General features: G+C 66.6%; 86 protein-coding genes (2 of these 86 cut by a window edge). 51 read left to right on the top strand and 35 right to left on the bottom strand.

Features of this window, described 5'->3' with window-relative positions; all coding sequences use genetic code 11:
* Nucleotides 1–772, bottom strand: the 5' portion of a protein-coding gene (locus tag ACWEO2_RS04675) for a heme/hemin ABC transporter substrate-binding protein (RefSeq protein WP_452404090.1). 233 nt of this gene lie to the left of the window's left edge; only the first 772 of its 1,005 coding nucleotides appear in the window; its start codon is at nucleotides 770–772; the stop codon falls past the left edge of the window.
* Between the two features lie 668 nt (nucleotides 773–1,440).
* Here ACWEO2_RS04675 and ACWEO2_RS04670 point away from each other — a divergent pair.
* The 8 genes from ACWEO2_RS04670 (at nucleotide 1,441) to ACWEO2_RS04635 (ending at nucleotide 13,013) form a co-directional block, all read left to right on the top strand.
* Nucleotides 1,441–2,097, top strand: coding sequence for a response regulator (locus ACWEO2_RS04670; RefSeq protein ID WP_452404089.1), 657 nt, complete (start codon nucleotides 1,441–1,443; stop codon nucleotides 2,095–2,097).
* A 206-nt stretch (nucleotides 2,098–2,303) separates the two neighbouring features.
* Nucleotides 2,304–2,813, top strand: a complete 510-nt coding sequence (locus ACWEO2_RS04665; RefSeq protein WP_452404088.1) for a TetR/AcrR family transcriptional regulator — start codon at nucleotides 2,304–2,306, stop codon at nucleotides 2,811–2,813.
* A gap of 10 nt (nucleotides 2,814–2,823) precedes the next feature.
* Nucleotides 2,824–3,213 (top strand): hypothetical protein, encoded by a 390-nt coding sequence (locus ACWEO2_RS04660; protein WP_452404087.1) that lies wholly within the window; start codon nucleotides 2,824–2,826, stop codon nucleotides 3,211–3,213.
* A 40-nt stretch (nucleotides 3,214–3,253) separates the two neighbouring features.
* Nucleotides 3,254–3,757 (top strand): DUF2505 domain-containing protein, encoded by a 504-nt coding sequence (locus tag ACWEO2_RS04655; RefSeq protein ID WP_452404086.1) that lies wholly within the window; start codon nucleotides 3,254–3,256, stop codon nucleotides 3,755–3,757.
* A 35-nt stretch (nucleotides 3,758–3,792) separates the two neighbouring features.
* Nucleotides 3,793–4,689, top strand: coding sequence for a thioesterase II family protein (locus ACWEO2_RS04650; protein ID WP_452404085.1), 897 nt, complete (start codon nucleotides 3,793–3,795; stop codon nucleotides 4,687–4,689).
* Nucleotides 4,580–5,518, top strand: coding sequence for an extracellular catalytic domain type 1 short-chain-length polyhydroxyalkanoate depolymerase (locus ACWEO2_RS04645; protein ID WP_452404162.1), 939 nt, complete (start codon nucleotides 4,580–4,582; stop codon nucleotides 5,516–5,518). The genes ACWEO2_RS04650 and ACWEO2_RS04645 overlap by 110 nt, the downstream gene beginning before the upstream one ends.
* Nucleotides 5,519–6,049: 531 nt before the next feature.
* A complete protein-coding gene (locus tag ACWEO2_RS04640; protein WP_452404084.1) occupies nucleotides 6,050–11,560 on the top strand; it encodes an ATP-binding protein in 5,511 nt (1,836 codons plus the stop codon).
* Nucleotides 11,561–11,948: 388 nt separating this feature from the next.
* The gene (locus tag ACWEO2_RS04635; RefSeq protein ID WP_452404083.1) at nucleotides 11,949–13,013 is read left to right on the top strand and encodes a sensor histidine kinase; all 1,065 of its coding nucleotides are present in this window, start codon (nucleotides 11,949–11,951) and stop codon (nucleotides 13,011–13,013) included.
* A 22-nt stretch (nucleotides 13,014–13,035) separates the two neighbouring features.
* Here ACWEO2_RS04635 and ACWEO2_RS04630 read toward each other — a convergent pair whose 3' ends face one another.
* Complete coding sequence (locus ACWEO2_RS04630) at nucleotides 13,036–13,854, bottom strand: UbiA family prenyltransferase (RefSeq protein ID WP_452404082.1); 819 nt, start codon at nucleotides 13,852–13,854, stop codon at nucleotides 13,036–13,038.
* A 413-nt stretch (nucleotides 13,855–14,267) separates the two neighbouring features.
* On the opposite strand from ACWEO2_RS04630, the gene ACWEO2_RS04625 reads away from it, so the two are divergent.
* The 13 genes from ACWEO2_RS04625 (at nucleotide 14,268) to ACWEO2_RS04565 (ending at nucleotide 41,011) form a co-directional block, all read left to right on the top strand.
* Complete coding sequence (locus ACWEO2_RS04625) at nucleotides 14,268–15,569, top strand: NAD(P)/FAD-dependent oxidoreductase (RefSeq protein ID WP_452404081.1); 1,302 nt, start codon at nucleotides 14,268–14,270, stop codon at nucleotides 15,567–15,569.
* A 52-nt stretch (nucleotides 15,570–15,621) separates the two neighbouring features.
* Nucleotides 15,622–15,900: an acyl carrier protein gene (locus ACWEO2_RS04620; RefSeq protein ID WP_355185279.1), complete on the top strand. Its 279-nt coding sequence runs from the start codon at nucleotides 15,622–15,624 to the stop codon at nucleotides 15,898–15,900.
* Between the two features lie 55 nt (nucleotides 15,901–15,955).
* Nucleotides 15,956–22,003, top strand: a complete 6,048-nt coding sequence (locus ACWEO2_RS04615) for an SDR family NAD(P)-dependent oxidoreductase (protein WP_452404080.1) — start codon at nucleotides 15,956–15,958, stop codon at nucleotides 22,001–22,003.
* Nucleotides 22,004–22,007: 4 nt separating this feature from the next.
* Nucleotides 22,008–29,063 (top strand): beta-ketoacyl synthase N-terminal-like domain-containing protein, encoded by a 7,056-nt coding sequence (locus ACWEO2_RS04610; RefSeq protein ID WP_452404079.1) that lies wholly within the window; start codon nucleotides 22,008–22,010, stop codon nucleotides 29,061–29,063.
* Nucleotides 29,060–30,673 (top strand): PfaD family polyunsaturated fatty acid/polyketide biosynthesis protein, encoded by a 1,614-nt coding sequence (locus tag ACWEO2_RS04605; protein WP_452404078.1) that lies wholly within the window; start codon nucleotides 29,060–29,062, stop codon nucleotides 30,671–30,673. The genes ACWEO2_RS04610 and ACWEO2_RS04605 overlap by 4 nt, the downstream gene beginning before the upstream one ends.
* Nucleotides 30,670–32,451, top strand: coding sequence for an acyl-CoA dehydrogenase family protein (locus tag ACWEO2_RS04600; protein ID WP_452404077.1), 1,782 nt, complete (start codon nucleotides 30,670–30,672; stop codon nucleotides 32,449–32,451). The genes ACWEO2_RS04605 and ACWEO2_RS04600 overlap by 4 nt, the downstream gene beginning before the upstream one ends.
* The gene (locus ACWEO2_RS04595) at nucleotides 32,448–34,229 is read left to right on the top strand and encodes an acyl-CoA dehydrogenase family protein (protein WP_452404076.1); all 1,782 of its coding nucleotides are present in this window, start codon (nucleotides 32,448–32,450) and stop codon (nucleotides 34,227–34,229) included. Before ACWEO2_RS04600 ends, ACWEO2_RS04595 begins: the two co-directional genes overlap by 4 nt.
* Nucleotides 34,230–34,275: 46 nt before the next feature.
* Complete coding sequence (locus tag ACWEO2_RS04590; RefSeq protein WP_452404075.1) at nucleotides 34,276–34,686, top strand: type II toxin-antitoxin system RatA family toxin; 411 nt, start codon at nucleotides 34,276–34,278, stop codon at nucleotides 34,684–34,686.
* A 10-nt stretch (nucleotides 34,687–34,696) separates the two neighbouring features.
* Complete coding sequence (locus ACWEO2_RS04585) at nucleotides 34,697–36,013, top strand: aspartate aminotransferase family protein (RefSeq protein ID WP_452404074.1); 1,317 nt, start codon at nucleotides 34,697–34,699, stop codon at nucleotides 36,011–36,013.
* Nucleotides 36,010–37,194, top strand: coding sequence for a thioester reductase domain-containing protein (locus ACWEO2_RS04580; RefSeq protein WP_452404073.1), 1,185 nt, complete (start codon nucleotides 36,010–36,012; stop codon nucleotides 37,192–37,194). The genes ACWEO2_RS04585 and ACWEO2_RS04580 overlap by 4 nt, the downstream gene beginning before the upstream one ends.
* Nucleotides 37,195–37,218: 24 nt before the next feature.
* Nucleotides 37,219–37,461: a helix-turn-helix domain-containing protein gene (locus ACWEO2_RS04575; RefSeq protein WP_452404072.1), complete on the top strand. Its 243-nt coding sequence runs from the start codon at nucleotides 37,219–37,221 to the stop codon at nucleotides 37,459–37,461.
* A 68-nt stretch (nucleotides 37,462–37,529) separates the two neighbouring features.
* Entirely contained in the window at nucleotides 37,530–39,293 is a 1,764-nt protein-coding gene (locus tag ACWEO2_RS04570; protein WP_452404071.1) for an ABC transporter ATP-binding protein, read from the top strand.
* Nucleotides 39,290–41,011: an ABC transporter ATP-binding protein gene (locus tag ACWEO2_RS04565; protein WP_452404070.1), complete on the top strand. Its 1,722-nt coding sequence runs from the start codon at nucleotides 39,290–39,292 to the stop codon at nucleotides 41,009–41,011. The genes ACWEO2_RS04570 and ACWEO2_RS04565 overlap by 4 nt, the downstream gene beginning before the upstream one ends.
* Before the next feature lie 244 nt (nucleotides 41,012–41,255).
* On the opposite strand, the gene ACWEO2_RS04560 is transcribed toward ACWEO2_RS04565, so the two are convergent.
* The 8 genes from ACWEO2_RS04560 to ACWEO2_RS04525 form a co-directional block, all read right to left on the bottom strand.
* Nucleotides 41,256–42,389: an alpha/beta hydrolase family protein gene (locus tag ACWEO2_RS04560; protein WP_452404069.1), complete on the bottom strand. Its 1,134-nt coding sequence runs from the start codon at nucleotides 42,387–42,389 to the stop codon at nucleotides 41,256–41,258.
* Nucleotides 42,386–44,002 (bottom strand): bifunctional 3-(3-hydroxy-phenyl)propionate/3-hydroxycinnamic acid hydroxylase MhpA, encoded by a 1,617-nt coding sequence (gene mhpA / locus ACWEO2_RS04555; protein WP_452404068.1) that lies wholly within the window; start codon nucleotides 44,000–44,002, stop codon nucleotides 42,386–42,388. Before mhpA ends, ACWEO2_RS04560 begins: the two co-directional genes overlap by 4 nt.
* 118 nt (nucleotides 44,003–44,120) lie before the next feature.
* Nucleotides 44,121–45,092, bottom strand: coding sequence for an AraC family transcriptional regulator (locus tag ACWEO2_RS04550; protein WP_452404067.1), 972 nt, complete (start codon nucleotides 45,090–45,092; stop codon nucleotides 44,121–44,123).
* Nucleotides 45,093–45,134: 42 nt separating this feature from the next.
* Complete coding sequence (locus tag ACWEO2_RS04545; protein WP_452404066.1) at nucleotides 45,135–45,587, bottom strand: cupin domain-containing protein; 453 nt, start codon at nucleotides 45,585–45,587, stop codon at nucleotides 45,135–45,137.
* Entirely contained in the window at nucleotides 45,587–46,048 is a 462-nt protein-coding gene (locus tag ACWEO2_RS04540) for a lipocalin-like domain-containing protein (RefSeq protein ID WP_452404065.1), read from the bottom strand. The genes ACWEO2_RS04545 and ACWEO2_RS04540 overlap by 1 nt, the downstream gene beginning before the upstream one ends.
* A 22-nt stretch (nucleotides 46,049–46,070) precedes the next feature.
* The gene (locus ACWEO2_RS04535) at nucleotides 46,071–47,012 is read right to left on the bottom strand and encodes a VOC family protein (protein ID WP_452404064.1); all 942 of its coding nucleotides are present in this window, start codon (nucleotides 47,010–47,012) and stop codon (nucleotides 46,071–46,073) included.
* 22 nt (nucleotides 47,013–47,034) lie between these two features.
* Entirely contained in the window at nucleotides 47,035–48,153 is a 1,119-nt protein-coding gene (locus ACWEO2_RS04530; RefSeq protein ID WP_452404063.1) for an alpha/beta hydrolase family protein, read from the bottom strand.
* A gap of 54 nt (nucleotides 48,154–48,207) precedes the next feature.
* Nucleotides 48,208–49,305: an FAD-dependent monooxygenase gene (locus ACWEO2_RS04525; RefSeq protein WP_452404161.1), complete on the bottom strand. Its 1,098-nt coding sequence runs from the start codon at nucleotides 49,303–49,305 to the stop codon at nucleotides 48,208–48,210.
* A 201-nt stretch (nucleotides 49,306–49,506) separates the two neighbouring features.
* Here ACWEO2_RS04525 and ACWEO2_RS04520 point away from each other — a divergent pair, with 201 nt between their 5' ends.
* Together ACWEO2_RS04520 and ACWEO2_RS04515 are read left to right on the top strand one after the other, a co-directional pair.
* Complete coding sequence (locus ACWEO2_RS04520) at nucleotides 49,507–50,433, top strand: fumarylacetoacetate hydrolase family protein (protein WP_452404062.1); 927 nt, start codon at nucleotides 49,507–49,509, stop codon at nucleotides 50,431–50,433.
* A 28-nt stretch (nucleotides 50,434–50,461) separates the two neighbouring features.
* On the top strand, nucleotides 50,462–51,385 hold the full coding sequence (locus ACWEO2_RS04515) for a VOC family protein (RefSeq protein ID WP_452404061.1): 924 nt from the start codon (nucleotides 50,462–50,464) through the stop codon (nucleotides 51,383–51,385).
* A 175-nt stretch (nucleotides 51,386–51,560) separates the two neighbouring features.
* On the opposite strand, the gene ACWEO2_RS04510 is transcribed toward ACWEO2_RS04515, so the two are convergent.
* Both ACWEO2_RS04510 and ACWEO2_RS04505 read right to left on the bottom strand, forming a co-directional pair.
* Complete coding sequence (locus tag ACWEO2_RS04510; protein WP_452404060.1) at nucleotides 51,561–56,606, bottom strand: type I polyketide synthase; 5,046 nt, start codon at nucleotides 56,604–56,606, stop codon at nucleotides 51,561–51,563.
* Nucleotides 56,607–56,749: 143 nt separating this feature from the next.
* Entirely contained in the window at nucleotides 56,750–58,087 is a 1,338-nt protein-coding gene (locus tag ACWEO2_RS04505) for a phenylacetate--CoA ligase family protein (protein WP_452404059.1), read from the bottom strand.
* Nucleotides 58,088–58,284: 197 nt separating this feature from the next.
* Between ACWEO2_RS04505 and ACWEO2_RS04500 the strand changes: the two genes are divergently transcribed.
* The 10 genes from ACWEO2_RS04500 (at nucleotide 58,285) to ACWEO2_RS04455 (ending at nucleotide 70,341) form a co-directional block, all read left to right on the top strand.
* Complete coding sequence (locus ACWEO2_RS04500; RefSeq protein ID WP_452404058.1) at nucleotides 58,285–59,319, top strand: ketoacyl-ACP synthase III family protein; 1,035 nt, start codon at nucleotides 58,285–58,287, stop codon at nucleotides 59,317–59,319.
* A gap of 8 nt (nucleotides 59,320–59,327) precedes the next feature.
* Complete coding sequence (locus ACWEO2_RS04495; protein WP_452404057.1) at nucleotides 59,328–60,956, top strand: (2,3-dihydroxybenzoyl)adenylate synthase; 1,629 nt, start codon at nucleotides 59,328–59,330, stop codon at nucleotides 60,954–60,956.
* Nucleotides 60,953–61,216 (top strand): phosphopantetheine-binding protein, encoded by a 264-nt coding sequence (locus ACWEO2_RS04490; protein ID WP_452404056.1) that lies wholly within the window; start codon nucleotides 60,953–60,955, stop codon nucleotides 61,214–61,216. Before ACWEO2_RS04495 ends, ACWEO2_RS04490 begins: the two co-directional genes overlap by 4 nt.
* Complete coding sequence (locus ACWEO2_RS04485) at nucleotides 61,213–62,697, top strand: amidohydrolase family protein (protein ID WP_452404055.1); 1,485 nt, start codon at nucleotides 61,213–61,215, stop codon at nucleotides 62,695–62,697. Before ACWEO2_RS04490 ends, ACWEO2_RS04485 begins: the two co-directional genes overlap by 4 nt.
* Nucleotides 62,694–63,458 carry a 2,3-dihydro-2,3-dihydroxybenzoate dehydrogenase gene (locus ACWEO2_RS04480; protein ID WP_452404054.1) on the top strand — a complete coding sequence of 255 codons (765 nt, stop codon included), beginning with the start codon at nucleotides 62,694–62,696 and terminating at the stop codon, nucleotides 63,456–63,458. Before ACWEO2_RS04485 ends, ACWEO2_RS04480 begins: the two co-directional genes overlap by 4 nt.
* Before the next feature lie 44 nt (nucleotides 63,459–63,502).
* Nucleotides 63,503–64,132 (top strand): isochorismatase family protein, encoded by a 630-nt coding sequence (locus tag ACWEO2_RS04475; protein ID WP_452404160.1) that lies wholly within the window; start codon nucleotides 63,503–63,505, stop codon nucleotides 64,130–64,132.
* Nucleotides 64,129–66,039 carry an anthranilate synthase family protein gene (locus tag ACWEO2_RS04470; RefSeq protein ID WP_452404053.1) on the top strand — a complete coding sequence of 637 codons (1,911 nt, stop codon included), beginning with the start codon at nucleotides 64,129–64,131 and terminating at the stop codon, nucleotides 66,037–66,039. The genes ACWEO2_RS04475 and ACWEO2_RS04470 overlap by 4 nt, the downstream gene beginning before the upstream one ends.
* A 43-nt stretch (nucleotides 66,040–66,082) precedes the next feature.
* A complete protein-coding gene (locus ACWEO2_RS04465; protein ID WP_452404052.1) occupies nucleotides 66,083–66,595 on the top strand; it encodes a TetR/AcrR family transcriptional regulator in 513 nt (170 codons plus the stop codon).
* Nucleotides 66,596–66,683: 88 nt separating this feature from the next.
* A complete protein-coding gene (locus tag ACWEO2_RS04460; protein ID WP_452404051.1) occupies nucleotides 66,684–68,117 on the top strand; it encodes a DHA2 family efflux MFS transporter permease subunit in 1,434 nt (477 codons plus the stop codon).
* A 34-nt stretch (nucleotides 68,118–68,151) separates the two neighbouring features.
* Nucleotides 68,152–70,341, top strand: a complete 2,190-nt coding sequence (locus ACWEO2_RS04455) for an MMPL family transporter (protein ID WP_452404050.1) — start codon at nucleotides 68,152–68,154, stop codon at nucleotides 70,339–70,341.
* Nucleotides 70,342–70,386: 45 nt separating this feature from the next.
* Here the strand turns inward: ACWEO2_RS04455 and ACWEO2_RS04450 are convergent, their stop codons facing one another.
* Nucleotides 70,387–70,953 (bottom strand): TetR/AcrR family transcriptional regulator, encoded by a 567-nt coding sequence (locus ACWEO2_RS04450; RefSeq protein WP_452404049.1) that lies wholly within the window; start codon nucleotides 70,951–70,953, stop codon nucleotides 70,387–70,389.
* A gap of 247 nt (nucleotides 70,954–71,200) precedes the next feature.
* On the opposite strand from ACWEO2_RS04450, the gene ACWEO2_RS04445 reads away from it, so the two are divergent.
* Both ACWEO2_RS04445 and ACWEO2_RS04440 read left to right on the top strand, forming a co-directional pair.
* Nucleotides 71,201–71,848: a SanA/YdcF family protein gene (locus tag ACWEO2_RS04445; RefSeq protein WP_452404159.1), complete on the top strand. Its 648-nt coding sequence runs from the start codon at nucleotides 71,201–71,203 to the stop codon at nucleotides 71,846–71,848.
* A gap of 200 nt (nucleotides 71,849–72,048) precedes the next feature.
* Nucleotides 72,049–72,354 carry a putative PEP-binding protein gene (locus ACWEO2_RS04440; RefSeq protein WP_452404048.1) on the top strand — a complete coding sequence of 102 codons (306 nt, stop codon included), beginning with the start codon at nucleotides 72,049–72,051 and terminating at the stop codon, nucleotides 72,352–72,354.
* 329 nt (nucleotides 72,355–72,683) lie between these two features.
* On the opposite strand, the gene ACWEO2_RS04435 is transcribed toward ACWEO2_RS04440, so the two are convergent.
* From ACWEO2_RS04435 to ACWEO2_RS04400, 8 genes are all read right to left on the bottom strand, one after another.
* On the bottom strand, nucleotides 72,684–73,751 hold the full coding sequence (locus tag ACWEO2_RS04435) for a mannonate dehydratase (RefSeq protein ID WP_452404047.1): 1,068 nt from the start codon (nucleotides 73,749–73,751) through the stop codon (nucleotides 72,684–72,686).
* A gap of 50 nt (nucleotides 73,752–73,801) precedes the next feature.
* The gene (locus ACWEO2_RS04430) at nucleotides 73,802–74,611 is read right to left on the bottom strand and encodes an SDR family NAD(P)-dependent oxidoreductase (protein WP_452404046.1); all 810 of its coding nucleotides are present in this window, start codon (nucleotides 74,609–74,611) and stop codon (nucleotides 73,802–73,804) included.
* Complete coding sequence (locus tag ACWEO2_RS04425; protein ID WP_452404045.1) at nucleotides 74,611–75,561, bottom strand: DUF4432 family protein; 951 nt, start codon at nucleotides 75,559–75,561, stop codon at nucleotides 74,611–74,613. Before ACWEO2_RS04425 ends, ACWEO2_RS04430 begins: the two co-directional genes overlap by 1 nt.
* Nucleotides 75,558–76,430 carry an SMP-30/gluconolactonase/LRE family protein gene (locus ACWEO2_RS04420; protein WP_452404044.1) on the bottom strand — a complete coding sequence of 291 codons (873 nt, stop codon included), beginning with the start codon at nucleotides 76,428–76,430 and terminating at the stop codon, nucleotides 75,558–75,560. The genes ACWEO2_RS04425 and ACWEO2_RS04420 overlap by 4 nt, the downstream gene beginning before the upstream one ends.
* Before the next feature lie 45 nt (nucleotides 76,431–76,475).
* Nucleotides 76,476–77,222 carry an RraA family protein gene (locus ACWEO2_RS04415; RefSeq protein WP_452404043.1) on the bottom strand — a complete coding sequence of 249 codons (747 nt, stop codon included), beginning with the start codon at nucleotides 77,220–77,222 and terminating at the stop codon, nucleotides 76,476–76,478.
* Complete coding sequence (locus ACWEO2_RS04410; protein WP_452404042.1) at nucleotides 77,189–78,097, bottom strand: ABC transporter permease; 909 nt, start codon at nucleotides 78,095–78,097, stop codon at nucleotides 77,189–77,191. Before ACWEO2_RS04410 ends, ACWEO2_RS04415 begins: the two co-directional genes overlap by 34 nt.
* A 106-nt stretch (nucleotides 78,098–78,203) precedes the next feature.
* A complete protein-coding gene (locus tag ACWEO2_RS04405) occupies nucleotides 78,204–79,724 on the bottom strand; it encodes a sugar ABC transporter ATP-binding protein (protein WP_452404041.1) in 1,521 nt (506 codons plus the stop codon).
* Between the two features lie 76 nt (nucleotides 79,725–79,800).
* Nucleotides 79,801–80,784 carry a substrate-binding domain-containing protein gene (locus ACWEO2_RS04400; RefSeq protein WP_452404040.1) on the bottom strand — a complete coding sequence of 328 codons (984 nt, stop codon included), beginning with the start codon at nucleotides 80,782–80,784 and terminating at the stop codon, nucleotides 79,801–79,803.
* A gap of 84 nt (nucleotides 80,785–80,868) precedes the next feature.
* Between ACWEO2_RS04400 and ACWEO2_RS04395 the strand changes: the two genes are divergently transcribed.
* Nucleotides 80,869–81,600: a GntR family transcriptional regulator gene (locus ACWEO2_RS04395; protein ID WP_452404039.1), complete on the top strand. Its 732-nt coding sequence runs from the start codon at nucleotides 80,869–80,871 to the stop codon at nucleotides 81,598–81,600.
* A gap of 241 nt (nucleotides 81,601–81,841) precedes the next feature.
* Here the strand turns inward: ACWEO2_RS04395 and eno are convergent, their stop codons facing one another.
* The 4 genes from eno to ACWEO2_RS04375 are packed head-to-tail and all read right to left on the bottom strand — an operon-like array spanning nucleotide 81,842 to nucleotide 85,717.
* On the bottom strand, nucleotides 81,842–83,125 hold the full coding sequence (gene eno / locus ACWEO2_RS04390) for a phosphopyruvate hydratase (protein WP_452404038.1): 1,284 nt from the start codon (nucleotides 83,123–83,125) through the stop codon (nucleotides 81,842–81,844).
* Nucleotides 83,122–84,093, bottom strand: coding sequence for a phosphotransferase (locus ACWEO2_RS04385; protein WP_452404037.1), 972 nt, complete (start codon nucleotides 84,091–84,093; stop codon nucleotides 83,122–83,124). The genes eno and ACWEO2_RS04385 overlap by 4 nt, the downstream gene beginning before the upstream one ends.
* A gap of 3 nt (nucleotides 84,094–84,096) precedes the next feature.
* Complete coding sequence (locus ACWEO2_RS04380; protein ID WP_452404036.1) at nucleotides 84,097–84,927, bottom strand: fumarylacetoacetate hydrolase family protein; 831 nt, start codon at nucleotides 84,925–84,927, stop codon at nucleotides 84,097–84,099.
* Between the two features lie 52 nt (nucleotides 84,928–84,979).
* Complete coding sequence (locus ACWEO2_RS04375) at nucleotides 84,980–85,717, bottom strand: SDR family NAD(P)-dependent oxidoreductase (protein ID WP_354953392.1); 738 nt, start codon at nucleotides 85,715–85,717, stop codon at nucleotides 84,980–84,982.
* Between the two features lie 27 nt (nucleotides 85,718–85,744).
* Here ACWEO2_RS04375 and ACWEO2_RS04370 point away from each other — a divergent pair, with 27 nt between their 5' ends.
* Nucleotides 85,745–85,939 carry a hypothetical protein gene (locus ACWEO2_RS04370; protein ID WP_452404035.1) on the top strand — a complete coding sequence of 65 codons (195 nt, stop codon included), beginning with the start codon at nucleotides 85,745–85,747 and terminating at the stop codon, nucleotides 85,937–85,939.
* 847 nt (nucleotides 85,940–86,786) lie between these two features.
* On the opposite strand, the gene ACWEO2_RS04365 is transcribed toward ACWEO2_RS04370, so the two are convergent.
* Complete coding sequence (locus ACWEO2_RS04365; protein ID WP_452404034.1) at nucleotides 86,787–87,506, bottom strand: GntR family transcriptional regulator; 720 nt, start codon at nucleotides 87,504–87,506, stop codon at nucleotides 86,787–86,789.
* Nucleotides 87,507–87,666: 160 nt separating this feature from the next.
* Here ACWEO2_RS04365 and ACWEO2_RS04360 point away from each other — a divergent pair, with 160 nt between their 5' ends.
* Both ACWEO2_RS04360 and ACWEO2_RS04355 read left to right on the top strand, forming a co-directional pair.
* Nucleotides 87,667–87,822: a hypothetical protein gene (locus ACWEO2_RS04360; RefSeq protein WP_452404033.1), complete on the top strand. Its 156-nt coding sequence runs from the start codon at nucleotides 87,667–87,669 to the stop codon at nucleotides 87,820–87,822.
* 172 nt (nucleotides 87,823–87,994) lie between these two features.
* Nucleotides 87,995–89,251 carry an NAD(P)/FAD-dependent oxidoreductase gene (locus ACWEO2_RS04355; RefSeq protein ID WP_452404158.1) on the top strand — a complete coding sequence of 419 codons (1,257 nt, stop codon included), beginning with the start codon at nucleotides 87,995–87,997 and terminating at the stop codon, nucleotides 89,249–89,251.
* 399 nt (nucleotides 89,252–89,650) lie between these two features.
* Here the strand turns inward: ACWEO2_RS04355 and ACWEO2_RS04350 are convergent, their stop codons facing one another.
* Both ACWEO2_RS04350 and ACWEO2_RS04345 read right to left on the bottom strand, forming a co-directional pair.
* The gene (locus ACWEO2_RS04350; RefSeq protein WP_452404032.1) at nucleotides 89,651–90,400 is read right to left on the bottom strand and encodes a DUF2071 domain-containing protein; all 750 of its coding nucleotides are present in this window, start codon (nucleotides 90,398–90,400) and stop codon (nucleotides 89,651–89,653) included.
* Between the two features lie 11 nt (nucleotides 90,401–90,411).
* Entirely contained in the window at nucleotides 90,412–90,750 is a 339-nt protein-coding gene (locus ACWEO2_RS04345; protein WP_452404031.1) for a metalloregulator ArsR/SmtB family transcription factor, read from the bottom strand.
* A gap of 403 nt (nucleotides 90,751–91,153) precedes the next feature.
* Here ACWEO2_RS04345 and ACWEO2_RS04340 point away from each other — a divergent pair, with 403 nt between their 5' ends.
* The 5 genes from ACWEO2_RS04340 to ACWEO2_RS04320 all read left to right on the top strand — a co-directional run bounded on the left by ACWEO2_RS04340 (nucleotide 91,154) and on the right by ACWEO2_RS04320 (nucleotide 98,034).
* Complete coding sequence (locus ACWEO2_RS04340; RefSeq protein WP_452404030.1) at nucleotides 91,154–91,930, top strand: SDR family NAD(P)-dependent oxidoreductase; 777 nt, start codon at nucleotides 91,154–91,156, stop codon at nucleotides 91,928–91,930.
* 397 nt (nucleotides 91,931–92,327) lie between these two features.
* Entirely contained in the window at nucleotides 92,328–93,344 is a 1,017-nt protein-coding gene (locus ACWEO2_RS04335) for an alpha/beta hydrolase (protein ID WP_452404029.1), read from the top strand.
* Nucleotides 93,345–93,501: 157 nt separating this feature from the next.
* Nucleotides 93,502–94,329 carry an FAD binding domain-containing protein gene (locus tag ACWEO2_RS04330; protein WP_452404028.1) on the top strand — a complete coding sequence of 276 codons (828 nt, stop codon included), beginning with the start codon at nucleotides 93,502–93,504 and terminating at the stop codon, nucleotides 94,327–94,329.
* Nucleotides 94,326–97,052, top strand: a complete 2,727-nt coding sequence (locus ACWEO2_RS04325) for a molybdopterin-dependent oxidoreductase (RefSeq protein ID WP_452404027.1) — start codon at nucleotides 94,326–94,328, stop codon at nucleotides 97,050–97,052. The genes ACWEO2_RS04330 and ACWEO2_RS04325 overlap by 4 nt, the downstream gene beginning before the upstream one ends.
* Before the next feature lie 10 nt (nucleotides 97,053–97,062).
* A complete protein-coding gene (locus ACWEO2_RS04320) occupies nucleotides 97,063–98,034 on the top strand; it encodes an antibiotic biosynthesis monooxygenase (RefSeq protein ID WP_452404026.1) in 972 nt (323 codons plus the stop codon).
* Between the two features lie 5 nt (nucleotides 98,035–98,039).
* Here ACWEO2_RS04320 and ACWEO2_RS04315 read toward each other — a convergent pair whose 3' ends face one another.
* Nucleotides 98,040–101,204 carry a multicopper oxidase domain-containing protein gene (locus ACWEO2_RS04315; protein ID WP_452404025.1) on the bottom strand — a complete coding sequence of 1,055 codons (3,165 nt, stop codon included), beginning with the start codon at nucleotides 101,202–101,204 and terminating at the stop codon, nucleotides 98,040–98,042.
* 209 nt (nucleotides 101,205–101,413) lie between these two features.
* Nucleotides 101,414–102,457, bottom strand: a complete 1,044-nt coding sequence (locus ACWEO2_RS04310; protein WP_452404024.1) for an Lrp/AsnC family transcriptional regulator — start codon at nucleotides 102,455–102,457, stop codon at nucleotides 101,414–101,416.
* 182 nt (nucleotides 102,458–102,639) lie between these two features.
* Here ACWEO2_RS04310 and ACWEO2_RS04305 point away from each other — a divergent pair, with 182 nt between their 5' ends.
* The 6 genes from ACWEO2_RS04305 to ACWEO2_RS04280 all read left to right on the top strand — a co-directional run bounded on the left by ACWEO2_RS04305 (nucleotide 102,640) and on the right by ACWEO2_RS04280 (nucleotide 109,069).
* On the top strand, nucleotides 102,640–104,064 hold the full coding sequence (locus ACWEO2_RS04305; RefSeq protein ID WP_452404023.1) for an MmgE/PrpD family protein: 1,425 nt from the start codon (nucleotides 102,640–102,642) through the stop codon (nucleotides 104,062–104,064).
* Complete coding sequence (locus tag ACWEO2_RS04300) at nucleotides 104,061–104,930, top strand: isocitrate lyase/PEP mutase family protein (RefSeq protein WP_452404022.1); 870 nt, start codon at nucleotides 104,061–104,063, stop codon at nucleotides 104,928–104,930. The genes ACWEO2_RS04305 and ACWEO2_RS04300 overlap by 4 nt, the downstream gene beginning before the upstream one ends.
* Nucleotides 104,931–104,936: 6 nt before the next feature.
* On the top strand, nucleotides 104,937–106,184 hold the full coding sequence (locus ACWEO2_RS04295) for an aconitase/3-isopropylmalate dehydratase large subunit family protein (protein WP_452404021.1): 1,248 nt from the start codon (nucleotides 104,937–104,939) through the stop codon (nucleotides 106,182–106,184).
* Between the two features lie 8 nt (nucleotides 106,185–106,192).
* Nucleotides 106,193–106,738, top strand: coding sequence for a LeuD/DmdB family oxidoreductase small subunit (locus ACWEO2_RS04290; RefSeq protein WP_452404157.1), 546 nt, complete (start codon nucleotides 106,193–106,195; stop codon nucleotides 106,736–106,738).
* The gene (locus tag ACWEO2_RS04285) at nucleotides 106,735–107,313 is read left to right on the top strand and encodes a YbhB/YbcL family Raf kinase inhibitor-like protein (protein ID WP_452404020.1); all 579 of its coding nucleotides are present in this window, start codon (nucleotides 106,735–106,737) and stop codon (nucleotides 107,311–107,313) included. Before ACWEO2_RS04290 ends, ACWEO2_RS04285 begins: the two co-directional genes overlap by 4 nt.
* Before the next feature lie 355 nt (nucleotides 107,314–107,668).
* A complete protein-coding gene (locus ACWEO2_RS04280; RefSeq protein WP_452404019.1) occupies nucleotides 107,669–109,069 on the top strand; it encodes a lipase family protein in 1,401 nt (466 codons plus the stop codon).
* Nucleotides 109,070–109,083: 14 nt separating this feature from the next.
* Here ACWEO2_RS04280 and ACWEO2_RS04275 read toward each other — a convergent pair whose 3' ends face one another.
* The gene (locus tag ACWEO2_RS04275) at nucleotides 109,084–109,815 is read right to left on the bottom strand and encodes a GNAT family N-acetyltransferase (RefSeq protein ID WP_452404018.1); all 732 of its coding nucleotides are present in this window, start codon (nucleotides 109,813–109,815) and stop codon (nucleotides 109,084–109,086) included.
* 458 nt (nucleotides 109,816–110,273) lie between these two features.
* Between ACWEO2_RS04275 and ACWEO2_RS04270 the strand changes: the two genes are divergently transcribed.
* The gene (locus ACWEO2_RS04270; RefSeq protein ID WP_452404156.1) at nucleotides 110,274–111,662 is read left to right on the top strand and encodes an NtaA/DmoA family FMN-dependent monooxygenase; all 1,389 of its coding nucleotides are present in this window, start codon (nucleotides 110,274–110,276) and stop codon (nucleotides 111,660–111,662) included.
* A gap of 31 nt (nucleotides 111,663–111,693) precedes the next feature.
* On the opposite strand, the gene ACWEO2_RS04265 is transcribed toward ACWEO2_RS04270, so the two are convergent.
* From ACWEO2_RS04265 to ACWEO2_RS04250, 4 genes are all read right to left on the bottom strand, one after another.
* Nucleotides 111,694–112,161 carry a cupin domain-containing protein gene (locus ACWEO2_RS04265; RefSeq protein WP_452404017.1) on the bottom strand — a complete coding sequence of 156 codons (468 nt, stop codon included), beginning with the start codon at nucleotides 112,159–112,161 and terminating at the stop codon, nucleotides 111,694–111,696.
* A gap of 142 nt (nucleotides 112,162–112,303) precedes the next feature.
* A complete protein-coding gene (locus tag ACWEO2_RS04260) occupies nucleotides 112,304–113,599 on the bottom strand; it encodes an NtaA/DmoA family FMN-dependent monooxygenase (protein WP_452404016.1) in 1,296 nt (431 codons plus the stop codon).
* A gap of 582 nt (nucleotides 113,600–114,181) precedes the next feature.
* Nucleotides 114,182–114,517: a histone-like nucleoid-structuring protein Lsr2 gene (locus ACWEO2_RS04255; RefSeq protein WP_354953442.1), complete on the bottom strand. Its 336-nt coding sequence runs from the start codon at nucleotides 114,515–114,517 to the stop codon at nucleotides 114,182–114,184.
* Nucleotides 114,518–114,840: 323 nt separating this feature from the next.
* Nucleotides 114,841–115,343, bottom strand: the final stretch of a protein-coding gene (locus ACWEO2_RS04250; protein WP_452404015.1) for a cytochrome P450. 679 nt of this gene lie beyond the right edge of the window; 503 of the gene's 1,182 nt are visible here — the last part of the coding sequence; its start codon lies off the right edge, out of view; it ends in the stop codon at nucleotides 114,841–114,843.

Below are 115,343 nucleotides of genomic sequence, written 5' to 3'. Positions count from 1 at the left end.
CGAAGGGCTCGGTCAGCCCGGCCGCTGTTCCCGCGTCCTGCGCACCCAACCCGGTGATCAGTGCGTCCGCGCCCGAGCCCGGTCCGGCCAACATGGTGAGCGCGGTGCCGCGCAGATACACGAATGCGATGCGCGGCTTGGGCTTTCCAGCCGGGACGGCCGCGGTCGCGGCGGCAATCTCCGCGGTCGTGCGCTCGGCGAGCGCGACACCCTGGTCGTGGACGCCGAGAGTGTCCGCGACGGCCTGGATCTGCGGACCGGTCCCGGTCAGCGTGCGCGCCGGATCGAAGACGACGATCGGGACGCCAGCGGCGTGCAACTGCTCGAAGACCGCAGGTGTCCCGGTGGTGGTATCGGTCAGCAAGACGGTGGGGTGCAAGGCCAGAACGGCCTCGACGCTCATGGCCTCACCGCCCGGGGTGACATCGGTGCGGTCGATGATCGCCGGGAGCTTCGCGGCGGTACTGCGGCCGACGAGATGTGGGCCGAGGCCGAGTGCGTATACCGTCTGCGCCAGGGTGCCGAAACGGTCTACCGCAATGATGCGACTGGTGTCGGAGACCGTCACGTCGGTGCCGTCGAAACCGCGGACGGTGACGGGCAGGCGCGGCCGCGGGTCGGATGCGATCGGTTGCGGATCGGGATCCGTTAGGGTTGCTGTGATTTCGCCCTTGGTTGCGACATCGGTCTGCCCTTGCGACGAACATGCGCTGAGTCCGAGTGCGAAGGTGAGTCCGAATGTCAGTATTCCGAGTCCGGCGCGGCTGAACATGATTGTCAGAGTATCCGCGGGCAGCGCGCCGTTCGCTACTCAATTTTCGTGGATGTGACAACGGAAGTTGTTTTCCTGCAATGGTTTTCCGGTGTTCATGAGTAGTTTACTGGCGGACCGCGGCTTTGCCGTGAGGTCATGACGTGTGTTGGCTGGTAGGAGTGGGCGAGATTCCATAAGGGCACTCGATACGGTGGAGGTTAAAGCATGTTGAACCGCAAGAGAATAGGTCAATTGACCAGATATTTTGCAGTGCGTTTCGATCAGGTCCGCCCGGGTGAACCGGACCGTGGACCGGTCGATGACCGTGCGATCCTTGGGTACAGTGCGGTTCACCTGAGGATATCCATCGAGGGATAGCCCGGGGCACCATGGGTGGGTATCAAAGGGGAAAACCGAAATGGCAACCGTGGCACGAATGCGGTGCTGGCACTGGGTGATTCGACGCGGCAATAATAGCCGATCGATTGCTGGATATCCAGGCGTCCGGGGGATCGGTGTATGACGCAGAATCCGCCGGATGTGGTGCCTGTCCGCCTGGCGGCCCGGCACATACCCGACGGCCATCGCCGCGGGCTGGTGGCCGGAGAACCCAAGGGGTGCATGGGAATCGGGGCGGCAGTTACACGCGTCGCGTGGTGGACACAACTATCGATCGATGAGGCGTGATGACCGCGATGATATCGGTGCTGGTGATCGACGATCACAACATGCTGCGCGGCGCGCTGTGCGAAATCCTGGATCGTGAGAGCGATATCACGGTGGTGGGTCAGGCTGCCGATGGCCGTTCGGGCATCGAGCAGGCGGAGCGGCTATATCCGAATGTCGTGATCTTGGATGTCGAGATCCCCGGGGAAGACGTCGTGACGACACTGCTCAGGCTGCGGGAGGTGAGTCCCGACACGCGGGTGTTGATCGTCAGCGTGCACCAGGATATGGGGTTGATCCGCGAACTGGTCGAGTGCGGCATCGCTGGTTATCTGCACAAGAGCGCGAGGCGGGAGACGCTGCTGTCGGCGATCCGCACCGCGGACAGCGATGGCGAGGTCATCGTCTACGTGTCCTGGCAGGAGGATCGCCGATCCGCGGACGGCAACCGGGACGTCTCGCCGGATCAGGCGCTCACCGCGCGCGAGTTGGAGGTCGTCGAACGGGTCGCGAGCGCCATGAGCAATCGGCAGATCGCGAATGCACTCGGCATCACCGAGGGCACCGTAAAGCGGCACCTGCGCAACATCTTCCAGAAGCTCGACGCCGTATCGAGACTGGATATGGTCAACCGGGCGACGGCGGCCAAGCTCATCGTCCCGTATCCGCCGGAGTGATCAACCGCCGGCCCGCTGCGGGCCGCCCCGAGATCGGCGGCCATCTGTCATGAGTGGCGGTCGCCTGCTGCGGGTCGCGATAGCGCGTCGTGAGTATGCAATAGATGCGGGATCGTGGCGCTTCTGGTGTCCGGTCCGTTAACTCGCGCTGAACTATCCGGCGCACCGGTTGATCAGGTAGGTGAGTGATCACTAAACTTCGGGATATGAGTTCACCGGCTCGAGTACGAATGTCGGCGAGCGCACGACGCGAACAGGTATTGGCTGCCGCCATAGCCGAATTCGCAGCCGGTGGCTACACGGCGACGACAACGGAGTCGATCGCCCGGCGTTCCGGAATTTCGCAGGCCTATCTCTTCCGTTTGTTCCAGACCAAGAAGGAGATTTTTCTCGCCGCGGCGAATCGAGCATTCGACTCCGTCGAGAAGGCCTTCCGCGAGGCCGCCTCGAAAAGCGTGCAAGACGACCGCCTGGACGCGATGGCGGACGCCTATATAGAGCTGCTGGGTGATCGCCAGCAGCTGACCTTCCAACTGCAGGTGTATGCGGCATCGGCTCTCGACGACGAGATCCGCGCCCTCGCCCGCGAACGGTTTCACCACCTGTACCAGGTGGTGCAGGACCTGTCCGGCAGCGATGCCGGGGGTGCGTTCGATTTCATGGCGCAGGGCATGCTGCTGAATGTCACGAGTGTGCTGGAACTGGAACTGCTGTAAGGAGATTTTCATGCCCGCTCTGCCCTGGACCGCGGGGGTGCACAAGCCCGCGAAAGGTGACCAGTTGCACGTGCTCACCTCCCGGCTGCCGCTGACGAACTATATCGATGTGCCCCGATTTCTCTACTGGACAATGCGGATTCGCACCCAACTGGTTTCCGCACCGGGATGTGTCGGATTCGCACTGGACGCGAAGCTGATCTCCAAGACGTTCTGGACGCTGTCCGCGTGGTCGGACAAGCAGGCCATGGACCACTTCGCGCACAGCGGTACCCACGCGAAGATGCTGGCGGATATGGCCGGTCGGATCGGCGATCCGAATTTCGTCGAGTCGAGCGCGTCGACCGAGGACATACCGCTGTCCTGGGCCGATGCCCGAGTCCGGATCTCCGCGCGCTAGCCCCTGACAGCTAGCCGGACCAGCCGATCGAGGAGTGGTGATGCCGCAGAAGATTCGCTTGATCAGTGAGTTCTCTTTTCCCGCAGTGCTTTTCCATGCGGCACTGGTCAGTGCCGAGTACTGGCAGGCGCGCGTGGCCGAACTGGACGGCCCGCATGCCGAACTGTCTCTCCATCGTGAGGCCGACGGCGTGCTCGTGGCCACAGTATCCAAACCTGTTGCCCCGGATCAGATTCCGCCACGGCTGGCGCGGGTTTGGCCGTCCGGGCTGCGGCTGGACTACGCCGAGCACTGGTCACCGCTGGTGGCGGGGACGGCCCGGGCCGAAATACGCGGCAGCATCGCTGGCGTCGGCACCATGGCGGGCAGCTGCGAGCTGCGCGACGGCGTGGATGGATGCGTCTCGGAATACTCGGTGACGGTCGATTCCGGAATTCCGATGGCGGGCCGGTTGATCGCGGGGGCCTTCGCGAAGGGCATCATCGAGGACTCGGGTGCGGTGGATGCGTTCACCGAGCGCTGGCTGCGGCGGGCGCATGCGTGATGGCCGGTGACCCGTTCGCGGTGTGGATGAGACGAATGCGCCCTGGACGGCCCGGGCATCCGGCCCTGGTGTGCTTTCCGCCCGGTGGCGGCGCGGCCGGAGGCTATCGCGAGCTGGCGAACCACATTACCGAGGGTGTCGGCGTCTACGCCGTGCAGTATCCGGGTCGCCGCGACCGGATCGGCGAGGCGCTGATTCCATGCCTCACCGAACTCGCGGACCAAATCGCCATGGCCTTGGCGCCACTGCTCGGCGGTGAGCTGGCATTGTTCGGCCACAGCATGGGGGCGACCATTGCCTTCGAGACCGCCCGTCGGCTGGCGGCGCGCGGCCGGACCCCGATCACACTGTTCGTATCCGGTCGGACGGCCCCGTCCGAGCCCGCCGCCGATCGGCTGGCCGACACCGGCGATGCCACGCTGATCGCCGAATTGGAGCGCTTGGCAAATGATCCCGCGTCAGTGGCCGTCCTGCGTACCAACTCGGCACTCGCCGCCGCCGTGCTGCCCGCGGTTCGCAACGACTACCTCGCGATCGAGAACTACGTCTACGCACCCGGTGATCCGCTGCGCTGCCCGGTGGTCGGGCTGACCGGGGCCGACGACCCGGTGGTTACACCGGACCAGCTCGCGCGGTGGCGCACTCATACCTCGCGATCGTTCGATCTGCATGTCTTCCCGGGTTCGCATTTCTACTTGGACGCCCAACCTGCGGCGATCGCGCAGGTGATCAACAGCGGTATCCGAGCGGCCGATTCGGCATCGACCAACGTTCACAAACCTGCGGTATCTTTGCCTCGTGTCGGAAAGGCTGCTCAACCGAATTCCCCGTCCGAGGGTGCTGACGACGGTTATGGTTTGCGTAATGAGCTGCGCCATGGCCGGTTTGGGCCTGCATCACATATCGCGCGCGGAAACCGGCCCCGATGGTGATCAGCTCGGGCAATTATCGTTCGGCGGGTTGGTGCGAACCTATGGCCTGCATATCCCCGCCGGAACCGACCATCCGGCTGGGCTGGTGGTCAACCTGCACGGCGGTGGTTCGACCGGGCACGGCCAGGAATCGCTCACGCACTACGACGCCGTCGCGGACCGGCACGGCTTCATCGTGGTGTATCCCGATGGTATCGAACATAATTGGGCCGATGGGCGGGGTGCGTCCGAGCCGGACCGTCGCGGCATCGACGATGTCGGTTTCCTTGTCGCGCTCGTCGATAAACTCGCCCGCGAATTCGATATCGACCGCGGTCATGTATTCGCCACCGGTATGTCGAATGGTGGGTTCATGGCCGATCGACTCGCCTGTGATCGCGCCGATGTGTTCGCCGCCATCGCGCCGGTCGCGGGCACCCTGGGGGCAAACGTCAACTGTGCGCCCACGCGTCCGGTCTCCGTACTCGAAACTCACGGAACCGCCGATCCGATCGTGCCCTTTACCGGCGGAACCATGACCGGCCGAGGCGGACAGTCGACAATTCTGCCCGCCCTCACGACTGCGGCGCGCTGGCGCGAGGCGGACCGCTGCCAAGCGCCGACCGAAGAGCTGCTCTCGGCCACCGGCAACGACGCCACCCAGGTCCACCGCCTCACCGCCACCGCCTGTGCCGACGGCACCGAGGTGACCTTTATGCAGGTCGACAACGGAGGACACACCTGGCCCGGCGGCCTGCAATACCTCCCCAAGGCCATCATCGGCCCGACCACCGATATCTTCGACGCCTCAGAAGCCAGCTGGCAGTTCTTCGCAGCCCACGCCCGCTGACTCGGGCCGAGCGGCCTGTAGCCCACCAAGGCGGGCGCGAGCTGCTGGTATGCCACGCAAGCCCATTGCCGCAGCCGATCGCGGACGAGCAGATGCCGATGTGCCATTCGCTGCGGATTGTGCATATGTGCACTCGGACATTTCGCTGAGGGGTTCGCACCGTGCGATATCTGTGCCCGACCACTGCGGGATGGTGCGTGAAGAAAGCTGGCGGGGTTCACAATTCAGCGTATCGAGCCTGCTATAGCTGACTGTGGGGGAAATTGGCCGTACGGCGTCGAGCGGTAACGAAGGAGTCGATATTCGTTTTCTTCGAGTTTGCCATCGACAGCTTCTCGATCACCCGGTGGAACCGCTGGGCTGCCTCGACGAGGGACGCCGATCCTGTGACGCTGCGGTGGAATAGGTGGAAATCGATACTGCCGCTACTTATTTCGTCCTCTCGATTCGACGGGTGTTGCATCTGCCGCCACAGTTGTAAGTGCACAGGGGCCGATGATCGGTCGGGCAGGCGGGCACGGAAGGCAGCAGATGTTCACCCGGATCGCAATTGTCAATCGCGGCGAGGCCGCCCGCAGGCTTATTCATACCGCCAGGGAGTTGGGTATCGAAACCGTCGCGCTATATACCGATGGCGAACGTCATGCGACCTTCGTGCGGGAAGCCGATCGGCGGTATTGCCTGGGACCGGCGAGTGCGCGCCCATATCTGAATCCGGTGCTGCTGGAACGCGCCTTACGGGAAACCGGTGCGGACGCGGCCTGGGTCGGCTGGGGATTCGTGGCCGAGGATCCGGAATTCGCCGAACTGTGTGCGCGGGTGGGTGTTACCTTCATCGGGCCGAGCGCCGAGGCGATGCGCAGGCTCGGTGACAAGATCGGCGCGAAGCTGCTGGCCGAGCAGGCGGGCGTGCCGGTCGCGCCGTGGAGCGGCGGTCCGGTCGAAACGCTGGATGCCGCAATCGAAGCCGCGCAGCGCATCGGCTACCCGCTGATGTTGAAGGCGACCGCGGGCGGTGGTGGACGCGGGATCCGGGTGGTCGCCTCGGAGGCCGATTTGCGCGAGGCCTATCAGCGCACGAGCAAGGAGGCCGAGCGGGCCTTCGGCAGCGGTGTGGTGTTCCTCGAACGTCAGGTGACCGGTGCCCGGCATGTCGAGGTGCAGGTGATCGCCGACGGGCACGGCGGCGCCTGGGCGCTGGGCGTGCGCGATTGTTCGGTGCAGCGGCGCAACCAGAAGATCATCGAGGAGTCGGCCTCGCCGGTACTCACCGCCGAGCAGGCGCTGGAGTTGAAGCAATCCGCGCGACGGCTGGCACTTTCGGTCGGCTACTGCGGGGCCTGCACCGTCGAATTCCTGTATCACCCGGGCGAACGGTTCTTCGCCTTCCTGGAGGTGAACACTCGGCTACAGGTCGAACACCCCATCACCGAGGCCACCACCGGTGTCGATCTGGTCAAGGCCCAGCTGCAGGTGGCGGCTGGAATTCCGCTGAGCGGACCGGTGCCCGCCGAACGCGGGCACGCGGTGGAGGCCAGGCTGAACGCCGAGGATCCGGACCGTGACTTCGCACCGGCACCGGGCCGAATCGCGTTGCTGCGCTTGCCGACCGGCCCGGGTATCCGGGTGGACACCGGTGTCGGCGAGGGCGATGAAATCCCCGCGGACTTCGATTCCATGATCGCCAAGATCATCGCCTACGGCCGGGATCGGACCGAGGCGCTACAGCGACTGCGCCGGGCACTGGCCGATACGACGGTGGTCATCGAGGGCGGCGCGACCAATAAGAGCTTTCTGCTGACGCTGCTCGATACGCCGGAAGTGATCGACGGTACCGCCGACACCCGGTGGGTGGACCGCGCATCGGCCGAGGGCGGTCTGGCCACCCAGCACCACCTCGGCCTCGCCTTGGCGGCCGCGGCGATCGACGGCTACGAGGACGCCGAACACGGTGCTCGCGGACGGCTCTGGGAAAGTGGGCGTGGGCGGCGCCCACATGTGCAGCACGAGGTCGGTCGGGCCGTCGAACTGCGGGTCGGTGAGCGCGGGTACCGGGTCACGGTGGCCAAGAACGGATTCGGCCGATTCTGGGTCGCGATCGAGGACGGTATCGCCGATCGCGTGGAATTCGAGGCGGCTGTCGAGCGGATCGACGAGCACCTGGCCGCGCTCACCGTGGCCGGTCAGCGCTACCGTCTGGTGTCGGCCACACACGGCGCGGTTCATTTGGTCGAGATCGACGGCGTCGCACATCGAGTGAGTCGGGATGAGGGTGGTGTGCTGCGCGCACCCGCGCCCGCGCTGGTGGTCGCGACCCCGGTCGATGTCGGCGGCGAAGTGCGAAGCGGTGCACCGGTACTGGTGCTGGAGAGCATGAAGCTGGAAACCGTGCTGCCCGCGCCCTGCGCTGGTCGGCTCCGGGAGCTGCTGGTCGCCGTCGGCAGCCAAGTCGCGGCGGGGGAGCTCTTGGCACGGGTGGAACCGGCGGGTGGTGCGACTCGGGTGGCACCGTCGCGGTCGATCGATCTGATGATCCCGTCGCCCGCACATCCGCCGAGCGCGGCGGATCGAGCGCGCCGCGCGCGGGCGGACATGCGAGCGGAACTGCTCGGCTTCGACGCCGCATCGGCCGACGCTTGGGCCCGCTATCTGCTCGATCGTGACGCGCTGGCGGTCGCCGACGGCGACTGGCTCGTCGACGAGGTCGAGTTGGCCGAGATCTTTGCCGATATCGCGGAATTGGCCTCCCCCGAGGCATCGGGCCGTGGCGCCGACAGCCCGCGCGAGCAGCTCCATATCTACCTGCAGAGTCTCGACACCGAACGGGGTGCGATTCCGGCCGAGTTCCGCAGCAGGCTCGGGCGCGCACTGGCCCACTACGGGGTCGCGGAACTGGATCGGACCCCCGAACTGGAAGCGGCCGTCTTCCGTATCTTCCTGGGCACCAATCGGATTGCCGTGGGTGTCCGGGTAGTGACCGAACTGCTGAAGCTGTGGATCGGTGCGGATCCGCCGCCGGTGGCGCACCACCCGCACACCCGCGAGATCTTGGAGCGGGTGATCCGGATGTCCCGCTCGCGCTTCCCCGCGGTCGCCGATCTGGCCCGCAGCGTCGCCTTTGCCTGGTTCATGCGCCCGGCGACCGATGCCGCCCGTACCGCCATGCTGACTGGGGTGTCGGAGGAACTTGCCGCCCTCGCGGCGGCGCCGGATTCGCCGGAGCGGTCGCGTCGGATCGCCGCGCTGGTCGAGATTCCGGAACCGCTGTACGAATTCCTCGCAGAGCGTCTGCTCGCCGGTCCGGACGGCAGCTTCGCACCGCGCGAACCCATGCTCGAGGTGTTGGGCCGCTGGCATTACGGCGAACAGCATCTGCACACATTGCGTGCCTTCGATATCGCGGGCCGTCCGTTCGTGGTCTGTGACTACCGGCTGGAACTGCATCCGGCCCATGCCGTGCCGACGACCGCCGTCGCCACCGTTGGCACCTTCGCCGAGCTGCCGGAATACGCCGACCAGCCGGACACCGCACTGGTGGCGGCCCTGCGCGCCGAACTGCTCGCGGTCCCGGTCGGTCAGGTGGCCGTGGCCGACCTGCACCTGGTCTGGCCGGACGCACCCGCCTCGCCCGACGAACGCGCCGAGGCGCTGTGCCGCGGTTTGATCGCGGCCCGGCTGTCCGAACAGGCGCGCCGGATCGTGGTGGCCGTGGCCGGACCGGAAGTGGAGTTCTACACCTTCCGCCGGGCCGAGTCGGATCTGGTCGAGGACCGGCTGGTGCGCGGGGTCCACCCGCTGGTCGGGCGGCGGCTGTCGCTGTGGCGGCTGCGGCACTTCCACCTGTCGCGGATCCATACTCCCGAACCGATTCTGCTGTATCACTGTGTGGCCAAGGACAACCCGGACGACCAGCGGCTGGTGGCGCTGGCCCAGGTCGGCCGCTTCGAGCTGACCCGCGACGAACAGGGGGCGATCGCGGCGGTCGGTGATGTCGACACGGTGCTCTCGGCATGCGTCGAGGCGATCGGACGGGCTCGCCACGATCTGGACCCGGCGGGGGCCTGGTTGGATATGAACCACATCTGGCTGGACATCCGGCCGGGTATCGAGGTCGACCTGGCGGAGTTCGCGGCCTGGCAGCGTTGCGTGGCACCGGAATTCACCGAGGCCGGTGTGCAGGAAGTGCTGGTCCAGGCGCGGCTGGCCACCCGGGAGGGAGCCTTCCGGGAATCGGTCACCCGATTGCGCTATGAGCCCGGTTCCAGCGCGCAGGTGACGATCGAGGGACCTCCACAGGTCGCGCTCGAACCGCTCGACGACTACGACCAGAAGGTGGTGCGGGCGCGGCGGCGCGGCACCGTGTACCCGTACGAGCTGATCCCGCTGCTCACCGGTGCGGTCGGCACCTTCACCGAATACGATCTCGACTCCGAGTCCACCTCGGCGCGGCTGGTCCCGGTGGACCGACCGCGCGGGCGCAATACGGCGGGCATCGTGGTGGGTGTGGTGTCGACGCCGACCGCACTGCACCCGGAGGGCGTGTGCCGGGTGACCTTGTTCGGCGATCCCACCAACGCGCTCGGCGCGGTATCGGAGGCCGAATGCGCCCGGATCATCGCGGCGCTGGATCTCGCGCAGCGGCTTGCGGTTCCGGTGGAGTGGTTCGCGCTCTCGGCGGGTGCGCGCATCTCGCTGGACTCCGGCACCGAGAATATGGACTGGGTCGCCCGCGCGCTGCGCCGCATCGTCACGTTCACCCAGGACGGCGGCGAGATCAATGTGGTGGTCGCCGGTATCAATGTGGGCGCGCAGCCGTACTGGAACGCCGAGGCCACCATGTTGATGCACACCAAGGGCATCCTGGTGATGATCCCGGACGGCGCGATGGTGCTGACCGGCAAGCAGTCGCTGGACTTCTCCGGTGGGGTGTCGGCCGAGGACAACTTCGGTATCGGCGGCTACGCACGGGTGATGGGCCCGAATGGGCAGGCGCAGTACTGGGCCGCGAACTTGGCGCAGGCCCGCGATGTGCTGCTGGCGCATTACGCGCACAGCTACCGCGGTCCGGGGGAGCCGTGGCCGCGCCGGGCCGCCAGCACCGACCCGGTGGAGCGCGACATCACCGCGTTCCCGCATCCGGGTGCGGAGTTCCGTACGGTCGGTGAAATCTTCTCTGCCACCGTCAATCCCGATCGCAAGAAGCCCTTCGACATCCGCGCGGTGTTGCGCGCGGTCACCGACCAGGACCACCAGCTGCTGGAGCGCTGGGCCGATATGGCCGATGCGGACACCGCGGTGGTCGCCGACGCCCGGATCGGCGGCTGGCCGGTCTGCCTGATCGGGATCGAATCCAAGCCCGTTGTCCGACATGGTTTTCCGCCGGCGGACGGCCCGGACACCTACACCGCGGGCACGCTGTTCCCGCGTTCGTCGAAGAAGGTGGCGCGGGCAATCAATGCGGCCAGCGGCAATCGGCCGCTGATAGTGCTCGCCAATCTGTCCGGATTCGATGGATCGCCGGAATCCATGCGCACGCTGCAACTGGAGTACGGCGCCGAGATCGGCCGGGCGGTGGTGAACTTCGACGGCAAGATCGTCTTCTGCGTGATCTCCCGCTACCACGGCGGCGCCTTCGTGGTCTTCTCCAAGGCACTGAATCCGAATATGACGGTGCTCGCGGTCGAGGGATCGTTCGCCTCGGTGATCGGCGGGGCTCCGGCGGCGGCGGTGGTGTTCGCGCGCACCGTGGACGCACGCACCGTTGCCGACGCTCGCGTCCACGACCTGGAACACCGACTGGCTCGCGCCGATGTGTCCGAGCGACCCAAACTGGCCGCCGAATTGGTGGACCAGCGTACGGCGGTGCGCGCCGAGCAGCTGGCAACGCTCGCTGCGGAATTCGATGCGGTGCACAGTATCGAGCGCGCGGTGGGAGTCGGGTCGGTGGATTCCGTGGTCGCCGCGAGTGAGCTGCGCCTGCGGATCGCGACCGCGATCGACGAGTGGATGCGGGATGCGCCTTTTTCGCCGGAGCAGGAATGAGATTGGGGTGTAACCAGTTTCAGTGGAGGTAGGCGCGGCGGCTCCGGTTCAAAAACTGGTCGGTTGATCCAAACTGGAATTCGGGATATTTCCCTCGTTCGGTGCGGTTGCGGACATTTTGCGGTATAGAGGTCCGGAAAATATTGGGGGCGTTACTCTTCGAGTAGCCGAGTTAACACAACCGTATAAGAATGGTCACGACTTGGATGGTGTGGCGCCGTGGTCGAGTCGGCCCCGGATGTGACACTGCCTTCGCTTCTGATGGGTCGGCAAAACCCATCGGTTGACCCGACAGCAGGACGACCGGGTGCGTGGGACACAGCGTTGTGCCGCCCGCGCCGAGGTCAGGGGAACGGGCTGGTCCGGCCCGGCGATGGAGATCGACACGATGACAACAGAGGTGGGGCCGTCCGCAGCGGTCGCGGACCTGCGCGCTAGGCAGCGGCTGATTCTCGACCGCTATCGCGCGGAACTGGCGGCGATCGACAGTGCGCTGGTCGCCGACGAGGTCACCTGGCAGGAATGTTCGATCCAGGCCGAGCACATCATCGCCGACTGTGCCGATGCGCTCGCCTCCGGTCGGGTCGGCATCGTGGCCCGACATCTACACGCCATCGCCGATATGGCCCAGCGCCGTGGTGACCGGGGCATTCGGCCGGATGCCTCGGTGCGCGCGGCCCGGGTGCTCTCCGAACTGGTGCTCACCGAGGTGGCCGAAATCGTTGCCCCGCTAGCGGATTCGACGCGGCACCTGGGGATTGCGGCAATCACGCTGAACCGTGCAATATACGCGCGGCTGGAGGCCGGGGCCAAGGGCTACGACTCGTTCCTGCTCAACCAGGTGCGCATGGTCAACAACGCCGAGCGGCGGATGCTGGCCCGCGATATCCACGACCGGATCGGCAATAGCGTCAGCGTGGCGATGCGGCGGCTGGAACTGTGCGCCGCATCGCAGCCCGCGGGCGACCCGACCATCTCCGACGCCATCGCGGCGTTGACCGATACGCTGCAGGAACTTTCGTACATCACCACCGGGCTGCGCGCCGATTATGGGACGGGCAGTCTGCGCGATGCGCTGGCGGCATTCGTCGGTGCGATGCGACTTGCCGAGCCGGCGGTCGGGATTCAGGTCAACGGGGTGGAGTCCTGGGTCGACTCGCTGGTGCTCGACGAGATCTTCCTGATCCTGCGGGAAGGTTTGCGCAATGCCTTCGCGCACGCGGCGGCCGAGCAGGTGGTGGTCACGGTCGATATCGCGCCGCACGAGGTCTGGGCGACGGTGGCCGACGACGGTATCGGATTCGACCCGAAGGCCGAGCGCCGCACGAACGGGCTGGACTCCATGCGTGAACGCGCCGAACTGCTTTCCGGCGCGGTGACCGTGGTCTCGCGCAAGCACGGGGGCACCACGGTCGGGGTATGGATACCGGTGCTGGCGGCCTGTGCGATCTGATCAGTGCCCGGCGCCCACCTGGTTACAGGCCGCTCAAACCCATTGCGGCGTTGGCGGCGAACTGGGTGGCCATGAAGGCGTGGTAGGGGCGGCGGCTGCGTCGGCGGGGATGGTGGTAGCGGGTGGTGAGGGTGAGATAGCCGACCAGCACCGCGCCGGGAAGCAGGCAGGCGCAGGTCGGAACGAGGCCGGGAATCCGTTGTGCGGCAATGAGAATGCCGAGCGCGATCAGGGTCGCGAGCGCGGCGACGCAGCGGCGCAGCGGCCACTCGGCCACCAGCGCGATGAGGGTCCGCGGGCGCGCGACGCGGTCACCGTTCACATCGGAGAAGTCCTTGGTCACCGCGCCGATACAGCCCATCCACAATGACATTGCGATGGCGAAGGCGACCAGCGTGGGCGTCGGTCGCGCGCCGACTGCCACCGCCCCGGCCGCATAGGTGAGCAGACCACCGGCGACCACCACCGAAGTCGAACCGAGCCAGCCGCGGCGCAGTTGGAACGGTGGCGCCGAGTAGGCATAGCCGACGGCCAGGAATGCGCATACGAGCAGGGTCGGGGTCGGACCCGCCAGTGCGCCGAGCAGCAGGGCGCCGACCGCGGCGCCGACCGCGACCGGCAGTGCCTGTGCGGGCATCAGGTCGCCGCGCCCGATCGGGCGGCCGACGCCGTTGATCCGGTCGTTCGCACCGTCGGCAATGCCGTTGGCGAGATAGATGCAGACGGTCGCGAAGAACCAGGACAGCAGTGCGCAGCCATAACTTCGGATGGCGAATTCCCGGTGTCCCATACCGTATTCCGCGGCGATTGCGGATGCGGCCAGGAAACGCAGCGAGAACATCAGCTGAACCATGGGGCGCGCTTCCCGGAAACACATTCGGAGTCGATGATAGGCGGCCATTATTTCCGTTACTGCTCGTATCCGGTGTGCCTGTTGCGTTGCGGCGGTGGCCATGGACAGACGCTAACGCGAGCGCCCGAGCGCGGTCCACACTTATCTTTCGATTAATTCGGGGAATCGGTTCCTGATCGTTCGGTGCAAATTAACGAAGAGTTGGGGGAGAGTTCCGATGGCGCTGAAAATCGCTGGAAAGGACCAGGTAATGGCGGCACGTACCTCTTTTGATACATGCTCCGATGTTCCCAAAGTGTCCCTTGGGGTGCTGGTAACGAACGGATATCGTCAGTTTCGATCCCGCGTCGGAGTGGCCTCGGGATCGAATTCCTGACATTTGGTGATGAATTGGGGGCAGTATGTCCGCAGTGGCCGTGATCGGTGGTGGTATCGCCGGTCTGTCCGCCGCCTACCACCTGCGTGGACGGGCCGAAGTGACCCTGTTCGAAAAGGAAGCGAACGCCGGTGGTCACGCCAACTCTATCGAAGTGAACGATAGTGGTCGGATCCTCGGACTGGATACCGCATTTATCGTCTACAACGAGGCGCACTACCAGCGGTTGACGCAATTCTTTGCCGATCTGGGCGTGCCGACGCAATCGCATCCCGGCACCTTCAGCTTTTACCATGCCGACACCGGACTCGGCTTCGTCTCGGAGGATTTCGTACTCCCCGAGGACGAGATCAGGGCGAAGTACGGACCGGAATTCGTGCCGATGTGGGCCGAGGCGGAGCGGTTTTACCGGGAGTCGCCCAAGCATTTCATCCGCAAGCAGGCCGAGATGCCGATGGGTGAATATCTGGACGCCAACGGCTACAGCCAGGACTTCCGCTACGGATTCATTGTGCTGATCGCCACCGCCGCCTGGTCGGTACCGGCCGATCGCATCTGGGATATGCCCGCGGCAACCATTATCGCGTTCTTTCTCGGGCACGGTCGCGAGGGCCTGGGCGGGCGCACCGCCCCGTGGAATACGGTCACCGGCGGCAGCATCAACTATGTGCGCGCGACGCTGGAGCACCTGGGTGCGGCCGGGCAGGAGATCCGGCTCGGCACCGCCGTCGATCGGGTCGACGAGGACGAAACCGGAGTCACCGTCTACACCGCTGCGGGCCCACGGCGCTTCGACGAGGTGATCATCGCGGCGCATGCCGATGACGCGCTGGCCATGCTCGCCGCGCCCACCGCAGTACAGCGCATGCTGGAAGCCCTGTCCTACAACGACACTCGCGCCACCCTGCACACCGATCCGGTCTGCATGTCCGGCGACCGTTCGATCTGGCGCAGTTGGAACTATGTGCGTTCGGGCGGGCTCGACGATATGCGGTCCTGGGTCGTCTATTACCTCAACGAGCTGCAGTGCTTCACCAGCGAGACCGACTACTTCCTCACCCTGGACTGCGGCGTCGACATCGACCCGGACCGGGTGATCCGCGAGTTGGCCTACCGCCACCCGATTTTCACCTACGAGGCCCGGCAATTGCGTCCGGTGCTGCACACCATCAATGAGGGCAGCTCCCGGGTCAAATTCGCGGGCTCGTATTTCCATTCGCGCAAGATGGGCATCGATATCGTCGGCAACCACGAATCCGGATTCGATTCCGGCGCCGCCGCGGCCGACGCGGTGGTGCGCAGCCTATCCGCCGCGCCAGCTCAATGAGTTCTCCCTCATCAGATCAATTCGCTGTTACCGCATCAGGAGTGTGTTTCCCATGACCGAGCAGGCCACCACCGCATCGCTTTCCGTCGAGGAAGTGGAGAACTGGCTGCGGGAGAAGATCGCCTACAAGCTGTCCGTCGAGCCGGCAGAGGTTTCGGTGGACGACTTCTTCGACAGCTTCGGCCTCGACTCCACCGAGGCGCTGGTGCTGGCGGGTGAGCTGGAGTCCTGGTTGGGCTTCGAGCTGGAGACCACCGCGCTCTGGTACCACCCGACCATCGCCGAACTGGCCAAGTACATCGTCGCCGAGAAGGACCGGCTCGCGGCCTGAGTGTCGCGAATCGTCCACCGCCGCTGCGTTTTACGCCGTCGAGGAGCAGTGCCCCATGCAATCACAGACAACGCTCTCGCCCGCGCCTGGTACCCGGCTCGGCGATACGCCCATCGCGATCGTCGGTCTCGGCGCGCTGTTTCCGCGTTCGGCGGATCTGACCGAATACTGGTCGAATATCGTCGCGGCCGCGGACTGCATCGAGGACGTACCCGAAACCCATTGGAAGATCGAGGATTACTACGATCCGGACCCCAGCGCGCCGGATAAGACCTACGCAAAGCGCGGCGGCTTCCTGCCCACCGTCAACTTCAATCCGATGGAGTTCGGCCTGCCACCGAACATCCTCGAGGTCACCGACGTATTGCAGCTGCTGAGTCTGGTGGTGGCCAAGCAGACCCTCGCGGATGCGGGAGCACCCGACTCGTCCTGGTACGACCCGAGCCGCACCGGCGTCATTCTCGGCATCACCGGCGCCAACTCGCTGACCCAGCCGCTGGCCACCCGCCTGCAGACCCCGGTGCTCAAAGACGTAGTGCGCAGCTGCGGCCTGAGCGACCAGGATGCCGAGGAGGTCGCGGCCAAATTCGTCAAGGCCTTCGCACCGTGGGAGGAGAACTCCTTCCCGGGCATGCTCGGCAATGTGGTGTCGGGGCGCATTGCCAACCGGTTCGATCTGGGCGGCACCAACTGCACCATCGACGCCGCCTGCGCCAGTTCGCTTGCTGCGGTGCATATGGCGGCTGCCGAACTGGTCTCCGGCCGGGCCGATCTGATGATCAGCGGTGGCTGCGATGCCGAGAACACCATCCTGATGTACCTGTGCTTCAGCAAGACGCCCGCGCTGTCCAAGAGCGGAATCATCCGGCCGTTCGACGAGAATTCCGACGGCACCATGATCGGCGAGGGCATGGGCATGCTGGCACTCAAACGCCTCGCCGACGCCGAGCGCGACGGCGACCGCATCTACGCGGTGCTGCGCGGCATCGGCACCTCCAGCGACGGGCGGTTCAAGAGCATCTACGCCCCGCGCAAGGAGGGGCAGCAGCTGGCATTGCGCCGGGCCTACACCGATGCCGGATTCGGGCCCGGGCAGATCGGACTGCTGGAATGCCACGGCACCGGCACCGCGGTCGGTGACTATACCGAATTGTCGGCGCTGCGTGAGGTTTTCGCCGAGGCGAGCGATGAGAAGCAGTTCTGTGCGGTGGGCAGCGTCAAGTCGCAGATCGGACACACCAAGGCGGCGGCGGGCGCGGCCGGGCTGATCAAGCTGTCGCTGGCGCTGCACCAGAAGGTGCTGCCGCCGACCATCAATGTGGAGCAGCCCAAGGAGGCGGTGGACTTCCCGAACTCGCCGTTCTACGTGAATTCGGCGACCCGGCCGTGGGTGCTGGAGCCGGGCCGGGAGAAGCGGCGGGCGGCCAGTTCATCCTTCGGCTTCGGCGGCACGAACTTCCATTGCGTGCTGGAGGAATACGATCCGTCCGGCGCCGATGCCCGTGCGCTGCACCGGGATTACCGCGTGTACGCGTGGCACGCCGCGACGCCGGCGGAATTGCTCGCGGCGATCGAAGAGCGCCCACGCGGTGTCGAACTGGATACGGCGATTCCGGCGGGGCACGCCCGCCTGGCGGTGGTCGCACAGTCCGATGACGAGCTGACGGCGTTGCGGGACAAGGCCGTCGAACGGCTGCGCGCGCAGCAGTCGGTCGACGCGTTCGAGGTGCCGGGTGGTGCCTACTACCGGCGCGCGGCAGGGGTGCCCGGCAGGATCGGCGCGCTGTTCGCCGGACAGGGCAGCCAGTACGTCGGCATGGGCGCGCAGACCGCCGTAGCGGTGCCGCCGGTCCGTGCCGCATTCGATGCTGCGAGTGGGCATTCCGATCCCGCCGATCCGCTGAGCCGGGCCATCTTCCCGCCGCCCGCGTTCACCCCGGAGGACGCCGCGGCTCAGGAAGAAGCCTTGCGCCGCACCGATTTCGCACAGCCCGCCATCGGCGCGCTGGCCGCCGGACAGTACCGCTTCCTGGACGAACTGGGCTTTGTACCCGACGGCGCGCTCGGCCACAGCTTCGGTGAGCTCACCGCGCTGTGGGCGGCCGGGGCCTTCGATGACGACACGTTCTACCGGTTGGCCCGGGCCCGCGGCACGGCCATGGCGACACTGCCCGAGGGCGCGGCCGATCGGGGCACCATGGCGGCGCTGCGCTGCGGTCCGGACGCGCTGACCGAATTGCTGGTGGCGCACCCGGATGTGGTGGTGTGCAACCTCAATGCGCCGGAGCAGACCGTCGTCGGCGGTGGTACCGAGGCGGTGCGGGAATTCGCCGCGGCCGCACAGGAGCAGGGCCTGCGCGCCCAGCTGCTGCCGGTGGCCGCCGCCTTCCACACCTCCTATGTGGCGCATGCGGTGGACGCGTTCCGGGCGGCCGTGGCGCAGGAGTCGATCGGCAAGCCCGCCCTCGAGGTATTCGCCGACGCCGCGGGCGCCGAATACGGCGCCGATCCGGCGGCGAACCGGAATGTGCTGGTGGAGCAGCTGTCCCAGCCCGTCGGCTTCGCGCCGCGGATCCAGCAGATGTACGCCGCGGGTTACCGGGTCTTCGTCGAATTCGGCCCCAAGTCGGTGCTCTCCGGCCTGGTGCGCAAGATCCTGGCCGATATGCCGGACGCGGTGGTGCTCGCCGCCGACGCGGGCGCCGACGGCGACCGCGCGCTCAAGCAGCTCGCGGCGCGGCTCGCGGTGCTGGGACTGCCGCTGACCGGTCTGAACCGGTACAGCGCCGAGGAATCCGAAGTAGTCGAAAGCAAAGGAATGAGGATCCCCTTGAACGGCATCAACTATGTCTCGGAGGAGCGGCGCAGTTCCTATCGCGACGCTCTCGAGAACGGATATCGCGTACCGCAGCCCGCCCCCGCCAATGGGAACGGCGACGGCAACGGCAATGTCGCTGCGGCGCCCGCCGCCTCGCCCGCCCTCGCGGCGGCCGGTGGTCAGGGCGACCTGGCCGGTGACCACCTGGCGCTGCACCGGGAATACCTGAGCAGCCAGCTGCGGGTGGCCGAAAGGCTCAGCGGCATTCTGGAATACGACTCGCGCCAGGGCACCCTGGACGACCGCACCATCGCCGGACTTGCCTCGGTCAGCGACCACAGCGTGGCCATCGGCCATGCGCACAGCCAGGCCAGTGAGGTGCTGCTCGGCTTCGCGTACCTGGAGGCGGGGCACAGCATCGACGCTCCGGCCATCCGCCGCCCGGTCGAGCGGCTGCCGCGGACCGAGCTGGCGGCGCAGGCGGAACTGACGGCCGCCCCCGCCTACGCTCCGGTGTCGGCTCCGGCATTCGCCCCCGCTCCGGCGCCCGCGCCGGTCGCCGCACCGCAGCCGGTCGCGGAAGCGGTTGTCGCGCAACCGGCTCCGGTCGCGACCGGTGCGGCCGCAGGATCGGTGGTCAGCGCCTCGACCGAGACCCCGGTCACCGGTGACGCCACCGAGGTGGTGCAGGACGCGTTGCTGTCGATCGTCGCCGAGAAGACCGGCTACCCGGCCGACATGCTGGACGTATCCATGGATGTCGAGGCCGATCTGGGTATCGACTCGATCAAGCGGGTCGAGATCATGGGCGCACTGCAGGAGCGGTTCCCGGACAGCCCGCAGGCGGGTCCGGAGCAGATGGGCGAGTTGCGCACACTGGGCGGGATCATCGCCTTCATCAGCGTCGCGATCGGCGGCTCGGGCGCGGTGCGTGCGGCGGAGGTGGTGCACCCAAAAGCTGATGGCGCGTCCCGCATCTCGCGGATGCAGGCGCGCCTTTCCGAGCTGCCTGCCGTCGCCCCGCTGGTCGGGGCCTTCGCAGCCGAGCCTGTCGCGCTGATCGCCGGTGGCGGCAGCGCGCTGGCCGAGCCGCTCGCCGCCGCCCTCGCGGCGGCGGGCTGGTCGGTCGTCGCCGGTGCCGACCTCGGCCCGGACGATCGGCTCGACCTGGTCGTATTCCTCGCCCCGGAGGCGCCACCCCGGTGGTCGAGTTCCGTTGCGGCGTTGGAAGATGCGCTGGAGCTGGCGCATACGACCCAGCGCACCCTGGAACAGGCGGCGGCGCGAGGCCGCGCGGCCTTCCTCACGGTCAGCCGTGTCGACGGCCTGCTCGGCCTGTCCGGCACGGTCGACGCCGCCGGACTGCTCGGCGGACTGCCGGGGCTGGTGAAGACCCTTGCGATCGAGGCGCCCTCGCTGTTCTGCCGGGCACTGGACCTGAGTCCGGAACTGGCGGTGGAGCAGGCGGTGGCCCGAGTGCTCGACGAGCTCGCAGACGCCGATACCGGCACCGCCGAGGTCGGCATCGCGGCCGACAGCACCCGTCGCACGCTGCGCGCGTCCACCGACGACGGCACCGATCCGCTACTGCCGCAGGGTGATTCGGTGCCCGAACCGACCCTGGCGGATCTGCTGGTGGTCACCGGTGGTGGCCGCGGCGTCACCGCGGCGTGCGCGATCGGACTCGCCGAACAGTATGGTTGCGGACTGCTGCTGCTCGGGCGCAGCCCACTCGAACCCGAACCCGATTGGGCCACCGGAGTTTCCGAGGCGCAACTGAAGGGCGCGATCGTCGCCGATTTGCGCGCAGGCGGCGGCAAGCCGACGCCACGCGAGGTCGAACGGATCTTCCGCGGCCTGGTCGCGGGCCGCGAGATACGAGCCACCCTGGCCGCGATTCGCGCCGCCGACGCCACCGCGGAATACCTCGCCGTCGATGTCACCGACGCCACGGCGACCGCGGCGGCGCTGGCACCGTACCGGGATCGGATCACCGGTCTGGTGCACGGCGCGGGGGTGCTCGCCGACAAGGCGATCACCGATCAGCGACGTGCGGATGTCGCGCCGGTGTTGGCGACCAAGCTGACCGGTCTGGCCGCCACCCTGGCGGCCCTCGATATGGACCGGCTGCGGCATGTGGTGCTGTTCTCCTCGATCGCTGGATTCTTCGGCAATCGCGGTCAGTCCAGCTACGCCAGCGCCAATGAGGCGCTCAACCGAGTGGCCGCCGCGCTGCGGCGGCGCCTGCCCGGCAGCCAGGTCACCTCGGTGAACTGGGGCGCCTGGGCGGGCGGCATGGTGACACCGGAGTTGGAGCGGATGTTCACCGAGCGCGGGGTCACCCTGATCCCATTGCGCACCGGCGTGGAGTTCTTCACCGAACAGTTCCGCACCGCACGGTCCGCGGATGTGGTGTGCGTGGTCGGGCCGAATGCGCCGCTGTCGGCCGCGCCGCCGCGGACGCTGTCGGCCGAGCCGACGGTGGTGCGCCGCGATCTCACCGGGGCCGCGCAGGATCCGGTGCTGGCCGACCATGCGGTGGGCGGAATTCCGGTGCTGCCCGCGACGGCCGCGATCGGCACGATCCTCGGAACCGCCCAGCGGATCACCGGACGGACCGTGCGGCGACTGACCGGGTTCTCGGTGCTCAAGGGCGTAGTCCTCGACGCTGCCGGTCCGACGGAACTGCGGCTCACCTACACCCCGGGCGCCGTGGCGACCGCGGTACTGGTGACCGACTCCGACGACAGGCCACGGTTCCGGGCGAGTGTGGTCGACGATGACCTCGCGCCCGAGACCCTGACCGGGCCGCCGGATATTGCTGCGGCACAACCGGTTTCGGTCTACACCGACGGCACGCTGTTCCACGGCCCCGCGCTGCGCGGCATCACCGCTGCGGTGCAGGCCGAGGACGGGCGCCTGGTGCTCACCTGCCGCCTGGCCGACCGCACGCTGCTCGGCGGTGCGTTCGCGGCCGAGGACTACAGCCCGGTGCTCGCCGATCTGCTGCTGCAGGCCGCGCTGGTCCAGGTGCACCGCACCACGGGCCACAACAGCCTGCCGACCGCGGTCGGCGCGATCGAGGTGCACGACGCGGTGCCCAGCGATGTCGAGTTCCACATTGTGGTGGATCCGCTGATCAGCCGCGGGGCCACGGCCACCGGCACGGTCACCGCGGTCAGCGCGACCGGACGGGTGCTGCTGCGCTTCGGTGCGGTGGAGCTGGTGATCAGCGAGGCACTCGGTGCGAAATTCACGACGGACGACACGGATCGGACTGTGTGAGGACATGTCAGACACGGATAACGGCGCGGCGCGCGTGCCGGTAGCGATCGTCGGAATCGGCTGCCTGCTACCCGGTGCGCACACCCCACGGCAATTCTGGGACCGATTGCTCGACGGCGCAGATCTGCGCACCGAGGGCGGCGCGGACGTCTTCGGAATCGACCCGGCCACCATCGGCGGCTGGGGTGATCCGGAGCACCAAATCACTACCACCCGAGGCGGTTTCGTCACCGAACCGGCGATCGACACGACCGGCCTGCGGGTTCCCGCCGAGCGGATCGATGGGTTGGGGCGGGTGGTGCGCTGGCCGTTGTACGTGGTCCGGCAGGCATTGGCCGATGCCGGTATCGCCGAGGACGACGCGGTGCTCGCCCGCACCGGCCTGGTACTCGGCAACTACTCCTTCCCGACCGAACGCTCCGTTGACCTGTGCGTGCCGCTGACCCGACGCGCGGTCGCCGAAGGTCTGCGCGCCGCCGGACTTCCACTGCCGGACAACGGAGTCCGTCAGTGGGAGCCGAAGGTTCCGGTCGAATCGCTGTGGCCCTCGGGCCTGCCGACCACCGTGGTCGGCGATGCCTTCGGCCTGGGCGGGCCGCGGCTGGCGCTGGACGCGGCGTGCTCGTCGGCGCTCTACAGCATCGGGCTGGCCCGCGACTATCTGGCCACCGGAACTGCCGATGTGGTGCTGGCCGGTGCGGTATGCGCGCCGGACCCGCTGCTCATCCATCTGTGCTTCTCGGATCTGCGCGCCTTCCCCGAGGACGGTGTCAGTCAGCCGTTCCGCGCCGATTCCAGCGGTATCGTCACCGGCCAGGGCGCCGGTGTGGTGGTGCTCAAGCGGCTGGCCGATGCCCAGCGTGACGGCGACACCATCCATGCGGTGGTCGAGTCCATCGGTCTCGGCAACGACGGCTCCGGCGCACACCTGCTGGCCCCGAATATCAACGGCCAGTTGGCCGCCTACCGCCGGGCCTACGACGGCGGCGTCGATCCGGCGGCCGTCGACTACATCGAATGTCATGCCACCGGAACTCCCGTCGGTGATCCGATCGAACTGCGCGGACTCGCCGAATTCTTCGGCACGAATGTGCCTTTGCTCGGTTCCGTGAAGGGCAATGTCGGCCACCTGCTCACGGTCGCGGGCTTCACCAGCCTCATCAAGGCGATGCTGGCCATGCACCACGGGGTCATCCCCGCAACGCCGGGTGTCGGCGACGCGATCCGCCCGACCGGTGCCCAGTCCGTTGCCGACCGCATCGTCACCGTCAATCAGCCCTGGCCGCAGCATGATTCGGCGCAGCGGCGCGCTGGTGTCTCGGCCTTCGGCTTCGGCGGCACCAATGCCCACCTCGTGCTGGTTTCGCCGCCCGAGTCGAATGCCGGTCCGCCGGTTCCGATCGACGCTCCGGATGCCGCAAGCGGTGTCGAGCTGCCTCGAATGTCGGTGTCCGGAATGGGAATTCGGATCGGGGCGCTGGCCGGGACGGACGCCCTGCGGCGGACCATCCGGTCCGGACAACCCGCGCTGGTGCAGCGGCCCGATGGTCGTTGGTACGGCGCGGAACAGGTGGGGATCGCCGAACTCACCGACGAGCGGGCTGCGGGCTATGTCGACAGCGTCGAGGTGGATATCCGCGCCTATCGACTGCCACCCGCCGAACTCGCGCAGATGAATCCGCAACATCTGCTGTTCTTCCAGGCCGCCGAGGAGGCACTTGCCGAGGCCGGGCTGACCGGCAGCGGGCGGGAGCAGGCCGGGCGCCGGGTGGCGGTGGTGGTGGCCATGGAAATGGAGCCGCGCTCGCACGCCCATCGCGCTCGCTTCGATATCGGAGCCCAGGTGCGGGCCGAATGTGCCAGGGCCGGTGTCGAACTCGGGCCGGACGAGCTGGACCGGTTGGAGGCCGCGGTCCGGGCCGGTGTGCACGATCGGATCGGCGCCAATGAGGTGCTCAGCTATATCGGCAATATCATGGCCAGCCGGATCGCCTCCGCACACAACCTGACCGGCCCGGTCTTCACCATCTCGGCCGACGCCACCGGCGGCGGCCGCGCCCTCGAGGTGGCCGGACTGCTGCTGCTCGACCCGAGTGTCGAAGCGGTGCTCGTGGGTGGTGTGGAACTCGCGGCCGGAGTGGAGAATACGCTGGTCCGCAGCGTCCTCGCCGATGGCGAGCGCCCGGATCTCGGCGACGGCGCCGCCGCCCTGGTGCTGCGCCGCTCCGACGGCACCGATGCGGTCACCATCGACAACATCACCGTGCGCCGCGGCGACCGAAACGAGCTGCGTCACGAGCTCGAAAAGAGCTATGCGGCAACCGGTGTCACACCGGATGAGGTCGGCTACCTGGAACTCGCCGGTGCGGTATCCGCCCCCGACCTGACGGCGCTGTCCGAAATCTTCCCGGCCCGAGACGGCGACATCGCGAGCTGCGTCCTCGGCAGTCACGTCGCCCTGACCGGCGACGCACAGCAGGCCGGAGTGCTCGCGGGCGTCGTCAGCGCCGCCCTGGCCCTGCGCCACCGCGAACTGCCTCCGGCCCCCGGGACTCTGCGCCGGATCGCCACTGACATGGCGGAACTCGATGACTCCGCCCTGCACCTGCTGGACGCCCCGGCCACCTGGCTCGCCATGGCCCGCGACCGCCGCCGGCTCGCCGCGGTGCACGCGATCAGCGGCGCGAGCACCGCCCATATCCTGCTGTCCGCGGCCCCCGCTGTCATGCCGCATTCCGAGGAGCAGACCTCGGGGGACTCGGCGTCGGGCATCAACGGGCCGGTGCCGGTCGCGGACTGGGTGGGCGGCGGTGGACCGCTGCTGATCCCGCTGCACGGTGATACCGGCGCGGAGCTGGCCGCCCGGGCCGAAGCCTGCCTCGATGCGCTGGACGCGGGCCGGGATCCGGTCGCGCTGGCGCGGGAATATGTGGCCGCGCCGCGGTCCGGGACCTACACCGCGGTCGTGGTCGCCGCCGACGGCGTCAAGCTGCGCAAGGAACTACGGGCCGCGGTGCGATATCTGCCGGAAACCGTTGCGGCGGGCGGGGATTGGGCCACCCCGGCGGGCAGCTTCTGCACCGCGCGGCCGGTGGGACCGGACGCCCGGATCGCCTTCGTCTATCCGGGCGCGTTCACCGCCTACCCCGGAGCCGGACGCGAACTGTTCTCGCTGTTCCCGTCGCTGCTCGCGGCCTTCGAGCGGGAGTCGGAGCAGCCGTGGGCCGAGTACAAGCATTCGGCGCTGTACCCGAGTGCGCCGCGCGGGATCGATCGGACCGCGCTGATGTGGCACGAGGGCGAACTCATCGAGTCGATTCCCACCATGCTGGCCATCGGCACGAATGCCGCGGTGTTGTCGACGCGGCTGCTGCGAGATTCGCTCGGCATCCGGGTCGACGGTGGCTTCGGCTACAGCCTGGGGGAGAGCAGCATGCTCTTCGCGATGGACGTCTGGGATGCGGCGGTGCGCGATGACGCCCCGCTGCGGAACTCGCCGCTGTTCGTCGACCAGTTGCGCGGCCCGAAACGGCTGATCCGCAAGCGGTGGGGGCTGTCGGATGCGCTGGCCGACCGCGAGGTCTGGACCACTCAGGTGCTACTGGCCCCGGCCGATGCGGTGCGTGCGGCGATGACCGACCTGGACCGGGTGTACCTGACCCATGTGAATACCCCGGGTGAGGTCGTGGTCGCGGGCAGTCCAGCCGCGGTGCGGGAACTCATCACCCGACTCGGCTGCAAATCCGCGAAGGCGCCTGCGAACCACGTTATGCACTGTGCCGCAGTCGAATCCGAACGCGCAGCCTTTGCCGGACTCAACAACCACCCGCTGGGTCATCCGGCTGTCGGCCTGGAACTGCTGTCCAGCTACGACTACGACCGGGTCGATCCGTCCGACCGCGCGGTCATCGCCGACCGGATCGCTGAAACACTCTGCAGCACAGTCGACTTCACCAGACTGGTGAACACCGCCTATGACCGCGGCTTCCGGGTGTTCGTCGAGGTCGGCCCCGCCGCCACCTGCACCCGCTGGATCGGCGAAACACTCACCGGCCGCGACCATATCGCCGTCGCCGCCGACCGGCGCGGCATCCCGAGCGGCGTCGCGCTGGGACAGGCGCTGGCCAGACTGGTCAGCCACGGCGTCGCCGTACGCCTCGACCTGCTGTTTCCGGCCACCGAAGCCGTCGCCGCCCAGCCCAAGTACCGCATCGCGGTGACCTGCGGAGGGGAATCGGTGGTCGACCGAGTCGCCGCGCGGACCGCCCCGATCCTGGCGGCGGCGAAGCGGGCGGCGGCGCACCGGACGGTGGATCCGGTCACCGTCATTCCCGCGGTCCCCATCGTGAATCCGGATCTGATCATCATCGAGGGAGAGCCGTTCGTGTACCTGCCCCGTCGTGCTGCCGCCGAACAGCCCGCACCGCAACCAGTTCCGGTCGGTGCCCCGGCCGCCGCGCCGATCGCCCGCGTCGCCGATCCGCTCGACACCGCCCGCACCCTGGTGCTGCGTCCGATGAGTCAGAGCGTCTCGCTGGCGCACCGGTCCTTCCTGCGCGTCCACGGCGCCCTGGTGCAGCGCAGCCTGGACGATTTGGAGGCGGGACGCGGCTTCCCACCCCCGCCGAGCGCATTCCCCTCCGCCGCACCGCAGCCGGAGCGTCCGGTGGTCTGGGATGAGGCGGCGCTGCTGGAATTCGCGAACGGCAAGGTGGCCAATGTCTTCGGCCCGGACTTCGCCGAGATCGATACTTACCCGGTGCGGGTGCGACTGCCCGAGCCGCCCTACCACTTCGTCACCCGGGTCACCGAATTGTGGGCCACCACCGGCGAATACGTGCCGTCGGCGATAACCACCGAATATGATGTGCCGAAGGGTGCCTGGTACTCGGTGGATGGACTGGTCCCGTGCGCGGTCACCATCGAGGCCGGGCAGTGCGACCTGCTGCTGGTCAGCTATCTCGGCATCGACTTCCGCAATAAGGGTCAGAAGGTCTACCGGCTGCTCGACAGCGAATTGGTCTTCCACGGCGGCCTGCCCCGCGAGGGCCAGACCCTGCGCTACGAGATCAAGATCGACCGCTTCGTCTGGAACGGCGACAGTCTGCTGTTCTTCTTCAACTACCGGTGCTTCGCCGACGGTGTGCTCATCCTGGAGCTGCTCGATGCCTGCGCGGGCTTCTTCTCCGCCGCCGAACTCGAGGATTCCCTCGGCGTGGTCTTCAATGCCGCCGATCGCAAGCGCCGCGAGTCGATGACCAAGACCTGGTTCAAGCCGCTCGCGCGCACCGACCGGACCGCCTTGACTGCGGCGGATCTCGAACTGCTCGCCGCCGGACGTCCGGCCGAGGTCTTCGGTCCGGCCTGGGACCAGACCGCGGACGGCTCGAATCGCGCACTGCGCCTGCCGGATCGAATGCTGCGGATGATCGACGAGATCACCGCGATCGACCGGCTCGGCGGCCCGCGCGCCCTGGGTGAGTTGACGGCGGTCAAACATCTGAACCCCGAGGGCTGGTACTTCAAGTGCCACTTCACCGGCGACCCGGTACTGGCCGGATCTCTGGTCGCCGAGGGCGGCGTGCAGTTGCTGCAGACCTATGCGCTCTACCTCGGCCTGCACCTGGTCCTGCCCGATGCCGAATTCCAGTCGGTGCCGGGGCTGAAGACCCAGGTGAAGGTGCGCGGCCAGATCACCCCGAAACAGCGCAGCATCCGCTACCACGTGGAGATCACCGAGATCACCATGCTGCCGCGTCCGACGATCATCGCCGACATCATCGTCTACGACGGCGATAAGCCGATGATCAGCATGCGCAACTTCGGCGTTCAGGTCCGGGAGAAGCCCGGCACCGCGTACCGGCCCGAAACCGGCGGCGTACCAGCGTTTCTGGGCCGCCGCAATGCGGCGGGCGAACCGGCCTTCATCAACGAACTGCATCTGGCGCACGCCGCGAAGGGCGATCTGGCCACCGCCATGGGTCCGGAGTTCGAGATCTACGCCGACCGCAAGGCGCCCTATATCCCCAACGGCGACTTCCGATTCGTCGACCGCATCATGAAGTTCGGCGGTGTGCGCGGTGAACTCGAGGCCGGGGCCACCATGGAGACCGAATACGACTGCCCGCCGGAGGCCTGGTACTTCCACGAGAACGCCTTCCCCGGCATGCCGAACTGCGTCTACATGGAGTCCTCGCTGCAGGCCGCCATCCTGCTCGGCTACTACCTCGGCGCCAGCCTGGCCACGCCCGATCAGGAACTCAATATCCGCAACCTGGACGGTAAGGCGACCGTCGTGAAGCAGATCGACCTGCGCGGCAAGACCATTCGCCAGCACACGACGATGCTGTTCAACCAGATCATGCCGGGTACCTCGCTGCAGAAATTCCGCTACGAGCTCTTCGCCGACGGCGAGCTGTTCTACCACGGCGAGTCCATGTTCGGCTATCACACCGCCGAGGCCCTGAGCAATCAGATCGGCCTGGACAATGCCAAATACGTGGCGCCCTGGCTGGATCAGCAGGGCGAACTCGCGCCGGGCCGGGTGCGCACGCTGGCGGTGCGCACCGAGGACAGCTGGTTCAGCCGCCCCGGCCTGCGGCTGGCCGATGGACATCTGCGGCTGATCGACGAGGTCGACATCGTCGACGACGGCGGCACGCACGGGCAGGGTTATCTGCGCGGCCTGCGCCGAATCGACCACGATGACTGGTATTTCGAATGCCACTTCTATCGCGACCCGGTGATGCCCGGCTCGCTCGGCGTCGAGGCGCTGATCCAGGCACTGCAGGTCCACGCGATCGAGATCGGTGCGGGCGACGGCTTCACCGACCCGGTGTTGGCGATGCCGCTGGATATCGAAATGGTCTGGAAATACCGGGGACAGATTCTGCGCACCGAGGGCCCGATGACCTTCGACCTGCACATCAAGGAGGTGCGGCGGGCCGACGATCGGGTGCTGGTTATCGCCGACGCCAATGTGTGGAAGCCGGGCATGCGCATCTATGAACTCGTCGACGTCGCCGTCGAGGTTCACGAACGCAGAGAGGACGAACGATGACCAGCACAGTCGGAACCGAGCGGGATCCAGCGGATTACGCCGTCGAACCCAATGTCCACCACAGCCAGGACGGCTTCTACGAGACGTTGACCGCCCTGCATCAGCCGGTCTATGTGGTGCGTACCGCAGATGGCACCGGCCTGAGCACCACCCGTCCCGATGACGACGCCTCGGTCATCGCCGCGATCGGCCCGCTGCCCGCCGAGCAGCTCGGCTCCGCCGCCTTCCGCGCCTGCCACGGTGTCCGCTACGCCTACATGGGTGGCGCGATGGCGGGTGGTATCGCCTCGGAGGACTATGTGATCGCGCTGGCCCGGTCCGGTTGCCTCGGCTCGTTCGGTGCGGCCGGATTGCTGCCCGAACGCGTCGAGGCCGCGCTGCAGCGATTCGCGGCCGAAATTCCCGGATTGCCCTACGCCGCCAACCTGATTCACAGCCCGAGTGAGGAGGAGCTGGAACGCGCCGCGGTCGAGCTGTTCCTGAAATACGGTGTGCGCTGCGTCGAGGCGTCGGCGTTCATGGACGTCACCGCGCATATCGTCCGCTATCGGGTGGCCGGATTGGCCCGCACCGGCGACGGGCGGGTGCTCATCGCGAACCGGGTGATCGCCAAGGTATCCCGGGCCGAGGTCGCCGAGAAGTTCATGCGCCCCGCACCCGCCGCGATCGTCTCCGATCTGCTGGGTCGCGGGCTGATCACCGCCGAACAGGCCGAGCTGGCCAAATTCGTGCCGCTGGCCGATGACATCACCGCCGAAGCCGATTCCGGCGGGCACACCGACCGTCGCCCGCTGACCACCCTGTTCCCGTCCATCCTGCGCCGCCGCGACCAGGTGCAGCAGGATCTGGGTTATCCGGTGGCGGTCCGGGTGGGCGCGGCCGGTGGTATCGGTACCCCGGTCGCCGCCGCGGCCGCCTTCGCCATGGGTGCCGACTATGTGGTCACCGGTTCGGTCAACCAATCCTGCTTGGAGGTAGGAACTTCCGACGAGGTCCGGCATCTGCTGGCGGCGGCGGGCGTCGCGGATGTGGATATGGCGCCCGCGGCGGATATGTTCGAAATGGGCGTCGAGCTGCAGGTGTTGAAGAACGGCAGCATGTTCGCGATGCGGGCGAAGCGGCTCTACGAGCTCTACCGCACCTACGACGGGCTGGACGTGCTGCCGATCGCCGAGCGCGCCCGGCTGGAACAGCAGATCCTGCGCCGCTCGGTGGAAGACGTCTGGCAGGACGTGGTCGCCTACTTCACCCGCCGCGATCCGGACCAGCTGACCCGGGCCGCCGATGACCCGAAGCGCAAGATGGCCCTGGTCTTCCGCTGGTACCTGGGCATGGCCTCGCGCTGGGCCGTGGTGGGTGCGGCCGATCGCGGCTTGGACTACCAGATCTGGTGCGGTCCGGCCATGGGCAGCTTCAACGAATGGGTGCGCGGCTCCTACCTGGCGGCCACCGAGAACCGCCGGGTCGCCGATGTGGCGCTGAATCTGCTGCACGGTGCCGCCTTCACCACCCGCATCCAGCAGTTGGCCGTGAACGGCGTCCGGGTGCCGCGCGGTTGCGCCGACTACCGCCCGGCGCCGCTGGCCGACGACTCCGGGGGCACGCGGTGACCACCGTCGAAAGCCGCGCCGCCGCCATCGATCTCGGACCATATCCGGCGGCGGCGGCTTTGGAAGCGGCGCTGGGAGATCCACGGGCACAAGACAATTCGTTCGGCTTCGCCGCCATGCTGGCACGTGCTGAACGGGATGCCTTTCCCGATGCGCTCGCCGATATCGCCGGACCCGCGCTGCGGCTGTCCTATATCCCGGCCGAGTACGGCGGCGATCTGATCACCTACGACCAGACCCTGATGCTGGTTCGGGTCGCCGCGCGACGTGATCTGACCATCATGCCCGCCACGATGATCGACATCACCGCGACACTGTGTGTGCTGCTGGCCGGTTCGCCCGAGCAGCGCGATCAGGTGGTGCGGCTGTTGCGTTCGGGCGAGTCCATCGGATTCGCCTTCTCCGAACCCGCGCACGGGAGCGATCTGCTCGCCAATACCTGTGCGCTGACGCCGGATCCGGTGACCGGCGGCTGGCTGCTCGATGGCGAGAAATGGCTGACCGGATTCGGCAAGCGGGCCGGTGCCATGCTGGTGATCGCGCACACCGGTGGACGCGGTCCGGCCGCGTACTCGATGGCGCTGGTGCACGATCCCCTGCGGCAGAGCTCGGCCCGCTACCGACGGCAGTGTCCGGCGGGTATGCGCGGCACCGATTTCGCGCATTTCCACTTCACCGAGCTGCCGGTGGCCGACGACGCGATCGTCGGCCGGATCGGCCGGGGGATGGAGACCGCGATGCGCGCCATGCAGGTGGTCCGGGCCACCAGCGTGGGTGCCAACTTGGCCGCGGTCGATTCGGCGCTGCGGCTCACCCTCGAGTTCGCCGGGCGTCACGTGGTCGCCGGCCGCCCGGTCGGTGAACATGCGCTCAATCGCCGCGAATTGGGGACCGCCGCGGCGGCCTTGCTGGCCGGCGATGCGGCCGCACTGGCCTGTGCGCGTGCGATGCACACCTTCCCCGCGGCGCAGAGCCTGTGGTCCGGCCTGCTCAAAGCCGTGCTCACCGAGCTGTCCACCGAGGCGTTCACGCGCTGCGCGGATGTGCTCGGTACCCGCGGCGTACTGCGTGAGGGTGCCGAAGGCGCCTTCGATGTGCTGCGCGCCGATAACGCAGTGGTTCGCTACTTCGATACCAGCCCCACCGCCAATCTCCGGTTGGTCGCCATGCAGTTGGCCCGGTTCGTCGAAGCCGGTTTCACCGCCGCGCAGGACGGCGCGCTCGAATTGCTCTCGGACACTTTCGATCTCGATGCCACTCTGCCCTCGCTGGATTTCACCAGCCTGACCTTGTCGGCGCGCGGGCTCGAGGTCGTCACCGGCGGATTCCCGGTGGCGGCGGCGGGTATGCGCGCCATACTCGGTGCGGCCCGTCCGTGCACCGGACGGGCCTTGGAGCTGGTCGACCGGCTGGAGCGAGCGCTGGCGGCGGCGCGCGCCGACATCACCGGTCTGGCCGAGCTGTCCACCTCCGAACGTGCCACCGAGACAGTGGATCTCGCGCTGCGCGTCGCCTACCTGCATGCCGGCGCGGCGTGTGTCCAGCTGTGGTGGTTCAACCGGGCGCGTTCGCTCTACGGCACCACCCCGGGATCGGTCGACTGGCTGCTCCCGGCGCTGGAGCTACTGCTCGACCGGGCCGACTGCCGTACCGCCCGATTGCCGATGGTGTTGGCGGACAACGCATTCGACGTGATCGCCCGGCTGCATCGGGACCGTTGGCTGTTCACCGCGCGGCCGCTCTCGCTCGCCACCGAGGAAGGAACCGAACCGTCATGACCGTGCTGTACGTGACCGAGCTGGCCGAGGAACTGGAACGCTACCTCGGCGATCCGCACGATCCCGCGAATCAGATGTCGTTCCAGCGCATCCTGCGCTGTGACGAGCTCGAGGAGTTCCCACATGACCTGCTCGGCCTGCTGCAGCGCTGGGCATTGCACGAATACTGCCTGCCCGCCAAGTGGGGCGGCCGCGCCGGTGACGTCGAGACCGGATTTTCGCTGCTGCGCCTGGTCGCCCGCCGCGACCCCACCACCGCCGCCGCCCTGATGCTCACCGACCTGGCGTTCATGCCCACCTGGATCGCGGGCACCGATGAGCAGCGGACCTGGTTGGTATCGCAGATCAACAATGGCGCCAAGCTGGCGTGGGGGCTGTCCGAGCGGGCCCACGGCAGCGATGTGCTCTCGAATGAGATGCGGGCCGAGCAGGTGGACGGCGGCTATCTGCTGACGGGGGAGAAGTACCTCATCGGCAATGCCACCCTGGCCGATATGGTCACCGTGCACGCCCGCACCGGCGAACGCGGCGGACCGGGCGACTGGTCCATCTTCCTGGTCGAAAAGCGGCTCGGCCCCGCGGGTGCGGTGCGCGAGCTGCCCAATGAGCGGCTGCACGGACTGCGCGCACTCGATCTCAGCGGCATCCGGCTGGAGAAGTTCTTCGTTCCCGACAGCCACCGCATCGGCGCCGAGGGCCAGGGCCTGGAGATGGTGCTCAAGAGCGCCCAGGTGGCGCGCACCACGATCAGCGGGCTGGCACTCGGTGCGGTCGACACCGCATTGCGGGTCACCTGCGACTTCATCGTGACGCGAGAGATCTTCGGGCAGCAGGTCGTCGAATTCCCCTATACCCGCCGCCAGATCGCCGAGAGCTTTGCCGATCTGCTGCTGGCCGAGGCGGTGGCCACCGGCGCCGTGCGCGGACTGCAGGCCGCGCCCGAGCAGATCGCGGTCGATTCCGCGATCGTCAAATATTTCGTGCCGACCTCACTGGAGCGCACCATGACCCAGCTGTCGGAGGTGCTGGGCGCCCGGCTGTACCTGCGTGACCACCCGCACTACGCGATCTTCCAGAAGATGCTGCGCGATATCGTGGTATCGGTATTCGCCGACGGCAATACCGTGGTGAATCTGAAATCCATTGGCGCGCAGCTCGAGCAGATCTTGACCGCGGCCAATTCCGCCACCGCCGAACGGCGCTCGGCCGCGGCGGAAATGGTTGCGCGCAGCTACGATCTCGACGCCAAGCTCGACGAATGGCAGCCCGCCCAGCAGCAGCTGTTCAGCCGGGCCGGTGATGCCGCCATAGTGGCGCTGCCGCAGGCGATCGCGGATCTGCGCACACTGGCCGGAACCCGCGAAGGCGAGCAGCGGAGCTGGTTCGAACAATCGGCCGACCTCGCCGAACGCCTACTCGGTGAACTGGACCGGATTCTGCTCGAACAGCAGCGGGCCAAGCAGACCCTCGGCCGCGGCTACGGCGCCTCCGCCGAAATCTACCGGCTCGCCGAACAATATTGCGCACTGCACGCGGCCGCCGCACTGATCCACCTGACCGTGCGTTCGGCGACGGTGCTGGCGCCGCCGTTCCCGGACGGCGCGGTGCTGCTGCTGTGCCTGGAACGCATCTGGCGCGGCTTCCACCCGGCGGACCCGGTCACCGACGCGGTCGTCGTGGACCGCGTCCTGACGGTGCTGCTGGACCTGCACCGCGACCGGAAACTCTTCTCGCACTGGCAGTTCCAATTGCAGGCCAGCGGCGAGACCACGGCCTGACCACTATTTCGGATGTAACACCCTGGAAGGACACATTGTGTACTCGATGAATTCGCGGCACCAGACGGCCGCACCCGCGGACGTCTGGGAGGTGCTGCTCGACTGTGCGTCCTTTCCCGACTACATGGGTGGGGTCAACGAGGTGGAAATCCTCGAGGAAGACGGTACGCGCCGCACGAGTAGCTGGGTCGTCGAGCTCAAGGGCTCCGAAATGGAGTGGGAGCAGGAGGATCTGATCGATGCCCAGCGGCATCGCATCGAATTCCGGCAGACCGATGGCGATCTGCAGAGCTACCACGGCTACTGGCAGCTCCACGAGGGCGGCGCGGGCGGCGAACTGGAACTCAATGTCGAATTCGATATCGGGCTGCCGCTGGTCGCCGAGATGATCCATCCGGCCATCGCCACGGCGCTGGAAGGCTATGCGAACTCGATCGTCACCCGGGCCGCACGGTGAGGGAATTGCCATGAGCGACATCAGAACTCGCGGTGCCAAGGATATCGCGAAGACCACGTTCAAACAGGTCAAACGGCACTTCGCGCCATCGATGGCGCTGGCGGGCAAATTCACCGGTCAGGGTGCGGTCGAGGATTCGGCCGGCGGCTGCCGGGTCACCCTGTCCGATGGACGCGCGGTGCTGGACTTCGGTTCCTATGCGGTCGCGCTGCTCGGTCACCGCAATGCCGCGGTGGTCGAGGCGGTCCGGGCGCAGCTGGATCGGATGCCGACTTCGACCAGGTCGGTGCTGAACCCGCTGCCCGGGCAGGCCGCCGAGGCGGTAGTGGACTATCTGGCCGCTGCCGACTTCGGGGGCGATAACACGCCGGAACTGTCGAAGGTGTACTTCGGTTTGAGCGGCGCCGACGCCGTCGAGGCGGCTGCCAAGCTGGCCCGGCTGGCCACCGGCCACGCCACGGTGCTCGCGGTCGAGGGTGCCTATCACGGCAAGACGCTGGGTGCGCTGGCGCTCACCCACCACGAGCGGTTCAAAGGCAATTTGGGTCCGATGCTGGGCAACGCCGTACACATCGATCCCGCCGACCCGGACGCAGTTTCCCGTGCGCTGGCCGAAAACCCGGTCGCCGCACTGATTTTCGAGCCGGTGCAGGGGGAGAACGGAGTCACGCTGCTGGATCCGGCGATCCTGTCGCGCTGGTGTGCCGACGCGCATGCGCACGGGGCATTCGTCATCGCCGATGAGATCCAGGTCGGCTTGCGCCGCTGCGGTGACCGGTCCGTCGCCTTGGCGCACGGGTTGCCGGTGGACGCGGTGCTGCTCGGCAAGGCGATCGGCGGCGGTGTGGTGCCGGTCTCGGCGCTGGTCTGCACCGAGGCGCTGTATGCCCCGCTGACCGGCGATCCGGTGCTGCACACCGCTACCTTCAGCGGATATCCGCTCGGCGTCTCGGCTGTGGCCCCGGCGCTGGCCACCATCGAAGCCCATGTCGCCGACGGGGTTCGGATCGCGCGGGAAATGGCCGAGGGACTGGCGCTGCTGGCCGCCGACCACGACACCGTCGTCACCGCGGTGCGCGGGCGGGGTCTGCTGTGGGGGCTGGACTTCTGTTCGCCGGAGTTCGCCGGTGAGGTGCAGGTCGGGCTCGCACAGCGCGGACTGGTCGTGTCCACCTGTCTGAGCCGACCCGAAGTGCTGCGGCTGATCCCGCCGATCATCGCCACCTCCGACGATGTCGCGGAGGCGCTGTTCCTGCTGCGCGGCGCGATCGAGCAGGCCGCCGCCGCCATCGACCCGACCCGACCCGGATTGGACGCATCGTCATGACATCGCTCGAAATCGAGGGCGCGGCCGAACAACTGGCCGCCGATACCGAACTGGCCGCCGATATCCCGGGTTTCACTCCCACCGTGCACGCAAGCTCGGTGCGGGACGTATTCCTTACCGGCGCAACCGGATTCCTCGGGGCGTTCCTGCTCAAGGAACTGCTGGACCGGGGACTGACCGTGCACTGCCTGGTGCGCGCGGCCGACGCCGACAGCGCCCTGGCCCGGTTGACCGCCAATCTGGACACCTACGAACTGGCCGAGACCATCGCCACCGACCGGATCCGGGTGGTGCCCGGTGATGTGACGCTGCCGAAGTTCGGTCTATCCGATCGCGACTACGCCGAACTCGCGGATCGGGTCGAGGCCAGCTATCACACCGCGGCGAAGGTCAATTTCCTCATGCCCTACAAGTGGCTGCGCAAGCAGACCATCGCGGGCACGCACGAGATGTTGCGCTTCGCTTGCGCGGCGACCGCGCCGCTGCACCATGTGTCCACTCTCGGCGTCTTCGCCGGCGACGCGGATTCGGATCCGCGTGGCGAATCGGATCCCACCGGACCCGCCGCGGATATGCCGCTCGGATACACCAAGAGCAAATGGGTTGCCGAGCAACTGATGCTGGCGGCCGATCGGCGTGGTGTGCCGATCACCATGCACCGGCCCGCGCAGGTGTGGGGCGACTCGAAGTCCGGCGCCTGCCAGCAGAACGACTTCGTCTGGCGCTTTATCACCGGCTCCATCCAGGCCGGGGTGTATCCGCGCAACTTCCGGCTGAAGATGAATCTGGTTCCGGTCGACTACGTGTGCGCGGCCATCGCCGCGGTCACCGCCCAGGATGCCGCGCTCGGCGGGATCTACCACCAGATCGGAACTGCGGCCGTCGATTCCGAGACCATCCTCGGTTTCATCCGGTCGGCCGGGTTCGAGATCAAAGAGGTCAGCATCATCAAGTGGCTCAAGGCCATCTCGGCCGATGTCACCAATGCGATGTTCCCGCTGATCCGCACCACCATGCTGATGGAGCGGCAGGAGCCGCTGCTGTTCACCGACCACCTCACGCGTCGCCTGCTCGACGGCACCGGGATCGAGTGCCCGAATATCGACGAGCGGCTTTTCGGCACCTACGTCTCATTCTTCGTCCGGCACGGGCACCTGCCCGCGCCGGTCGCTTCCGCCTGACCGGCTACTGACAGGAGTACCGCGATGTCCGCGCCGACCACATACCCGACCAGCAGAACCGCGCACCATCCGGTGCGTTTGCAGGACGCCGATCCGCGGCTGACCCGCCGCGAATCCGTGATCGCCGAACTGGCGGCCGACGGTAAGTCCAATCGTGAGATCGCAGTGCTCCTGTTCATCTCCGTCCGCACGGTCGAGAACCACCTGCATCGCATCTACAGCAAGCTCGGCATCCACAGCAGGCTCGATCTCACTTCCGGCCGTTGACTAGTTTGTTAGTGATCACTAATCTCACCCCAAGGAACTCCTGACTCTCGAAATTGGAGGTTTCCGCCATGGCCGCGGAACGATCCGCTCTCGGTGAACTACTCCGTCCGATCCGCGGTCGCATGCGTCTAGCCGTTGCCGCCCAAGCCATCTCGTCCGTCGCCGCGGTGCTGCCCTTCATCGCCGTTGCCGAGCTCGGCCGGGTGCTGCTCGATAACGGGCCCGATCGGACCCGCGAGGCATGGACGCTGACCGCCGTCGCCGCGGGCGCGCTGCTGGTGCGGCTGATCTTCCTGCTGGCCGCCGGCGCGCTCACCCACTTCGCCGATGGCGAGCTGGCCCTCGATATCCGCCGACGGTTGGTGCGCCGGCTCGGTGAGGTGCCGATGAGCTGGTTCTCCGGACACAACTCCGGCACGGTCAAGAAGATCGTGCAGGATGATGTGGCGGCGATGCACCACCTGGTCGCACACTCGGTGCTGGAGCTGACCTCCGCGGTGGTGCTGCCGGTCACCGCACTGGTCTACCTGTTCTGGGTGGACTGGAAGATGACGCTGGTGACCATCGCTCCGCTGGTGATCGGGTTGAGTCTGTACAGCGTCACCATGGCCGCAATGGGTAAGTACCTGCCCGAATACGACCGGGCGATGGGCCGGATCAACGGCAGCGCAGTGGAATTCGTGCAGGGCATTGCCGTGGTCAAGACCTTCGGCCAAGCCAAGCGCGCACACGGCCGATATGCCAGTGCCGCAAGCGATTTCGCGGACTTCTTCCTGGGCTGGGTGAAGTCGACACTCAGCTCCAAAACCGCGGCCGAGATCGTGCTCTCGCCGATCGCGGTGCTGGCGGCGGTGCTCGGCGGCGGCGCCTGGTTCGTCACCCGGGGCTGGTTGGCCGCCGCCGATCTGCTGCCGTTCGCGCTGCTCGGGGTCGGACTCACCGCGCCGATCCTGGCGCTGTTCTATGCGAGCTATGAACTGCGCTTCGCCAAGGAGGCGGCGGCCCGGGTCATCGAGGTGCTCGACACCGCACCACTTCCGGTCGTCGATTCCCCGAAGTCGCCCAGCGGCAATGTCGTTCGGCTCGCCGAGGTGTCGTGCTCCTATGACGGTGCGACCGAGGTGCTGAGTGGTATCGACCTAGAGTTGCCGGAGCGCACGGTCACCGCGCTGGTGGGTCCGTCCGGATCCGGTAAGAGCACCCTGGCCACGCTGCTACCGCGATTCCAGGATGTCACCGGCGGTGCGGTCAGCATCGGTGGTGTGGACATCCGCGAGATGGCGCCCCGGGAGCTGTACCGGCGCGTGGCGTTCGTATTCCAGGATGTCCGGCTGGCACAGGATTCGATCGCGGCGAATATCCGGATGGCCCGGCCCGATGCATCGGAATTCGAGGTGCACACCGCCGCGCGGATGGCCCGCATCCACGACGAGATCCTGGCGCTGCCGCGCGGATACGACTCGGTGATCGGGGACGACGCGCGGCTGTCCGGCGGTCAGGCACAACGGCTTTCGATCGCGCGGGCACTGCTGGCCGATGCCCCGATCATCGTGCTCGACGAGGCCGCCGCCTACGCCGATCCGCAGTCCGAGGCCGAGGTGCAGGATGCGCTGTCGGCACTGACCGGTGCCAAGACCGTGCTGATGATCGCGCACCGACTCGCTACTGTCGTCGAGGCCGACCAGATCGTGGTGCTCGAGAACGGCACGATCGCCGAGCGCGGGACCCATACCGAATTGCTTGCCGCCGAGGGCCGCTACGCCCGGATGTGGCGGGCGCACGAGAACGCCGGGGGCTGGCGGAACCAGCAGCTGGAAAGGACCGGGGCATGATTCGGAAACTGCTCGCGGTGGTCGGGCCGGAACAGGGTGTGGCGCTGCGCAGAATGCTCGCGGTCCTGGTGATCGGCGCGGTGCTGCAGGGTGTGGCCTTCGCACTGCTGGTGCCGATTCTGCAGGCGCTGCTGGGTTCGGATCCGGATTCGGTGTGGCCGTGGCTGTGGACCCTGTTCGGGGTGGCCGCGCTGTATGCACTGGCGTACTACGTCAGCATGGGTATCGGCGCGCAAGTCGGTGCGGCACTGGCGAAGACGCTGCACACGCGCATCGGTGACACGGTGGCCGGGCTGCCGCTGGGGTGGTTCGGGCCCGAACGGGTCGGGCAGCTCGGGCAGTTGGCGACCAAGAGTGTCATGGACATCATGGGTGTACCGGCGCATCTGCTGCGGCCGATGGTGACCACATTCGTAACGCCGGTGACGGTGGTCGTGCTGATGTACTTCTTCGATTGGCGACTGGCGCTGGCCGCGACGCTGACCGTTCCGGTCATCATCGCGGTCTACCGCTGGAGCGTGTCGCTGAGCTGCACTGCCGACGAGCTGCGCACCGCGGCCAATGCCGAAACCGGTGGGCGGGTTGTGGAATTCGCGCAGCTGCAGCCGGTGCTGCGGGTATTCGGCCGCGGCGCGGAGACGCTGGATGGCACACTGCACACCCAATATGAGACCTCGCGCAAGGTGCTCGTCACCGGTGTGCCCGGTCTGGTCGGCTTCACCCTGATCGTGCAGGCCGCATTCACCACGATCCTGGTGTACGGCACCTATCTGGCCCTCGGCGGCAGCCTCGACGTGCCGACCCTGCTGGCGGTGCTGGTGCTTGCGGTGCGGTTCACCGAGCCGATCGCCGAATTCGCCATTCTCGGATCCACCTTGCGCACGGCGGAATCCGCGCTGGACCGGGTGCGCGAACTGGTCATCGAACCGCCGCTGCCCGAGCCATTGCCGGCCCGGGTACCGGAGGGCAATGCGGTGCGCTTCGACTCGGTCGGCTTCGGCTACGGCGAATCCGCAGTGCTGCACGATGTTTCGTTCACCGCCCCGGCGGGCCGGGTCACCGCGCTGGTCGGACCGTCCGGATCCGGCAAGACCACGATCGCCCGCTTGATCGCCCGATTCTGGGATGTCGACGACGGCAGCGTTCAGATCGGCGCGGTGGATGTGCGCCAGCTCGACCCGGTCGAGCTGATGTCGCGCATTTCCATTGTCTTCCAGGACGTCTACTTGTTCGAGGACACCATCGAGGAGAACATCCGACTCGGTCGCCCCGGCGCCACCGATGCCGAAATCCGCGCGGCGGCCGCCGCCGCCCGGGTCGACGAGATCGTCGAACGTCTCCCCGAGGGCTGGGCCACCAAGGTCGGCGAGGGCGGCGCCCGCCTCTCGGGCGGTGAGCGGCAACGGGTTTCGATCGCCCGCGCCATCCTCAAGGACGCCCCGATCGTGCTGCTGGACGAGGCGACGGCAGCGCTGGACCCCGAGAACGAACAGGCCGTGCAGCAGGCGCTGAGCGCGCTGACCGCGGACCGGACGGTGCTGGTGATCGCGCACCGCCTCAACACCGTCGCCGCCGCGGACCAGATCCTGTTCCTCGACAATGGCACGATTGTCGAGGCGGGTACGCACGACGACCTGTTGGGCGCCGAAGGCCGTTACGCGGCGTTCTGGGCACAGCGCCGTCGTGCCACCGAATGGAAGGTCGGGGCACGTAGCTGACCTTCCGACGCAGTCGTCCCGCCGACCGATCCGGGCTCGGCGGGACGACGTGCGTCCGGGCCGTCGCCACTCGCTGCGACAGGTTGGCCGTGACCCACCGCGCCGGATGCGCCTTGGCCGAAGTCATCGAATAGCTCAGGTCATCAGGTGATACGACTTGGCCGCTGTGCAGACCGTCGTTCCCGAGGTGGTCATCTAGGCCGACTCCGACCAGCTCGAGCACGATACGGATTCCCTCGGGCGTCTACGGCTCGGCGCGGGCGGCAAGTCGGTCGGCGAACCAATCGGCGACAAGGGTGTGTTTTTCCATCGAGTGGTTGTAAATGCAATGGTCGCCGTCGGCCCATTCACGCCAGGTCTTGTCCCGACTGGCTGCGCCGACATAGAGGGCGCGGGCGTTTTCGACGAGAAAGACCTGGTCGGGGGTGCCGTGCAGGACCAGCAGGGGACAGGTCAGGCGGGCCAGGTCGGCGGCATCGAGGTGGAGTTTGCCGAGGGTGTTCATCGCCTGTTCGGCGTCGGCGGCGCCGAACAGGAGCCGGACCTTGTCCACCATGCGCGGGTAGCGCGTCGGGAATTCGATGGGAGTGGTTGTTCCTCCGTTGACGCAGCACGCCTGGATACGGTCGTCGGCGATCGCGGCGGCGGCGGCGAGAAATCCGCCCAAGCTGTTGCCCCAGATGCCGACGTGGTCCGCGAGCCTGCCGTCGTCGCGGATCCAGCTGACCAGTGCCGCGAACGCGGTGGTGAAGTCCCGTCCCAGCGTGAGTCCTTCGAACAGTCTGGTTTCGCCCTGCCCAGGAGCGTCGGCGAGGAGTACCGATACGCCCCGCTCCAGCAGGTAGACAGCGCCGCTGTAGTACTCCTCGCGCCACCCATCGAAGCCGCCGACAACGATCACGGTGGGTGGTGGCGCGTGGGTGGTGGCCGGCCGCAGCAGCCAGGCGCGCAGGAGTCCGCCGCCCCACGGGATGGAGACGTGTTCCACCGGCGGGTCGTGGAGTGCACCGGCCCGTCCGAATGCATCGATCAGGCGTTGGTACAGAAGGGTTTTGTCCCGGTCGCTGTCGAGCAGGGGGACCTGGCCGAAGCGGTAGCACGCTGCCGCGGCGAGGTACCAGTCGCGTGCGGTCCGGCGGTGGCCGCCCGCGAGAGCGGCCTCGGCGCGCTCGGTGTCGCGCCGGCCCAGACACAGCGCGACCTCGTGCCAGCGCTCGCCCTGATCGGCGCGTGCGTGCAGTTCCACAGCGTCTGCCCATTCCATCCCATTTCCCAGGAGGCGCTGCAGTGGCATGGCCCGCTTATGTGACCGGTTGGCCGCCAGCAGATCCGCCTCGGCTGGTGTGCCGCGACGAACTTCGAAGTCCGGGGCGCTCATGCTGGAACCGTTGGCAGGTGCGGGCGCATCTGACGGCGCAGGGAGTCGACGAGTTCGCCCGCATGGTCGACGCGGGCCGCACCGAAGACGTAGAAGTCCGGGCGCACCAACACGACGTCGGCTTGATGGTGGGCCAGCCAGCGGGTGAGGTCGGCGTCCATATCGATGACAGCGTCGGGTGCCTTGGCGCGGGTGAGATGGACGATGCGGGTGTCCAGGTGCCGCAGAATTGCGTGCTGGTCGTCGTCGAGCGGAAGCTGGTCAGGGGGAACGGAAGTCATGAGCGTCCACCCGCCGCCGATCAGGTCGTCGCACAGGCCGGTGCGGCCCTGCCAGTGGACGCGTGGTTGCACGCCCAGTGTTCCGGCCGGTCCGGCCGGAACACCGTTGGAGTTCCGGTGCAGCAGTCCCGCGGTCAGTATCGGGAACGGTGGTGGCGGGGCACCGTCGCCGGATCGAAAGGCTTGGTCGCGGGCGGCCGCCCGCTCGGGGTCCGAGAGGCACACAATGCGGCCCAGTTCCATCGACATGGTGATGAGACTGCGTGCGTGCGGGCGGCGTTCGTCGCCGTAGGTATCGAGCAGGGAGTCGCGGGCGCGCCCGGACAGTACCAAGTCCAGTTTCCAGGCCAGGTTGGCGGCATCTCTGATGCCCGAGCACATGCCCTGTCCCATGAAGGGCGGCATCAGATGCGCCGCATCGCCGATGAGCAGAATGCGGCCACGGCGCCAGGATTCGGCGAGCCGGGACCGGAATGTGTAGACGGTACGCCGGATGATCGTGGCCTCGTCCGGGGTGATCTTCCACCGGGACAACAACTCCCAGCAGCGAGCTTCCGTGGTCATTTCCCGGGCGTTCTCGCCGGGCAGGAGCATGAACTCCCAGCGACTGTGCGCGCGTCCGAGCCAGCGGAACAGGGAGACGGGTCGCTGCGGGTCGCAGTACTGGCCGGCTTCGGGCATATCGATGCGGATGTCCGGATCGTGGGGTTCGATGTCGACGACGAGCCAGTCCTCCTCGAAGCCGAGGTCCTCCCAGCCCAGCTCGGCGGCCGCGCGGACGGTCGAATTCGCGCCGTCGGCCCCGAGGAGCCAGGCCGCGGTGACCGTGCGGACGGTTCCGTCGGGTGTCCAGGCGCCGTCGGTGACGGTGCCGTGGGCGAGGGTGACCTCGACGTGGTCGTCGTGCTGGGTGATCCGGATGGCGTTCCAGCCGAAGTTCAGCTCCACCGAGGGCAGGCAGTGGACGGCGGACAGTAGGGCGTCTTGCAGGTCCGGCTGGAATATCAGATAGTCGGACTTCCATCTCGAGGGTGTGGGCTGGTTCCAGTCGAGGTGCAGCAGCAGGTCGCCGTCGCCGTTGAACCAGTCGTAGTCGGGGACGGGGACGGCATGTGGTTCGAATTCGTGTGCGGCCCCGACCGATTGCAGGATGCGCATGATCTCGTGGTCGATATGGCCGGCGCGGGGCAGCGGGTAGGCGGTGGGCCAGCGCTCGAAGACGCCGACGCGGTGGCCGTGCTGTCCCAGCAGCGCGGCCATGGTCTGCCCGACTGGACCACAACCGATTTGGATGATGTCGAAGTCCCAGGGGGTGACGGGGTCAGCGGCCATGTTCTCTCCTCAATGAAATGGATGGTGCCGTAGCAGGCCCACCAGGACTGCGCCCCACCACCTTTCAGTGATGGGGCGGCCGGAATGCGCAGGCATGGCCGGGCGCGGGGCCGGGGTGCTACCTGCGGGCGGCGGTGTCGGAGGGCAGTTCGTTGAAACGGTCGCGGTATTCACCGGCGAAGCGGCCCAGATGAGACACACCCCAGCGATAGGCGATCGTGCCGACCTGGTCGGTGGAGGTGAGGATTTCCGCGCGGATTCGCTCGAGCCGCAGATTGCGGACATACGCCATGGGCGACAAGCCGAGCCGATCCCGGAATGCGGAGCTGATGGTCCGCGGGCTGCAGTTGGCGGCCGCCGCAATGTCGTGCAGGCCGATGCGCTCGGTGAGGTTCGCCTCGATGAACCCGAGAGCCGCGCGCAAGGTGCGTGGGTGTCCGGGCGCCGGACCGTCCCGCAAATCGCCGGTGTGCGAATGCGGCTGGGCCAGCAGCAGCGCGGTGACGATGCAGCGCAGCTGGCTGCGTTGCAGTTCCGCGCGCTGGAACAGCGGGTCTCCGGAATCCAGCTGCTCCAGCAGGGAACGAACCAGCAGCCGCACTGCCCGACCCTTGGGTTTGGCCAGGTCGAGAGCGAAATCGAAGCGCACGGTCGACACCGGCGGGTGTCCGGTCAGCGCGGTGAATTCCTGGTCGACCATGGCCGCGTCGATCCGCAGCCCCAGAAACCGGGTATCGGCGCCCAGGGGCCGCAGCTCCTGGGTGTCTCCGGGGTTGACGATGCCCGCAGTCGCCGAGTCGAGGGTGGCCCGCAGGCCGCTGCGGGCTGCCGAGATCGCTCCGGAGACACCGATATTCACAAAGTACGACCGGCGGCCCGTCGACGAGGCGACGCGCACGTCCAGCGGCGAGGCAAAGTAACCGGCGGCGAAATCGGGCGCGCTGACACCGCGCAACTCATGATCCCCGCCGCGCAGGCCGTCCAATGGCGAGGTGGTGATCGAGCCGCCGAACAGCCGGGTGGCCGCGTTGAGCAGATCGACAGGATTGCGCGACTTGGTGATGAGGAAGTTGTGCAGTGGTGCCGACACGGTGTTCACCTCCCATGGTCCGATGTCAGTATCGCCGTCGCGCTAGGTCGCCGGGCCCGCATCCAGCATGACGAACAGGATGGTGCAGGGGGTGTCCGACCTGTTGTCCCAGGCATGGGTCGTGCCGCGCTGGATCAGCACGTCACCGGCGCGCATTACGGTCTCCTCCGAACCGACGACCGCGACGACCTCACCGGCGATGACGAAGGCGTAATCGAGCGAAGGGGTTCGATGCCAGTAGGGCGTCTCGCCCTGGTGACGCGGCCCGAACTCGACCACGCGCAGGACACCGCCGTCCGCGGGCGGCGGCAGCGGCACATCGGGGCCGACCGGATCGGCATACGTGGTGTCGTTGCGTGGCGGACCCTTGTGCAGCCACAGATTGACCACCTGTGCGCCCGCGGTGGTCTGGATGTGCCGGCAATCGGCGTCCTCGACGATGACGGGACGGCCGGACCCATCATGCCCGGTGACGATTCTGCGAACGCTGCGCATCACGCGCCCCTTCCCGAAAGACGCCGCCACAGAATGTAACTGGGACGCGCCTCGCCACCCATGGCCATCGGAGGTGTGTCCAATTTCAGCGTGTCGGCGTCATCGAAGACACACAGACGCTCGAGATCCGTACCGACGAAATTGGGAAAGGTGGCCATCCGGACGTGGTGGATCACCCGGCCGGTCGCGTTGTCGGCGTCCCAGGTGCCGGCGTAGGAAATGATCGAGCTGTAGGCGCCGGCCTTCTCCTCGACGCTGCCGCCGTCGAGCGAGGCGTCGGCGAAGCGCATCCGGTCGGTCAGCGTCAGGTGGGCGCTCATCGTTCCCTCGGAGGTGTAAATGAGCAGTCCGGTGCACCGCTGCGCCGGGCCGAGCGGCGGATCGATGGGCCCATTCGTAGTGAAGACTTTCCAATCGGCCAGCTGCCAACTGCCGATAAGCCGAGTGCGCAGTTGCGTCATGAGAGATCCCTTTCCGTGCGAATCACAGCGGCGGGGCAACGAACAGCCCGGGGTCGATGTCGTTGTGGGACTTGGCCGCGATGAACTCGTCCATTTCGTTGGCCGTGCCCCACTGATCCGCGTTGGCCGGGTCGCGCAGGTCGTAGATGTGCGGGTGCCAGGTGTCCTCGTCCAGGATCTCCAGCTCGGTCGTGTACTCCACAGTGTTGCCGGCCGGGTCGAGGTAGTAGCTGAAGGAGTTGTCACCGGCCCGGTGTCGGCCCGGTCCCCACAGGCGCTCGATGCCCAACCGCCGCATTCGGCCGGTGCCGCGCAGGTACTCGTCGATGCCACGCATCTCGAAGGAGGCGTGGTGGAACGCCGCGTGCGGTCCGCGCACGATGCCGAAGCTGTGGTGGAAGTTATTGCACCGCAGGAACCACATGATCTCGCGGTCACTGCCCAGGCACATGGTGTCCGAGAGACGGAATCCCAGATGCTCGATATACCAGGCCACCGTTGCCTCAGGGGTGGGCGAGTTCATCAGGACGTGGGACAGCCGGACCGGAACGGGCTCGCGGGCTTCGATCTTGCGGTGCCGCCGCGCGGTGACATCGGCGGAGACCTCCACGACGCGACCCTCGTTGTCGAAGAAGCGGACCGCGTAGCCGCCGCCGGGGGTGTCCAGCAGCTTCGGTTCGTGCACCAGCTGTACACCCTGCGAGATCAACTGCGCGGCAAGGGTGTCGACATCGGGCGCGGTAGCGGCGCCGAAGGCCAGGAGATCGGTGCGTTTCTGGGCGTCCCGACGCAGTCGTACCACGTATTGCTCCGGCGAGCCCTCAGCCGCTAGGAAAGAAACGCCTGTGTCACTGGCGGTTTCGGTCAAACCCCACAGCTCGGTGTAGAAACGCCGCTGTTCGGCGAAGTTCGGCATAGCGATATCGACATGCCGCAGATGGGTGATCACACTGGTGTTGGTCACGGTGTACTCCTCGATGAGTCGGTCAGTTGAGTCGCTCGGTCAGCCAGTCGGCGATGGTCTCCAGCACCGGGCCCCGGCCCATGTGGCCGCCGGGGAACATCCGGGCCGTTTTCGGGTTCCCGTGCTCGAGCGCCAAGTACAGGTCCGCCGAGGCATTTTGGAGATCGTCCTTGCCGTTGACCAACAGCAGTGGGCAGGATGGCCGGTCCAGTACGCCCTGGTCGAGCAGGGACAGCTCGGGGCAGCGGGCGAGGTAATCCTCGAATGTGTTGCCGCCGAAGATACGTGCCCGCGCCGGCATCAGGTCCATCAGATAGGACGAGGCGTTGCGGCTGCGCTCCTGCCATTCGGGCTGGAACGTCAGATGGATGCCGCCACCCCAGTTGACGGCGGCGGCCAGCTGTTCGCGATGGGTGTGGGCAAGCTTCATGGCCCAGTAGCCGCCGAACGAAAGCCCCAGGGCCGCTACCCGTTCGGAGTCCAGGTCCGCCTGCTCGCGCAGCCAGGCGAAGACAGGATCCCACTGCCGTTCGGCGTCACGGCCCGCGCGCACCGGCGATTGCCCCACCCCGGGTTTGTCGATATGCACGGTTGCGAATCCGCGCTCGCGGAGCATCCGGCCGCGTGCGTAGGTTTCTTCCTTCCACACATCGATCCCGCCCCACATCAGGACCACTGGCGGGCGCACCGCTGCCTCGGGCGGGCGCGCCACGAAGAACCGCAGCACATCGCCTTCTCCGGCGCGCCCGTCGAACGGCAACTCGATGTGCTGGACAGGTGTGCGCTCCAGCGTGGATACCCGGCCGAAGTACTCAACGGCCCGGTGGTACGCGTGGAGCTTGGCCGGGTGCAGCGGGGAGGGGTAACGGCCAAGGAACGCGAATTGGTATGCCTGCCACCAGTTCTCCAGCGCTTGCTCGCGGTCGCCGCTGTCCTCGGCTCGCTGCGCCCTGCTGGCGAAATCCTCCGCTCCGGCCAGCCAGTGCCCGGCCCAGGACTCGGGATCGATGCCGGGCAGCGCTTCGATGTGCCGCGCGGCAGCATCATGATCGATGGCGTTGAACGGGTTCCGCCGTTGCTCGAGGTGTTCGCGCAGCCACTGCTGCGCCTCGGGCAGGGTTCGGTTCGTTGTAACGGACATTGTTTCTCCTTATCCATTGGTAGACGACGGGCCGCCGACGCGTCAGCGGGTGGGTTACGCGGGCTGGGCCATCTGCCGATGGCAGGCATCGACCAGCGGATACGCCTCGCTGTGGCGTTGCGCCTGTTCCAAGCCGGCGATCGTCACCGAGGTCGCGACGAGCGTGCGGCAACGCTGTGCGCGTCGTTCGACGAACGCCTCGATGCCGGTGCCGACCGTCTCGTGGCGCTCCAACTCCTCGGCCAGGACGAGTCCGTCCTCGATGGCCAGGGCTGCGCCGCTGGCCATCTGCGGTGCCGGTGCGTGTGCGGCATCGCCGATGACGACGCAGTTTCCGCGGTTCCAGGCGCCGGTCAGGAAGGCGGTTTGGACCGGCCGGCGCACCACCGAGTCGGAGGCCGACGCCAGCCGGCGGATCTCGGTCACCCGGCCCGGGAAGGCCGTCAGCAGATCGGCCAGCCGCGGGGCGAGCTCGGCATCGGGCAGAGCATTCGGCGGCACCCCGTTCTCGGTCAGGAACACATAGGCGCGGTTGCTCGAGATGGGGACGAGTCCGGCCGTGTTGACCTTGCCGGCGAACTGATGGATACCCGTGGCCCACTCCGGGCGCGGCACCAGGGCCCGCCACACCATCTGTCCGAGGTAGTCGACCGGCGTCTCGAAGCCCATCAGGCCCCGCACCGACGAGCGGATCCCGTCCGCGCCGACCAAGAGGGCGACCTGCCGGTCGGTACCGTCCGACAGCCGCACGTCGACCAGATCTCCTTGCTGGTCAATCGCGGTGGCGGTCAGGCCGTGACGTACCACCACCCCGCACCGCTCGGCCTCCGCGTGCAAGATGCGGTGCAGCTCGGGGCGGGCGATGCCGACCATCGCCGGCCGCCGCGCGCCGATCAGCCGCGGCAGCTCCACCTGGTCGCTCGGTATGCCGTCAACGTCCACATGGGTGATCACGCCCATCCCGTAACCCGTGGCCGAGCACGCGTCCGCCAGGCCCAGCACATCGAGAGCGCGCAGGGACGGACCGGTCAGACATAGGCCCCAGCCGGCAGTCGCTCGGTACGGACTGGCTTCGGCGATCTCGACCTGCCACCCCTTGCGTGCAAGGGCGGTCGCCGCGGTCAGGCCGGCGACTCCCGCGCCCACAATCATTACCGACCGCGTACTGCCGAAGTTGTCCATATTCGCCTCCTGAACGCCGATTTCACCGGAACGATAGGAGCGGCCGGGACCCCGCGTTATCCGGATTCGGCGGCGGCCATCCGCTCCGGGCAACCGGTTTCCGCACCAACCCGACGAAAAGCGTTGCCGGAAACGGATACCCGGCGTCGGCAGCGGACAACGACGGCAAATGTGTCCGACTACTTTCGAAAGCCACCGATCCACATTCAGGGCGAGTTCTGCCCGCCGAGCCAGGGAGTACGCATCGTGCGCTTCGCCAATATCTCCGGTCGACTATCACTCGTCACCACCTCCGACACGGTGGTGGACATCGAGCGAGCCGGCGGTGGCAGGTTCAACGCCCGAATCCAGGACGCCTACCAGCGGTGGGACGAGTTGCTGGAGATGGCAGCGAGTCTCGACAGCGAGGGCACACCACTGGCCGACATCGAGCGTGCCGAATTCGGTAACCCATCCCCGTCGCCGCGGCAGGTGTTCGCCATCGGCCTGAACTACGCCGATCACGCTGCGGAGTCCAACTTTTCGATCCCGGCGCAGCCGCCGGTCTTCACCAAGTTCCAGACATCGCTAGCCGGGCCGCACGGCACCGTCACGCTGCCACCTGGCAATGTCGACTGGGAGGTCGAACTGGTGGTGGTCATCGGCCGCCGCGCATACCGTGTCACCGCCGAAGATGCGTGGAGCTATGTAGCCGGAATCTCTGTCGGACAGGACATTTCCGAACGCGACCGGCAGCGCGTCGGTCCCGCACCGCAGTTCAGCATGGGCAAGTCCTTCCCCGGCTTCGGTCCCATCGGGCCGGTGCTGGTCACCCCGGACGAGTTCGACAACCCCGACGATCTCGAACTGGGCTGCCTGATCAACGGCGAGCAGATGCAGCAGGGGAAGACCTCCGACATGATCTTCCCCGTTCCCGAACTCATCGCGAGGCTGTCGGCGATCACGCCACTGCTGCCCGGCGATGTCATTTTCACCGGTACCCCGGATGGCGTCGGCATCGGACGCACTCCGCAGCGATTCCTCGCTCCCGGCGACGAATTGGTCAGTTATGTCCGCGGCATCGGCGAGATGCGACACCTGATGGTCACCGATCGCTGACCCCACAACGTACTTCGAGGAGCTGGCAGTGCCGTTACACCGACTGTCGTCAGTCACGATCGGGGTACCCGACCCGACCGCGACACGCGACTACTACACCGAATTCGGACTGTCTCCCGAGGCCGACGGCTGGCTGGGCACCCGCGACGGCGGCAACCAGCTGCGCCTGGTGCATGCACCGGCGCGCAGGCTCGTCGAAATCGTCATCGGCGCAGACGATCCCGATGATCTCGACGCCGCTGCCGCGCGTCTGAAAGCGCTGGGCCTGCATGCGGAACGGACAGCGGATTCCGTGGCGACGCAGGAGCCCATCGCGGGCTTCCGGGCGGTCATACGCGTCGCCGACCGGCTGATCCAGACCGAGACACCCGCCACTCCGTACAACGGCCCCGGCCGCCTCGAGCGCCACGGTACCCGCGCACCCGGTGTGCTGCGCGAGGATCCGGTGCGCCCGCGCAAGCTCGGCCACGCCGTGGTCGGATCGGTCGACTACGAGGCCACTCGGCGCTTCTTCGTCGACGGGCTGGGATTCAAGCTCTCCGACGAGATCCAGGGTGCCGGAGCATTCCTGCGCTGCTCCACCGATCACCATAACGTGCTGGTGTTGCGGGCGCCGGTGAACTTCCTGCATCACACCTCCTGGCAGGTCGATGACATCGACGACGTTGGCCGCGGCGCCAACGCAATGCTGGCGGACAACCCCGAACGGCACGTCTGGGGCCTGGGCCGTCATCACGCCGGATCGAATTTCTTCTGGTACCTGAAGGATCCGGCCGGGAACTTTTCCGAGTACTACGCCGACATGGACTGCATCATCGACGACCAGCTCTGGACGCCGGAAGTGTTCGAGGGCGCCAAGGGACTGTTCGACTGGGGCCCACCGCCTCCCGCGTCGTTCCTCCACCCCGAGGATCTCGCCGCACTGATGACCGGCGCCCATTACATCGCATAGCGGGAGCGAGGTCTCCGGTATTCAGGTTCTTCTTCGCCAGCTGAACCATCCACCCGAGGCCTCTTCACTCGGCCACCCACACCTGCACGCAGACAACACCTTTCCCACCACGGCTCGAGGGCGCCGGGTAGCGGCGCCCTCGACGGCGGGTTGGTGGCAGGCCCAGGCGGCCGGGTCAGCGGGATCGCAGGACCTCTTGGAGGTAGCGGGCGATATCGGTGATCGTCGGATAGTTCCAGAGCAGGGTGGCGGGCAGCGGAATGCCGAGGTGGCGTTCGAGATTCGCGCGCAGGGCGGTGGCGAGCAGGGAGTCGATGCCGGATTCGGTGAGGGGGCGGTGTGGGTTCAGGTCGTCCGGGGCGGCGCCGAGCGTGCTGGCGGTGCGGGTGCTGACCAGGTCGAGGAGATAGTCGGTCAGCTCGGGTCCGGACAGCTCGGCCCAATCCGGTTCGGTGGATTCGGTTCCGGAGGTTTCGAGGACCAGCTCGGCCAGGAGCGCGGGGCGCGGGCCACGATGGTCGTGCAGCACGGTCAGCGCGACCTGTACCGGGGAATTCGCCTGGGCCAAGGCGTCGTCGAAGATTGTGAGTGCCTGTTCGGCCGTCAGATCGGCGGTGCCGCGCGCGGCCAGCTCGAGATCGGTCGTAGCCGCCGAGGTGGACATGCCCAGGCCGCGCCAGCTGGTCCAGGCCAGGCTCACGGTGTCCCAGTGTCCGGCGCGCCGCCGCTGCACCGCGAGCGCGTCCAGGAGCGAGTTGGCGGCGGCGTACGCGGCCTGGCCGGGCAGTCCGAGCAGTGGACCGGCCGAGGAGAACAGCACGAGGAAGTCGATGCTGCCGGGCGGGAACAGCTCGTCCAGCACCAGTGCGCCATCCACCTTGGGGCGCATGACATTTCGCAGCACCTCGGGATCGAGGTCGGGCAACATCGCGCTGTCCACCGTGCCCGCCGCATGTACGACACCGCGCACGGGCGGCAGATCCAATGCGGCGAGCGCGGATTCGGTGGCCGCGCGATCGGTGATATCGACCGCGATGGTCCGCACGGTCACACCGGCATTCTCCAGCCGCCGCACCACGGCCACCCGCTCGTCGTCATCGGACCATTCGGCCCGGCGCGGCAGTGGCCGCCGCCCGAGCAGCACGATGCGCCGGGCCCCGCGTTCGGCCAGATGTTCGGCAACCAGCAGGCCGAGCGCTCCCAATCCGCCGGTGATCAGATAGGTTCCGTCGGGACGGCAGGCGAAGGCCGCATCCCGCTCGCGCTCCGCCGCCACGATCCGCTGTCCGAAGACCGCCCCGTCGCGAACCGAGACCACCGGATCCGCGATACCGGCTTCGATAGCCGTGCGTATCACCATATTCGGATCATCATCGGCGGACATATCGATGACCGCCCGGAAGAAGTCCGGATGCTCACTCGCGGCAACCCGGGCCATGCCCCACAAGGGTGCATGCGCGGTATCGCCTTCGCGCACCCCGCGCGTCAATGCCCACAATCGAGGCCGTCGCTCGACCGCAACCGCACCCACCCGCCGCACGACGGCGGCGAATGCCGCGGCAGCATCGAAAGGCGTCCCCACGGGCGGTGCGAATACCACGTTCGCACTCTGTCCGGCATCGACCAGCCTGGTGTCGTCCACGGATTCGACTACGACGATCGAGGTCTCGGCGATTGGCGAGGTCTCGGCCAAGGGCTGCCAGATGAGGTCGAAATGGGTCGTGGCCAGGTGGCGGTCATCGGCTGTGCCGGGGCTGGCGGTGAGTTCGGCGTAGCGCAGTCCGATAAGTGTGGTCGCCGAATCATCGCTGGCGACAACGACATCGACGGTTGTCGGTTGATCGGCTTGGAGTCGGACCGCGATATCGGCGCGCCGCGGTGCGGGCCCGGTCAGGGTGACGCGGTCGATATGGGCGGGCATGCGCAGCGTTGCCGGGCCGGGGAAGATGACCGAGGCCATCGACAGGGCCGCGTCGAGGACGGCGGCCCAGCTGCGGTCGAGATCGGCGGTGGCGGTGGCGAACAGGGTGGTTTCGCCCTGCCTCAGGGTCTCGATCTGCCATGGATAGCCCATATCGGCGACACCCAGTTCCGCCAGGCGGTCGACGACGAAATCCGGGTCGAGCGATGAGTTGCTCTGGGCCGCAGCAGTTTCGAGCACGGATGCATGATCCGGGGTGGAAGCCGATCCGATGCGCGCCATAGTGTGGGTCGCCCATGCCGTGTCGTCCGCGCCGAGGGGCCGCGAGACGATACGCAGGGCAGTGCCGTCGCGAACGACCTGAAGCTCGCGGGTCTGCGCCGGATCGGGTACCACCACCGGCTGTTTCAGCTGGACATCCACCAGTTCGGTGGTGCTTCCCGCGGTGCACAGGGTGTTGAGCAGTACGGCGGCCGGGGTGATTTCGGTGCCGAGTACGGGATGGCGACGTGGATACGGGCGGGTGCGGAAGTCGAGGGTGGTCCGCCAGAGCTGGACCGGAGTGCCGTGGACGGCGCTGTATGCGCCGAGCAGAGTATCGACGGGAGATTCCGCGCGCGGCGGACCGTCGACCCAATGGCGTTGGTGTTGCCAGGCATTCGTGGGCAGATCCAACAGCCGACCGGCCGGTGCCGCCGCCGACCAGTCGATGCCGATGCCACGGCAATGCAGCGCGGCCAGCGAACGCAGCAGGGTTGCCTGTTCGGCGGTATTGCGCCGCAGGGTCGGCAGGACGAGCCCGTCATCGATACCGTTGGTGGACAGGGTTTCCAGGATCGAGTGACTTACCACCGGGTGCGCCGAAACCTCCACGAAGACCCGGTGTCCGTCGGTGATCGCGGCCGCGACGGCCTGGTGGAAGCGCACCGGCGCGCGCAGATTCGTGGCCCAGTATGCGGCGTCCTGCGACGGTGCCGAGCGCGGGTCGTCCACCGCCGTGACGTAGAGGGGTACGGCGGCGGGGGAGGGAGCGAGATCGGCGACGGCGATCGCGAGATCGGCGGCCAGCGGCTCCATCTGATCGGTGTGGAAGGCGACATCGGAATCGACTCGGCGAATGGTCCAACCGAGTCCCGGCCACTGTGCGGCGAGTTCGTCGACCGCGTCGACCTCGCCCGCGACCACGGTCGAGGATGGCGCCGCACAGATCGCCGCCTCCGCGTCGGTGCGCGCACCCAATTGCGCGAGCACATCGTCGAACGGCTGGTCGACCATGATCATGGCACCGTTGCCCGCCACCTTGCGCAGCAGATTGGAACGGCGGCAAGCCAGCAGTGCACCCTCGGCCTCGGTCAGCACGCCCGCGGTTACCGCGGCGGCGATCTCGCCGACGGAATGTCCGATGATCGCGCCCGGACGTACACCGTAGCGCCGCCATACCGCCGCCAGTCCGAGCTGGACGGCGACCAGCATGGCCTGGATGACGTCCACCGAGTCGAATCTGCCGCTCTCCAGCACCCGGCGCGGCGTCAGTCCCATTTCCTCGCGATAGATCGGCCCGATCCGGTCGATCACCTCCGCGAAAACCGGTTCGGCACCGAGTAATTCGCGGCCCATACCCAACCACTGCGCGCCGTGCCCGGAAAAGACCCACACCGGATCGGCCCGGTGTCCGATCGTCTCTGCGACGGCGACCGACCGTTCGGTGCCGCCCGTGGCCAGTGCGGTCAGCCCGGTGACGAGTTCGGCGCGATCGGCGGCGACGACACCCGCGCGGACCGTGAGATGTCCGCGCTGCCGAGCCAGCGTATGTCCGAGATCGCCGAGTTCGGCGGATGCGGCGAGCGGCAGCAAACGCGCCGCCTGGGCGGCGAGCCCGGCCCGGGTCGCCGAGGAAATGGGGTAGATCCAGGATCGGTTGTGCCACACCAGCTCCGGTGCGTCTGCGATGGCGCTGGGCTGGTCCACACCACCATGTGGCCGTGGCGCTTCTTCGAGCACGACATGCGCGATCGTCCCGCCGTAGCCGTAGCTCGCCACACCCGCCGTGCGCGGCCGGTCCACCTGTGGCCACGCTATGGCCTCGGTGACCACCCGCAAACCATTATCGTGCCAGGGGATTTCGGCCCTCGGCCCGGAGACCACGACGGTCGGTGGAATGATCTGCCGTGCCAGCGCGAGCACGGTCTTGATGACCCCGGCGATCCCGGCCGCGGCCTCGGTATGCCCGATATTGCCCTTCACCGAACCGATGAGACACGGTGCGGCCCCATCGGCCCGGTGTCCGAGGACCGCGGCGAGCGCCGCCGCCTCGATCGGGTCGCCGACCTTCGTACCCGTGCCATGCGCTTCGACGTAGTCCACCTCGCGCGGATCGACCCCGGCGACGGCATATGCCCGGCGCAGCAGATGCTCCTGCGCCGAACTGGACGGCGCCATAATGCCTTCGGTGCGTCCGTCCTGATGGACCGCGCTGCCGCGGATCACCGCCAGCACCCGATCGTTGTCGCGCCGCGCGTCCGACAATCGCTTCAGCACGATGATGCCGCAGCCCTCACCGCGGCCGTATCCGTCGGCCGCGGCATCGAAGGGTTTGCTGCGCCCGTCCTTCGAGATGGCGCCCGCCTGATCCAGCACCGTGGTCAGCCCGGGGCCCGCCATCACCATTACCCCGCCAGCCAGTGCGAGCGGCGTCTCGTACCGCAACAGTGCGGCGCAGGCTTGATGCAGTGCGACCAGCGAGGAGGAACAGGCGGTATCCACAGTGAGACTGGCCCCGCGCAGGTCCAGCGTGTAGGAGATGCGGTTGGCCACCGCGCACGGTGCGGCTCCGATACCGGTCCACGCCTCGACCTCCGGCAGCTCCTCCAGCAGTCTGCGTCCGTAGTCGTCGGCACCGACGCCCATGAATACCGACGCATCGGTCCCCGCCAACGTGTGCGGTGGAATTCCGGCGTGCTCCAAGGCTTCCCACGCCACTTCGAGCGCGATCCGCTGCTGGGGGTCGAGCTGACGGGCCTCGGTGGCGGAGATACCGAAGAACCGGCCGTCGAATCCGGCGATATCGGTCAGGAATGCGCCGCGCGGGGTGACGCGCGTCAGCGCCGCGGCGTGTTCGCGCGAGTGGGCACGATGGGCCGCCCACCGATCCTCGGGCACGGTGTCTGCGGCGCACCGCTTATCGAGCAGGAATTGCCAGAGCTCGTCCGGCGAACCCAGATCGGGAGCGAAGCGGCAGCCGAGCCCGACGACGGCGATCCGGTCGGCGGCGGCGGTGGTGTCGTCGGCGGTTGTGGTCACGGGGGCAGTGGGCTCGTACACGAGAAGGTCCTCACCGATTGTGCGAACGGCCGTGCCTGCACCGGCGATCAGCAGACCGGCACAGGCACGCGAAGGTGTGGTCCCGGAACGAGTCCGGGTCGACGGGTCGGTGATCGACCGCGTCACTGATACATGAGTGCCTTGTCCCAGGACTCGTCCGGGCCGAATAGATAGCGGGCCTTGAGAATGTCGCGCTGCGCGGTCAAGGCCTCGACGGGCACCAGGCTGCCGACCGGCAATGCCGCAATGGCGTGCCGGACACCGAGTGTCCGATCGATCGCCGCGGCCAATTCCACGGCGGCAAGGTCGCGCACACCATCGGGCGCTTCGAATTCCACTCGCAGCACATCGGGTTCGGCCCGCGCGCGCCAGAAGCCGACCTCGTACGCTAGCGGCAGCTGGAAAATCATTTCCTCCAAATCGTTCTGCCGCACCGTCAGTGCGCCGACCGGATATCCGAACGCCGTGCGGCCGAAGACCCGAACGGTCGGCAGCCGCCACCCGCAGGAGCACGGTTCATGGCGCACCTCGACATCGTCGGCAAGGTTGTAACGCAGCAACGGCATGGCCGCGCGATACAGCGGCGTCACCACCAGCTGCCCGCATCCGGTATCGGACAGTGTGCCGCTCTCGGGCGAATACACCTCGAAGATGGCCCGATCCGCCCACAGGTGCAGCCTGCCCTCTGGACATTCGCCCGCGATGGTGCCGGTTTCGGTGGACCCGTACTCCTCGACAATGTGCACCCCGCCCCAGATCTCGCTCAGCCGCCGCTTGCGGGCCGCGGTCATCGGTTCGGCGGCCACGAACATCGCGCGCAGGGCCGGGAAGTCGCGCTCCGGCCGCAGCCCCGCGGCCCGGGCCGCGGCCGCGATCATCATGGCTTCGGTCGGATTGCACCAGGTGAGCGAGACATCCAGGCGGTGCATGAGCCGCACAATGCGGGCCAGCGGCAGTGCGAGTGAGCGGGCATCGCCGGGTACCACCGTCGCACCGCGCAACCGCCCCGCCGCCTGTGCCAGATGTCCGGTGATCACCAGCGCATACGGCGTGCGCACCAGGAAGGTGTCCGCCGGTGTGATGCCGACCCATTTGCGGGCATACCGCTCCGCGAGGTCGGCCCAGTCGTCATCGGTGTAATACGAGGCCGTCGGCTCCCCGGAGGTGCCGCTGGATTCGTGATAGGTCGCCAATTCCGCGCGGGGCACCGCGAGCATTCCGAACGGATACGCATTGCGCAGGTCCTGTTTGGACGTGAGGGGTAGACCGGCGAAATCTTCGGCCACCCGCGCAGTTCCGTCGCGCTCGAATCGGGCGGCATAGAACGGCGACCGCGCGGCCTGCTCGAATATTCTCGGCAGCTGTGCCCGCTGTAATTGCGCGAGTTCGTCGGGCGTGGTCCAATCGCCGATTTCCGGACGGTTGCGAACCGCTATATCGCCCTCGGGAATTACGGTCATTGATCCTCCTCGGATGCTACGACCTAGGACAACACCTGCGCGACGCCCACGCCAGCCGGGCAGCTACTCAATTGCTACTCAATTGAGAAAAATGCGCTTCGGATTCCCAGAAATTGAGTAGCAACTACTCACGATTTCACCGCACCGACCTGGTTGCATCCCAGGTGTAGCACGGCGACACGAGAAAGTTGGGCCGCATGCAAACCGAGGATATCTATCTGGCTGGCGTGGGCAGTTACCTGCCCGAGTCGATTTCCACCGAATCCGCCGTCGCCGCGGGCTGGTACGACCAGGCCGAGCGCATCGCGTCCGGTATGCGTTCGTGCGCGGTGAGCCCCGACACCCCGGCGCCGGATCTGGCGATCAGCGCGGCCCGCATCGCCTTGGCCGAATGCGGCCACGATTCCGACGATATCGGTGCGCTGCTGCACAGCTACACCCACCACCAGGGCCCCGACGGCTGGTCCGCCGTGCACTACATCCTGAACAACACCGTGGATCGCCCGATCCCGGCGGTCGAGATCAAACAGGGCTGCCTCGGCATGCTGGCGGGTCTGGAGGCCGCCGCCAATCGGCTCATCGCCAACCCCAGCCATGACGCGGTATTGCTCACCACCGGTGACAACTTCTCCACTCCGCTGGTGGACCGCTGGCGTGGTTCGAAGCTGTTCCTGTTCGCCGACGCGGGCGCGGCGGCCGTGGTGTCGCGGCGCGAAGGATTCGCGAAAGTGCGTGCCGTCGGGTCGCTTTCGGATGCATCGATGGAAATCCTGCACCGCGCCGGTGAGGCGCTGTTCCCGCCCGGTATTACCCGCGGTCGCGGTCTGAATTTCGACGAACGCGCGGCGAAGGTCCGCGAACAGTGGGCCGCGGGCCAGGCCCCGCCGATCCGCAACTTCGGCCTGGCGGTGGCGGCAATCGCCGAGCGCACCATGGACGAGGCGGGCGTCTCGTTCGACAAGATCAGCAAGGTCTGCCACATCGGATTCGGCCGCGGTTCACTCGAGGCCATGTTCCTGCAGCCGCTCGGTGTCGAAAAGGCCCAGGAGGTCTGGGATTTCACCAACACCATCGGGCACACCGGCGCCGCCGACATGTTCCTCGGTCTCGAACACGTGTGGCGCACCGGGCAGGTGCGCCCCGGCGACCACGTGCTGATGATCGGTGCGAGCACCGGCATGGAAGCGGGTGCCGCGGTGGTCGAGATCCTCGCGCCCGCACCGGCGAAGTAGGGGCGGCGATGCTGGAGGGTTTCACACCCTGGCCGCGGGAATTCGCCGAACGCTATCGGGCCCAGGGGTTCTGGAGCGGCGAAACGCTGGGGGCGGTATTGCGGCAGGCCGCCGAGCGTTATGGTGACCGGACCGCGCTGGTCCACGACGACCGTCGGATCGGCTACCGCGACCTCGATGCCTGGGCCGATCGACTGGCCGCGCTGTTTCAACGGCACGGCGTGCGCCCGGACGATCGGGTACTGGTGCAATTGCCGAATATCCCGGAGTTCGTCGCGATTACGTTCGCGCTCTTGCGAATCGGTGCGAAACCGGTGTTCTGCCTGGTCGCGCACCGCGAGACCGAGGTCGGCCATCTGGTGCGCCTCAGCGGCGCAACCCATTACGTGCTGCCCGACACCCACCGCGAGTTCAGCCATCGCGACATGGGCGAGCGCATCCGCGCGACGCACGACCAGCTGCGCACCCTGTTCCTCGTCGGCGGTCGCGCCGATGGTTTCGTCTCGATCGAGGACGCGGATCAGGAGCCGTATCAGACTCGGTTGCCGGATACCGATCCGGCGGATGTCGCGTTCTTCCTGCTGTCCGGCGGCACCACGGCACTGCCGAAGCTGATCCCGCGCACCCATGACGACTACGTCTATCAATCGCTGCGCGCCGCCGAGGTGTGCGAATTGAACGACCGCGACGTCTACCTCGCCGCGCTGCCGATCGAATTCAACTTCGCCTGGGGTTGTCCGGGCGTGATCGGCACCTTCCACACCGGCGGCACCGTGGTGCTGGCCGACACCCCGAACCCGATGGATTGCTTCCCGCTGATCGAGCGGGAGCGGGTGACGGTCACCGCCCTGGTGCCCGCGCTGGTAGCGGTCTGGCTGGAGGTAGCCGAATGGGCCTCCTGGAATCTGAGCAGCCTGCGGCTGCTGCAGGTCGGTGGCGCACGGATGACCCGCGAATTCACCGCGAGCATCGGCCCGACGCTGGGCTGCGAGCTGCAGCAGGTATTCGGCATGGCCGAAGGTCTGCTGTGCTTCAGCCGCCCGGACGATCCCGCCGAGTCGGTGCTGACCACCCAGGGCAAGCCCATCTCCGACGCCGACGAGATCGTGATCGCCGACGCCGACGGCACCGCGCTGGCACCGGGCGAGGTGGGGGAGCTGCTCACTCGCGGCCCCTACACGCTGCGCGGCTATTACGCTGCGCCGGAACATAATCGAGTCGCCTTCACCACCGACGGCTTCTATCGGACCGGTGACCTGGCTCGGCTCACCCGAGACGGCGATCTGGTCATCGAGGGCCGGATCAAGGACATGATCATCCGCGGTGGCGACAAGGTCAATGCGGGCGAGGTAGAGGAACATCTGCTCGGCTGCCCCGGGGTGCGCGCGGTCGCGGTGGTCGGTGTGCCGGATCCCTTCCTCGGCGAGCGCACCTGCGCATTCGTCGTGCCAACGGCCGCCGCCCCGAATCCGGCCGAGCTGAAGCAGGCCATGCACGCCAGCGGTGTTGCGGCCTACAAGATTCCGGATGACATCGAGATCGTTGTCGAACTGCCCCTGACCCCGCTGGGCAAGGTCGATAAGAAAGCCCTGGTCCGCACCCGTGCGGGCGCATCGATAACAGGAGTGCCGTCGTGACCGTCGTATCCGTTCCCACCGAGGCCCAGCTGCGTGCCGAACTCGCGCCCGCACTCGGCCTCGCCGCTGCCGCCGAACTCGATCCCGACGCCAATCTCGTTGTCCTGGGCCTGAGTTCGCTCGAATTGATGCGCATGGTCGGTCGCTGGAACAAGGCCGGGGTGCCCGCGGTATTCGAAGAACTGGTCGCCACCCCCACGCTGACCGCCTGGCTTCGGCATTTCGCGGCCATCGTCGCGCAGGGGGCGAAGAACGCATGAGCGCCCTGCTGATCGAAAACGGTGTCGTCTACACCGCCGATGCCGCCGAAACGGTGCTCTCGCGCGGCTCGATTCTCGTCGTGGACGATAAAATCGCGGCGATCGGAGTCCCGGAGACCGTCGCCGCGGCGGTGGCCGCACTCGCCGATCCGGTGCGGTCCGAACTGCGCACCATCGACGCCGCGCGAATGATGGTGCTGCCCGGTCTGATCAATGCCCACTGGCACGATATGTTCGCCATGGGCTTCCCGCTGCGCGGCGCACTGCGTCCGGCCAGCGACCGCACCGATGAGGTCGCCTTGTTCGGCGGCGGCGGCGATATGCACAAGATCTCCGGCATGTTCGACTCGTTCGACGGCCTCATCTCCGGCCTGACCCCCGACGAGGGCCAGGCGATCGCCGAATATTCGATGTGGACCCAATTGCGCGGTGGTGTCACCACGCTCGGCGACGCGGGTTCGCTGAACCGCCCGGCCGCACTCGTCGCCGCCGCGCGCACGCTCGGCATCCGGTTCAGTGCCACCACCTGGGCATCCGATGCCATCTGCCCGCCCGCCGCCGACTCCTTCGTCCGCACCAGGGATGCCGACGCCATACTCTCCCAACTCGAGGAGCTGCTGAAGAGCTGCGCGCAGGACGAATCCGGCCGCATCCGCTGTCGTCCGTCGATCGCGTATGTCACCAATATGACCGATGAACTCGGTCGCGGTTTCGCCGAACTCGTCGCGCGGCACGACGCGGGTTTCGTTACGCACGTCGGCGCGGTGCGCAACGAGCCGGAACTGATGCGAAAGTACTACGGCGCCACCGGCGTTCGCCGCCTGCATGATCTCGGGCTGGTCACCGACCGGCTGATGGCCGCGCACTGCGCGTTCATCGATGACGAGGAGCAGGAGCTGCTGCGTGCGGCCGGTGCGCATATCAGCCATTCACCCGGAAAGTACGGCCCCTCCGGCGAATCCACGCTGACCGAGACCGCTGTGGTGCCGCGCCTGCGTCGCGCGGGTGTGCCGGTATCGCTGTCCACCGACGGGGCCTCGCTCCCGAATGCCGGAATGGCCGAGGCCATGCGCGCGGCCTGGCAGATGTACAACGAGATGGTCGCCGACCAGACCGATGTCCTGCCCACCGACACGCTGGCCATGTCCACTCGTATCGCCGCCGCGGGCCTGCGCTGGGCCGGCGAGATCGGCAGCCTCGAGGTCGGCAAACAGGCCGATCTGGTGCTGATCCGCACCGACGACTGGCGCTATCTGCTCAATCCCCGTCCGTTGGAAAGCTTTCTGTGGCTCGGTGGATCCCACGACGTCGATACCGTCGTCGTGGGCGGGCAGGTGCTGCTGTCCGGCGGAGGCAGCGTTGGCGTCGACGTCGACGAGCTGCGGGAGCGGTATCTGACCGCGCTCGGGTCGTTCACCACCCGCTGCCTCGGGGTGCCCGCCGAGGTGGTCGGGGGCATATTGGCCGGAGCACGGCGATGAGTGTCGCACTGGTGACCGGCGCGGCGGGCGGCATCGGCAGCGAAATCGCCCGTGCCCTGGTGGAATCCGAGAAGGCGGTGGCCTTGGTCGACCGTGGGATTCCGGCCCTGTGGGATCTGGCGGAGAAGCTCGACGCGGCGGGTGGCCGGGTGCTCGCCGTGGCCGCCGATGTCGCCGTGCCCGAGGAAGTGGCCGCGGCGGTGGCGCGTACCGAAGCCGTACTCGGTCCGGTCGACGCTCTGGTGAACGCCGCGGGCATTCTGCAACACGGCCGGATCGAGGAAATGGCCGAATTGGATTGGGCGACAACCCTCGCCGTGAACGCCGGTGGCGTATTCCATGTCTGCCAGGCGGTGGCGCGACGCATGCAGTCGCGTCGGCGCGGCGCCATCGTCACCGTGTCCTCGAATGCCGCGACCACACCGCGGATCGGCATGTCGGCGTATGCGGCCTCCAAGGCCGCGGCCAGCATGCTGACCCGCTGCCTCGGACTCGAACTGGCGGAGTACGGAATCCGCTGCAATGTGGTGGCCCCTGGCTCCACCGCCACCCCGATGCTGACCGCGCTGTTCGACGGCTCGGATGCCGAGCGCGCCACCATCGACGGTGTGCCGCAGGACTTTCGGATCGGCATTCCGCTCGGGCGGATCGCACGCCCGAGCGATATCGCCGATGCCGTCCTGTTCCTGTTGTCCGACGAGGCCCGCCACGTCACCATGCAGCAGCTCACCGTCGACGGTGGCGCCACGCTCGGTGCTTGAACAAGGAGACAGCTGTGGCCATCGCACCGATAGCCCCCTACCCGATGCCCGGCGCGGCGGAACTGCCGGATAACACCGTGCGGTGGCGCATCGAGCCGCGGCGCTGCGTACTGCTCGTCCACGATATGCAGCACTATTTCCTGGCGCCGTATTCGGCGGACCGGGAGCCGCTGACCGCGCTACTGCACAGTGTCACCGCACTGCGTGATCTGTGTGCGCGCCTTTCGGTTCCGGTCGTCTACACCGCCCAGCCCGGCAGCATGACCGACGAGCAGCGCGGGCTGCTCATGGACTTCTGGGGCCCCGGCATGAGCGCGGCTCCCGAACACCGTGGCATCCCGGACGAATTGCGGCCGGGGCCCGCCGATCCGGTGCTCACCAAATGGCGGGCCAGTGCCTTCCATCGCACCGAATTGCTGGATCTGATGCGGCGTACCGGCCGCGATCAGCTGCTGATCTGCGGGGTGTACGGGCACGTCGGAGTGCTGCTCACGGCCTGCGACGCCTTCGCCAACGACCAGCAGGCGTTCGTCATCGCCGACGCGATCGCCGACTTCACACCCGAATTCCATCGAATGACACTGGATTACGTCGCGAGCCGCTGTGGCCGGGTGGTGGTATCCGCGCAGGTACTCGCCGAGCTGTCCGCGGCGGCCGAGGTGGCGGCGCGGTGAGCCCCGACGAATTCGCTCCGCTGCTCGCCGAATGTCTCTCGGGTACAACGCCATTCGCATTGTTGCGGCGGCCGGAATCGGGGCCGGGGGAGGGGATCGAATTACTGCTCGGCACGGTGTCGGAACGGAATACCACGGCCGAATTGCCCGCGCTGGCACCCGCTGTCGATGCACACGCCCTGCTCGCCATCGTGCCGTACCGGGCGATCGGCGAACGCGGCTTCGCGCACCATGACGACGGTGCGCCGGTGCTGTGCCTCGCTGTCGACCGGCAGACCCGACTGTCGGTCGACCGACTGCGCGCCGCCGTTGCCGATTGGCCGATCGAGGTCGGCCCTGGCGAATTCGATATCGACGACACCGCCTACGCCGAGTTGGTCCGTCGTGTGCTCGCCGAAGAGATCGGCCACGGCGCGGGTGCCAACTTCGTCTTGCGCCGCACCTGGCAATGCGAGGTCACCAACTGGAGCGTGCGCACCGCGGTGGCGTACTTTGTCCGGCTGCTCGCGGGGGAAACCGGCGCCTACTGGACGTTCCTGGTGCACACCGGCGGTCGCACCTTTATCGGCGCGAGCCCGGAGCGACAGGTCAGCCTGGCCGATGGCACGGCCGCCATGACCCCGATCAGCGGTACCTACCGCTATCCCGCCGAGGGCCCCACGGTCTCCGGCGTGCTGGATTTCCTGGCCGACGGCAAGGAAACCAATGAGCTCTATATGGTGCTCGACGAAGAGCTGAAGATGATGTGCCACATCTGTCCCGAGCCGTATGTGCACGGTCCGTGGCTCAAGGAGATGGCCCGGCTCGCGCATACCGAATATCGGATAGCCGGGGACTGCGACCGCGACTATCGCGAGGTGCTGCGCGAAACGCTGCTCGCGCCCACCGTCACCGGCAGCCCGCTGGAAAATGCCTGCCGGGTGATCACCCGATTCGAGCCGACCGGCCGCGGTTACTACGCGGGTGTGCTCGCCCTGGCCGGTCGGGACGAACGCGGCCGCCCGCGCATGGATTCGGCGATCATGATCCGCACCGCCGAGGTGGATCGCGCGGGCCGATTGCGTATCGGTGTCGGCGCGACCTTGGTGCGCGATTCGGATCCGGCCGCCGAATCACGCGAGACCCGCGCCAAGGCCGCCGGTCTGCTCGACGCGCTGCACAACCGCGCCCGCATCGGAACGCCCCGCGATATAGGTGCGGATCCCGCTGTGCAACAGGCGCTTTCGGATCGAAACGGGCCGTTGGCAACGCTCTGGTTGCGACCGACGGCCCTCGCGCGACCGCATGCCGGTCGCCGGGTACTGATCGTGGACGCCGAGGATACCTTCACCGCGATGGGCGCCCGGCTGCTGCGCGCACTCGGTCTCGATGTCACCGTGCACCCATGTGGCGTACCGGTCGAACCGCACCGCTATGACCTCGTGGTGATGGGACCCGGTCCGGGTGATCCCCGTGACCTGTCCGATCCCAAGATCGCCCGGCTGCACATGCTCACGCGCGCACTGCTCGACGGTCCGGTGCCGTTCTTCTCGGTCTGCCTGAGCCATCAGGTACTCAGCACCCAGCTCGGCCTGGACGTGGTCCGCTGCCCGGTCTCGAACCAGGGCGTGCGGCGCCGCATCGATCTGTTCGGCGCGCCGGAATCGGTCTACTTCTACAACACCTTCCAGGCCCGTCATGACGATGCGGTCTACTGGAGCCAGCGCCGCTCGAGTCCGATCGAGGTCTGCCGTGATCCGCACACCGGAGCGGTGCACGCATTGCGCGGCAACGGATTCGCCTCGGTACAGTTCCATCCGGCCTCGGTGATGACGACCAATGGCTCGGCCATCGTCGATCGCCTGATCACACCGCTGCTGCTCGGCGAATCCGTCGGCAGCGCTGCCGCCGACTACTCAATGAGCTGACTACTCATTGACCGGTATGTGATTGATTACTAACGTTGGGAATGTGAGTTCACCGGCGAAAGTGCGGATGTCCTCGGAGGAGCGGCGCGAGCAGCTCGTCACCGAGGCCATTGCCGAATTCGCGGTCGGTGGCTATATGGGGACGGCAACGGAAGCGATCGCCCGCCGGATGGGCGTCTCGCAGCCATACCTGTTCCGGCTGTACAAAACCAAGAAGGCGATCTTCCTCGCGGCCGCCGAACGCGCATTCGACATTGTCGAGCAGACCTTCCGGGACAATGCGGTCGGCGACACCGAAGAAGAGCGGCTGGCGGCGATCGGGGACGCCTATATCGCGCTGCTCGCCGACCGCCAACTGCTGACCTTCCAATTGCATGTCTACGCCGCGGCCAGTCTCGATGAGGAGATCCGCGACCTGAGCCGGGTGCGCTTCCAGCGGCTGTTCGATCTGGTGCACGAGCTGACCGGGGCGGACCCGGACGTGCAGTCGAAATTCATGGCCGACGGAATGCTGCTGAATGTGGCCAGCGCACTCGATCTGAATCTGCCCGACTAACTCTCGCACCCGAATAACGCTCGGATCCTTGGCCTTTGCCGTGTCTCGGGAACTAAGTGATCACTAACTAACTCAGGGAAGAAAACTGATGACACACCCCGACAAGAATCGGATCGTGTGGACCTTTGTGGTCTGCGGCTTCGCGGTCTTCATGGTGTCGCTGGACAACCTGGTGGTGTTCAACGCGCTGCCCACCATCCGTGCCGAACTGCACACCGGCCTCGACGGGTTGCAGTGGACGGTCAACTCCTACACCCTGACCGAGGCGGTGCTGTTGCTGGCGGGCGCCTCGCTCGGCGACCGCTTCGGACGTAAACGGGTTTTCGCGCTCGGACTGGCGCTGTTCACCGCCGCGTCCGCGGCATGCGCGCTGGCACCGTCGATCGAATTCCTCATCGGTGCAAGGGCGATCCAGGGCATCGGTGCGGCGATTCTCATCCCGCTCACCCTGACACTGCTCGCCGATGCCGTGCCGCCCACGAAACGTGGTGCGGCCATTGGCATGTGGAGCGCGATGAGCGGTTTGGCGGTCGGGCTCGGGCCGGTGGTGGGCGGCGCGATCACCGACGTCGCCTCCTGGCAGTGGATCTTCTGGTTGAACGTGCCGATCGGGGTGGTGCTGCTGCCCATCGCGGTGCGGATGGTGCGCGAAAGTTTCGGTGCGCATGGTTCTTTGGACGTGGTCGGCAATGTGCTGGTGGCCGCCGGTCTGTTCGGCGTGGTGTTCGGTGTGATCCGGGGCAACGACCACGGCTGGACGAGTGCGGGCGTACTGGGCCCGATCGTCGCGGGTGCACTGGTGCTCGCGGCATTCGTGGTCTGGATTCTGCGCGCGTCGGCGCCGATGGTTCCGCCCGTGCTGTTCGCCGGTCGCGGTTTCACCCTGACCATCCTGACCGGATTCGCCATGGCCGTCGGCATGTTCGGCGCGATCTTCCTGCTGGCTCAGTTCCTGCAGACGGTGCAGCACTATTCGGCGCTGAAGGCGGGCGTGTACACCCTGGCCTGGACCGCGATGCCGACCTGCACCGCACCGATCGCGGGCATTCTCATCGACCGGATCGGCGGTAAGCCGGTGCTGGTCACCGGGTTGGTGCTGCAGACTGTCGGACTCGGCTGGCTGGCCGCCATCACCGATCCGGAGGTGTCGTATGCGGCGCTGGTACCCGCCTTTGTGATCAGTGGTGCCGGAATGGGACTGTTCTTCCCGCCGATCGCCCGGCTGGCGCTGGAATATGTCGCACCGGAGTACGAGGGCGTTGCCTCCGGTGTGTCGAATACCGTGCGCAATCTCGGCACCGTCATCGGAATCGCCGCGCTGGGCGCGGTTTTCACGGCCAATGGCAGCTATGCGACCGGACAGACCTTCACCAACGGTTTCGCCCCCGCGGTGTGGGCGGGCTGCGCGATCCTCGGCGCGGCGACGCTGTTCGCCATCGCGCTGCCCGGCCGGGCCGCCATCGAGGCGTCCGAACCGGCCGATGCCGTTGTCGAACCCGAAGCGGCCCCGGTCCGAGGCTGACCGCATTCGAACCGGATCTTGATGGGAGGTAATGATGTTCGAGAAATTGGGTGTGTTCGTCTACACCTGGCGCAAAGCGATGCTCGGGCTGACGCTGCTCTTCGCGGTGGTGGCGGGGGCGTATGGCGTCGGAGTATTCGGCGATATGGTGCCCAACGGCTTCGAGGCGCGTGACGCCGAGAGCAGGCAGGCCGCGGAGTTGGCCGAAAAGACATTTCCGCAGCGCGCGCCGGATGCGGTCATCGTGTACCGGTCCGCCGACAGAACCGTCGACGACTCCACCTTCCGCACTGCGGTGCAGAACCGGATCGCGGCGCTGCCCAAGGATGTGGTCACCGGATCGGTCGACTTCTGGACCACCGGAGCGCCGGATCTGGCCAGCCGGGACCGCCATGCCACCTATGTGGGGCTGAACCTGGCGGGTGCGGATGACAATGCCAAACAAGACAGCTATCTGAAGATCAAGGACAAGCTCGGCGTCGATGGGCTGCGGAGCGTCCGCGGCGGCAGCACCCCGGCCGGATACGAGGCCGGTAATCAAGTCGGTAGTGATCTCGGTATGGCCGAAGGACTTTCGTTCCCAGTGCTGTTCATCCTGTTGGTGATCGTATTCGGCGGACTGGTCGCGGCCAGCCTGCCGCTGGTCGTCGGCGGCCTGTCGATCCTCGGCTCGATGGCGGTGCTGCGGCTGCTGGCCCAGTTCACCGGTATCTCGGTATTCGCGATGAGTCTGGTCACCATCCTCGGTTTGGCCGTGGCCATCGACTACGGTCTGTTCATCGTCAGCCGCTACCGCGAGGAAACCGAACGCGGCCGAGCGGGCGCCGACGCCATTGTGCACACCCTGGCCACCGCCGGACGCACCGTCGCGGTCTCCGGTATCACGGTCGCGGTGGCGCTGGCCTCGATGAGCTTCTTCCCCTTCGTATTCCTGAAATCCATGTCCTACGGCGGAATCGCCGCGGTGCTGCTGTCGATGGTCTTCTCACTGATCGCACTGCCCGCGGCACTGGGCGTGCTCGGCCACCGGGTCAATGCGCTGTCGCTGTGGAAACAGCGTTCTGCCGTCCCCGGTGATGGCGGCTTCTGGTACCGGCTCGCGCACGGCGTCATGCGTCGCCCGATCGCGGTGACCGCGGTCGCCGTCGCACTGTTGCTGGTACTGGCCGCGCCGCTGCTGAAGATCGACTTCGGCGCCAACGATGCCCGTCAGCTACCCGAAACCGCCGAGGGGCGACAGGTTTTCGAGATGCTGGTGGATGATTTCGACGGCGACGGTGCGAAGACGATCGACGCCGTGTTGCAGCTGTCCGGTCCCGCCGACACGCCGGCACAGCAGAGCGAACTCGCTGCCTACGCCACGCGACTCGACAGCGTAGCGGGTGTGCGCAACGCACAGATCACCGGAGCGGAAGGCGCGATGGCGCGGGTGTCGGTGTCGTATGACGGTGCGGCGGTATCGAAGTCGAGCCGAGTACTGCTCGACCGCCTGCGTGCCCAGCCCAAACCGCCGGGCGCGACCGCCTATTTCGGCGGTGAGACCGCGGCGTACGACGATACGCTGCGCAAGCTCGGCGCAGTGCTGCCGTGGATGCTGCTGTACATCGCGGTATCCACCTACCTACTGCTGTTCCTAGCCTTCGGCTCGGTGTTGTTGCCGCTCAAGGCGATTGTGATGAATCTGCTCTCGCTGTCGGCGACCTTCGGCATCCTGGTCTGGATATTCCAGGAGGGGCATCTGTCCGGCGTGCTCGGCTTCGATCCGACCGGCAATATCGAACCGAATATGCCGATCATGTTGTTCGCCTTGATCTTCGGCCTGTCCATGGACTACGAGGTGTTCCTGCTCTCGCGGGTGCGCGAACAGTACGACCGGCTCGGCAATCCCACCGCTGCGGTCGCTACCGGCGTCCAGCGTACCGGCAGGTTGATCACCAGTGCGGCGCTGCTGATGTGCGTTCCGCTGGCGGCCATGGCCTTCAGCCAAGTACTCACCATGAAGCTCTTCGGCGTCGGCATGGTGGTCGCGATCGTGCTCGACGCGACGATCGTGCGGATCCTGCTGGTTCCGGCGATCATGCGCCTGCTCGGCCACGCCGGCTGGTGGGCGCCGGGTCCGCTGCGAAAGTTTTACGCCCGGTTCGGCATTCAGGAATCGGATGGAGAACCGGCACCGGCCGAAGCGGAGCCGCCCACCGAGTCGGACGTGCCCGCGCTGACCTGACCGCACAGCTGATCCCCCCGGCCGTCGAATCCGGCGGCCGGGGGATTACCGGCTGCGGTAGTCGGTGGCGTTGGGTCCGGTCGCGAAGCAGCGTTCAATGGCGGCCAAGGTATCGGTGATCGTCTGCTCGCGTGTGACCGCGTCGATCCCGGCGCGGTCGAGCACCAGCGACGCCAGGCCGTGCACCGTGGACCACGCGGCCAGCTCGGCATTCGGCCGATGCGTCGGATCGGTGAACCCGACCTCGACCAGCTCGTCGAGCAATTCCGAGAGCAGGTCGAAGGCCGGCGAATCGCGCTCCTCGTCATCGGCGGTGTCGCAGAAGGCAGTTCGGAACAGGCCCGGTTCGCTCATCGCGAATGCGATATATCCGCGCCCGGCCGCGTTGAGTCGGGTGACTCCGTGCGTCCCCGGCTCGAGCGTGGCAAGTGCCGCCGACATGGCCCCGAAAAGGCTGCACTGCGCCTGCTCCTTGGCCACACGCAACAACTGCCCATGATTGGTGAAATGCCGATAGGCCGCCGTCGGCGTAACCCCCACGCGCCGCGCGGCCGCCCGCACGGTCACCGCCGATGGCCCACCCCGCCCGGCCAGTTCGACCGCGGCCCCCACAAGAGCGCTACGTAGATCCCCGAAATGATAAGAACCATTACGCTTCACCGCAGATCCCAAATCAGCCACCCGCACGATGCTGGCAGCTGAACACATCGCATGACAACCGAACCTGCCCGAATTGAGTGGTCGCATATTCCGGTCGATGAACACCTCGGCCCGATCTGGCAAACTCGGCGGAATGGGATTTCGTGACTTCATGACACGAGGTCGGGGGAGGATCCGATCCTGGCTTCGCGTGCGCACAATGCTGCGGACCGCGGCGGTTGCCGCCACACTGGCCACCGTCGTCGGCCTGAGCTCGATTATCTGGATCCGGTACGCGGCCAGCGACTATGAATACTCGGTCGATACCGTTCCCGCCGCGGAGGTGGCATTGATTCCCGGCGCGCAGGTCTACGCGAGCGGTCAGCCGTCGCCCTATCTCGCGGCCCGACTCGAACTCGGCCGCAGGCTACTGGAAACCGGGAAGGTCAAGGCACTGCTGCTCACCGGCGACAACGGCCGCCCGAGCTACGACGAGCCCACCGCCATGCGCAGCTATCTCGTGCGCAAAGGCGTGCCCGCCAACAAAATTGCCCTCGACTACGCCGGATTCAGCACCTACGAATCCTGCGCCCGCGCACACAAGATCTTCGGGGTACAACAGGCCATCGTCGTCACCCAGGACTTCAGCCTCCCCCGCACCATCGCCCTCTGCCGCGACGCAGGCATCGAGGCCACCGGCATCGGCGACGACACCCAGCCCCACAACCTCACCTACAACAAGTGCTGGCTCCGCGACCAATTAGCCGCCACCAAGGCCGCATTCGACATGCTCGTACACCCGGCCCCGAAATTCCTCGGCAACCAAGAATCCACCGTCCGCGACGCCATCAACGCGACACCGCAGTAGCCGGTTAGCTAACACCAGCAGTGTTGCCCCCTAGAAACCAAGACTGGCGTTCGGGGGTTTCGCGGTCTTCGTGGCATCGCAACCCCACTGCCACCGCATGGTTCGCGGTTCCGCGTTCTTGGGGGATAGTGGTACGCATCGCCGCTTTGCGACTGCTGATCACCCGGACTGCACGCAGCTGTACCAGCACCGCCGAAAGAATGTCGCAGCGTCGATTCCTCACCGCCGCAATGTCTGTCGGCATCCTCGCGACAGGAACGGCCGCGACCGGACGTTGGCTCGCCGCCCAGCTCCGTGATGTCGCCGCCGACCAAGCCCGGTTCCAGGTGCCTCGCCCCATCCATCCCGCTCTGGCAATCTCTCCGGATATACAACTAGCTGCAACCATGGCCGAATCGCTCCTCGAGCGCGTTGACTTCGCTTCGATCGGCACCAACGACCTCGCCCAGTACGAGATGGCGGCCGACCGGATGTCGCTGCAGCTGGCCGTCCTCACCGACCCCTGACAGCCTGCACTTCGATCACATGAGAGTGATAGTGAGGTCGGCTCGGGGCGCCATGCCGGCGTTGCCGCCGATCGGTTTCCCCGAGCCGCCCTCCAGGACCCGGCACCCCTCATTACGCACCGGGTTCTCCTCGCCGGCCTGGCGTCATCTCATCGAGTACCCGCCCACCCGTGCCGGACGTCAGCCGGGCAGAGAAGTGGTCGCCCCGTCACGCGGGCGCGTCCGCATCAACCCGGACCGTTGTCGAGGACCGCTTTGACCCCATTGGGCGTCCGCTACGCACGCAGGCGCGCGACCTGGCTCCTCGGAGTCCGGACGTTCGCATCTTTTCAGGCCGGCACAGGAAGGGCGTGTTCCGTCGGCTCGGGGAGCGGAGGCTTGCCATAGACCGACTGTTCGAGGCCGCGAATGTATCCGATGGCGAACAGTCGCCCCAGGACGCCGTATGCCGGGCGGTCGTTGGATTCGCCGTGCATGGTGGGGACATGGTCCGGACGCATGGGACCGGAGAAACCGACCTCCGCGTAGGCGCGCATGCATTCGGGTAGGTCCGTCTGGCCTTCGTCGTGGAAGGTTTCCTGGAAGTCGTCGGCGGTGCCCCGGACGTCGCGGAAGTGGACGAAGCTGATTCGGTCCAGACCGCCGAATTCCCTGATCAATGTGGGCAGGTCGACGTCCATCAGGGCGAAATTGCCCTGGCAGAACGTGATGCCGTTACTTGTGGACGGGTGCAGCGACAGTAGCCGCCGGAATGCCTCGGGGGAGCGCATGATGTGCGGCACGTTGCGGCCCATGGGGCGGGGCGGGTCGTCGGGGTGCATCCCGAGCCTGACTCCGGCTTCTTCGGCAACCGGGATGACGGCGTCGAGGAAGTAGCCCAGCGCATCCCACAACTGGTCTTCGGTGATCTCGCCCGGTTCGGCCAGCGGCGGCAAGCCTGCTATGTCCGCTGCCCGGAACCCGGTGACCAGGGCGCCCCCGCGCCCGATGATGTCCACGCTCGTGCGACCCCAGCTCGAGATGGCCATCCAGTTGTAGCACAGGGTGGGGATGCCCAGTCGGCCCATCGCGCGTATCTGCGTGAGAATGTTCTCGATTTGTTCGTCTCGACCGGGGAGCCCCAGGCGGACCTTGTCCATGGGGGCCGTGTCCTCGATGGCGATCACTTTGAGGCCGTGTTCGGCGAAAATTTCGATATCGCGTCTGATCGCTGCCTCCCCCCACGGAATATCGTCGGAAGCAGTCCCTGAGAACCCTTTCTTGCCGACCGAGGCGAACATGCGCTGGTCCTGTTCGGCTCCGTTGAGGAGGGCGACGACGTTATCGACCCCGCATTGTTTGATCAATTTCCAGAGCGGCTCGGGCCGGGGGGAAAGCATTTCGCTCAGTTGAATCATCATGCAACCTTTCAGTTGGCCCTGGTCGGTTCGGGCATTGCGTCGGTGCTTCAGTTCTTCGTGTCGGGAAGCGGGGCGGCGATGCGGGCGAGTAGGCCGCCGTCGACCCGGATTTCCGCTCCCGTGACGAAGCTGGCCCGAGGGCTGGTCACGAAGGAGACGACTTCCCCGATTTCCTCGGGCCTGGCGACCCTGCCGAGGGGGTGGGCGGTGCCCCAGTTCGCGACGATCTGTTGGGCGCTTTCTTCCGAGCCGTCGCTGAACAGTGCCGCCGACGTGCGGAGCATGGGTGTGTCCACCGAGCCGGGGCTGATGCTGTTGACGCGGACCCCGTACTCGGCTTCGTCTACCGCCATCGCCCTGGTCAGGGCGAGGAGAGCACCTTTGCTCGCCGTGTACGCGGCAACCTGGTTCTGGGTTGCGGTGGCCTGCACGGAGGAGATGATGGCGATGCTTCCGGCCGGGCTCTGGCGCAGGTAGGGCAGGGCCGCACGGGCGGCGAGGAAGACTCCTTTGACATTCACGTCGAAAACTTCGTCCCAGGTTTCCTCTGGGGTGGAGGGAACATCGCCGTACCGCTGGATTCCGGCGGAGGTAATGAGGGTATCGAGCCGCCCGTACCGGGAAATTGCCTGCTCGACCGCATATCGGCTGGTATCGGGATCGCCGATCGGTCCCCATACCGCGACCGCCTTGCCGCCTGCGCGGTTGACTTCCGCCGCCGTTTCCTGGGCAGGGTCCTCGGTCTGCCCGTGGCAGACGATGGCCGAGCCTTGACGGGCCAATGCCAGCACGATGCCCTTGCCGATGCCTTGGGATCCGCCGGTGACGAGGGCGACCCGCTCGTCGTGTTCACCCATCACGCACTCCTGTCCTCGAAATTGATGCTCAGTGGGATCTCGATCGCAGCCCAGGGGCCGAGGCGCAGGGCGCTCCGCCGGTCCGGACCGCTTGTTTGCATGCTTGCCGGTTCCATGGCCATCGCACGGGCCCGCCCATACCACGGGAACTGCTGGGTGGCATTGAGCTCCTGCCACAGCCATGCGTAGGGCAGGTGCGTGCCGTCCCAGTCGAGGCGGACCGTCAGGCCCAGGTCCAGATTGGTGACCGAGACCCAGTGCGCGGTGAAGTCGTGCAGCCACCCGAACACTTCGCGCGATCTACCGCGGGGCGGTATTTGGCGCAGATCGACACGCTCTCCTGATTTTGTGACGGCCCAGGGCCAGAGGTGTTCAGAGCCGGAGTCGAGCACTGTTTCCCGCTCCGGATCACTGGTGAACCGGCGTGCGCCGGTTTCGAGCCGGCAGTCCCCGTCCAGGAATGGGCCGCCGAGCGCGGGGTGGCTCGAGTAGTCGAACTCCAGAGCGGTGCCGCTCAGGTTCGTGAGCGTATCGGCGAGGTGCAGCCGGGAGCCTTGGAGCTCGATGACCCGATCGATCCGCACCGGGACCGAGAACAACTCCACATGCAGCCGCGCCGAGCCGGTCGATGCTTCATCAACCCGCCAGGGGACGACCGACGCTTCACCGTGGAATGCCACGGGAGCACCGTGGATGGACCGAGGGTCGCCGGCGTTCGGACACAATGTCTGCCAGCCGCCCCGGTACTGCTCGAGCCATCCAGCGACCGGGTCGTATGTCGAGGGCCGCTGCCCGTCGCGGACAGCGTCGGCGCGTTCCCGCCATGGCGTCCTGAAGAGCGCGTCCACTCCGATGCGCCGGTGGACGAGAGAAAGAATGTCCGCGCCTCTTCCGGGATCGATGCTGACCTGCAGGTCGGGGCTGGTGAGGTCGAGGGTTCGCTGGCTCATGCGGCGAAGGGCTGGACGCGAACACCGGCGGTGTTGGTGGCGAGCGCGAAGACAGAGCCCGCCAGGGGCTGCTTGCTGAGCCGGTCTTGCGGGATGTCCGCCGACGCCGAGGTGATGTACAGCGTTCCGTCATCGGAGAAGGCGCAGCTGGACGGTTGTTCGACGGGCATCGGGACTCGTCCGATCAATTCGCCTGAGGGGGTGTAACGGCGCACCTCGCTGCCACCCCAGATCGCGACCCACAGGCATCCATCAAGATCGACGGCGAGCCCGTCGGGCAGTCCGCCGTCGATCTTGCACAGCGGGGTGAATGGTCCGACCTCGCCTTCGTCACTGCGGTAGGGCGCGCTGAAAAGCAGGTTCGCCATGCTGTCCGCCAGGTACATGGTGGTGTCCTCGGCGTTCCAGCCCATGCCGTTGGGCAGAGCGAATCCGGTCGCTACGACACTGCTCGGCGCCTGCCCGTCCCATCGGTGCACAGCGCCGGCGCCAGGGACGAAGTCGAGGTGGGTGCTCCCCGCCCAGAGACGGCCGCGCGAGTCACATTTGGCGTCGTTCATACGCAGGGTGGGTTCGGGCAGCACCGGGTCCAGAATCTGAAGCTTTCCGTCGGCGAAGATCCCGAGACCTTCGGAGACGGCGACCGCGAATCCCTCATGCTGAGCCCTGGGCGCCACTGCGCCCAGGAGGGTGCCCAGGGCGGAGGTGCTTTGCTCGCCTGCCGCGAGGTCGTTTTCGAAGAGCAGGCCGTTGTTGATGTCGACCCAGCACAACCGTCCGGTCCGCCGGTCCCAGACAGGTCCTTCACCGACCGTGGCATGGGCACGGATCACCACGTCAGGCTGCGGAAAAAGTTCTATGGAACCCATCGTTTTGCTCCTCTCGCTCTCGATCGCGGGTTGTACCTGCGGCGTTCACAGGACGCCGTAGGTCGCAAAGGCTTCAGTGGTGCTCATTCCCTGTTCAATGGCGTGGCGGACCTGGTTCTCGGCGCTGGCTTTGTCCAGCGCGCGGGCCAGCACTTCGTCCTCGAGGGCGGCCGGGATGACCAGGACGCCGTCCCTGTCCCCCACGATGAGGTCTCCGGGGGCGATCTGAACACCGTCGATTTCGAGGGGAATCCCGTAGTCGAGCACAGTGGCGCGGACTGCCGAATCCTGGCCGTAGCCGCCGCGGCTGAAGACCGGAAATTTCTGGTCCAAGACCTTGTCGGTGTCCCTGTGGTAGCCATCGATGACGGCGCCGACCGCTCCTCTGGCACGTGCGGCCGCAGTCATGATCTCGCCCCAGGCGGCGCAATCGAGACGGCCGCGGCGGGCCAGGTAAACGTCGCCGGGCTGCAAAGCGTCCAGGGCTTCGGTCAGTTTGCCGAAAGGCTTCGCCGGCGTCCCGAAGACGTCCCCGACCAGCACCGGCATCGCCCGGCCGACCACGATCATGGTGGGCAGCAGGGGCTGCACCGCAGCCGGCAGGAACTGGTGTGTACGGCCGATCGCATCCAGGATGTCGCCGAGAACCGGGGTGTAGAGCGAAGCGGCAACGAGATCGAATCGTTCGGTGTCGTTGGGCGGTATCGTGGCCATTTCTTCCTTGTGTCGATGATTCTCGGGTGGCGGTGGCCCGCTGGTCAGGTCGAGGTTGCCACTCGGCGTGAGCGCCATACGTTCACCAAGACCGCGATGAGGACGACGGCGCCGCGGACGACCTGCTGGGCGTAGGGGTCGACTCCCAGCAGCACCATCCCGTTCATGAGTACGGCAATGAACAGGACACCGATCAGGGTCCCGACGATGGTCCCCTTGCCGCCGCTCAGCGCGGCGCCGCCGATGATGGCGGCGGCGATCGCATCGAACTCCAGCCCGTTGCCGATGGTGCCGTTTCCGGAGGACAGCTGTGCGGATTGGAGCAACCCGGTGACCGCCGCGGTCAACGCGGAGATCGCCAGCACCGAAATCCGGATGGTGCGTACGTTGATGCCGGAAAGTTCGGCGGATTTCGCATTTCCGCCCACGGCGTAAATCGACCGGCCGAACACCGTTTTGCGTGCAATGACCGCGATCACGATAAAGACGACCAGGAGATAAACGGCCGGCACGGGAATGACTCCGGCGATCTTTCCGCCGCCCCAGTAGAAAAACTTGTCGGAGTCGATGGGAATCGGGAATGTGTCGGTGATCAGCATGGCCATTCCACGTAGTCCCAGATATAGGGCCAGAGTGGCGATGAAGGTCGGGACCCCGAATACCGCCCGGATCCATCCAGCTAAGGCGCCGATGGCAGCAGCGGTGACAAGGACCAGGATGCATGAGGCCCACATCGGCCATCCGAGGTTGACGACCATGACTCCCAGCAGGGCAGACGATAGCGCGGCGAGGGATCCCACGGAGATGTCGATCTCGCCGGCCACGATGACCAGCGTCATAGCGAAAGCCACAATCCCGAAGAAGGCGGCTTGCTGAAGAATGTTGAGCAGATTGCGCGTGCTGAGAAAGTTTGGTGCGGTGAAGGCCAGTACCAGGAAGACCAGCACCAGCACGCCGAGCAGGCCGATGCTCTCCCAGGAGCGAATGCGCATGAACAGGCCGCCGGCCTCGGATTCGGCGGCCCTTCTTTGGGGCTGCATGACGTCCGGGTGGGACATTTCAGTTGCCTTCTTTCATGGCAAGTGCCAATAGTTTTTCCGTCGTGGCACCGGCCCCGACGACTTCGTCTCGGATCCGGCCATCCCTGAGCACCAGCACGCGGTCGCAGACTTCCGAGAGTTCCTCGAGCTCGGAGGAGACAAAGATGGAGGAAATCCCGTTCCCGGCCAGCTCTCGGATGAGCTTGTAGATTTGGCCTTTGGCGTGGACGTCGATGCCGCGGGTCGGCTCATCGAGCAGCAGCACCGACATCTTCGCCGCCAGCAGTCGGCCTATCACAGCTTTCTGCTGGTTTCCGCCGGACAGAGTGCCGATCTCTTGACCCGCTGTCGATGCGACGATCGAGAGCGCGCGCAGCGTTTCCTTCGTCATGGCGGCCTCGAGCGGGGGCTTGATCCAGAACCGCGGCAGCACCCGGCCCCGGGCCGATAGCAGGATGTTTTCCCCGACCCCGAGCATCGGCACGATTCCGGAGCCTTTCCGGTCCTCGGGGGCCAGTCCGACTCCTCTGGCCAGCATGCGGCGGGGGCGGCGACGCAGGATGCGTTCGCCGGCCACGGACACCTCGCCCTGGACGCGGTGTCGCAGGCCGTAGATGGCTTCGAGGAGTTCGGTGCGCCCCGATCCCAGCAGCCCGGCAATGCCGAGCACTTCACCGTCGTGCAGATCGAAGTCGACGCCGCCCAGCACACCAGGGATGCGCATGTCCCGCACCGACAGTACGACCGGCTGGTCACGACGATCCCGGTGCTCCATCCGGGCCGCCGCCTGGCCGCTCTCGCCCGCGATGAGGGCGGCCACCCTTTCCGCGCTCGCCTCGTGTGCACCTAGGGTCTGCACTTCGCGGCCGTCTCGCAACACAGTGAGTGTGTCGGCAACCAGCGGGATCTCTTTCATCCGGTGGGAAACGTAGATGATTGCCACTCCCTGACCGGCCAGGCGTCGGATCAGGGCCAGCAGCGCGTGGACCTCGTGACTGTTCAGGGCGCTTGTCGGCTCGTCCAGGATCAGTACCCGGGGCTCGTCCAGCAGTGCCTTGGCGATTTCTACGAGCTGCTGATGCGCCAGGGAAAGGTTGCCGACTTCCTGCCACAGCGGAATCGGTTCGCCCAGCATCTCGATGGCCCGCCGGGCATTGTCTTCCAACGTCTTGGCATCGATGAAGCCCGGCCCGTTCCGGCGTTCGGGCCAGCGACCGAGCGTGATGTTCTCCGCCACCGACAGTCCCGGCACGAGGCTGAACTCCTGGTGCACCATGGCGATGCCGCCGGCCCGTGCGTCGCCCGGCCGGCTCCAATGCACCTCTTTGCCGGACACGCGCAGTCTTCCGCCTCCTGGATCTGGCTGCTGAGACCCAGAGATGAGGTTCACCAGGGTCGACTTCCCGGCCCCGTTCTTTCCGAGCAGGGCCCGAACCTCCCCCGCACGCAGGGTGAGGTCGACGTCTACCAGCGCCTTGACGGTTCCATAGGTTTTGCTGAGGGAAATGCATTCCAGGATCGGGGGAGCGGTCTTATCCACAAGCGTTCCTTCATCGATGACCGGGCAGACACCGTGCGGTGGCGCGCAAGGGCCTCGGCACCTGCCGTTCCTGTTCCTACTTGCCCAGGTACTTGTTCACTGCGGCCGGATCGTCACGGGTATAGGTGATTCCGGGGAGGTCGGTCTCCAGAGGGGAGTTCGCCGTGCCCGCAACGGCGTTCCTGGCCCGCTCGTACGCGTCCTTCGCGGTGGTCTGCGGGTCCTGCCCGGTCGTGGCCTGAAGAATGTTGTTCTTATCCAGCAGGAAGCCAGCGAGTTGTTTGGAGATGTCCGTGCCGAAGACAGGAACGGTTTTGCCGGACTGCTGGACAGCGGTCACCTCCCCGACGGTGCCCCCCTCATTGGCGGCCCAGAGCAGGTTGATGCCGGGATCTCCGGAGAGCATGTTGGTGGCGACAGTGGTGGCCTTATCCGCAAGGAATCCCTCCTGGTCGGAGGCATAGGTGGCCGTCACGCCCGCATCGTCGAGCGCCTTCTTGAAGCCGGCTTTGCGCAATTTGCAGGTTTCGGCCGCGCTGTCGCAGTTCAGGATGCCGATCCTCGCCGACCCGCCGAGCTTGCCCTTGATGTATTCCGCGGCGGCTTTTCCTGTCGCCGTTCCCAGGGCCGTGTTGTCGGACTGGACGACACCCTTGACAACGGAGGGATTCGTGGCGTCGGCCGTGCAGTTGCCGTAGCAGATCAGCGGGATGCTCGCAGCCTTGATCGATTTCATCGTCGCCAGCGAGCCGGCAACGGTAACGGGCTGCATAATGATCGCGTCAACCTGTCGCTGGATCATGTTCTGCGCGGCGGCAGCCTCCGCGCCCGCATCATTGTTCGAGTTGGCCGCGATGACCGTACCCCCGTCGGCCTTCACCGCCGCTTCCAGCGCTGTCTGGATCCCCCTGAAGTATTCGTCGCCCTGGAGCATGATCAGCCCGACCGTGAGCTTCTTGCCGCTGCCGCCCGCGCCACCGCTGCCCGCCGGCCCGCATCCCGAGACCGCAAGGACGGTCAGGACCCCAGCTGCGACAAGCGAGAGAAATCTCCGCTGCATTCCAATCTCCTTTGATTGCAGGTCGCACCATACTAGAGTTCAAACATACTTGTATACAAGAGCTCGATCGGTCAAAATTTGAGCATGGCTTCTACTTTCCTGTCCGCTGAGGGGCCGCCGCCCGCACCGTCTGCCGGTCTGCGGCGGGTCGTCCGCACCCCGGCTCGGCAGCGAATCTCAGACCGGGTCCACGATGAACTCACCTCGGCGATCCGGGACCTGCGGCTCGAACCAGGGGCTCTCCTGTCCGAGGCCGAACTCTCCGAGCAGTTGGGGGTCAGTCGGACGCCCTTGCGGGAGGCCATTTCTCGGCTGGTTGATCAAGGCCTGCTCAGTGTCGTCTCCCAGGTCCGGACCAGCGTGGCGCTCATCGACCTCTCGGAGGTCCGGGAAGCCTGCTTCATTCGCCGCGCCCTCGAAACGGCAGCATTCCGGGAAGCCTGCGAATCCGGTGTCGATGTCGGCGAACTCCGGCGCATTCTGCTGCGTCAGGAGCGGGCGGTGGCCGGCCGTGACGTCGAAGACTTCTTCGTCTCGGATGAGGATCTGCACCAGGAGATCTTCAGGCTGGCCGGATATCCGGGGGTCTGGAACATGATCCGGCGCTCGAAGCTGCAGCTGGACCGACTTCGCCGGCTGGCGTTTTCCGAGACCGTGATCACCCGGTACGTCATCGACGAGCACATACGCATTGTGGATCTGCTCGAGAACAGGGACGTCGAAGCGGGTATGCGCCTCATCACGGAACATTCTCGTCACGTGCTCGACAGCGCCGATAGGGTCCGGTCCGAGTACCCGGGGTATTTCACCCCATGAGCGGTGCCCGCGCCGGACCGGTCCGGCGGCCGCGCGCGGGCACGCGAGCATGAACCGTGATCAGCTCGCCGCGGAAGCAGAGCTTCACCGTCTGCGGCATGCAGGCGCGCGGCGAGCCACTGCCCCGGGACATCACCGCAGGACGCGGCAGAGGGCAACCAAGCGAAGCGAAACGTGGTGTGGGGGCCGGACATCGTGTTTTCTGCCCCCACACCATGGTGTCGTTGGTGATCGACCGAAGTCACCGGAGGATGGCGGCGCAGCCTGCGAATTCCGCCGCTGCGCCGAGTTCGCGTTCGATGTGCAGTAGCCGGTTCCATTTGGCAGTGCGCTCGGAGCGCATGGTGGAGCCGACCTTTATCTGGCCGGTGCGCCAGCCCACTGCCAGGTCGGCGAGCCAGCTGTCTTCGGTATCGCCGGAGCGGGCGGAGAGCACCGTCCGGTAGTTCGCATCGTGCGCGGTGCGCACGACGGACCGCGCCTGGGTGAGGGTCCCGATCTGGTTCGGTTTGACCAGCACCGCGTTGCCGACGTGCTGGGTGATTCCGCGCTGCAGCCGGGCCGGGTTGGTGACGAAAAGGTCGTCGCCGAGCAATTGAGTGCTGTCGAGCCGTCCAGTGGCCTGTTCCCAGCCGTCCCAGTCGTCCTCGGCGAGGAGGTCTTCGATGGAGATCAGCGGGTAGGTGGTTGTCCACTCGGTGAATTCGCTGATGAGTTCGGCGCTGGTCAGCGCGCGGTCTTCGGTGCGGAGAAGATACTGGCCGTCATGGAAGAATTGGGTGGCCGCGACGTCCACCGCGATCGCTGCCTGCGTCCCCGGCTCGAGTCCTGCGCGGTGGATCCCTTCGGTGACCAGGTCGAAGGCGTCGCGGTTGCGCGTCAGGGGGAAGGCGAGCCCGCCCTCGTCCGCGACTAGCGCAGTGGATAGACCTCGCTTTTCGGCCGCCACGGCGGTGCCTCGCCGGACACTCCAACACCATTCCAGTGCCTGGCGGAACGAGTCGGCGCCCACCGGGACGACGAGAATGTCCTGAATGTCGATCGCACCGCCTGCGTGTGCGCCGCCGGAGATGATATTGACCATCGGCAGCGGCAGCAACGGTACGGTTCCGGCATCGAGAACGCTGCGGTACAAGGGCATTCGGCGGGCATCGGCGGCGGCGAGCGCGGTCGCGACCGACACAGCCAGCACCGCGTTGGCTCCCACATTCGACAGCGTGGCATCGGTATCGGTGGCGAGCAAAGCAGCATCGACCGCGGGTTGGTCCAGAGCGTCGAGGCCGTGGACGGCCTCGGCCAATGTGGCCTCCACGTTGGCGACGGCTCGCGTGACGGCCCGTCCGGCGTAGCGGTGATCGGCGTCGCGCAGCTCGGCTGCCTCGTGGGTTCCGGTGGAGGCGCCGGACGGTGCCATCGCCTGCCCGCGTGCGCCGCAGGCCAGCAGTACCTCGCAGGCGACCGTGGGGGTCCCGCGGGAGTCCAGTGCTTCCCACGCGAGCAGGGAAGTGATGCGGGTGTCCGTCATGAGATCGTCTTCCAAAGTTCGTTGAGGCTGGCCTCGCGGTGGAGCGCGGCAATGGCCAGCTCCCGTACCCGTTCGCGGCCGCTGGGGGTGAGATATTCCGCCGGAGATTTGCCGTCGACCCGCGCCAACAGTAGGCATCCGACGTGTGCGGCCAGCTGCCCGGATTCCGGGACCAGGTCGCCGCGCACCGCACTGGAATAGCCATGGTTGAAGGCGTCCGCCACGCCGTGGTAGCCGAGGGTGTCCTCAGGCCGGTGGACCGCTTTGAGAAGCAGGTGGGTGTTGAGGAAGGCGAGATCGAAGACCGGAGAGCCGTAGTGGGCAACCTCCCAATCGATGACCCAGGCGTCGGTGCCGTTCACCAGGATGTTCTTCGGAGAGAAGTCGCCGTGTACCAGGCATATGCGCTCGCGCAGCAGCTGATCGGCCAGTGCGTCGACCTTACCGGCAAGGCCGGGGTTGGCCGCGCCTGCTGCGCGGTAGAACGGCGCTATGCGCAGGCTCGCGAAGTGCGTGTTGCCGAAGTCGGCGGCGAGCCGGCTCTGACCGGTGGTGCCGGTGTGCCATCGGGCGAGTGCGGTGGCAACGGTCCCGGCGACCGCGGGTTCGATGGCTCCAGCGAGAAGTTGGCTCTTCCAGTCCTGCCACTGTCCGCGTGCGCGTTCGATGGTGATCGTCAGCGCTTGGTCGTCGGTGTCGATCACCTTCGGTACCGCGGTGGGGTCCAGTTCGCCGGCCAAGCGGAGCGCCGCAGCCTCGACCAGGATTCTGGCGGGGTCGGCGTACCACTCCTGCGTCACCCGCAAGCGCGGTAGCGCCTGCTTGACCACGACGTCCACCCCGTCCCCCCGCACCGCGAGCACCTCGTTCGACACCCCTCCGGACAGTGGGTACGCGCAGGCGGTGCTGCCGCAGGGGAGTACACCACGGCCGATCAGGTACGGGATGATGGTCTCGGTGGTGAACACTGCTCACCTCCGGCTACGGGCGTGGTGACGCATTTCGAGATCCCCGACGCGAGTGACGATTTCGTCGCCGTCGGTCAGGAAACGCGGTGGCTGTTGGCCAAGGCCGACACCTGCTGGGGTGCCGGTGAGGATCACGTCACCGGGCAGCAACGTCACGATGCCGGACAGGTAGGCGATGAGCGTGCTGACGTCGAAGATGAGGTCCGAGCTATTGCTGGCTTGCACCTGCTGACCGCTGACCTCGCACGACAGCGCGATCGCGTCCGGGTTTTCCCACTCGTCGGCGGTGACCAGCACAGGCCCCAGCGGTGTGAAGCCAGGGAAGGACTTGCCCAGGCTGAACTGCGGTGTCCCGGATGGCCGCATCTGCACGTCGCGCGCGGAAATGTCTTGCGCCGCGGTCAGTCCCGCGACGAACGACCACGCCCGGTCAACTGTGACGCGATGGGCGCGGCGCCCGATCACCACGGCCAGCTCGACTTCCCAGTCCACCTGGTCGGTCGGCAGTTCGATATTGCCCCAAGGACCGGTCACTGAGCTGGGGAACTTGGTGAACACCAGCGGGAACTCCGGTTCCGGTAGCCCTGATTCGATTTGGTGGGCGCGATAGTTGAGCCCGATTCCGAACAGCTGCCGGGGTAGCGGTACGGGGGCGTCGGCCTTGTCTACCTCGAATGGCTCGTTATCGGCGGCCGGGACGCCGCTGGCCCAGCGCAGGAATTCATCCCACCGGTCATAGACCGCCAGGGGGTCGGGCCCGAAGCGCCCTCCGCTCGCATCTGCGATGTCGGTCGCCCGGTCGCCCGCGACTATCTTCGCTCGGCCGGCTGTCACACCAATGCGCATCTTCTACCCGTCCTCAGTCGTTGTGTTCGGTGTCCGGAGGTCAGCCGGCGAGAATTCCGCCGTCGATGACGAATTCGCTGCCGGTGACAAATGCCGCGTCGTCGCTGGCCACATACAGTGCTGCCTTGGCCACTTCCACGGGTTGAGCCAGCCGGCCCATGGGTTGACGGGCAATGAGCTGCGCGCGCCGAGTATCGCGATCGTCCGCTTGCGCCAGTAGCCGGCCCACCCAAGGTGAATCCACCGTGCCCGGGCATATGCAGTTGCAGCGGATACCCTCCTTGGCCCACTGCACGGCGACCTGCTTGGTCAGCGAGATGACCGCCCCCTTGCTCGCGGAGTAGGACGCCCGGTCGGGGAGCCCGATCATCCCCGCGACCGAGGCAGTGTTGACGATGACTCCGTAGCCCTGGCCGAGCATGTGCGGCAGCGCGTATCTGGTGCACAGGAATGTGCCACGGACATTGACCGCGAACACGCGGTCCCATTCCTCGACCGTGGCGTTCAAAACACTGGTGGTCGAACCGATTCCTGCGTTATTGCACAGAATGTCGGCTCCGCCACCGAATAGGCGAGCCGCGACATCGAACAATCCGGCGACATCGTCCTCGACGCTGATGTCGGCCCGGACAGCGTGCGCTCCAGCGGGCAGGCTGCCGGGGTCGAGGTCCGCGCCGATCACCTGGGCGCCCTCTTCGAGAAACAGTCGGGTCATTTCCCAGCCGATGCCGGATCCTGCCCCAGTGACCAGGACCTTGCGGCCGTCAAAGCGTGCCATTGGTTACTCCAGCTTCTTAATTCGTCGATGGATGGAAATGTCGTGTGGCCTACCGAGGCCGAGCGCGTCCGGCACACGCAGCCGATCGTGTGGGCTCGTCCGCGGCGGCGGCGGCGGTGGGCGGCGGGCGAGGTGTCGCCCGGCGATATCGCCGATCATGGCTGGCATATGGTCCTCGAAGAGGAAGCCCATCGCAGCCGACTGCGTGCAGCCGCAGGATGACCTGGGCAGGATTGAGGTGCCCCGCACCGAGAAAACACTCGGCGAACTGCAGGACCATGCCTTGACATCGCAGAAGTGCACGTAGCAGATCCAGTGGCCCACGCGCCAGGTTGCCCCACCAGCCCGAATGCCGCGCGATTGAGTGCTTCGTCCGCAGCGAAGAACACCGGGGCGGGCAGTGCTGTGGTCGCCAGTCGGCCTCAACCAGCCGGGTCAGCGTTTCGCGGACCGGTGTGCGGCTGACGAAGCGTTTGTGAGTGCGTCTTCCGACCCCTCGTGCCCACACCGAAGCTGCAAGATCCTGGACGGCCGAGAACGTTTCGAAGACCAGATCCGAGGTACGCCGGCCTGTTCGTTGCCGCTGGATCGGTGACAGGCCCGACACGAGCTACCGACGGCGCCCTGTGTTCTGTCGCGGGGAAATATCATGACCACAATCTTGCATACCAGTTGCTTGTATGCAAGTATTCATCCGTTGTTCTCGGCGATGGGATCGGTGTTGTTGGCGAAGTTTTGCGCGAGCCCGGACAGTAGAGTGCCGGCGTCGCCAGTCAGCACCGAGGCCGCGGTGGCGTCGAGGCCCGCCGCGAGAGGCAGGCAAGCGGTGAGTTGGAGCCCGGCTCCGATCGGATCTCCGGCGGTGAGTTTCTGTACTGGGCCAGGCGACCTCCTGGGCTTGGCCGACTTCGTTCGCGACCCAGCCGCAGCGCCAGATGGACGCCCAAGCCCTCGGCCTTCGCTACGGAGACCGGACGGGACGAGACAACACCCCAACCGAGAAACCGCTGCCATTCGATAAATCGACGGGTTCAGTATCGAGCCCGAGAATCGGGTCCACGTCTTCGGGTCAGTCGGCGAAGTAGTCCGGATGTTGCTCGCGCAACATCGGACCATAGCGGCGTACCCGGTTAACGTGTGCGCGGAGCAGTGTCTGGCCGCCCTCGATGTCACCGACCTCCAGCGAGTCGACGATCGCGGTGTGTTCGTCGATCAGCTCCCGCAGCATGTCGGGTTCGGGAAGGCTCAGCCGGCGTAGCCGGTCGAGTTGGAGCTTGATCGGCTGCATCATCGTCCAGATGCCGCTGTGCCCGCTGAGCACGAAGATCTGCTGGTGCATTGCTTCGTCCGCGGCGAAGAAGGCACCGAGGTCGTGGCTTGCGTGGCAGCGTTCCTGCTCGGTGATCAGTATCCGCATGGTGTTCACATCGCGGTCCGGGCGTTCACATGCGGCCGCGAAGGCGGCCAGTTCCAGGGCTTCACGGACGAAGCGCGCTTCCTCCACGTCCTGTAACCGGATTCGCTCGACCCGCGTGCCCACCTGCGGTACGACGGACACCAACCCGTTGTCGACCAGGCGCGCGATTGCCTCACGCAGCGGCGTGCGGCTGACCTCCAACTGGGCGGACAGGTCGGTCTCGGACAGCGACGCGCCCGGCGGGATACGCAGGTTTCGAATGGCGGAAACCAACTCGTCATAGACCCGGTCGGATGTGCGGGCGCGGGCGCGTTCACGCCGGATGGGTGCTATCCGGGGTACGCCACCGGTGCTGAGTGGCCTGGTACTCACCCATCCATTCTCGCATGCTTGCGTACTTGTCCATGATCAGGACGGTGGGGTGTGGCTGATGATTGGTTGCAGCTGTTGTGGCTCATGAGGAATGGCTGCCTCACCGTGCTGGACGCTCCGGCCACTTATTGAGATCTGATGCGGTTCGTCCTTCCCCGCCGTGGAGCCCGCGTTCGACTACTCGGCGCGTCCGCCGCTGATCCTGGTCGCCGGACTGTGCACCCCGGCCGAGGTCCGCGACGCCGGAATCAACCGTGTCACAACATATCTCACCGAGAACGGCGCCCATACGTGGTCGGCGGCGTGGGTGGGGTGAGTACGAACGCGATGAGCAGGCGGCGGATCTCCGGTAGTGCGAGAGCGATCATGCCTTCTTCGCTGTCGGTGAGTCCCCCTTTGTGGCAGCGGTTTTCGTGGCGACGAGCCAGGCCGGGGCGAGCGCCGATAGGGTGATGTGGGCTTAAAATGACGATGTGCAGCGCGCTGCAGTGACCGATCCTTCGCGTGTCGTGGTTCTCGGGTCCGGGTTTGCGGGTCTGTGGGCGGCACTCGCGGCGGCCCGGCGGCTCGACGAGCTCGGTGTGGCGGTCGGAACCGTCGATATCACGATGATCAGTTCCACGCCGTACCACGACATCCGAGTGCGCGACTATGAGACCGATCTGAGCACATCCCGCATTCCGCTGAGCGCACTTCTCGATCCGGTCGGAATCAAGCACATTACCGGCGAAGTGACGGCGATCGATGCGCTGGCGCGGGCCGTGGAATCCACCGCGGGCGCCCACGGCTACGACCGGCTGGTGCTCGCGTTGGGCAGCCAGGTGGTCAAGCCCGATATTCCTGGTCTGCGGGAGTTCGGTTTCGACATCGACACCCATGACGCAGCGACCAGACTGCAGGCCCACCTGCGCCGGCTTGCCGAGGGCCCCGCTGGCCAGGCGGCCGCGACAGTAGTCGTCGTCGGGGCAGGTTTGACGGGCATCGAAGCGGCCACCGAGCTGCCCGCAATGCTCGCTGACATCTTTGCCACGCGTGCCGTCGCACCGCGGGTCATCCTGATCGACCGCAACCCGGACGTCGGCTCGGACATGGGCGCATCGGCGCGACCGGTCATCGAGGCGGCGCTGGCCTACACCGGGATCGAGACCAAGTTGGGTGTCGGGGTCCTCGCCATCGACGAGCGCGGCGTGACGCTCTCCTCGGGTGAAGCGGTGACCGCCGCCACCGTCGTCTGGTGTGCCGGCATGCGGGCCAACCCGCTGACCGCCGACTTCGGGGTCGACCGTGACCGGCTGGGTCGACTCCCCGTCGACGACTATCTGCGGGTCTGCGGTGTGCCCGGGGTGTTCGCCGCCGGTGACGTCGCCGCCGCGAAAATGGATGACGAGCATATGTCGGTAATGTCCTGCCAGCACAGCCGCCCGATGGGCCGATGGGCCGGATACAACGTCATCGGCGATCTTCTGGGCAAGCCCATGAAGCCGTTGCGGATCCCCTGGTATGTAACGGTTCTCGATCTGGGACCGGCAGGCGCGGTGTATACCGAGGGCTGGGACCGCCGCGTGGTCGCGTGCGGCGAGGAGGCCAAACACACCAAGCGCGCCATCAACACCCGGCGTATCTATCCACCGTTGAACCGCGACCGCGACGCATTGCTGGCCGCCGCCGCACCCGAACTGCAGGCCGCGCCCGAGCACGGACCCGAGTCCGCCCATCGACGACCAATTGCGCTGATGGATACATAATCCGACGGAACGTGCCACAACTACTAGGGTTAGACGACTGACTCGCTAGTTAAATTTCAGCAACATTGCGTACGCTCCACCGAAGTGGACCGTCGATGGCCGACTGCGGGGAATATGACGTCGCCATTCTCGTTCGGATTGGTGCTTCTCCAGTTGCTGGAGGCTGGCTTTACATGCTCTTCATGGCCATTTCTTCGGTCATGTCCAGCCCCGGCCAACGCTATCCGCAGCGGTTCGCGCAGTCGTTGCGCACCCGCTTCGAGTCGATCCGTGACGGCGCGGTTACCGGAGTAGACGCGGTGGGCTTCAGGATGACCTGTGCCGGCCCGCGGCCGGGGAGAGCGATCTGTGGCCGGGTTGTGGCCGGCGATGACGCGCCCGATCACTGGTGGCGGGGTGTTATTCCTGGCGTGCGCTATTCCCCGCAGTCGCGGAGCCGGCATCGACTCGCAGGGGCGGTAGGGGGCGCCAGGTCGCCGGAACTCCGCGCATCAGCAAGGCGCAGTCGAGCACCGCGCTGCCTGGCGGGAACCGGTTCTGGTCGTCGAAGACCGTGGACCGAACCGAGCGGACGTCGACCGGCTCGACGTGCCATGAGTCCGTTCGGAGTTCGAGCCCGTCGAGGCATTGACCACCACGCGTGGCCGAGAATCCGGCGGAGCCACATCGAAAGAAGTCCGATGCCTGCGCCAGATCGGCGAACAGTTCGCTTCCCTGGAACCGCTCGGCGGTCTGGACGTCCACGCTGACGGAGATCGTCTCGTCCTGACTGGCGAAGGCCACATGCAGGTCCTGCGCCGTCTCCCGCACGTCGAACCGCGCCAAACTGTGCTCACCCGGAAACAGTCGGCCACCGGCAAGGGCATTGATCACCGAGCCGCTGTCGCGACGCGAGATGTACACACCGGTCGAGCGTCCCTGCGGACCATCCCACTCAACCGCGATGCGATGCGCCGCGTTCTCGCTGCGCAGCCCGACCCAGCTGGGTAGCCAACTGGGTCGGAACTGTCCGAGGCGGATCAGGCAGATGCCGGCAACCGCCCAACCGCCAATCAATTGAGGTCGCATCGGCGGCGGCACCAAGCTCGCCGCGGCCTGAGGGTCGACTCGGTAGTTCACAAGAAGACGTCGCTCAACGACGCTGGACATCCGCGGCGGTCTCATTCGGCACCCCGATTCTTCGTGGTTTGCAGTCTGCGCTGTCCGACGATGACCTGTTCCGGGCAGATCGCGCTCAGGAACCTGCCAACACACAACGCCAGTCGTTCCTCAACAAGCGAGTAGAAGATCCGATTGGCGGCTCGTCGCTCTCGGACGAGCCCGGCTGCCTTGAGTACGCCCAGATGCCGGGAGATCGAAGGACCACTGATCGGAAACCGCGCGGCAATATCGCCCGCGGTCAACTCGCCGGAGCGGAGGTCCTCCAGGATCTGCCGGCGCGTCGAGTCGGCCAGCGCGCGGAACACGCCGGCTTCCTCTTCAGGGTCGACCTCGGTCATGTTAGCAATTTAGCACTGTAGCTAAATAGCGAACAAACGTGATGGGATTCCGGCCGCCGAGCGACTGCCGCAATTCGGCGGTGAGCTTGCCGCAATGCGCCCAGCCGATCCGAGTCACTGGGTGCGCACCGTCGTGCAGAACGTGGGTGAGCCTCACAAGTGCTGGCGGGCGGTGAAGTACGCGACCGCGATCCGCAGCGGCACCGCATCGACGGAGGCGATGCGTTCCGGGGGATCGATGCAACCATTGGATGGGCGTCGCTGAGGGCTTTCCCGGTATCGACACCGAAGCCTCTCCGCCGCATGCGACAGATATCTGCGCTCCTTGGCCTTATATCCGTAGATCGTCCTGCACTCGAGCCGAATCATCACTTGTCCGAACGATTTCGTTGAGGAGTGAACCATGACCGATTCTCCACGTCTGGCCGGCAAGCGCGCACTGGTTACTGGTGGCGGGCGCGGCATCGGGGCCGCGATCGCGCGTCGGCTGGCCGCCGATGGTGCCGCGGTCGCGGTCAACTACGTCTCGAACCAGTCGTCCGCAGACGCGCTCGTCGCCGAGCTGACCGACAAGGGCTACCAGGCAGTGGCATTGCGCGCCGACGTCAGCGACCCCGACCAGACCCGAGTGCTGGTCGATCAGGTGGTCGCGGCGTTCGGCGGGCTGGACATCTTGGCCAGCAACGCGGGCATCGAGCATTTCGGAGCGTTGGAGTCGATCACTCCCGCAGACTTCGAACGAGTATTTCGCACTAATGTGGCCGGCCAGCTGTTTGCCACTCAGGCAGCAGTGACGGCGATGACCGGCGGTGGGCGCATCCTGCTCACCTCGTCGATCAGCGCACGCATCAGTGTCTACCAGCACACCTTGTATGCGGCCAGCAAGGCGGCGGTCTCGGCGATGGTGCTCAACCTGGCGCCCGAACTGGCCGAGCGCGGCATCTCGATCAACGCGATCGCCCCGGGTGGCACCGCCACCGACATGGCTGCCGAAGCGGCGAGCCGCTACATCCCGCCGGCGCTGCGTGACGCGCCTGCCGAGGCGGTGATCAAGTCGATGACCGCGCTCGGGCGCCTAGCCGAACCCCATGAAATCGCCGCGGTCGCTGCGTTCATACTCTCTCCCGACGCCTCCTACCTCACCGGCACCACAGTCGAGGTAGCCGGCGGCCTGCGATAATCGCGCGGTGCTGAGGCCGGGAATTATCGAGGAGTCAGGGAACTTCCCTCGTCGAGATGCGGTGCAACGCTCGCGATAGACGTCCTCGGCGACGCGGGTCGTACCCGCTGGATTCGAGTATCGCGGGCCGTTACCTGGCCGAACAGGGCTTCATGTACCTGGTGACACGGTCGTTAACGGCACCCCAGGGCGAAGCTGCCCTTTCGTAGACAACAACGCGCAACCTCCTGTTCGTCAGGGGGTGTGAGACTCGCGGCCGCGCAGCCGACGAGTTGTTCGCCGTGCCGCGCGACGGATTCAGTTGTCGGAAAGTGGCCGCCGCTGTGCGATATCGGCAGTGGCGTAGGAAAAGCAGGGCTCAGAGTTGCGATACCGCTCGTTTTTGCGCAGTGCGGCAATGGTGTTAGCGGCGGGCGTATTCGCTACGACGCTGTCATCGACACCGTTCACACCATCGGGAGCGGCGGAGCCGGGCGTCAGTGTGCCGGATGGGGCACATACCTCGCCGGATGGTTCGCGGATCGTGGATACCCGGGTCATCGATGCTCGGCATCTCGTTCTCACCGTCTTCTCGGCAGCGATGAACAGCGAATTCACCGTGGAGGTACAGCGCCCGGCCGATATCTCCGCGCCGCGTCCGGTCCTGTATCTGCTCAGCGGCGGTAGCGGCGGGAAGGGGCAGGCGTCGTGGGATGGGCTGACCAGCGCAACCGACTTGCTGCACGATAAGAACGTCAATGTGGTGCAGCCCGTCGGTGGTGCCGCGTCCTACTATGCGGACTGGCGAGCGCCGGATCCTCGGCTGGGCGTCATGAAATGGAAGACGTATCTGACCGAGGAGTTGCCTCCGCTCATCGATGCCGCTCTCGGTACCAACGGGATCAATGCGATTGCGGGCGTGTCGATGTCGGGTACCTCGGTACTGCAATTGCCGATCGCGAAACCCGGCTTGTACCGAGCGGTGGCGGCCTACAGCGGATGCGCGCAGATAGCCGATGCTGTCGGCCAGTCCTATGTCCGTATCACGGTGGCCTATGGCGGTGGCGATGCCGTGAATATGTACGGCCCACCCGACGATCCGATGTGGGGCGCCAACGATCCGTACCTGAATGCGGACGGGCTGCGTGGCATCAGCCTGTATCTGTCGAGTGGGAACGGGCTGCCCGGCCCCTATGACAAGGCCGGTGATCGGCATCTGGTCGGGGGTGGAGCCGCGCTGGCGAACCAGATCCTGGTCGGCGGCGTCATCGAGGCCGCGGTGGAGCAGTGCACACGCAATATGGCCGCCCGGTTGGCGGATCTGGATATTCCCGCGACCGTCGAGCTGCGTCCGTACGGCACCCATTCCTGGGGCTACTGGGGTGATGAACTGAGGGCGTCCTGGCCGGTACTGGCGCAGGGGCTGGGATTGTAGGCATATGGGCTGATCAGCGCCATGGCCGTCGTCGAGTCGGGTACGTTGACGTGCAAGCGAGTACATGAACGGCGATGCCCCCGAGAGGGCGGATTCGTGGCGCGACGAACTCGGCGGGCGATCGGCAGCACGGCACCTTCTCCGAAGGAGCGGCGCTATGGATCTCAATACGATCACCGATATCGTTCGGCGACCCGCCGACCGACCGGGCGCGGACTGGCGCGACGGTGACGCGTGGCTGGCCGGAGGAACGTGGTTGTTCTCGACCGAGCAACCGGAACTGCGCCGTCTGATCGATCTCACCGCACTCGGCTGGGACAGCCTGGTGCCCAGTGCCGATGGCCTCGAGATCGGCGCGACATGCACCATCGCCGAGCTGAATGCCTTTGCGCCGCCGAGTGACCGGCCCGCCGGCGCGCTGTTCCGCACCTGCTGCGAGGCGTTCCTGTCCTCGTTCAAGGTTTGGCACGCGGCGACAGTGGGCGGCAATATCTGCATGTCGCTGCCCGCGGGCCCGATGATCACACTGACGGTCGCGCTCGAAGCCACGTACACCCTGTGGGCTGCCGATGGTGGCGAACGCACGATCGATGCCGCCGACTTCGTCATCGGCGACCACCGCAATATCCTCGCGCCCGGCGAGATCCTGCGCCGCGTCGATATCCCGGTCGTCGCGCTGCGCAAGCGCTACGCGTACCGGCGCTTCTCTCTGACGCGGCTCGGCCGCTCGACGCTGTTCATGATCGCCACCCGGTCGCCGGGAACCGCGGACCTGCTGCTCACCATCACCGCGGGCACCACCCGTCCGGTGCGCTTGGCATTCGACAGCATGCCCGACGCCGAGGCGCTGCGGCAGCGCATCGACGCCCTCCCCGATGACCTGTGGTTCGGCGATGCGAACGGCACCCCCGATCACCGGCACCATCTGGCGAGGCACTTCGCCGAGGAGATTCGCGTCGAGCTCACCGAAGGCGGCTCCGCATGACGTACACCGTGAACGGAAACACCTTCGAAGACGAGCCGAATCCCGGTCAATGTCTGCGCACATTCCTGCGCTCGCTCGGCATGCACGGTGTCAAGAAGGGGTGCGACGCGGGCGATTGCGGCGCCTGCACGGTCTGGCTCGACGGGCATCCCGTGCACAGTTGCATCACGCCCGCATTCCGCGCCGAGGGACGTGCGGTCACCACGATCGAGGGTCTCGGCTCGCCTGCGAATCTGCATCCGATGCAGCGGCAGTTCCGCGACGCTCCCGGCTTCCAGTGCGGCTTCTGCACCGCGGGCATGATCATGACCAGCGTGGCGCTCACCGACGCCCAGAAACAAGATCTGGCGCATGCGCTGAAGGGAAATCTCTGCCGCTGTACCGGCTACCGCGCGATCGAAGACGCGGTGCGCGGTGTCGTCGGGATCGAGGTCGCACTGCCGGGCCGAGCCGTCGGCACCAGCGTCGGTGCTCCGGCGGGCACCGAGGTGGTGACCGGGCGTGCGGAATTCACCATGGACACCGCGATCGAGGGCATGTTGCATCTGAAGGTGCTGCGCTCGCCGCACGCCCATGCCCGCATCGTATCGATCGATACCACCGCGGCGCTCGCGGTTGCGGGTGTGCATCGCGTGTACACCTGGGAGGACGTGCCGCGCAAGCGGTTCACGACCGCGATCCACACCGATCACCTGGTCGATCCCAGCGACACCTACATCCTCGACAATGTGGTGCGCTTCGTCGGTCAGCGGGTGGTCGCGGTCGTTGCCGACACCGTCGGGGCGGCGGAAGCGGGTTGTCGCGCGGTGATCGTCGAATACGAGGTGCTGCCCGCGGTTTTCGATCCGGAAGCCGCGATGGCCGACGGCGCGCCCCAGCTGCACGGCTCGCACGACCCGTTCGTGCGGGATCCCGAGCACAATATTCTGCTCGAGATCCACGGGCACGTCGGTGCTGTCGAGGCGGGATTCGCCGAGGCCGATGTGATCCACGAGGGCACTTATTCTTCGCCGCGCGTACAGCATGCGCATCTCGAGACGCATGGATCGATCGCCTGGCTCGAAGACGGCCGACTGCACGTTCGGACCAGCTCTCAATCCCCGTCGATCGCCAAGGGCAAGCTCGGGTATCTGTTCGACCTGCGTCCCGATCAGCTCCGCGTGTTCTGTCGGCGGGTCGGCGGCGCGTTCGGCGGTAAGCAGGAGGTCATCACCGAGGATCTGGCCGCACTCGCCGCATTGGACACCGGTCGGCCGGTGTGTTTCGAGTTCACCCGCGAAGAGGAGTTCACGACGGCGTCGCCGCGGCATCCGATGTCGATGACGGTCAAGCTCGGCGCGCGCGCCGACGGCACGCTGACCGCGATCCAGGTCCGCAATGTGTCGAATACCGGTGCATATGGAAACCACGGCGGCGAAACGCTGTTCGCCGGTGGCGCCGCCGTCGCGATCTATCGCTGCCCCAACAAGAAATTCGACGGCTATTCGGTTTACACGAACACCGTGCCCAGCGGTGCGCTGCGCGGCTACGGCATGACCCAGCCCGCGTTCGCAATGGAATCGGCCATGCACGAGCTGGCGGTCGCACTCGATATGGATCCGCTCGAGCTGCGGCGGCGCAATATCGTGCGCCCCGGTGATGCGCTCGTGGCCTTCGACGACGGCCCGGACGATGTCATGTTCCGCGAGGAGGGCCTCGGGCGCTGCATTGATCTCGTCGACGACGCGCTGCGGCGCAATACCGCCGAACCGCCACCGGGCGACGGGTGGCTCATCGGCATCGGCACCGCCAGTTCACTGCACGAGACCGCGCCACCGACCGACCACCTCGCCGAGGCCTGGCTGACCCTCGGCGACGACGGCATCTACGAACTCGCCATTGGCACAGTCGAATTCGGCGAGGGCACCCCGACCGCACATGTGCAGATCGCGGCCGATCAACTCGGCACCACGCCGTCACGGGTGCGTCTGGTGCAATCCGACACCGACCGAACCGGATTCGATACCGGCGCATTTGCCAGCGCCGGACTATTTGTCGCCGGGAACGCGGTGCTGCGGGCCGCCGACGCCTTACGCGATCGCATCCTGTTTGTGGCGGCCGCACATATGGGCGTCGATATCGCTTCGTGCGCGATCGACGACACCGGGGTCAGCTGTGGTGACCGCCACCTATCACTATCGGAGCTGATCGATGAGGCAAACCGGCGCGGCATTCGATTGACGGAGGCGCGCAAGGCATTCGGATCGCCGCGCAGCGTCGTCTTCAACTCCCACGGGTTTCGCATCGCGGTGCACCGGATGACCGGTGAGATCCGCATTCTCTACAGCGTGCACGCCACCGATGCCGGTGTCCTCATCAACCCGGCCCAGGTGCGGGGCCAGATCGAGGGCGGCGTTGCGCAGGGCATCGGTTTCGCGCTGACCGAGAACTTCCACGTCGACGCGAACGGCGTCATGATCAACCCGAATCTGCGCAACTACCGCATCCCGACCTACGCCGATATTCCCCGCACCGAAGTACTGATGGTCGACTCCGCCGATTCGGTCGGGCCGATGCACTCGAAAGGGATAGCGGAGTGCTGCGTCAACCCGGTCGCGCCCGCGCTGGCCAATGCGCTGGAGAACGCGACGGGGATCCGATACCGCGCGCTGCCGCTGACTCCCGAGCGCATCTACCGGCGACTCGTTGCGAACGCGCCGGTTCCGACGCGAGCCGATCCGTGAGGAGAGCGCGATGGACGCCGGGAAAGGTAGCGGCAGTGCGGCGACGGTCATTATCGGCCAGCGGGTGCGCCCGGGTTTCGAGAAAGATTTCCGGATCTGGCAGGAGGAGCTGAATGCGGCAGCCTCGGCTCACGACGGATTCCTCGGCGCGGAGATCGCCGCTCCCACTGCAGTGCAGCGGGAGTGGGTGGTGGTCTACCGCTTCGACTCGGTCGGTCATCTACAGGACTGGATAAACAGCGCCACCCGTCAGGAATTCCTGGACCGCGGCCAGCAATACTTCGACGGTCCCGCCACTCAGCAGGTCATCAGCGGCGGTGCGCGGCCCGTCGATCCCCTCGTGACGGTGGTCGTCACCCATCGCGTCGCGCTCGACAGCGTCGCGGATTTCCTTGCGTGGCAGGCGCATCTGAGCCGGGAGGAGGCGAAGTTCGAAGGCTTTCGCGGTACCGAGCTCTTCCGCCCCATCGATGGTGTGCAGGACGAGTGGACCGCGCTCTACCGCTTCGATACCGCGGCGAATCTGGCCACCTGGCTCACCTCGAAGCGGCGCCAGGAACTTCTCGCCGAGGGCGAGAAGTTCAGCGACTTCGAATTGCGCACCATCGAGAACTCGTTCGGCAGCTGGTTCGCTTTCGACGAGAACGGACGTGACACTGCGGCTCCGTCCGATACCAAAACCGCCGTCGCGGTGTGGGTCGGCCTCTACCCGACGGTCGTGCTGCTCACCCTCGCATTGTCACCGTTGCACATGCCGCTCTGGCTGGGGTTGCTCATCGGCAATCTGCTGTCCAGCTTCGTGATGAGTTTCTTGACGATGCCGTATTACGTGAACCGGTTGCTGCGGCGGTGGCTATGGCCGCCGCCGGATGCTCCCGCTGCCAAGACGAATCGCGAGGGCATCGTTATCGTCGCCGCCGTCATGCTGGTGTGGGCTGTCATTTTCTATGTGGTGACAACCCAACTCTGGACATTGCCCTGACCTCGCTAACGGCCGCCGAGCGGCGCGGGTCCGGTCGGTGCGGGAATCGCGGTCAATAGCGTCGATGTCAGGGTTGTGGCCGGTGGGTCGGCGCGGCCGAGTCCGAACTTGCGGACCTCGGCCCCGGTGCCCGCCAGCCCACTGACGAGCAGATCCGCACCGAAGGTCGTGCTGGTGGTTCCCACCCGCACCCCGATACCAGCAGGTCCGTCGGCGAACGGGACGAACGATGTGACCTCGCGGAACACGATCGGGCCCGCATGATGGTTCGGGCTCTCGGTGTACATCGCGGGCTGCCCGTCGAGACGCGATCCGCTCGACCACACGCGCACCGTGCCCGCGCCGCCGAGCATGCCGGTGACAATGCTCTGCGCCCCGCCCTCGGCACCGGCTACCCATCCCGTCGAGAGCGAGACACCATCCCGGTAGCTCTGGTCGAAGGCCAGGAATTCCGAGGTCATCATCGGGTCACCGGAATGTCCGGCCTCCGGCGTGCCTTGCGCCGCGGCGGTCGGCGTGTACAGGTCATAGTGGAAGGTCTTCACCTGTGGGGCGTCTCCCGGCCCCGGCGCCGTCACAATGCTGGCCCGGCCGGAGGCGCTGTCGACCATCCCGGTCGCGATGGTGACTCCGGTCGTCGATCCGGGATACGGTGTGAAACTCGAAAACTGCTCGGGCGCTTTGTCGCGCCCACCGGGCAAGGTCGAGGAGAAGATCTGCACCCGGGATTCGATGCCGGGACCCGAGCCGACGATGATGTTGTCGGCCGACGCATTGCCCTCGATATCGGCGCCCGCGACATTGACGCCGCCGCGGAAGTCGGGCCCGAACGGTGCGAAGCGAGTCAGTTCGGCGCTGAAGGGCGCGGCGCCAGCGCCGTTGTAGGCCACCACTTCCGAGGCCACTCCCGCACCGGTACCGGCCACGAGGTCGAGCACTCCGTCGCCGTTGACATCGGCCATGGCAACCGTCGGTGTGCCCTCGAATGACGGGAACGGCGTGACCGTCGCGACCGGCCGGTCGCCATTGCCGTCGTAGACCCGCACGGTTGCGGGCGTGCCAGGGGAACCCGCGCTCGCCACCGCATAGGTCGATACCGCGGGGATGACATTGACGAGCGCCATCAGGCCGTTGTCTTCGTGATTGAGGCGATGGCAGTGGATCACGAAGGTGCCGGTGTACTCGGTGAACCGCATGCGCATTGTCGCCGAAGCGGGCACGAGCGGATTCTCGTACTCGTCGGTCACGGGGGCGGGCACATTGACGTTGTCCTCAGCCCACATCTGCACGCCGGTCCTGGAATTCACCACCGGATCGACGATCTCCATCACCTGCATATCGTTCACGTGGATGTGCATCGGGTGCTCGTCGTTATTCAGGTTCGTGAACAGCCACTCCTCGACCGAGTCGAGTCGCGGCTGCAGCAGCGGGATATTCGGGAAGGTGTTGTCGTCGAACTCGTAGGTGAACGCTTTGGGATCGCTGCTGCTGGCCTTGTCATTGCCGAATCCCCCTGTGACGGTGAGCTTTCGGCGCACATCGGGGGCACCGACCGAGGCGTCCACGAAGGAGGTGTATGCGTCGAGCTGCTGGCCGGGAACGAACGGCGTGGTCTGTCCGGTGCCCTTGTCGGGCCGCACGTGGAGCAGCTTCTGCGTGGGGAAGGTGAAGAAGCCGTCTTCATAGCTGATGACCGAGGGGTCTACGGTGATCCTTCCCAAGACGGCGGGTGGGTTGTCGGTGCCGCTATTCGTATAGAGCACACCGGGATTCGTGACGGCGCGGGCTCCCGGCGCAGGGGGCATCTCGAGGATGAGATCGCCGGTCTTCGGCATCGTCACCGCGATCGCGTACCGCGACGCGGGCGGGATGACGAGACGGGTGCCGTCGCCGTCGACCGGCAGGTGGACCTCGGGGAAGGGGACGCCGTCCTGGCCGACGATCGCGAATTTCGGATGGCTGCCCGTTGCCGTCTCGGTGAGCGTGACCGGTATATAGGCGAAGTCGCTGATATTGGCCAGGACCCAGATCTCGGTCTGCCCCGGCTTCAGCCGCAGCGCGGGCTGGAACTGTCCGTTGATCGTGAACTGCACATCGCGCTGGTTGTCCGGCAGGTTCGGGTCGGCCGGGATCGAGATGGGCGGCTGGGTCGTCGGATCGCTGGTGAAGCTCTGCAGGCTGGTCGGTACGAATTGGTTCTGCCCGCGATGGTTGGCGGGCGATAGCGGTCCGGTGTGCCAGTTGGTGACATATCGCGAGCCGATGGTCGTCTGCGCGAAGTTCACCGGGGCCAGACTCGGCCGGTACGTGCCGTCGGCGAGTTGTGTTCCCTCTGGTGGCCGCAGTGTGCTTACAAATTGCGGCCAGTTCGGATCGTTCAACTCATGGCCGGTGCCTTTGCGGTCGAAGACGAAGTTGTACTGCAGTGCCATGGTGCGGATCGGAATGTTGTTGCGCGTCACCAGCGGCAGATTGCCGTCGGGCCGTCCGATTTCCAGTAGGCCCGCCAGGCCCTTGTAGGTCTGCTGAGCCGTGACCGTATGGCGATGGCTGTGGTACCAGTACAGACCGTTCGGCATGCTCTGCGGTACCGCGAAGTCGTAGACATTGCCCTTGCCCGCCGGGATATCGAGCAGGACGTTGTCGGCGTTGCCACTGGGGCTCACGTGCAGCCCGTGGGTGTGCAGGTTCAGCGGCGAGGAGGTGAGGGCGGGCGGGTAGATCGGCACATCCCCACCGGCCGGGGTGAAAGCGGGGTTGTAATAGTCCCTGATCGTCAGATCGCGCAGATCGTTGTCGAAGTGCACGATCAAACGCTCGCCCGGTTCGACGTGCAGTGTCGGGGCCGGATAGCCGTTGTCGCCCTTGGTCGATCCGTCCGAGGCGGTGCCTCTGATCAGTTCGTAACCGAAGACCAGGAAGTTCGAGACCGGTTTCGGAACTGTGTCGAGGGCAACGGTGCCCTGGTGCGCCGACAGTCGCACTTCGAGCACGCCGTCCTTGCTCGCGAGTTCAACCGGCTCCCGATAGGCGACCGGGGCGGCATTGAGGCCAGCATTGCCACCGCCCGATGGTTTGGACCGATCGGACGTGCATGCCGCGATCAACAGTGCGATCGACGCGGCGACCGCCACGACCGCGACAATTGGATTCTTGCGATGGGTGACCATGGGGATTCCCGCTCCACGAGGGCGACTGGGCTCCAAAGCATCGATCGACGATCCAAAGACTACTCAGGATCAATGATCGGGGTCTGGAACACACGGGTTGAATACCGACCGGTCGGCCCCGGTGACATCTGGTGACGCGTCGATCCAGGCAGGGCGTGCCGCCCGCGCTGCACCAGCGACGATTGGCCGCGCGACTGCAGAGCGCTACGTCAGGATGTCGACCCACCGGCCGACGCCCAGGGATCGACCGGCACCACTCCGATGGCATGGCCCGCACTGTCGAGCAGTCGACCCCAGGATTTGCAGGCTCGCAATACGAGTCGCTGGTCGAGGATGACGGCGTCGGGCAGGGTGTGGCGTATTCGTTCGAGGACTTCGGTCAGGCCACCGACCTGGTGGACCTGAGCCATCAGCATCAGGTTGGCGGATCCGACGGCGGAAAGGCAGATGCGGGTCTGCGGCCATCCGGCGATCTCGGCGCCAGCGGCGACCAGTTGGTGGTGTGGTACCGACAGCCAGAGCACGAACTCGGTCGGCCAGCCGCCCTCGCCGCGCGTGAAATCGGTTCGGAATCCCAGCATTCCGCGACGGACCAGCGAATCGAGTCGTCGGCGCACCAGATGTTCGGAGGTATCGAGTTCGCGTGCGAGGTCGCGGAATCGGGCGCGACCGTCACGCTGCAGGGCGAGGAAGAGGTCGCGGTCTTCGGACTCGAGGGTGCGGTTGCGGGTGGTGCGTCGGCGATTGTCATCGGGCTCTGCAACCGACTGTTGCTGGTCGCTATCCATCGCACCCAGTCGCCAGTGGATCCCGCTGTACCACTCCATGCCGATGTGGGACCGGGCTCTCGCGATGCCGGGAATGCGGGGTAGGTGCTCGAGCAGGAGTGTGCTCAGGGCCTGCGTGGTTTCGGCGAGCACCAGCGTGTGCAGGTCGAAGGCGCCGTCGGTGGCGTACACGCTGACGACTTGGGGAACAGCTGCCAACTCGTGTGCGACGTCGAGAATGCAGCCCGGTTGTGCTTGCACCTCGTATACCGCCGCGGTCAGTGCCACCTGTGGTCCGGGTACCGATGAAACCCAGGCGCGGCCCGATTCGGTCAACCGCTGCCAGCGGCGGGCCGCGGTGACCGGCGAGATCCCCAGTACCGGCCCGAGTCGCTCGAAGCTGGCCCTCGGGTTGGCGTGCAGGGCATCCAGCAGCATGACGTCGACCTCATCGACGCCGCGCTGTGCCGGTCGTTCCGCGGTCACCGCAGGCTCCGCTCCGGTGTCGAGACGGTGGCGGGACCGAGGACACCACATCGATCCCGAGATGTGTTGATTACCCACGCCATCTGAGCAGTGTGTGGATGTTTCATTAGCAGCCTCCCATAGCCCGTGCAGTTTTCCTTCAGTTTCGGAGTCGAATGTTGCGATTGCCGTTCACTGGGCGCATGAGCGAATCGACTACTTCAGGTGTCACAGTCGCGCTGGCGAACTGGGTCGAGCAACTGACGCTCGACGCGATTCCTGAGCAGGTTCAGGTCCGCGCGAAATACCTGCTGCTCGACGGCGTGGCCTGCGGTCTGGTCGGTGCCCAGTTGCCGTGGTCGCGGATTGCCACCCGGTCGGTCCTCGACCTGGAAGGGGTCGGGGACGCGATGGTCATCGGTACCGGCACGACCACGAGCGGACCTGCTGCTGTGCTGCTCAACAGCACTTTCATCCAGGGCTTCGAACTCGACGACTTCCATCCACTCGCGCCGCTGCACAACAATTCGCTGATCCTGCCGGTGCTGTTGGCGACTGCACAGCACCTCGATGGCGCGTCGGGCGCGGCGGCCCTGGTGGCCGCGATCGCCGGATTCGAAATCGGACCACGCGTCGGCCTGGCCCTGCACGGTGCGCAGATGCTGTCGCGGGGCTGGCACAGCGGACCGGTCTTCGGCACCCACACCGCGGCGATGACGGCTGGCAAATTGCGTGGCCTCGGGGCCGAGCAGTTGGAGGACGCACTCGGTATGGCGGGCACCCAGTCGGCGGGCCTGATGGCGGCCCAGTACGAGGCGATGTCCAAGCGGATGCAGCACGGATTCGCCGCTCGCAACGGTTACTACGCCGCCGGGCTGGCTGCGGGCGGTTACACCGGAATCAAGCAGGTCTTCGACCGCCAGTACGGCGGCTACCTCGCCGTCTTCGGTGCGGGACACGATCCCGATCCGGCGCAGGTGGTCGCGGGGCTCGGCGCGGGCTGGCATACCGAATTCGTCATGGTCAAGTCCTACGCAGCCCAGGGCGGCCTGCACGGCACCATCCAGGCCGCGCTCGAGCTGCGCGCCGAATACGGTATCGATCCGAAAGCCGTCTCGCACATCGAGATTCGCGTCGGTCATACCGTGTATCACCACGGGTGGTGGCAGCCCGAGCGTCCATTGACCGCGATCGGCGCGCAGATGAATCTCGGATACGCGGCCGCGGTGGCCCTGCTCGACGGTCAGGTCCTGCCGCCGCAGTTCACCGATGCGCGTCTGGCCGCCGACGATGTGTGGGACCTGCTCGACAAGGTCGAGGTGAAGCTGGACGAGAACATCCAGAACGGGCCGCTGCGAGAGCGTTTCGCGACGGAGCTGTCGATCACCCTCGCCGACGGCACAGTGCTGGAGAAGCGGATCGTGCAACCGCACGGCGGTCTCGACGATCCGGTCACCAATGACGATGTCATCGCCAAGTACCGCGTCCTCGTCGGGCCATTGATGGCGGCCTCGCGATTGGATGCGATCCAGCGGGCGGTACTGAACCTCGACCAACTCACCGACATCCGCGAACTGGCCGATCTCCTTGCCGCGCCGGTCCAAGGCGCCATGGACGGCAACCGATGACCGCCGCGCGAGCCCGCCTGCGGGCTGCTATTGCCGCTGACGACGTCGTAGTCGCGCCGGGAGTTTTCGACGGCCTTTCCGCATCCCTGGTGCGCCGCATCGGATTTACCGCCGCCTACCTGACCGGCGCCGGCGTTGCGGCTGCCGGATACGGACTGCCCGATATCGGGTTGCTGACCCAGACCGAGATGGTCGAACGCGCCCGGATGCTGGTGCGCACGCTCGGCGATATCCCGCTGATCGCCGACGCCGACACCGGATACGGTGCCCCGCTCAATGTCGTGCGCACCGTGCGGGAATACGAGGCGGCCGGTGTGGCCGCGATCCAGTTGGAGGATCAGGCCTTTCCCAAGAAGTGTGGGCATCTGCCGGATAAGGAACTCATCGACACCGACGAGTTCGTCAGCAAACTCACCGCCGCTCTCGATGCCCGCAGCGACCCCGATTTCGCGGTGATCGCGCGCACCGACGCGCGTGGTCCACTCGGCATCGACGCCGCGATCGAACGCGCCAATGTGTACGCCAACGCCGGTGCCGACATTCTGTTCGTCGAGGCTCCGCAGGGGGTCGAGGAGATCGAGCGCATCGCCCGAGAAGTCGCGGCACCGTTGCTGATCAATCTCGTCATCGGTGGTTTGACCCCGATCGAATCCACCGCACGACTTCGCGAGCTCGGGTACGCGATCGCCATCCACCCGTCGTTGCCGCTGGGCGCGGCGGCCTACGCCATGCTCACCGGTCTCGCCGAACTCGCCGGACGGGACCCCGCGCCGCTGCTGCCATCGAAGCCCGCCGAATTCTTCGATCTCGTCGGGCTGGCCGAGTGGTCGGAACTCGGCGAGCGCTACCGCACCGAAGGAGTGTGAAAACCCATGGGCATGAATATGATCGAGAATCTGCTCGCCCGCAAGGCGGGCGTGGAACAGGTCGCGCCCGGCGATATCGTCACCGTCGATGTCGACATGTGCGTCATGATCGATCTGCAATTCGCGACGCTGTGGATTCCGCCCAGCCGCATCCATGATCCGGACAAGGTCGCGGTGATCATGGATCACGCGGTGCCTGCCCCCACGCTCAAAGATGCCGAGGGCGGGCCGAAGGCGCGAAAGTTCGTCTCCGACTTCGGTATCCAGAGGTTCTTCGACGTGGGCCGGCACGGCATCTGCCACCAGGTAATCGCCGAAAACGGACTGGCCAGGCCGGGCGAGGTGCTGGCGTGCACGGATTCGCACACCTGCGCGGGCGGGGCCTATAACACCGCCGCACGGGGTCTTGGACCTGCCGAGCTCTACTCCATCCTCTGCACCGGCAGCACCTGGTTCCAGGTGGCGCCCACCGTCCGGTACGAATTCGATGGCATGCTGCCCAAAGAAATCAGCGGCAAAGACGTATTCCTCTACATCGCCGACACCTACGGCGACGCCACCAACCAGAACCTCGAATTCGGCGGCCCCGGCCTGTCGAGCGTGCCCCTCAACGACCGGCGAACCATCGCCACCCAAGCCGCGGAAATATCGGCCGACTTCGCCACCTTCGGTGTCGACGAACTGCTCCGGGACTTCCTGACCGACCGCGGCGTTCACGATTACCAACCCGCCGACGCCGACCCAGATGCCAGCTACCTCGATGTCCGCACCGTGGACCTGTCCGCCCTCGAGCCCTACATCGCCCGGCCGGGCACGGTCAGCCACAACGGATTACCGGTGTCCAGGATCGAAACACGAAGGATAGATCAGGCATTCATCGGCTCCTGCGCCAATGGTCAGCTCGACGATCTGCGCATCGCCGCGGAGATCCTGCGCGGCAGAACCGTCGCTCCCGGGGTGCGGTTACTCGTCACGCCCGCCTCCCAGACGGTCTACCGAGACGCGATGCGACTGGGCTATCTACAGGACATCGCCGACGCCGGTGGCGTCGTCACCAATTCCACCTGCGGCGCCTGTTTCGGCTACCACATGGGTGTTGTCGGCCCGGGCGAGGTGTGCCTGACCTCGAGCACCCGCAATTTCACCGGCCGCATGGGCAGTACCGAAGCCGAGATCTATATGGCCGCTCCGGCGACCGTTGCCGCCTCGGCCGTCACCGGCTACATCACCGATCCACGGAGCATCACCGCATGAACACCACCATTACCGGACGGGTCTGGGTTTTCGGCGAATCCATCGATACCGACGCCATGTATCCCGCTTTCGCGATGAAACTCGGCATTCCCGAAGCCGCGAAGCATGTCTTCTACCAAATCCGGCCCGGCTGGACCGATCTCGTCGAGCCCGGCGATATCGTCATCGCGGGCAGAAACTTCGGGGTCGGATCGTCGCGCCCCGTCGCGGCACTGTTCCGCCACTTCGGCGTCGCCGCACTCATCGCCGAGGACTTCAACTCGCTGTTCTTCCGCAATGCCGTCAACGCGGGCCTGCCCGCACTCGCCGCCCCCGGGGTGACCGACCTGTTCGACGATGGTGATCAGGGCAGCTTCGACATCGCCACCGGCGAATACCGCAACGAGACCGCCGGTGTGAACGGACACACCGTGTCTCTACCACCACTGATCCTGGAAATCCTCGCCAGCGGTGGCGTGCTCGCCCGCCTGGCCGAACAGGGGTATCTGCCCATCGAACTGCGCGATGTCCTGCGGTCCGGTGCGATCCCCGTCGACAGCGGATCAGGCGCATGATCGGCCGTCTGCTGCGCCCTGTGCGCGCGGGACTCGGCAGTACCGCCTGGCACCACCCGGCCGCCAAGGACGCACCAGAAACCATCACGGTGACCAGTGACGCGTTCGGGGACAACGCCGCCATACCGCGCCGCTACGCGGGAGACGGTGTGGGAGACAACATCTCACCACCACTGCAGTGGTCGAACATTCCGCCTGACGCAGTGGAGCTGGTCCTCATTATCGAAGACCCCGATGTCCCGTTGCCGCGGCCGATCGTGCACGGACTGGTCACCGGTGTCGACCCGCATACGGCGGGCATTCCCGAAGGTGGGCTCGAAATCGATTCGGCCGCAGCGACTTCCACTGTGGGGGATCCGATGATGCGGATCGGATTCGGTGCGTTCAAACGCCGCGGCTATGCCGGGCCACGACCGATCCCCGGCCATGGCCCACACCGCTACATTTTTCAGATGTTCGCCCTCGACCAACCCAGCGGACTCGGCGTCGACGCCACCCGATCGAGCACGCTGTCCGCGATCGATGGACACGTTATCGCCCGAGGCAAGCTGACCGGGACGTACGAACGCGACTGATCTGTGCGGCCAACCTACGTTCGGTTGACGTGTGCGGCATGGAGGATTTCGATCGGGGTTTGCGGCCTGGGACACCCGGTGCATGTCGACAAGAATGTGCTCGCGGGTTGCTTTCGCGCGATCCTGGGACGGACGGCGGCGCTGACCGACCGCCTTCGGCCCCTCCTACCTGCGGTTACAATAACCGAGCCTCGCTCAATTTATCGTCTGCGTACCCGTGGGTTTCGGCTTTGTGCCGGAGCCACACCGAAGACAGCCTCGATCGTGAGAAGTTCGAACCGCGCTGAGTGCGGTTCCGGTGCGACATAGTCTGGCCGCTCAGGGGCGGCCTCGGAGTCCGGAGGAGCAGATCGAAATGTCGAAACTCCGAGCGGTTGTTGTCGTTGCGGCCATGGTGGGCTGCTCACTATTGGTCTCCCCGGTGCCCGCATCAGCCGGCCCCGGTATTTCCGAACACCCGCAACCGCCGACGCAGCCAGCTGGTTCGGTGCCGTCCGAGCTACAGCAGTGGATCGATGCCACCATTCCGGCCCCATCGTTCGCGCCGGCGCCATCACCGCCGACGCGCGCATTGCCCGCCGAACTCGCCGCATTGTGGCAGGCGGTGCGGTCCGCGCCGTCGGGGGATCGGATCTTCGACGAATGGCCGAGTGGTCTCGACGCGCTCGCCCCTGGCGATATCGTCGAATGGCGTGATGTGACAGCGACTTCCGCGCTGCTGGTGACGGAGCCGATCAGCCGGGCGGTGCTGCTGAAGTTCCGGACGACGGACGCCTCGGGCAGGCCGTCCTTCGGTACCGCGACATTGATGATTCCCGCCGCCGCGTGGACCGGTCCGGGGGAGCAGCCGGTGCTGGTGAGTGCATTGCCGATCAATTCGCTCGGGCTCAACTGCACGACGAGCTATGCGATGGCGCACGGGTTGCGCAACAATTTGTTTGGGGATGATCTGTTCCCGCCGACCACCGCATGGGCGCTCAGCCGTGGCTATGCGGTGCTCATTCCCGATCACGAAGGTCCGTGGATGGCGTATGCGGAACCGAACGTCGCCGGGCATGTGGTGCTCGATGCCATTCGGGCGGTGCGCAATCTGTTTCCAGCGGAGTTCGAGGGTAGCCGTGTCGCAGTTGGCGGGTATTCGGGCGGTGCGATCGCATCGTATGCGGCCGCGATGCTGCTCGACGAGTATGCACCGGAATTGGCCGGTGTGGTGGTCGGAGCGGCCATGGGGGGACTGGTGACCGACTATCGAATGGTCGCGCAGCGCTTCGATGGCAGCTCCGAATCCGGCATTCTATTGGCCGTCGCGCTGGCGATGGGCCGCGAATACCCGGAGATTCTCGCGCATATGAATCACTTGGCACAGTGGGTGGCGTCCTCGCCGATCAAGGACACCTGCGGTGACAGCAACGGCCCGCTCGGCGTGGTCGGCATCCCGATCGAGGTCGCGGCCGATATCGCCGACCCACTCGACAGTGATATCGCCGACGCGATCTTCGCGCGGACCGACCTGACAAACCGGAAATCCGGTGTCCCGCTTTACATTTACCACGCCGCCACCGACTTCTGGATTCCCTTCGAGAACGGCTACAACCTCTACCGCGACCAATGCGCCCGCGGCGTCCCCGCGGTACACCGCACCGAGCCCGGCGAGCACATCATCGCCCTGTTCACCGGCTTCCCCGGCGAGATCGGCTGGCTCGACGGACGACTGCGCGGCGAACCCGCGCCGAACGAATGCCGCGCAGGTTCCTGAGCGGAAGTCGACGGCTAGTTCGGAGTCGGGCCAATGGGTGATGGCGCTTGCACGATCGTCAGCGGCGAGCGTTTGCGCAGGGTGAATCCGAGCGTTTCGTACAAACTGATCGCTGTCGCATTATGGGCGACGGCATGCAGGAACGGTGTCTCGCCGCGGGCACAGATGCCATCGCCAACCGCGCGGATCAGGCGTGAGGCGAAGCCGCGGCCGCGGAATTCGGCATCGGTGCAGACCGCGCTGATCTCGGTCCAGCCCGGCGGATGCAGGCGTTCACCTGCCATCGCCACAAGTCGGCCGTCCACTCGCAGGCCAAGGTAGGTGCCCATTTCGATGGTGCGCGGCGCGTATGGGCCCGGTTCGGTGCGGGCGATCAGGTCGAGTATTTCGGGCACATCCGCCGCGGTGAGTACGTCGAGTTCTGGGTCGTGTGCGACGCCCAGCGCAGTGCCGTCCATTTGCACCGAGCCGAATTCGTTCAGCACCGTCCAGCCCTCCGGCGGCACGTGGCCGTAGCCGCGCAGCGCGGTGCTGCCGCCCGGGCCGAGCAGGGTGGCCAGATCGGCCCAATCCTGATCGTCGAGTACCGGCGGATGCCCGACGAATCTGGCGACTTCCGGGTCGTAGCGGCCGATGCGGCCCACCCAACTGGCGAACCGGTGGTGCTCGCCCCACAGCGATGCCCGCACCGGGTCGTCGAGCGGGTGCAGTGAGGTATCGATGTCGATGGTCGACTCGGTGGTCATCGCGCATTCCTCCGCAACAGGGTCCGATCGGAGAACCTTAGCGAGGCACACGACCGCTGGAACCGGTTGCGCTCATCGCAATTCATATCCGATGGCGGCCTTCGAATCCGCTTGCGCACAGGGTATTTCCCAGCGCTCGAGCTGATCTCAACCGTTGACGGGCGCCCACGCCAGGGCGGAATCGTGCGCCACAACCCCAGGTGGCCACCAGGTATGGGACTTAATGGGCAGCCCGGCCGACAGATAGGTGAGCCAGCACAGCACCGGCAGCGCATCGCTCGAATGGGCTCGCACCGGTGCCGCGCGTTGCAGGACATGACATTCGCCCAGACACAGAAACGGGAGACGATGGCACCGGCACAATTGCATCTCGGCGTCGCGCTCGATGGAGCGGGTTGGCATCCGGCCGCGTGGCGGGAGCCGAACTCCCGGCCCGCCGAACTGTTCAGTCCCGGCTACTGGACGGATCTGGTCACCACGGCGCAGCGTGGCCTACTCGATTTCGTGAGCATCGAGGACAGCATGGCTGTTCCAGGCGAACGGCACGCACCTGGCGACGATGCCGTCGACCGGGTCCGGGCCAGGATCGACGCGAACCTCGTCGCCGCGCGGGTCGCTCCGGTCGCAAATTCGATTTCTTCTTCCTCGCCGAAGGGCTCATTCTGCGCGAACGCGCGGGCAAGATCTTCGACCAGGACATTATCGGCCGCCCGGACACCTTCACCGTGCTGGCCTCGATTGCCGCGGTCACCGAACATCTCGGGCTCGCGGGCACGATCAACGCGACCTTCAACGAGCCCTACGAGCTGGCCCGCCAGCTGGCGAGCCTGGATCACCTATCCGACGGTCGCGCCGCGTGGAACGTGGTGACCTCCTTCGACGCCTTCACCGGCCAGAACTTCCGGCGCGGCGGATACCTCGATCCGGCCGACCGCTATGCACGGGCCGAGGAGACGCTGAATGCCGTTCGCGCCCTGTGGGATTCCTGGGATGCCGCCGATCTCGTCGCCGACAAGGATTCCGGCCGGTTCCTGGCCCGCCCCGATGCCGGGGCATTCGCCTTCCACGGCAGCCAATTCGACATCTCCGGCCGGTTCACCGTGCCACGCAGCCCGCAGGGTCGGCCGGTGATCCTGCAGGCCGGTGTGTCACCGCAGGGGCGCGCATTCGCCGCGGCCAATGCCGATGCCATCTTCTCCCCGTACGGCAAGCTGCCCGAGGCCGCGGACTTCTACCGCGATATCAAGGCGCGCGCAGTCGCGGCCGGACGGGCAGCCGAGGACATCAAGATCCTGCCATCGGCGAGTTTCGTGCTCGGCGATACCGAGGCCGAGGCGACCGAGAAATTCCATGCGATCCGCAATGAGCAGGTCACGGGGCAGACCGCGCTGATCCTGCTGGAGCAGATCTGGAACCGTGACCTGTCGGGCTACGACCCGGAGGGACCGGTACCGGACATCGATCCGGACCCCGATGCCGCACCGATCATCCAGGGGCGCGCCTTCGTGCACCAGGACCGCTTCGCCACCGTCGAGCGCCTGCGTCAGGTCGCCGAGGCGAAGAAACTCACCCTGCGCGAGGTGGTGATCGACCAGTTCGAGCGCGGCCCCCTGGTCGGAACCCCCGCCCAGGTCGCCGAGCAGATCGATACGTTCGTCCAGAACGACGGCTCCGACGGCTTCATCCTCGGCTCGCATCTGGTCCCGTGGGGTCTCGACGAATTCGTCGACAAGGTGGTGCCGCTGCTACAGGACCGCGGCGCGCTGCGCACCGAATACACCGGAACCACGTTGCGCGCTAACCTCGGTCTCCCGGACGTGCGGTCGGCGGTATCGGCCCACGCCTGAGTTCTGTTGCAGCTCTTGATAATCCGGGCGCTTACCGAGCCGGGTGGTGCGGGTCGATCCACGGGACCGATTCGGGGTTCTCCGCTATCGGAATGTCCAGATTTATGACGATCGGCTCCTGATCGCTGCGGATCACCACGCAGCTCAGGGGCTCATCGTCGTCGGCATTGAGTTCCTGATGCGGTACGAACGGCGGGACGTAGATGAAGTCACCGGGACCCGCTTCGGCCATGAACTCCAGCCGGTCGCCCCAGCGCATGCGGGCGCGCCCGGCGACCACGTAGATCACGCTCTCCAGCGGGCCGTGGTGGTGCGCGCCGGTCTTCGCACCGGGATCTATCCGCACGGTGCCCGCCCAGATCTGCTGAGCACCCACCATGGCATTGCTGATCGCGGCTTCGCGATACATGCCGGGCGTCTGCGCGGTATTGGGGTCGAGGCGGTCGCCGGGGACGACCCGCACTCCCTCCCGCCGCCAGTCCGGTGTGCTGTCATTCATTGGATCGGGCCTTTCGGCGTCAATCGTGGAATTGTGCGGTTATCGCCAGGCTACCCCGGCCAGGGTTGGACTCGGGACAGTCCGCCATCCGCGTGCAGGGATCGGCCGATGTTGTCGATCCCATCACGGCGCACCGCGGCGGTCAGCGCGCGGGTGGTGGTGGGAGTTCGAGGTTCTCGCGGAATGTGTTGCCGACGTAGTCGTTGCCGGCGATGCCGCGACGGCGTAGTTCGGGCAGGAGTCCGTTGGTGACGAAGTCGCGGGTTCGGGGTTCGGCCAGTCCGCCCAGTGAGATGACGTCGAGGACGCCGGCGCGATAGCGCTCTTCGATGGCGTCGGCGAGTTGTTCCGGAGTTCCGGCGGCGGCCCAGTGGCCGGTGTCCTTGGCGGCGATGATGAGCTCACGCAGTGTGCGGCCCGTTGCCGCGAGTTTAGTGAAGATCTCCACCCGGCCGCGGCGGCGATTCACCGAATTCAGTTCCGGCAGTAGGGTTTGCGGTATCGGTTGGTCCAGCGGTAGTTCGGAGAGGTCGACGCCGCCGCCCAGCATATCGGCCAGGCGGATTCGACCCGCGTCGAAGTCGGTGGCTTCGGCTTCCTCGCGGACCAGCTGGCGAGCCTGCTCCTCGGTTGCTCCGTATGTCGCGTGCAGTGAGCTCATGATCAGTGGCAATCCGGGTGCGCGGCCGAGCTCTGTCGCGCGGGCGCGAACCGTCTTCGTGTAGGAGACCGCGTCCTCGAACGTCGGCAGCGAGGTGAAAACCACCTCGGCGAAGCGGGCGCCGAGTTCGATACCGCCTGCCGATTGACCCGCCTGGAACTGGACCGGGCGCCGCTGCGGCAGCGGTGGAATATTGAGCGGGCCTCGCACCGTGAAGTACTGTCCCGCATGCTCGATCGGGTGCACCTTGGTCGCGTCGAGGATCGCACCACCGTACCCGTCGGGGGTCAGTGCCCCCGGCTCCCAGCTGTCGAACAGCGCATTGACGACCTCGAGCGTCTCTGTCGCGCGCGCATACCGATCCTCCGGGCTCGGCAGGTCCTGGTCACCGTAATTCTCTTCACCCACCGATGACGTCACGACGTTCCACGCGGCGCGGCCGTTGCTCACATGGTCGAGCGTTCCGAAGAGCCGGGCGAGGTTGTAGGGATGATGAAAGGTGCTGGTCACCGTGGCGATCAGGCCGACGTGTGTGGTCACGGCGCTCAATGCGGACAGGAAGATCAGCGGCTCCTGCGCGCCGATCGCGCCCTGCGCGCCGAAGCTGAGCAGATCGGCGGCGAACAATGCGTCGAACCTATTGGCCTCGGCAATCTTCGCGATCTCGACGGCAGAGGTCACCGTCGATTCCTTCGCATCGATGGCGGCCGCATACACGCTCACCGCGCCGCTGACTCCGGTGACCGTCTTCAACGGCCGACGTCGTGCAGAACTCATTTACCGAAGCCAACCGTATCGCCCATCCGCCGAACAGGATTGCGATCAGTCGGACGCGAATTCGATGTGCACGGAGACCGATCGCGTTCGCTTTGACGGTACTCACCCTGGCTCTGCCGCAGCCGAAGGTGGGCAGTTCATGACGACCCTGACAGCTGGTAGCAACCAACGGTCGGCCACTGCTTCGACGGCATCGGGCGGCACCGGTGCCGAGGTTGGATCGAAACGGTTGCAACGAAGAAGCATACGACTGACGGCGCATCGAAGGTTGTGGCGCCGTTCGCCGTTGGACCTGTCGCGGGCATGGCTGCGGGCAGAGGGCAGCGGCTGCCGCGAACTCAGCTACTAGACCGGTGCATTGGGAGGCAGTGTGGCCAGTTGACGGCGTCGTGGACTTTGCGAGCCCGCTCGGCGATACGCGGAGTATCGCCGAGCGGGTTCCCTTCCCCGTTCGCTGTGCGGACGCCGCCACGTCGCACAGCGCAGCAAGCTTAGCCAACCAAGTCCGCGGCGGTGGGGAGCCGCGCCGTAATGGCGCCGAATTTCCTGCGCCGGTACCGGCGCGCAATTCCGATGGCCGGGTTAGGCGTTGGCCTTCTCGTACGCGTTGGCCACCTCGGCCGAAATCCGTCCGCGTGCCGAGACGGTAAGGCCCTTCTTGCGTGCCCAGTCGCGGATGGCGGCGGTGCGTGCGCGGTCGTTCGCCGAGCGGGAGGCCAGGCCCCGACCCCGCGGTGCGCGACCGGTTCTGCGGGCGTTCAGTGTCCAGTTGTCGAAGACGCCGCGCAGCTGGCTGGCATTGTCCGTGGACAGATCAATCTGGTATTCGACGCCGTCCAGTGCGAAAGCCACTGTTTCCTCGGCGGGGGACTTGCCATCGTAGTCATCGACCAGCGTCACAACGACCTTGCGTGCCATGGGCATTCCTGTTCATGAGTCGACAGCGGGCAGAGAAACGTGATCATAACGAGTGCCTGCGAGGGCGATTCGCAGGCGTCTCGCTCACCGAGGCCGGCCTATGCCGCCATCGGTTCGCAGCCCGCCGTCCCGGCCGCAACACCGGTTGCTTCGGGGGCGGCCAGCCGCAGTTCCGGCGGGCACCATGCTGATAGTGACCAGCTGATTCGCGGGCAGCCATACCTCGTCGATGAGGTAGGGCTGGCGCGGGTGGGACAGGCCGCCGTCGGCCAACGGCGGGTCCTCGGCCGGAATCTCGCGATGAATTCAGCCGGGGATTCTTGCTATACGAAGGTGAGCGGTGGTGCTGGAGGGAAGATCACCGGCACCGCGGTCGGCGCACGGTGAAAGGCGCCCAGCCGCCACTGCAACTGGTCGGCGGGCACCGCCAATTCGATATCGGGTAGCACGTCGAGTAGTTGGTCGAGCGCTTCTTGCACAATGACCATGGCCACCGACTGGGCCGGGCACGAACGCGGCCCGGCGCCCCACGCCAGATGCGAACGGTTGCCGGTCCGGTCGCCACCGACCGCGGGATCGTTGTTGCACGCCGCCAAACTGATAACAACGGGCTGGTGGACCGGCAACCACGAACCCCCGATTATCTGTGGCTGCCGTGGAAAGCGCGAACAAAAGTTCGCCAGCGGCGGATCGGTGAACAGCACTTCGTCGATCGCATCGCGGATGGACAGCGCACCACCTAGGAGCTCGTCGTGGAACTGGTCATTGGTCACCATCAACAGCAGTGCGTTGACGATGAGGTTCCACGTCGGTTCGGTACCCGTCG

The sequence above is a fragment of the Nocardia sp. NPDC004278 genome (assembly GCF_053602975.1).
The sequence above is the reverse complement of the archived record's forward strand: the minus strand, read 5'-3'. Positions and strand labels throughout refer to the sequence as shown.

Bases quoted from the DNA above. Each gene is read 5' to 3' on its own strand.
- ACWEO2_RS04670 (WP_452404089.1), top strand. From the start codon at position 1,441: ATGACCGCGATGATATCGGTGCTGGTGATCGACGATCACAACATGCTG.
- ACWEO2_RS04665 (WP_452404088.1), top strand. From the start codon at position 2,304: ATGAGTTCACCGGCTCGAGTACGAATGTCGGCGAGCGCACGACGCGAA.
- ACWEO2_RS04660 (WP_452404087.1), top strand. From the start codon at position 2,824: ATGCCCGCTCTGCCCTGGACCGCGGGGGTGCACAAGCCCGCGAAAGGT.
- ACWEO2_RS04655 (WP_452404086.1), top strand. From the start codon at position 3,254: ATGCCGCAGAAGATTCGCTTGATCAGTGAGTTCTCTTTTCCCGCAGTG.
- ACWEO2_RS04650 (WP_452404085.1), top strand. From the start codon at position 3,793: ATGCGCCCTGGACGGCCCGGGCATCCGGCCCTGGTGTGCTTTCCGCCC.
- ACWEO2_RS04640 (WP_452404084.1), top strand. From the start codon at position 6,050: ATGTTCACCCGGATCGCAATTGTCAATCGCGGCGAGGCCGCCCGCAGG.
- ACWEO2_RS04635 (WP_452404083.1), top strand. From the start codon at position 11,949: ATGACAACAGAGGTGGGGCCGTCCGCAGCGGTCGCGGACCTGCGCGCT.
- ACWEO2_RS04630 (WP_452404082.1), bottom strand. From the start codon at position 13,854: ATGTTCTCGCTGCGTTTCCTGGCCGCATCCGCAATCGCCGCGGAATAC.
- ACWEO2_RS04625 (WP_452404081.1), top strand. From the start codon at position 14,268: ATGTCCGCAGTGGCCGTGATCGGTGGTGGTATCGCCGGTCTGTCCGCC.
- ACWEO2_RS04620 (WP_355185279.1), top strand. From the start codon at position 15,622: ATGACCGAGCAGGCCACCACCGCATCGCTTTCCGTCGAGGAAGTGGAG.
- ACWEO2_RS04615 (WP_452404080.1), top strand. From the start codon at position 15,956: ATGCAATCACAGACAACGCTCTCGCCCGCGCCTGGTACCCGGCTCGGC.
- ACWEO2_RS04610 (WP_452404079.1), top strand. From the start codon at position 22,008: ATGTCAGACACGGATAACGGCGCGGCGCGCGTGCCGGTAGCGATCGTC.
- ACWEO2_RS04605 (WP_452404078.1), top strand. From the start codon at position 29,060: ATGACCAGCACAGTCGGAACCGAGCGGGATCCAGCGGATTACGCCGTC.
- ACWEO2_RS04595 (WP_452404076.1), top strand. From the start codon at position 32,448: ATGACCGTGCTGTACGTGACCGAGCTGGCCGAGGAACTGGAACGCTAC.
- ACWEO2_RS04590 (WP_452404075.1), top strand. From the start codon at position 34,276: ATGAATTCGCGGCACCAGACGGCCGCACCCGCGGACGTCTGGGAGGTG.
- ACWEO2_RS04585 (WP_452404074.1), top strand. From the start codon at position 34,697: ATGAGCGACATCAGAACTCGCGGTGCCAAGGATATCGCGAAGACCACG.
- ACWEO2_RS04580 (WP_452404073.1), top strand. From the start codon at position 36,010: ATGACATCGCTCGAAATCGAGGGCGCGGCCGAACAACTGGCCGCCGAT.
- ACWEO2_RS04575 (WP_452404072.1), top strand. From the start codon at position 37,219: ATGTCCGCGCCGACCACATACCCGACCAGCAGAACCGCGCACCATCCG.
- ACWEO2_RS04570 (WP_452404071.1), top strand. From the start codon at position 37,530: ATGGCCGCGGAACGATCCGCTCTCGGTGAACTACTCCGTCCGATCCGC.
- ACWEO2_RS04565 (WP_452404070.1), top strand. From the start codon at position 39,290: ATGATTCGGAAACTGCTCGCGGTGGTCGGGCCGGAACAGGGTGTGGCG.
- ACWEO2_RS04560 (WP_452404069.1), bottom strand. From the start codon at position 42,389: ATGAGCGCCCCGGACTTCGAAGTTCGTCGCGGCACACCAGCCGAGGCG.
- mhpA (WP_452404068.1), bottom strand. From the start codon at position 44,002: ATGGCCGCTGACCCCGTCACCCCCTGGGACTTCGACATCATCCAAATC.
- ACWEO2_RS04545 (WP_452404066.1), bottom strand. From the start codon at position 45,587: ATGCGCAGCGTTCGCAGAATCGTCACCGGGCATGATGGGTCCGGCCGT.
- ACWEO2_RS04540 (WP_452404065.1), bottom strand. From the start codon at position 46,048: ATGACGCAACTGCGCACTCGGCTTATCGGCAGTTGGCAGCTGGCCGAT.
- ACWEO2_RS04530 (WP_452404063.1), bottom strand. From the start codon at position 48,153: ATGTCCGTTACAACGAACCGAACCCTGCCCGAGGCGCAGCAGTGGCTG.
- ACWEO2_RS04525 (WP_452404161.1), bottom strand. From the start codon at position 49,305: ATGATTGTGGGCGCGGGAGTCGCCGGCCTGACCGCGGCGACCGCCCTT.
- ACWEO2_RS04505 (WP_452404059.1), bottom strand. From the start codon at position 58,087: ATGACCGTAATTCCCGAGGGCGATATAGCGGTTCGCAACCGTCCGGAA.
- ACWEO2_RS04500 (WP_452404058.1), top strand. From the start codon at position 58,285: ATGCAAACCGAGGATATCTATCTGGCTGGCGTGGGCAGTTACCTGCCC.
- ACWEO2_RS04495 (WP_452404057.1), top strand. From the start codon at position 59,328: ATGCTGGAGGGTTTCACACCCTGGCCGCGGGAATTCGCCGAACGCTAT.
- ACWEO2_RS04485 (WP_452404055.1), top strand. From the start codon at position 61,213: ATGAGCGCCCTGCTGATCGAAAACGGTGTCGTCTACACCGCCGATGCC.
- ACWEO2_RS04480 (WP_452404054.1), top strand. From the start codon at position 62,694: ATGAGTGTCGCACTGGTGACCGGCGCGGCGGGCGGCATCGGCAGCGAA.
- ACWEO2_RS04475 (WP_452404160.1), top strand. From the start codon at position 63,503: ATGCCCGGCGCGGCGGAACTGCCGGATAACACCGTGCGGTGGCGCATC.
- ACWEO2_RS04460 (WP_452404051.1), top strand. From the start codon at position 66,684: ATGACACACCCCGACAAGAATCGGATCGTGTGGACCTTTGTGGTCTGC.
- ACWEO2_RS04455 (WP_452404050.1), top strand. From the start codon at position 68,152: ATGTTCGAGAAATTGGGTGTGTTCGTCTACACCTGGCGCAAAGCGATG.
- ACWEO2_RS04445 (WP_452404159.1), top strand. From the start codon at position 71,201: ATGCTGCGGACCGCGGCGGTTGCCGCCACACTGGCCACCGTCGTCGGC.
- ACWEO2_RS04440 (WP_452404048.1), top strand. From the start codon at position 72,049: ATGTCGCAGCGTCGATTCCTCACCGCCGCAATGTCTGTCGGCATCCTC.
- ACWEO2_RS04435 (WP_452404047.1), bottom strand. From the start codon at position 73,751: ATGATTCAACTGAGCGAAATGCTTTCCCCCCGGCCCGAGCCGCTCTGG.
- ACWEO2_RS04430 (WP_452404046.1), bottom strand. From the start codon at position 74,611: ATGGGTGAACACGACGAGCGGGTCGCCCTCGTCACCGGCGGATCCCAA.
- ACWEO2_RS04425 (WP_452404045.1), bottom strand. From the start codon at position 75,561: ATGAGCCAGCGAACCCTCGACCTCACCAGCCCCGACCTGCAGGTCAGC.
- ACWEO2_RS04420 (WP_452404044.1), bottom strand. From the start codon at position 76,430: ATGGGTTCCATAGAACTTTTTCCGCAGCCTGACGTGGTGATCCGTGCC.
- ACWEO2_RS04415 (WP_452404043.1), bottom strand. From the start codon at position 77,222: ATGGCGCTCACGCCGAGTGGCAACCTCGACCTGACCAGCGGGCCACCG.
- ACWEO2_RS04400 (WP_452404040.1), bottom strand. From the start codon at position 80,784: ATGCAGCGGAGATTTCTCTCGCTTGTCGCAGCTGGGGTCCTGACCGTC.
- ACWEO2_RS04395 (WP_452404039.1), top strand. From the start codon at position 80,869: ATGGCTTCTACTTTCCTGTCCGCTGAGGGGCCGCCGCCCGCACCGTCT.
- eno (WP_452404038.1), bottom strand. From the start codon at position 83,125: ATGACGGACACCCGCATCACTTCCCTGCTCGCGTGGGAAGCACTGGAC.
- ACWEO2_RS04375 (WP_354953392.1), bottom strand. From the start codon at position 85,717: ATGGCACGCTTTGACGGCCGCAAGGTCCTGGTCACTGGGGCAGGATCC.
- ACWEO2_RS04370 (WP_452404035.1), top strand. From the start codon at position 85,745: ATGGATGGAAATGTCGTGTGGCCTACCGAGGCCGAGCGCGTCCGGCAC.
- ACWEO2_RS04350 (WP_452404032.1), bottom strand. From the start codon at position 90,400: ATGTCCAGCGTCGTTGAGCGACGTCTTCTTGTGAACTACCGAGTCGAC.
- ACWEO2_RS04345 (WP_452404031.1), bottom strand. From the start codon at position 90,750: ATGACCGAGGTCGACCCTGAAGAGGAAGCCGGCGTGTTCCGCGCGCTG.
- ACWEO2_RS04340 (WP_452404030.1), top strand. From the start codon at position 91,154: ATGACCGATTCTCCACGTCTGGCCGGCAAGCGCGCACTGGTTACTGGT.
- ACWEO2_RS04335 (WP_452404029.1), top strand. From the start codon at position 92,328: ATGGTGTTAGCGGCGGGCGTATTCGCTACGACGCTGTCATCGACACCG.
- ACWEO2_RS04330 (WP_452404028.1), top strand. From the start codon at position 93,502: ATGGATCTCAATACGATCACCGATATCGTTCGGCGACCCGCCGACCGA.
- ACWEO2_RS04325 (WP_452404027.1), top strand. From the start codon at position 94,326: ATGACGTACACCGTGAACGGAAACACCTTCGAAGACGAGCCGAATCCC.
- ACWEO2_RS04320 (WP_452404026.1), top strand. From the start codon at position 97,063: ATGGACGCCGGGAAAGGTAGCGGCAGTGCGGCGACGGTCATTATCGGC.
- ACWEO2_RS04315 (WP_452404025.1), bottom strand. From the start codon at position 101,204: ATGGTCACCCATCGCAAGAATCCAATTGTCGCGGTCGTGGCGGTCGCC.
- ACWEO2_RS04305 (WP_452404023.1), top strand. From the start codon at position 102,640: ATGAGCGAATCGACTACTTCAGGTGTCACAGTCGCGCTGGCGAACTGG.
- ACWEO2_RS04300 (WP_452404022.1), top strand. From the start codon at position 104,061: ATGACCGCCGCGCGAGCCCGCCTGCGGGCTGCTATTGCCGCTGACGAC.
- ACWEO2_RS04295 (WP_452404021.1), top strand. From the start codon at position 104,937: ATGGGCATGAATATGATCGAGAATCTGCTCGCCCGCAAGGCGGGCGTG.
- ACWEO2_RS04285 (WP_452404020.1), top strand. From the start codon at position 106,735: ATGATCGGCCGTCTGCTGCGCCCTGTGCGCGCGGGACTCGGCAGTACC.
- ACWEO2_RS04280 (WP_452404019.1), top strand. From the start codon at position 107,669: ATGTCGAAACTCCGAGCGGTTGTTGTCGTTGCGGCCATGGTGGGCTGC.
- ACWEO2_RS04275 (WP_452404018.1), bottom strand. From the start codon at position 109,815: ATGACCACCGAGTCGACCATCGACATCGATACCTCACTGCACCCGCTC.
- ACWEO2_RS04265 (WP_452404017.1), bottom strand. From the start codon at position 112,161: ATGAATGACAGCACACCGGACTGGCGGCGGGAGGGAGTGCGGGTCGTC.
- ACWEO2_RS04260 (WP_452404016.1), bottom strand. From the start codon at position 113,599: ATGAGTTCTGCACGACGTCGGCCGTTGAAGACGGTCACCGGAGTCAGC.
- ACWEO2_RS04255 (WP_354953442.1), bottom strand. From the start codon at position 114,517: ATGGCACGCAAGGTCGTTGTGACGCTGGTCGATGACTACGATGGCAAG.